Here is a 110,307-nt window from a genome sequence, read left to right as displayed (position 1 = left end):
CCTGGAGCGTCACCCGCAGGAAGCCCCCCAGCTCCTCGCGGTGCAGCTCGGTGTAGCCCTCGGCCCCCCGGTCGATGTAGGCCTTGACCGCCGCCGTCGGGCCGGTGACCGTCACGGCCTGGCCGCGGAGCACGTCCGCGTCCTCGTCGATCAGGATCCGGCCCCGGTCGATCACCACGACGTGCTCGATGAGGTCGCTGACCTCGTCGATCAGGTGCGTGGACAGCACGATCGTGCGCGGGTTCTCGGCGTAGTCGGCGAGCAGCCGGTCGTAGAACAGCTGCCGGGCGACGGCGTCGAGTCCCAGGTAGGGCTCGTCGAAGAAGGTCAGCGGCGCCCGCGAGGCGAGGCCGATGATCACCCCGACCGCGGACAGCTGGCCGCGGGAGAGCTTCTTGATCGTCTGCTTGAGCCGCAGCTGGAAGTCCTCGACCAGCGAGGCCGCGAACCCGGCGTCCCAGTTCGGGAACAGCAGCGCGGCCGCGGCCAGCGCGTCGCGGACCCGGAAGGCGTCCGGGTACTTCTGCGCCTCGCGGATGAAGCAGACCTTGCCGAGCACCTCCGCGTTCTCGTACGGGTGCTCGCCGAAGACCTCGACCGTTCCCGAGGTCTCGAAGTTCTGCGCCGTCAGGATCTGCATGACGGTGGTCTTGCCGGCGCCGTTGCGGCCCAGCAGACCGTGGATGGTGTTCTCGCGGAGCTCGAGGCTCACGTCGTCCAGCGCGAGGAAGCTGCCGTAGCGCTTCGTCACCCCGCGCATCTTCACCGTGGTCATTCGTCGTCCCCCCAGACGTCGATCATCTTCTTGACGTGCTCGGCTTCCATCCCGAGCTTGCGGGCCTCCGCCAGGAGCGGGGCGATGAACTGCTTCGCGAACTCCTCGCGGCGCCGCTCCAGCAGCTGCGTGCGCGCCCCGGTACTGACGAACATCCCGATCCCCCTCCGCTTGTAGAGCACCCCGTCGGCGACGAGCTGGTTCACCCCCTTGGCCGCCGTCGCCGGGTTGATCCGGTGGAACGCGGCCAGCTCGTTGGTCGACGGGACCTGGCCCTCCTCCGGCAGCGAGCCGTCGATGATCGAGCTCTCGATCTGCTCGGCGATCTGGAGGAAGAGGGGCCTCCCGTCGTCCATCACGGCGACCGCCCCGCCCTGTCCCAGTCCGTTGGTTCGTTACTCATGTAGGTAACCATCGGACCAGCAGGGTGGTGATGTCAAGGGGGAATCCCGAAAAAGGCCTTCGACCTGTGGGAACTCAGCCTCGGCGGGCGACGGTGGAGCTCACCGCAGTGGCCACGACGGCCAGTACGAGGGCCACCAGGACCGGCACGAGCAGGGAACCCGGGTGCCCGCCGGCCTCGATCGCGCTCACCGAGGAGCCCACCGGCGGCAGCCACGGCTGCACCGCCGTGGCGATGACGACGACGAGTGCGATCAGCAGGGACCACCCGATCCGCTGCACGAGGGGCCGGGCACAGAGGAATCCCACCGCGGTGCCGGTCAGACCGGCGGCGAGATGGGCCAGCAGCGCTCCGACGAGGACGCCCGGGGGCACGGTGTAGTGCGTCGCGACCAGGGGCCAGGCGACGGAGAGCAGCGTGAGCAGCAGGTCCCCGGCGACCGCGACGAGCAGAGTGCCCGCGGCGACCGGCCCGGGCCCGCCGGCGGCGGCGACCGTGACGCTGCGCTGCACGGGATCCTCGGTGTTCGCGAGGGTGAGCGCGAGCCAGGCGGAGACGGGGTAGAGCGCGAGGATCGAGGCGGCCCAGGGCGTGGGCAGCGGGCCGGGGTCCCCACCGAACAGCACCGCCAGCACCGCGATCTGCAGGACGACGGGGATGATCACCCGCTGGGAGCGCCAGGCGTCGGAGAGCAGGTAGCGGGCCACGGCGACCGCGGTCATCGCACCGACTCCACGGACCCGCCGCGCTGCAACGCCGCCAGCAACAGACCATCCACATCGGACCCGGCAACGTCCAGCACGAGCCGGTGCCCGTCGACCCGCCCGACCACACCGAGCGCAGCAGCGAGCCCGGCGGGATCCGCGCACCGCAGCACCACGACCCGCACGGCGGGAATCGGCGCCGTCTCGGCTGAGCGAACGGCACTCTCGCTCCTACCTGGTGAGCGAGCGGCACGTTCACCGGCGCCAGCGGAAGCGCCGGCAGCTCCGGCCTCCGGTGAGCGAGCGGCACTCTCGCTCACACCTAGTGAGCGAGAGTGCCGTTCGCTCACCACGCCGGACTCGAGTGCGAGGTGGCGGGCGCCGGGGATGCGGGCGGCGCGGCCGGTGTGGTCCGTGACCAGCAGCGCCGCGTCCACCCCGGTCAGGAGCTCGACGAGCACCTCGGCGGCGTCGACGTCGAGGCCCGCCCACGGCTCGTCGAGCACGACCAGGCCCGCACCGCAGCCGAGCGCCTGCGCGAGACCGACCTTCTGGGCGTTGCCCTTCGACAGCCGCGCCATCGGCTCGCCGCGCCGACCCGTGAACCCGAGGGTCTCCAGGAGCCCCGTGTCCACCCCGACGCCGCGGATCTGCGCGAGATGGCGCAGGTAGACATCCGCGGGCATGCGGAGCTGGGCCGGAAAACGGTCCGGCAGGTACCCGACGACCCGCGGCCGACCGAGCACCCGTCCGGAGGTCGGTGCGGAGCAGCCGGCGAGGATCCGCAGCAGCGTCGACTTGCCGGAGCCGTTGGCCCCGGCGAGCACCACGGGTGCGCCCGGTTCGAGAGCGAGGTCCACCCCGGCGAGTACCGGCGGTCCGTGCCGGTACCGCTTGTGCAGCCCCTCCGCCCGAAGCACTAGTCCGGGAGCGAGAACTGCACCCGGCTGATCGACTCGAAGATCGGCGCGAAGTACTCGGCGCGGATCCGGTTGTGCTCGGGGTCCGTGTCGTAGGCCTTGTAGGCCTCGGCATCGTCCAGGTCCACGACCAGCGAGAACGAGGCGTTACCCTCCTTCAGGCCGAGGTCGCGGCCACCGGTCAGCCGCAGCGTCACGCCCTCGACGCGCAGCCCGCGCATGGCCTCCACGGCGGCGTCGACCTGCTCGTCGGTGACGCCGTCCTTGGCGCGCCCCACCACCACGTTGCGGATCATGTGACCTCCCGGAGTCGTGGGCTCCAGGCTGTCACATGCGGCCGAGGGCCCCGCGCACGCACTCCCCCAGCTCGGCCAGCCCGAACGGCTTCGGGAGGAACCGGTCGGCACCCGCCGCGGCGGCCGCGGCACGGGTGTCCGGATCGTCCCGCCCGGTCACGACGACCACCGGCACGGTCTCCCCGCGCCCGCGCAGCTCCCGGGTCAGCCCGAGGCCGTCGAGCTGTGGCATCTCCAGGTCCGTGACGACGAGGTCCGGCCGGACCGCGGGATGGGCGGCGAGCGCGGCGCGCCCGTTCTCGACCGCGGTCACGTCCATTCCGGCGGCCTGCAGCGCGTCCGTGAGCAGGCGGCGCAGCGACGGCGCGTCCTCGGCGAGCAGCACCCGTGGGCGGGCCCGGACCGGTCGGTCGAGCAGGTCGGTGGCGGTCGTGGTCATGGCGGCTCCTTCTCGTCGCCCTCCACGGTCCGCCCCGTACCTGAGACGCACCTGGCACCCGCCTGTGGTGGGGCTGGCACCACCTCCGCTCCCCCGGGCGGCCCCGCCCACGGACACCGGCTGACCGGGCTGTTCCGGGCCCCGCGAACCGAGAGGCTCGGGTGGGACCGAGGGGGGATCGAGATGGCCGTCATCGAGCGGGTGCGGGAGCGGGCGGGGACACCGCCGGGCCGGGACACCGTGCTGGACCTGGTGCGCAGCGGCGCCATCGCGCTGGTCGTCGTGCAGCACTGGCTGATGCCGGTCGTGCTGTGGAACGGCAGCGAGGTGAGCTTCGGCAATGCGCTCGCCGCCCCGGGCGCCTGGGTGTGGACGTGGATCGGGCAGGTCATGCCGCTCGTGTTCTTCGCCGCCGGCGCGGCGGGGGCGATCTCGTTGCGGCGCAGGCCCGAACCGCGGGCCTGGCTCGCCGCGCGGGTGCAGCGGCTGGTCCTCCCGGTGTTCGCGCTGATCGCGGTGTGGGTACCGCTGCCGGCGTTGCTGGTGGCCCTCGGACTGCCCGCCCAGCCCGTCGACGTCGCTGCGGCCGCGGTCCCGCAGCTGCTCTGGTTCCTCGTGGTCCAGCTGATCCTGGTGGCGCTGACCCCGCTCATGACCGCGGCGCACGCCCGCTTCGGCCTCGCGGTGCTCGTGCCGCTGGTGCTGGCCGCCGCGGCGGTCGACGGCCTGCGCTTCGCGGGGGTGCCGATGGTCGGCTACCTCAACGCGCTGTTCGTGTGGGTCGCGGTGCACCAGCTCGGGATCGCCTACGCCCACGGCACCTTCGCCCGTCTCACGGGGATGCGCGCCGGGCTCGTCGCACTGGCCGGCCTGCTCGCGACGGGTGCGCTGGTCACCTTCGGCCCCTACCCGGCCAGCATGATCGGGATGCCCGGCGCGCCCGTCTCCAACCTGAGCCCGCCGACGCTGTGCCTGGTCACGCTCGCGGTGTTCCAGCTCGGCGCCCTCCTCGCACTGCGTCCGCTGCTGGTGCGGGCCGCGGCGGCGCCGCGGGTCGCCCGGGCGGTCGCGGTGCTGGCCCCGCGGACGATGACGGTCTTCCTGTGGCACATGACCGCGCTGGTCGCGGGCCTGGGTGTGCTCACGTTGCTGCTCGGCAGCGAGACGCCGGACCCGTGGGGCCCGCTCTGGCTGGCCGGGGCGCCCCTGTGGGTGGCCGCGCTCTTCGCCGTCCTCGTCGGCCTGGTTCGGCTCTTCGGGAACCTGGAGACGCGCTCGACCGCCAAGCCCGAAGCCCCGCCCGCGCCGCTGCTGGCGATCGGCATGGTGCTCTGCGCCGGCGGCATGCTCGGCCTGGCCGCCCGCGGCTTCGACGCCTCGCTGCTCGAGCCGCTCGCCTGGTCCGCCGCGGTGGTGCTGGGCTACGCGCTGGTCACAGGTCGGCTCGGCGCGAGGCGATCAGCTCGGCGATCTGTGCGAGCTTGACGTTGAGGCCCTGCGAGGTCTTGCGCAGCACGTCGAAGGCCTCGGCCGCGGAGATCCCCCGCCGCTCCATGAGGATCCCCTTGGCCTGGCCGATCACGTCCCGGCTGCGCAGGGCCTCGCGCAGCTGCGCGGTCTGCAGCTCGGCCGCGGCGAAGGACTGGGTCGCGGCCAGCGCGGTGGAGGCATGGGCGGCCAGCACCAGCGCGATGTCGCGGTCCGCTCCGTCGAGCGAGCCGGCCTCCAGCGAGTAGAGGTTGAGCGCCCCCAACCTCGGGGTGTCGGAGACCGGGAAGAGCCCGACGGCGAGCAGCCCGCGGGCCCCGAACTCGGCGGCGGCCGGGCCGTAGCGCGGGAAGTCCACGGAGTTCGCCAGGTCCGGTGCGTGCACCAGGCCGAGCCCCTCCTTGCGGGTGGCGGCCACACAAGGGCCCTCGTCGAGGCGGTACTGCAGCTCGTCGAGGCGGGTGGCCATCGCGTCCGTCTCGACGGGGGTGTGGAACCGCCCGTCCGGGTCCCGCATGGTCACGCTCACCATGTCGGCGCCGGGGACGACCGCCCGGGCCGCGTCGACGACCAGCTGCAGGACCTCGCCGACCGTCGCGGCCCGGAAGAGCTGCTCGGACAGCACGAGGAACTCCTTGGCCAGCGGGCCGGCGTCGCCGTCGACACCCCCCTCGGCGCCCGCCGCGACGAACAGCTCGCGATCCTGCGCCCACTCCCGTTCGGTCGTCACCGCCGCCTCCTCCTGGCTCCGGCGAGGATCCTCGCCTGCGCGAGCACCCGACGGCAAACCGATCACGGACGGAGCCGGTGCCGCCCGGCTCCGGCGCCCGCCACGGAGGCCCGCCGCCGCAGCCGCCGCACCACGAGCCACGCGACGCCCAGCACGGCGATCACCAGCATCGCCGTCGACACGGGCGCCAGGTACCCCTCGACGCGCTCCCAGTTCTCCCCGAGCATCCAGCCCAGGCCGAGGAACACGCCGTTCCACACCGCGCTGCCCAGGGCCGTGAGCAGCGTGAACCGCCACAACGGCATCCGTGCCAGCCCCGCCGGAACGGACACCACGCTCCGGATCAGCGGCACGCAACGGGCGAGCAGGACGATCGCCGAGCCGTGCCGCTCGAACAGCCGGAGCCCCCGGTCGAGGTCCTTGCGGCTGCACAGGATGAACCAACGCCGGCCCGCCAGCCGGTGGAGCCGCTCGTAGCCCAGCCAGGCGCCGAGCCCGTAGAGCACGAGGGCGCCGAGCACCGAACCGGCCGTCGCGGCGGGCCAGACCCAGATGGCGTCGACCGCGCCGGTCCGGGCCCGGAACCCGGCGAGCGGCAGGATCACCTCGGACGGGATCGGCGGGACCACGTTCTCGAGGAAGATCAGGAACCCCACCCCGGCGGCTCCGAGACGGTCGACGATCGAGAACACCCAGTCGGCCACCCCGCCACGATGCCCGATTTGTCTGATAAGAACCTAAGAGGCCTCGTGAGTGGCGATAGTCGTCATAGCGACTATCGCCACTCACGGCTGCTCAGGCCGCGGCTCGCTTCCGCAGCGACTCCGGGACCTCGAAGCGCACGCCGTACTTCTGCGTGAACTCGTCGGCCCGCTTCACGAAGCCGGCGACGCCGCCCTCGTAGCCCTCGACGTACTGCACGACACCGCCGGTCCAGGCCGGGAAGCCGATGCCGAAGATCGAGCCGATGTTGGCGTCCGGGATCGTCTCCAGCACACCCTCGTCGAAGCAGCGCTGCGTCTCGATGGCCTCGATGAACAGCATCCGCTCGGACAGCTCGTGCAGGTCGACGTCGTGATTGGTCGCGTCGAACGTCGAGCGCAGGTCCTTCCACAGCCCCACGCGCCGGCCGTCCTCGTAGGAGTAGAAGCCGGCTCCGGACGACTTCCCCTTGCGCCCCAGGTCGACCAGCGTGTCCACGATGGCGTCCGCGGGGTGCGCCACCCACGCGTCGCCCGCCGCCGCCTGCGACTCCTTGCGGATCTTCTGCGGCAGCGTGAGCGTGAGCTCGTCCATCAGCTGCAGGACGGGCGCGGGGTACCCGGCCTGCGACGACGCCTGCTCGATCGTCTGCGGGTCGATGCCCTCGGCGAGCATCGCGATGCCCTCGTTGAGGAAGGTCCCGATCACCCGCGAGGTGAAGAAGCCTCTGCTGTCGTTGACGACGATCGGCGTCTTGCGGATGCCCAGGGTCACGTCGAACGCCTTGGCCAGCGTGGCGTCGGAGGTCCGCTCGCCCTTGATGATCTCGACGAGCGGCATCTTGTCGACGGGCGAGAAGAAGTGCAGCCCGACGAAGTCGCCCGGCCGGTCGATGCCCGCCGCCAGCTCGGTGATCGGCAGCGTGGAGGTGTTCGAGCAGAGAAGCGCGTCGGGCTCGATGACCTTCATGGCCTCGCGGAACACCTCCTGCTTGAGCTCCACCGACTCGAACACGGCCTCGATCACGATGTCGCAGCCCGCGAGGTCGTTGTAGTCCGCGGTGGGGGTGATCTTCTCGAGCAGGGCCTCACCCTTCTCCAGGGTCACCTTGCCGCGCTTCACACCCTTCGCGACGATGCCCTCGGAGTAGGCCTTGCCCTTCTCCGCGGCCTCGAGCGAGACGTCCTTGAGCACGACCTCCCAGCCGGCCTGCGCGCAGACGTAGGCGATGCCCGCGCCCATCATCCCGGCGCCGAGCACCGCGACCTTGTGCGGCACGTACTTCTCGTAGCCGTCCGGGCGCGACTTGCCACCGTTGATCGCCTGCAGGTCGAAGAAGAACGCCTTGGTCATGTTCTTCGAGACCTGCCCGACGACGAGGTCCACGAAGTAGCGGCCCTCGATCACCAGCGCGGTGTCGAAGTCGACCTGCGCGCCCTCGACGGCCGCCGACAGGATGTTCCGCGGCGCCGGCATGGGCGCGCCCTTGAGCTGCTTGCGCAGGTTGGCCGGGAAGGCGGGCAGGAACGCGGCGAGCTTCGGGTTGGACGGCGCGCCGCCCGGGATCTTGTAGCCGGGCTTGTCCCAGGGCTGTGCGGCGTCCGGGTTGGCGGCGATCCAGGCCTTGGCGTTGGCGATCGCCTCGTCCTTCGACGTGACCAACTCGTCGACGATCCCCAGCTCCAGGGCCTTGTCCGGCTTGTGCCGCTGGCCCTGTGCCAGGACGTTCATGAAGCCGCTCATGATCCCGAGCATCCGGGTGATGCGGGTGACGCCGCCGCCACCGGGCAGCAGCCCGAGGGTGACCTCCGGGAGCCCGTAGACGACGCCGCGGGCGTCGATCCCGATCCGGTGGTGCGTGGCGAGGCCGATCTCCAGGCCACCTCCGAGCGCGGTGCCGGTCATGGCCGCGACGACGGGCCGGCCCAGCTTCTCCAGCCGGCGGAGCTGCCCCTTGATCTCGGTGACGCTCTCGACGAGCGCCGGGGCGTCCTCGCGGCGCGCGGCGATCAGGTCGTCGAGGTTCCCGCCGGCGAAGAATGTCTTCTTGGCCGACGTGATGATCACGCCGGTGATGTCGTCCTTCGCCGCCTCGAGCTCGGTGACGACCTCACCCATGGCCTGCGTGTAGGCCGCGTTCATGGTGTTGGCACCGGCGTTCGGGTCGTCGAGGGTCACGATCGCGACGCCGTCGGAGTCCTTCTCCCAGCGGACAGCCTTCTGTGTCATGTCTCCCTCAGACCCGCTCGATGATGGTCGCGATGCCCATGCCGCCGCCGACGCACAGCGTGGCCAGGCCCCGCTGCAGGTCCCGGCGCTCCAGCTCGTCGAGCAGGGTGCCGACGATCATGGCCCCGGTCGCGCCGAGCGGGTGCCCCATGGCGATGGCCCCGCCGTTGACGTTGGTCTTGTCGGCCGAGATCCCCATGTCCCGCATGAAGCGCAGGGCCACGGCGGCGAACGCCTCGTTGATCTCGAACAGGTCGATGTCGTCGACCGTGAGCCCGGCCTTGGCCAGCGCCTTGCGGCTGGCGGGTGCGGGACCGGTCAGCATGATCGTGGGGTCCGCGCCGGAGAGCGCGGTGGCGACGATCCGGGCGCGCGGCGTGATACCCGCGGCCTTGCCCGCCGCCTCGGTGCCGATCAGGGTGAGCGCCGCGCCGTCGACGATCCCGGAGCTGTTCCCGGCGTGGTGCACGTGGTCGATCTTCTCGACCCAGTGGTAGCGCTGCAGCGCCACGGCGTCGAACCCGCCGTCCTGGCCCATCATCTCGAAGGACGGCTTGAGCCCGGCCAGGCTGTCCAGGGTGGCGCCCGCGCGAACGTGCTCGTCGCGGTCCAGGATCGTCATCCCGTTGCGGTCCTTGACCGGGACGACCGAGCGGGCGAAGTAGCCGTTGGCCCAGGCCTTGGCGGCGCGGGTCTGCGACTCCACCGCGAAGGTGTCGACGTCCGTGCGCGAGAAGCCCTCGAGGGTCGCGATCAGGTCGGCGCCGATGCCCTGCGGCACGAAGCCCGTCTCGTAGCTGGTGTCCGGGTCCATCGCCCAGGCGCCGCCGTCGGATCCCATGGGGACGCGGCTCATGGCCTCGACGCCGCCGGCGAGGACCATCTCCTCCATGCCGGAGCGGATCTTCTGCGCCGCGGTGTTCACGGCCTCGAGGCCGGACGCGCAGAAGCGGTTGAGCTGCACGCCGGCGACGGTGTACGGGAGGCCGGCGGCGATGGCCGCGGTCTTGGCGATGTCGCCGCCCTGGTCGCCGATCGGCGAGACGACGCCGAGGACGACGTCGTCGATCGTGTTCGGGTCGAGCTCGGGGAAGCGGGCCCTGATCTCGTCGATCAGACCGACGACCAGGGAGACCGGCTTGACGGAGTGGAGGGACCCGGAGGCCTTGCCCCGACCACGTGGTGTGCGGATGGCGTCGTAGATGTACGCCTCGGGGATGTCGCTCATGCGAACCCTCTCGTGGAGATGAGCAGCCTTCGACGGCCGCAGCTGACGGCGATGCGCCCTGCCCCTTTGTTACAGCAGGACTGTCACATAGGTCAACCCGTGACGTAGCCTGCCCCCATGGCCGAACCCGCGCTCCTCACCGTGGACCAGCTGGCCGAGCGCACGCGCACGTCCGTCCGCACGATCCGCTACTACGCCGGCCGGGGCCTGCTCCCGCCGCCGACGCTGCGCGGGCGTACGGGCCTGTACGGGTCGGACCACGTGGCCCGGCTGATGCTGGTCGCCGAGCTCACCGACCTGGGGTTCACCCTGGCGGCGATCGAGCGGTACCTCGAACGCCTGCCCAGCTCCGCGGGTCCCGAGGAGCTGGCCCTGCAGCTCGCCCTGCTCACCCCGTGGGCCCCCGAGCAGTTCGACGACGTGGACCGCGCCGGCCTCGAGGACCGGGCGGGCCGGACCCTCGACGACGACACCGTCGAGCGGCTGGCCGCCTCCGGCGTCGTGGAGTCGTCCGGCGACGGACGGTTCCGCGTCCCGGGCCCGATCGCACTGGCCGCCGGGCTGGACTCGCTCGATCCCGAGCTCTCCGCGGACTTCTGGCGACGCTCGCGGGAGATCATCGACCGGCACACCGCCGCACTCGCCGACGAGCTGATGTCCGTGTTCCAGGAAGAGGTCCTGCAGCCCTACCGGGACGCGGGCCGCCCGGCCGAGCAGCGCGCCCGCCTCGCCTCGGCGCTGGCCCGCCTGAAGCCGGTCACCGTCCAGGGGGTCGTCACGGCGTTCGGCCGGTCCGTCAACCGGAACATCCGGGCGCGGGCGGAAGCCACCAGGGCGGCGGCGCGCTAGGGTCTCGACGTGCAGATCGTGCGCGCGGCGGGGGTCTTCGCGGTCCCCGAGGGGGAACCGAACCAGTACCGACAACACGTGCGTGCGGCCGACCTGTCGCTCGGCACGTACTGCATCCCCGTGGGCGGGAAGGACGGCCAGCACCCCCACGGCGAGGACGAGGTCTACGTCGTGATGCGCGGCCGCGCCCGGCTGGTCGCGGAGTCCGGCGAGGCCGACATCGGGCCCGGCAGCGTGATCTTCGTGCCGGCCGGGGAGCGCCACCAGTTCACGGACGTGTCCGAGGACCTCTCCGTCCTCGTGGTGTTCGGTCCGGCGGAGGGCACGCGACCTCCGAACCGAGAGTAGACAGCACCGCTATCGGATAGCTACAGTATCGGCCATGCGCATGGCCGAGCTCAGCCGTTCCACGGGGGTCCCGGTGGCGACGGTCAAGTACTACCTCCGCGAGGGGCTCCTCCCCCGCGGCGAGGTCACGACGTCGCCCAACCAGGTCGCCTACGGGCCGGAGCACGTGCGCAGGATCGCCCTGGTCCGCTCGCTGGTCGAGGTGGGTGGACTGTCCATCGCCTCCGTCCGGGCGGTGCTCGCCGCCGTCGACGATCCGGCGGTCAGCCTGCACGACACGCTCGGCCTCACCATGGACGCCGCCTCGACGGGGGATGCCGCGACGGTCGACGATCCCGCCCACGCCGAGGCCGCGAGGCGCATCGACGAGCTGATCGCCGAGCGCGGCTGGCGACTGTCCGAGGATCCCGGGGCCCGACGGGTCGCCGTCGACGTCCTCGCCACCATGCACCAGATCACCGGCGACCGTCTCGCCGGCCTGGCATCCGTCTACGCCGAGGCGGCCGAGCGCGTCGCCGAGGCCGATCTCGACACGATCTCCGCCCTGGCCGATCCGGAGGAACGCGTCGAGACCGCACTCGTCGGCACGGTGCTCGGGGAGCGACTGCTCGCCGCGCTGCGCCGGCTCGCACAGGAGCACGTGTCCGCCACCAGGTTCCGGGAGCAGCCATGACCGCCGTCCTGCCCACCCCACACACGACCCTGCGCCGGGCCTTCGCCTGGCACCGCCCGTTGATGACGCTGGCCGTCGCGATGGCGGTGCTGCTGGTGGTCTGCGTCGTCGGCCTGATCGTCGACGACCGGGTGCTCACCGGCGTACCCATCTGGACCAAGCCCACGAAGTTCGCCCTGTCCACCCTGATCTACGCCGTGACCTGGGCCTGGCTGATCGCGCTGGTCCGCGGGCACCGCCCGGCGGCGGCCCGCTGGACCCATCGCGCCGGGACTGTCGCCGCGGTCCTGCTGGGGGTCGAGCTGGCGATCATCACGGTGCAGGTGCTGCGCGGGACCACGAGCCACTTCAACCAGACCACGCCCCTGAACGCCGCCTTGTTCCAGGTGATGGCCGTGTCGATCGTCGGGGTCTGGCTGGCGACGCTGTACACCACCGCCCAGCTGTTCCGGGTCCGCGACCTCGATCCGGCGCGCTCCCGGGCGATCCGCGCGGGGGCGGTCGTCGCCCTGGTCGGGATGGCACTCGGGTTCCTGATGACGCGCCCGTTCCCCGGCCAGATCGCGGCCGGCGGTTCGATCATCGGCGCCCACACCGTCGGGGTCGCGGACGGCGGCGCGGGCCTGCCGTTCCTCGGCTGGAGCACGGTCGGCGGCGACCTGCGGATCCCGCACTTCGTCGGGATGCACGCCCTGCAGGCACTGCCGCTGCTGCTGATCGCACTGGAGCTGCTCGCCCCGCGGATCCCGGTCCTGCGGCGGATCGCGGTACGCCGGTCGCTGCTGGGGATCGCGGCGGTCACCTACCTGCTGGTCCTGGCGCTGACGACCTGGCAGGCCCTGCGGGGCCAGTCGATCGTCGCGCCGGACGCGATCACCCTCACCGCCGGCGCGCTCATCGCGGCGGCCGCACTCACCGCCACCGCCCTCACCCTCCTCCGCCCCCACCCCCGCGAGTCGGCACTTTCGGTAGGCCGAAACCCACGCTGACGACGTCGTGAGGGTGCGACTCGGCCTACGGAGATCGCCGACTCGCGGGTGGGCCACCGGCGACCCGCGAGTCGGAGTGTGGGCTCGCCCGGGGCGAAATCGCCTGGTCGCGGGTTCACCGTGGGTGAATACGCGCCCGGCGGAGGCCGGACCTCCCTAGCGTCGGGCTGGTCAGCCCGATTCCCCTGGAGGTCACCGTGCCCTACCCGCTGCCGTCGCCGAACCGGCCGTTCCACCTGCCCACCACCCCGCTGTCCGGCGAGCTCCCGCCGGCCCGGATGAGCACGACCGTCGCCGCCGCGGGCCTCGCCGACTCGGTGTTCGAGCGCCTGCTGACCCACCGGATCGTCGTCCTCGGACAGGAGGTCGACGCGGACATCGCCAACCGGATCGCCGGCCAGATGCTCCTGCTCGCCGCGGAGGACCCGGAGGCGGACATCTCGCTCTACATCAACTCCCCCGGCGGCTCCGTGCACGACGGCCTGGCGGTGCTCGACACCATGCGGTTCATCCCGTGCGACGTCGCGACCTACGCGATGGGGCTGGCCGCGTCGATGGGCCAGGTCCTGCTCTCCGCCGGGACCCCCGGCAAGCGGTACGTGCTGCCGCACACCAAGGTGCTGATGCACCAGCCGTCGGGTGGGGTGGGCGGCAAGGAGACGGACATCCGGATCCGGGCGGAACTGTTGCGGCGCAACAAGGAGGAGATGGCCGCGCTGATCGCCTCGCACACCGGCCAGACGGCCGAGCAGATCATGAGGGACTTCGACCGCGACCGCTGGTTCGACGCCCGGGAGGCGCAGGAGTACGGGTTCGTGGACCACGTCGTCGCCCGGGCCGGGGAGGTGGCCTGATGCAGATGCGCTACACCCTGCCCTCGTTCGTCGAACGCACGAGCTACGGGGTCAAGGAGTCCAATCCGTACAACAAGCTGTTCGAGGAACGGATCGTGTTCCTCGGCGTGCAGATCGACGACGCGTCCGCCAACGACGTCATGGCCCAGCTGCTCTACCTCGAGTCCGCCGATCCCGACCGCAAGATCTCGCTCTACATCAACTCGCCGGGTGGCTCGTTCACCTCGCTGATGGCCATCTACGACACGATGCAGTTCATCCGCCCGGAGATCGAGACGGTCTGTCTCGGGCAGGCGGCCTCGGCCGCGGCGGTGGTGCTGGCGGCCGGGTCGCACGGCAGGCGCCTGGCCGTGCCCAACGCGCGGGTGCTGATCCACCAGCCCGCCACGGACGTCGTCCAGGGCCAGATCTCGGACCTGGAGATCCACGCCGCCGAGGTCGCCCGGATCCGCGCGCAGATGGAGCAGGCCCTGGCGCTGCACACCGGCCGGAGCACGGAACGGATCCACGCCGACGTCGAGCGGGACCGGATCCTCACCGCGGAGGAGGCGCGGGAGTACGGCCTGATCGACGACATCATCACGCCGCGCAAGCTGCGCGCGGTGCGGTGAGCAGGCCCGGTCGGCGCTACTCCGCGAGCAGGATCGTGTAGGCCACGGCGATCCGGCCGTCCCTGACCAGGGCGATGTCCCTGCCGCGGACGACCGGCGGCGCGCCGGCCGGGCCGAAGCTCCAGGGCAGGTGGCCGAGGTCGTGGACCACCTCCACGGGCCCCGCCGGTGAGAACACGAAGTCAGGGGCCTGGTCGAGCAGCTCCTGGGCCTTGGCGTCGAGCGCCTCGACCCCGGTGATCGCGCCCTCCGGGTCGTGCATCACCAGGTCGGGGGCGTAGAACTCGGCGATCCGCTCGCGGCGCCGCGCCCCGTCCCGCTCACCGAAGACGCCCATCAGGTGGATCTGCATGAGCTCGGCGATGTCGGCCACGCGACGTCCCTCCGTCCGGCGCCCGGGGCGGCGCCCGCCGACCGTACCCGGCTAGTCCGATTCGACCGCGGGGGACGAGGCCTGGGCCCAGTAGCGTCGCGGGATCCGGCCCGCGTGCCGCGCCGCGTGGCCCGCCTCGACGGCCAGCTTCATCGCGTGCGCCATGCGCTCGGGGTCGGCCGCCCGGGTGACCGCGGTGGCCAGGAGGACGGCGTCGCAGCCCAGCTCCATGGCCTGCGCGGCCTCGGACGCGGTGCCGATACCCGCGTCGAGCACCACGGGCACCCCCGCCTGCTCGACGATCATCGCGATGTTGTGCGGGTTCCGGATGCCCAGGCCAGTGCCGATCGGCGAGCCCAGCGGCATGACGGCGGCGCAGCCGACCACCTCCAGCTTGCGGGCCAGCACGGGATCGTCGTTGGTGTAGGGCAGGACGGTGAACCCCGCGTCGACCAGCTGTTCGGCGGCGTCGAGCAGCTCGATCGGGTCCGGGAGCAGGGTCCGCTCGTCGGCGACGACCTCGAGCTTCACCAGGTCGGTCTCGAGCGCCTCACGGCCGAGCCGGGCGGTGAGGACCGCCTCCGCCGCCGTCCGACAGCCGGCGGTGTTGGGCAGGATCTCGATGCCGAGGCGGCGCAGCAGGTCGAGGACGCCGGTGCCGGTCGTGGCGTCGATGCGGCGCATCGCCACCGTGGTCAGCGAGGTCCCGGAGGCCACCAGCGCGCGTTCCAGGATCTCCAGGTTGGCGGCGCCGCCGGTCCCGGTGATCAGCCGCGACGCGAACTTCCGGCCTCCGACGAGAAACGGATCTCCACCGATGGGTCGTTCCGCGAGCTGCTCTCCCATGGTCATCCTCCCTGCACCGCGGTCAGTACCTCGACCGCCGCGCCCTCGTGCAGCTCCGTGCTCTTCCAGTCCGCCCGCCGGACCACCTCGCCGTCCAGCGCCACGGCGACACCCCGCGCGGGGGCGTCGATCGCGTCCAGGGCGTCGGCGACGGTGGCGGGGTGGGGCAGCTCGTGGACGCTGCCGTTGATCCGGATCTTCATCGGTCCTCCCGGAACCGGGCGGGGTCGACGGCGGCGGGCGCGGGTTCGCCCGCCAGCAGGCCCGTGACCAGCTGGGCGGTGAGCGGGGCGAGCAGGATGCCGTTGCGGCTGTGCCCCGTGGCGACGAGCGTTCGCTCGTCCAGCCGACCGATGAGCGGCATGTTGTCCGGGCTCCCCGGGCGCAGCCCCGCGGCCACCTCGACCAGCGCGTACTCGGCGACGCCGGGCAGGATCCGTTCGGCGTCCCGCAGCAGGTCCCGCACCCCGCCGACCGACGGATCGGTGTCGAAGCCCTGCTCGTACTGGGTGGCCCCGACCACCAGCCCGTCGGGGCGAGGCACCAGGTAGACGGGCCGGCCGTCGACCAGTGCGCGGATGGTGCGGGTGGGGAGCGGGAAGGCGCCGCGGCGGTGCCCGAGCCGCAGGATCTCGCCCTTGACCGGCCGGACCAGCCCCGACAGTGCCGGGTGCAGCGCCGCGGAGTGGGCGCCGGCGCAGATCAGCACCGGCCCCTCGCCGGCCCAGGCGCGCTCCTCGATCACCACGCCGGCCTTCTCCGCGGCCGCCCGCAGCGCCGCGAGCAGGGCCCGGTTGTCCACCGACAGGTCGCCGGGGACCGACAGCCCGCCGCGGACGTCCGGGCCGAGGCCGGGTTCGAGCCGGCGCAGCTCGCGGCCGGTCAGCCGCTCGACCGGACGCCCAAGCGTCGCCAGATGGGCGGCCAGGGCGTCGAGCTCGGCCCGGTCCCCGCTCCCCGTGGCCGCGACGACCGTGCCCTTGGCGTGCAGCCCGGCGGCCTGCCCGGCGGCCGCGGAGAGCTCCTCGGCGAATCCCGGCCACAGCGCGAGCGCCTCGAGCCCCAGGTCGAGCAGCGCCTCCTCGCCGGGCCAGGCCTCGGTGACCGGCGCGAGCATCCCGCCCGCCACCCACGACGAGCCCGACGCGGGCGCGGGATCGCACAGGGTCACGTGCCACCCGGCCTGCGCCGCGCGCCACGCGCAGCTCAGCCCGATGACGCCGCCCCCGGCGACGACGAGCTCCTCCACCTGCAATTCCTCCCTGCGCCGGCATGACCCGGATCAGGTTCGACGGTCGGGACCGGCCAGTCCCCTCTCAGCCCGCTCGACGCGGACTCCCGTGCCCTGCGGCACCACCCTACGCTCCGGACGCGTGCCCCGACTCGACCGTGACACCGCACTGGCCCGCCTCGCCGACGCGAAGCTCTACCTCTGCACCGGAGACCGGCCGGACCTCGCCGAGTTCGCCGATGCCGCCCTCGCCGGGGGCGTCGACGTGATCCAGCTCCGGGAGAAGGGGATCGAGGCGCGCGACGAGCTCGCCGCGCTGGAGGTGCTGGCCGAGGCCTGCGCGACGCACGACCGGCTGCTCGCGGTGAACGACCGGGCGGACGTCGCCCTGGCCGCGGGCGCGGACGTCCTGCACCTGGGGCAGGACGACCTGCCGGTGGAGTGGGCCCGCCGGATCGTCGGGGACGACGTGGTGATCGGCCGCTCCTCGCACAGCGCCGAGGAGACCCTGCGCGCCGCCGACGAGCCCGGCGTCGACTACTTCTGCGTGGGCCCCTGCTGGCCCACGCCCACCAAGCCGGGCCGCCCCGCCCCCGGTCTCGACCTGGTCCGCATCGTCGCGGGACGCGCCCCGGCCCGCCCGTGGTTCGCGATCGGCGGCATCGACGGCGGGACCCTCGACGAGGTCCTGGCCGCCGGCGCCACCCGCATCGTCGTGGTGCGCGCGATCACCGAGGCCAAGGACCCCGAGCACGCCGCCCGCACCCTCCGCGCCCGTCTCCCGTAGACCGAGACCCGCGAGTCGGCACATCGGGGAGGCCGAATGTGACGCTCACGCGCGTCGTCAGCGTGTGTTTCGGCCTCCCGAAAGTGCCGACTCGCGGGTCTTGGGGTGGCTCGCGGCTTCCGGGTTACTGCTGGGGGCTCTCGCCGCCTGAGCCGTTCCCGCCCAGGAGGCCGCCGAGGCCGCCGTTCGGGGCCGTGGTGGTGCCGGTGGCGGGGGTGCTCGTGGAGCCGCCGCTGCGCGGGGTGGTCGTCGTGGTGCCGCTCGGGTTCGCGTCCCTCGTGCTGTCACCCGAGCCGTCCCGCACGCCCGGCGACGGCGTCTCCGACGTGGTCGGCGCGCTGGATCCGGTGGTGTCGGTGCTGCCGCTCTGCTGGTCACCCGACGTGTCGGCGGTGCCGGACACGACCCGGCTCACCGAGGTGCCCGAGTCCCCGCCGGAGATCGGCGAGCCCTTGATCCACTCGATGCCGGTGATCAGCAGCATCGCCGTCACGAACGCCACCACCGTCGAGATCCCGGCGATGATCAGGCGCTTGCGGGTGACCCGGGGGCGGGCCGGCTCGGCGGTCGCCGGCTCGAGCATCGTGCGGCCGTCCGGCGTGGTGCCGCGCTGCAGCGGGATCGTGGGCATCGCGTCGGCCGGGTGCACGACGGTCTCCGCGATCACCGTCTCCCCCGTGCCCGGCACCTTGATCCGCTGCAGCACCGTGTCCCGCGTCCGGTCGAGGGAGCGCTGGTAGATCGTGGTGCCGACGGTCGTGACCACCGACCCGAGCGCCGCGCCGACGACCGTTCCGGTGGCCCCGAAGAACGACCCGAAGACCGCGGTGGTGGCGGCGGCACCGGCACTCGCGATGATCTTGTTGACGGTCAGGTCCACCTTCTTGACGGCGGCCGTCTCCGCCGTCCCGCCGACCACCCGGGTCGGTTGCGAGCCCGCGCCGTGCGCCCCGGAGATCCCGGCACTGCGCGAGGCGCCGCCGTACGGACCGGACGGTGAGCCGCCGGCGGGCCCGCTCCCGTGGCGCCCCCTGCTCTCGGGCCCCCGGCCCACCGGGCCGCTGCCCTGGGGTCGGCGGGGACGCTGCGGCGCACCCGAGCCGGGGACGGGCGGCTGCCCCGGATCAGCGCCGGAGCGCTGCGAGGGGATCGGACCGGGACGACCGTTCGGGGCGGCCGCGGGTCGTTGGGGGTACGGGCGGGGGTTGTGGGGGGCCATGACTCCGTTCACACATCACGTCGACGTCAGCAGGTTCCACGTGGGTGAACGTCCGTGATCTCCGAAACGCACCTGTCGATCACGCTTCGTGAGCGGACTCACTCCTCCGTGGCAGCGCTCTCCACGGTAGGTGCTGCGCCCGGCACCCTGGGTCGCCGGATCCCCGGATGGTCCGCCGGGAGCGCCGAGCGCAGCGCCGGCCACGACAGCAGCACGCACAACGCCACGAGCGCCGGGCTGAACACCACCCTGGCCGCGCCGAGCGCGAACACCCAGTCCGCCCGGTAGAGCGGCCAGAACACCGCGACCCGCACGACGTACTGCGCCACCCACACCCAGCTCGCCCGCTGGTAGCCGCGCATCAGGTCCGGATCGCGCCGCCAGCGCGTCTTCTGGCCCAGCGCCAGCCCGACGATCACGCCGAGCAGCGGCCAGCGCACGACGATCGAGATCGCCCAGACCAGCGCGCTCGCCACGTTGCTCAGGATCTGGACCAGGAAGAAGTCCTCGGCCCGGCCGGTGTAGAGGGCCACCAGCGCGGCGACCGCGACCCCGAGCAGCCCGAACAGCACCGCGCGCGGCCGGTCGCCCCGCCGCAGCCGCACCGCGGCGACGACCGCCCCCGCGACGATGGCGGCCGCCGCGGCGATCCCGACCGGCGACCACCAGCCCGCGGCTCCGGCGATCAACCAGGCGACGACGAACGCGACGACCGGCACGGAGGCGTCGACCGCCCCGCGGCGACCGCCGAGGATGTCCCGCAGCGACTCGCCGTCCGGCTCCCGAGGTGTACCCACAACGGGTAAGGGTGCCCTACGAAGGGCCCTCCGCAACAGTCAGCACTCGACGCGGCGCTAACGAATGAGTGATCCTGTACCGATCAGTAGGTGAAGGCGTGGTGGACGCCGGGCGACGAGAAGAAGGGGGCTGGGCCGTGAACAGGTGGAACAGCTTCGTGGCCATCGGGGACAGCTTCACCGAGGGTCTGGACGATCTCTGGGACGACGGCTCCCCGCGCGGCTGGGCGGACCGGCTCGCCGAGCGGCTGGCGGCGGGACGCCCCGGCTTCACCTACGCCAACCTGGCCGTCCGCGGGAAGCTGCTCGACCAGATCGTCGCCGACCAGGTGCCGGTGGCGGAAGAGATGCGCCCGGACCTCATCTCGTTCTGTGCCGGCGGCAACGACATCATCGGCATCACGTCGGACCCGGACGACCTGGCGCAGCGCGTCGACGCGGCCACGGCCCGGCTCGTCGCCACGGGCGCGGACATCGTAATGTTCACCGGGTTCGACCTGCGCCGGATGCACATGCTGCTGCGCCGCCTGCGCGGCCGCGTGGCCACCTACAACGAGAACCTGCGGGCGATCGCGGACCGGCACGGCTGCAGGATCGTCGACCTCTGGGGCATGGACGTCCTCGCCGACCCGCGCGCGTGGGCGAGCGACCGGCTGCACCTCACCCCCGAGGCCCACGAGCGGGTCGCGCTGCGGGCCCTGGAGGTCCTGGGTGAGCCCGTGCCGAGCGACTGGCGCACCCCGTGGCCGGCGGCCGAGGCGCTCAACTGGCGCGCTCGCCAGGCCGACGACATCAAGTGGGTGAGGGAGCACGTCCTGCCCTACGCCAGCAAGCGCCTCCGCGGCCTGCACACGGGCGACGGCTACCTCCCCAAGCGCCCCACCCTGAGCCCCTACGAGCGCTCCCACCCCGCCTGACCTCGCACTATGGAACCATAACGCGCGAAAACGGGGCTCCTGAGCGCGTTATGGTTCCATGATGCGGGTCGTCAGCGGACCGGGGTGAAGTCCCGCGCCGCGATGTACTCGGGGCGGGCTCGCGGAGCGTAGTACGGCTCGCCGCACGCGTTGTCCACGCTGTTGAACACGATGAAGATGTTCGAGCGCGGGTACGGGGTGATGTTGTCCGCCGAGCCGTGCATGCAGTTGGAGTCGAAGAAGGTCGCCGAGCCGGCCTTGCCCGTGAGCATCGCGATGCCGTGCCGGTCGGCCAGGGCCGTGAGGCTGTCCTGGTCCGGGGTGCCGATCTCCTGCTCCGTGAGCGAGGAGCGGTAGTTGTCCTCGGGCGTCTCGCCCACGCAGCTGACGAACGTCCGGTGCGAGCCCGGCATGATCATCAGGCAGCCGTTGTAGGCGTAGTTCTCGGTGAGCGAGATCGAGCAGCTGACGGCGCGCGGGGTCGGCATGCCGTCCTCGGCGTGCCAGGTCTCGAAGTCCGAGTGCCAGGAGAAGCCGCCGCCGCCGAAGCCGGGCTTGTAGTTGATCCGGCTCTGGTGCACGTAGACGTCGCCGCCGAGGATCTGCCGGGCCCGGCCGACCACGCGCTCGTCGCGCACGAGGTGCGCGATCATCTCCGAGATGCGGTGGACCTCGAAGATCGAGCGCACCTCGGCCGACGCCTTCTCGACGATGCAGCGGTCGTCCGCGCGCACCAGCGGATCGTGCGCCAGCCGGTCCAGCTCGGCGGCGTAGCCCGCCACCTCGTCCGGGGTGAGCAGGTCCGGAACCCGCGAGAAGCCGTTCGTCGCGTGCCCGTGCAGCTCCTGCGCGCCATACATGCCGGCGGAGGCCTCGCTGCCCCAGACGGTCGGCTCGAGACGCTCGATCAGCGCGGGTTCGGCGGACACCCGGGTCGGGTACCGATCGTTCGTGGTCCGGGTGTCACTGCTGCTCGGGGCAGACATGCGCGCCTCTCCTCTCTCGTTCGGCGGGTGGGGAAACGTCCCTTTCGTGGGGGGATGCCGCGTCGTCGGTGGGACACGGCGCGACCGCCGGACCCCTGGGGTCCGGCGGTCGCGGAGGTGGCTCAGGCCTGGCCGGCGGGCTCCGGCGGCAGCTCGAGCAGCGGGTACACCCCGTTCTCGTCGTGCACCTCGGTGCCGATGACGGGCGGGTTGAACACGCACACGCAGGTGATGTCGGTCTTCGGCCGCACCTGGTGCTTCTCGTGGCCGTCGAGCAGGTAGATCGTGCCCGGGGCCAGCTGGTAGGTCACGTCGTTGTCCTTGTCGTACAGCTCGCCCTCACCGGAGGTGATGAAGACTGCCTCGACATGGTTGGCGTACCAGAAGTCGTTCGTCGACCCCGCCCGCAGCAGGGTCTCGCTGACGGAGAACCCGACGCGGTCGTGGGCGGTGACGATGCGGCGCGAGAACCAGCCGGGGGTGTCGACGTGGTTCTTGGTACCGGTCACATCGTCGATCTTGCGAACCTGCATCTCACCCTCCAGAGGTGACGGTCCGGACGGACTCGGCGACGACGGACAGGCCTTCGTCGAGCTCGTCGTCGGTGATGGTCAGCGGGGCCAGGATCTTCATGACCTCGCTGTCCGGGCCGGAGGTCTCCATGAGGAGTCCCCGCTCGAACGCCGCGGCACACACCTTCGCGGCCTGCTCGTGCTGGGCGAACTGCAGGCCCCGCGCCAGGCCCCGGCCCTTCGCCGTCAGCTCGGTGGCGGTGGTATCCGCGACGATCTTGTGGAACGCCTCCTCGATCCGCTCGCCCTTGCGGAGCACGTCGCGCTCGAGGGTGTCGTCGCTCCAGTACTGGTGGATCGCCTCGGTGGCGGTGACGAACGCGGGATTGTGCCCGCGGAAGGTGCCGTTGTGCTCGCCCGGGCCCCAGACGTCGTGCTCCGGCTTGATCAGGACCAGCGCCATCGGCAGCCCGTAGCCGGAGATCGACTTGGAGATCGTCACGATGTCCGGCTCGATGCCCGCGATCTCGAACGAGAAGAACGGGCCGGTGCGGCCGACGCCCATCTGGACGTCGTCCACGATCAGCAGGATGTCGTGGCGCTTGCACAGCTCGGCGAGGGCCTGCAGCCACTCGACGCGGGCGGGGTTGATGCCGCCCTCGCCCTGCACCGTCTCGACGATCACGGCGGCGGGATCGTTGAGGGACGAGCCGGAGTCCGTGAGGACCCGCTCGAACCACAGGAAGTCCGGCACCTTGCCGTCGAAGTAGTTGTCGAACGGCATCGGGGTGGAGTGCACCAGCGGGATGCCGGCGCCACCGCGCTTCATCGAGTTGCCGGTGACCGACAGCGCGCCCAGCGTCATGCCGTGGAAGGCGTTGGTGAAGTTGACCATCGCCTCCTTGCCGGTGATCTTGCGCGCCAGCTTCAGGGCGGACTCGACGGCGTTGGCGCCGGTCGGGCCGGGGAACTGGACCTTGTAGTCGAGGTTCCGCGGCGCCAGGATCTTGTCCCGGAAGGTGTTCAGGAACTCGCCCTTGGCCGTGGTGTACATGTCCAGGCCGTGCGTGATCCCGTCGCGCTGCAGGTACTCGAGCAGCTTCTGCTTCAGGGGCTCGGGGTTGTGGCCGTAGTTCAGGGCGCCCGCACCGGCGAAGAAGTCGAGGTACGTGCGGCCGTCGACGTCGGTGAGCCGGGACCCCTTGGCGGTGTCGAACACGACGGGCCAGTTGCGGCAGTAGGAGCGGACCTCGGACTCGACGTCCTCGAAGACGGTCATTTCTCGCTTCATCCTTCGTTCGGGATCGGGCCGATTCGATAGAGGAACTCCGGCTCGTGGCCATCGCCGAGCTGACGTTCGGTGAACAATTCCTTATGACTGAAGTTCGCCCCGTTGCGACGGGCGAAGGACCGGAACATCGCATTCGACGCGTCGTTGTCCGGGGTCACGGTGGTCTCCATGTGAGTCACCCCGGGCACCTGGTCGAACAGGGCGTCGAGCATGCGTCCGGCCACCCCCCGGCCGCGTGCCGCGGGGCCGACGGCGACCTGCCACACGAGCAGCGTGTCCGGTGCCTCGGGTCGCCGGAATCCCGACACGAACCCGGCCGGCTCGCCGTCCAGCGTGGCGATCACCGAGGTCGCGGCGAAGTCGCGGCACCAGATGAGGTACGCGTACCGGGTGTTGACGTCGAGTCCGCCGGCCTCGGCGGCGAGGCGGTGCAGCGCGGGACCGTCGTCCACCGTGGGGGGCGCGATCACCAGTTCGGGATCGTCACCGGAGGGGTTCGAGGTCTCCGTGGTCGCTGCCGTCATGTCGAGTAAACGTAACAGCGGTATTCGCCTGTCGCAGCAGAACGCGGTTGTCGACAACATTCTACAGAACAGTTTCGTGAGCCCCGTCACAGATACGTTTGAGGCTCGAAGAATGTGGGCACCGGGTCATCCGCGGAATTCGTCCCGCGGTTTTCGCAGGTGTACCACCGATTGCGCGGCGCAGCCAGCGCCGCCGAGGGCGCGTCGTGCGCCCCACGGGACGCCCGGCCGATCGACGACGTAACGCTCGCCACGCCCGAGCCGCCCCGGCCCTCCGGACAGGGTGCCGGAGGCCGATCCGGCCGCCGGCGAGGCCCGGACACCTCACCGAAACAAGGGCCGGATCCGGAAACACAGATGCGTTCCGGAGGACACGCGCCGGACATCGCGGGGCCGTGAACTAGGCACCGAGCCCCACTGTACGGCTCGACCCCCTGCACCGGAGCCCCTCAGGAGCCGATCCCGTGATGTCCCCGCAGCCGGACGCCCATCTGCGCGTCGTCCCCGATCCCGTCCCCGATCCCGTGCCCGATCTCGACGGCACCCACCGGTCGGTCGTGGTCGTCGGCGGCGGGCAGGCCGGCCTCTCGGTCAGCTGGTGGCTGGCCCGGCACGGCGTCGACCATCTGGTCCTCGAGGGGGAGTCGGCGGGCCACGAATGGCACGACCGCCGGTGGGACTCCTTCTGCCTGGTCACCCCGAACTGGCAATGCGCGCTGCCCGGATTCCGGTACGACGGCCAGGAGCCAGACGGGTTCATGGTCCGGGACGAGATCTCGGCCTACCTGCGCCGTTTCGTCGCCTCCTTCTCGCCGCCCCTGGTCGAGGGGGTGCGGGCCACCGGGCTGCGGGCGCGTGCGGACCGTTTCGAGCTCGGCACGGACCACGGCACGCTGACCGCCGACCAGGTCGTCATCGCCACCGGGCCGTACCAGGTGGCGCGCACGCCGCGGATGGCCGAGCGGCTCCCGGACTCCGTCGCGCAGGTGCACTCCTCGGCCTACCGCAACGCGGAGCAGCTGCCCGAGGGCGCGGTGCTCGTCGTCGGCACCGGGCAGTCCGGCTGCCAGATCGCCGAGGACCTGCACCTGGCCGGCCGCACCGTGCACCTCGCGACCGGGACGGCGCCGCGGGTCGCGCGCTTCTACCGGGGCCGGGACTGCGTGGCGTGGCTGTCGGACATGGGCACCTACACGAAGGGCATCGACCAGTTCCCGGACGTCGACGCCGTGCGGCACCGCACCAACCACTACGTGACGGGCCGCGACGGCGGCCGCGACATCGACCTGCGCCGGTTCGCCCGCGAGGGCATGCAGCTGCACGGGCGGCTGCTGGGCATCGCGAACGGCAGGCTGCGCTTCGCCGGCGACCTGCGCGCGAACCTCGACGGGGCGGACGCCGTGGCCGAGGGCATCAAGGACTCGATCGACGGCTGGATCGCGGCCCAGGGCATCGACGCCCCGGCCGAGGAGCGGCGCGCGCCGGTCTGGGAGCCCGGCCCCGAGGCCGACGATCCGGCGGAGCTCGACCTCTCGGCCGCCGGGATCACCAGCGTCATCTGGTCCACCGGCTACGGCCGCGACGACCGCTGGATCGAGCTCCCGATCTTCGACGGCCGGGGCTACCCGACCCACGACCGCGGAGTGACGAGCCAGCCCGGTCTCTACTTCATCGGCCTGCCCTGGCAGTACACCTGGGGCTCGGGCCGCTTCTCCGGGGTCGCGGCGGACGCCGAGCACCTCGTGGGCCGGATCCTGGCCGCCCGCGAGGACGCCGCGATCGCCGACGGCCTGCACTGGCTCGCCGGCACCCCCACCAGCACCTTCCCCACCGGCACGGCCGACGACCCGGACTGGGTCGCGCCCCGGTCCGCGAGCTGAGGAGCCCCATGACGACCACCCGAGTCGCGACCGTCGCGGCGCCCTTCGACCGGGATCTCGAGGCGTGCTTCGCGCGCATCGAGCGCCTGGTCGGGCAGGCGCGCGAGGCCGGCGCCCAGCTGCTCGTGCTGCCCGAGGCCGCGCTCGGCGGCTACGTCTCCGATCTCGGCGGCACGGCGGCCGCGCCGCCCGCGTTCGCCGTCGACGGGCCCGAGATCGCCCGGCTGGCCCGGATCGCCGGTGACCTCACGGTCACCGCCGGGTACTGCGAGCAGGCCCCGACCGGCCGGTACAACTCCGCGGTCTGCGTGACCGGCGACGGGGTGCTGGGCACCTACCGCAAGGTCCACCAGCCGTTGCAGGAGAGCGCGACCTACGCCGCCGGCGACGCGTTCGAGGCCTTCGACACCCCGGTCGGCCGGATCGGCATGCAGATCTGCTGGGACAAGGGCTTCCCGGAGGCGGCCCGCGCCCTGGCGATCGACGGCGCCCGGATCATCGTGTCGATGTCGGCCTGGCCGATCAGCGCCACGCACCGGCACCCGGACCCGGCGCAGGACCGCTGGACCCGCCGCTTCGACCTCTTCGACCGGGCCCGCGCCCTGGAGAACCAGGTGGTGTGGGTGGCGTCGAACCAGTTCGGGCGCTTCGGCTCCCTGCAGTTCGCCGCCAACGCCAAGATCGTCGACCCCGGCGGGGAGATCGTCGCCGCCACCGGCCAGGCCGAGGGCATGGTCACCGCGGACTTCGACCTGGCCGCCGACATCGACGCGCACCGCGCGGGCATGGGCAACCTGCGCGACCGCCGTCCCGACCTGTACGGGGCGCTCGTGCGCCCGTCCTACCTGCCCGTCTGAACCGACCCCCGCAGCTGTCCACAACCTTTGTCCACAGTGGAGGAAAACTCATGGCCGACCTGACCGACCTCGAGAAGCAGAGCCTCGAGGAGATCGCCCACCCGTCGATGCCCGAAGGCTCGTCGATCTACGGCGGTACGAAGGTCTTCCCCGACTACCAGGCCGAGAACGGCGAGGTCTACTTCACCCTCGTCCACGGCATCGCGCACGAGTCGTCGGTGAGCTTCGTGGCGATCCTGCAGGCCACCCGGGCGCTGCGGAAGGGCTTCGAGTCCGCGGTGTACTTCTACGGCCCCGGCTCGCTGAACTGCCTCGCCACGCGCGGGTTCCCGACCACCGGCAACTCGGCGTTCCCCGGCGAGCACAACATCAACAACTCGCTGAAGACCTTCATCCAGGAGGGCGGCAAGGTCTACTGCTGCCGCTTCGGCCTCTCGCTGCACGGTGCCCGCGAGGAGGACCTGATCGAGGGCGTCATCCCGACGCACCCCCTCGACGTCCAGGACGCGCTGATCCACTACGCCCGCAAGGGCGCGATCATCAACTCGACCTACCAGCTCTGACTCCCCCGTGAGTGGCGATAGTCGCCGGAGCGACTATCGCCACTCACGAGCTCGTCCTAGGGTCGCGCCATGGCCTACGGCGACTACCAGCTGGAGATCTACCTGGCCGGGACGCGGGGCCGCCAGCCCCGCTTCCCCGTCGACTTCGCCGGGCTGGAGGAGCGGGCCGCGCAGGCCCTGCCGCCGTGGGTGCTCTCCTACGTCGCCGGCGGCGCCGGGGACGAGGGCACCCAGCGGGCCAACGTCGAGGCCTTCGGCCGGTGGGGGCTGCCCCCGCGGATGCTGGTGGGCGCCACCGAGCGGGACCTGTCCGTCTCGCTGTTCGGCATCGACCTGCCGCACCCGCTGTTCCTCTGCCCCATCGGCGTGCTCGGGATCTGCTCCCAGGACCTGCACGGCGACCTCGCGACCGCCCGGGCGGCGGCGCGGGCCGGTGTCCCGATGATCGCCTCGACGCTCTCGCAGGACCCCCTCGAACAGGTCGCGGAGGCCCTCGGGGACACGCCGGGCTTCTTCCAGCTCTACACCCCCAACGACCGCGACCTCGCCGTCAGCTTCATCCAGCGGGCCGAGCGCGCCGGGTTCAGGGCGCTGGTCGTCACCCTCGACACGTGGGTGACGGGCTGGCGGCCGCGGGACCTGAACACGGCCAACTTCCCGCAGCTGCGCGGCTACTGCCTGGCCAACTACACCTCCGACGAGCACTTCCGGTCCCGGCTGAAGAGCACCGACCCGGCGGAGGCGGTGGGCCTGTTCGCCCAGACCTTCGGCTACTCCGTCACCTGGGACGACCTCGCCTGGATCCGCGAGGCCACCTCGCTGCCGATCGTGCTCAAGGGGATCTGCCATCCCGACGACGCGCGCCGCGCCGTGGACCTGGGCATCGACGGGCTGTACTGCTCCAACCACGGCGGGCGCCAGGCCAACGGCGGGATCCCCGCCCTGCAGTCGCTGCCGGCGGTGGTCGAGGCGGCCGGGAACGTGCCGGTGCTGTTCGACTCCGGCGTGCGCAGCGGATCGGACGTGGTGAAGGCGCTGGCCATGGGCGCCGCGGCCGTCGGCTCGGGGCGGCCCGCGGTCTACGCGCTCGCCGTCGGCGGTGAGGACGGTGTGGTGCACCATCTCCGCTCCTTCCTCGCCGAGGCGGACCTGCTGATGGCGGTCGACGGCTACCCGGACCTCGCCGCGCTGCGGAAGGCCGGCCTGGAGCGGGTCTTGACCTGAAGTCGGGTTCAGCTCGCACCGTGGGGGCATGACACGGACCGCGATCGTCACCGGTGCGGGACAGGGCTTCGGGCTCGCCCTCACCACCGCCCTCGCCGAGCGAGGGACCACCGTCGTCGCCTGCGCGCGGGACGGCGACCGGCTGCGACGGGCACTCGCCGGGCTGCCCGGCGTCGTCGCGTTGCCGGGCGACGTCACCGATCCGGGCTTCCGCGCCGAGCTCGTCGGGGCGGCCGGCCCGGGCCTGGACCTGCTGGTGCACAACGCCGGCGAGCTCGGCCCGTCGCCGCTGCCGCGGCTCGGCGAGTACCCGCTCGACCCGCTGCGCGGGGTGTACGAGACCGGGGTGCTGGCACCGCTGGGCATCACGCAACTCGCCCTGCCGGCGTTGCGCGCCAACGGAGGCGCGCTCGTCACCCTCAGCTCGGACGCGGCCGTGGAGGCCTACGAGGGTTGGGGCGGCTACGGCAGCGCGAAGGCCGCGCTGGACCAGCTGGCCGCCGTGCTCGGCGTCGAGGAGCCGGACCTGCACGTCTACGCGTTCGACCCGGGCGACATGCGGACGGCGATGCACCAGCGCGCCTTCCCGGGCGAGGACATCTCGGACCGGCCCGAGCCCGCGAGCGTCGTCCCGGCGTTCCTGCGGCTCCTGGACGCGTCCCCGCCGAGCGGGCGGTACCGCGCGGCCGACCTCGGGGCGGCGGCATGAGGAGCGCCGAGACTCCGCCGCCCGTCCGCGACGGCGTCCGGCTGATGGTGGCGCGTGCCGGGAAACCGATGCGGCACAGGCGGTTCACCGACCTGCCGGGCGCCCTCGAGCCCGGCGATCTCGTGGTCGTCAACACCTCGGACACCGAGCCCGCGGCCGTCGACGGGTACCGCGGCGGGACCCCGGTGGTGCTGCACGTGTCCGGGCCCGCAGCCGCGGGCTGGATGGTCGAGCTCCGCACGCCGGCCGGGGAGCGAGTGCTCGACGCCCGGGCCGGTGAGCGGATCACGCTGCCCGGCGGGGTCGTGGCGGTGCTCGCCGTGGCCCACCCGGATCCGCAGGTCCGCGCGGGCAGCCGGCTCTGGCAGGCCCGGATCCCGGTGGAGGGTGGGCTGCGCGGCTATCTCGCCGCCGCCGGGCGGCCGATCCGCTACTCCCACCTGCGGACGACACCGGCCCTCGCGGAGTACCGCACGGTGTTCGCCCGCCCGGACGGCGGTTTCGGCAGCGCCGAGATGCCCAGCGCCGGGCGGCCGTTCACCCGCGCGGTGCTCGACGGGTTGCGCGCCCGCGGCGTCGGGATCGCGGAGCTGGTGCTGCACACCGGCGTCTCGTCGTTGGAGGCCGGGGAGACGCCGCTCCCGGAGCGCTACCGCGTCCCCGCCGAGACCGCCGCGGCTGTCAACGCCTCGCGACGCGTCGTCGCCGTGGGCACGACGGTCACCCGGGCCCTGGAGACCGTGGCCGACGAGGACGGGCTCGTGCACGCCGGGGAGGGGGTGACGGACCTGGTGCTCGGCCCGGACCGGCCGGCGCGGGTGGTGAACGGCCTGGTGACGGGCTGGCACGAGCCGGAGGCCTCCCACCTGCTCCTGCTGCGGGCCGTGGCCGGGGACGAGCTCGTCGGCCGGGCGTACGCGGCGACCGCGGAGCGGGACTACCTCTGGCACGAGTTCGGCGATTCGTGCCTGTTGCTCCCGTAGGGCGGCAGCGCGGACCGGTGGACGCCGGCGGACGCCGCACTAGGCTGCGAGGGGCAGCGGAGCAGCGGGAACGGGAGTGGCGCGTGGATCTCGGAATCAGCGGGCGGACGGCGGTCGTCTGCGCCTCCACCCAGGGCCTCGGGCGGGCCTGCGCGACCGAGCTGGCCCGCGCCGGCTGCACGGTCGTCGTCAACGGGCGGTCGCCGGAGTCCACGGAGAAGGCCGCCGCGGACATCGCCGCCGAGACCGGCGCGACCGTCGTCCCCGTGGCCGGGGACCTGAACGAGGAGGCGGTGCAGGACCGGCTCGTCGCCGCCGTCGACCAGGTGGACATCCTGGTGAACAACAACGGCGGGCCGCCCTTCCGGGACTTCCGCGAGATCGACCGCGAAGCGCTGCTGACGGGCGTCGTGAGCAACATGGCGACGCCGATCCGGCTGATCCAGGGCGTCGTCGACGGGATGGTGGAGCGCCGCTTCGGCCGGATCGTGAACATCACGTCCTCCTCGGTGAAGATGCCGATCGCGGGCCTCGACCTGTCGAGCGGCGCGCGGATCGGGCTCACCGGCTTCATGGCCGGGGTCGCGCGGTCGGTCGCGCACGCGAACGTCACCGTCAACTTCCTGCTGCCCGGCCGGTTCGCCACCGGGCGCCTGCACTCGCTGTACGAGAAGGAGGCCCGGGACCGTGGGATCACCGTCGAGCAGGCCGCCGAGGCCGCCAGCGCGGACGTCCCTGCCGGGCGCCCGGGGGACCCGGCCGAGTTCGGCGCCGCCTGCGCGTTCCTGTGTTCGGCGCAGGCGGGCTACATCACCGGCCAGAGCCTGCTGATGGACGGCGGCGCCTACCCGGGTGTGCTGTAGCCGTGCGGTACCGCGCGACGGTGCGGATCGCGGCCCCGCCCGAACGGGCCTGGGAGATCCTTGCCGCGGTGACCGAGTGGCCGTCCTGGACGCCCACGGTCACCGCGGTGCAGACCGGTCCCGGGCCGCTGCGCGTCGGCCAGGTCGTCCGGGTGAGCCAGCCCGGGCGCCGGCCGACCGACTACACGGTCTCGGAGCTGACGCCCGGGCGGAGCTTCACCTGGGGTCGGGCGGGTGCCGCCGTCCGTCAGGAGGCCGGGCACGAGGTCGAGGCCGCGGACGGCGGCTGCGCCGTGCACCTGGAGTTCGCGATGGAGGGTCCGCTCGGGTCCCTGCTCGGGGCGCTGGCCGGCGGGAGGATCCGGTCCATGGTGGACACCGAGGCCGCCTCCCTCAAGGCCCGGGCGGAGGCATGACCACGCCGACCTTCCGCCCGGTCCGGGACACCGGTGCCTTCCTCGCCGAGCTGGCGATGCTCGCCGGGCTGGCCGCGGCGGGCGTCGGCCTGGGCGGCTCGACCGGCATCCGGATCGCCCTCGCCGTGGTGTTCCCGCTGGTCGCCGCGGTCCTGTGGGGCCTGTGGCTCGCACCCCGCGCGGGCCGGCGCCTGCCCCGCACCCGGCGGATCGTCGCCAAGGTCGCGCTCCTCGCGATCACCGGCGGGCTCCTCGTCGCCGCGGGCCATCCGGTCCTCGGTATCGCGGGTTTCGTGGTGACCACCGCCGTCGTCACCACGGCCGAACTCACCTCGTGAGGGGAGGGCCGGCGGGATCCACCGCGATCGCGCCGGCCGCCCCCGTCACCAGGTGATCGGCAGGGAACGGACGCCGCCCGTGAGGTGCTCGGTGCGGACGTCCAGCTCGTCGAGGCCCACGGCCAGCGTCATGCCGGGGATCCGGCGGGCCAGGGTCTCGAAGACCGCGCGGAGCTCGACGCGGGCGAGGCTCGCGCCGATGCAGAAGTGGGCGCCGTGCCCGAAGCCGAGGTGGGCGCGCTCGGCGCGGCCCGGCTCGAAGGACTCCGCCTCGGCGAAGGTCTCCGGGTCCCGGTTGGCGGCGTTGATCGAGAGGATCACGGCGTCCCCGCGGTGGATCGTCACCCCCGCGACGTCGACGTCCTCGTGCGCGTACCGGAGCAGCCCGAGATCGCCCGGGGCGCCGAGCCGCATCATCTCCTCGACCGTCGCGTCGATCCGGCCCGCGGGATCGGCGCACAGGGCGTCCCACTGGTCGCGGTTCGTCATCAGGAAGACGGTGCCGAGGCCGATCCGGTTGACGGTGGTCTCGTGGCCGGCGAACAGCAGCCCGACGGCGAGGCGGGTCATCTCGGCATAGCCGAACGACGGATCGTCCTCCTGGGCCGCCACCAGGTCGCTGAGGACGTCCTCGCCCGGCTGCACGCGCTTCCGCTCGGCGAGCCCCGCCATGTAGCGGCCGAACTCGGTGCGTGCCTCGTGCGCGTCGGCACCCGTGTAGCTGGCCATCCGGTCGGACAGGGAGCGGAAGTGGTCGCGGTCGCCCTCGGGCACACCGAGCAGCGTGCAGATCACGGCGACCGGCAGCGGGAAGCCGAGCCCGGCGTGCAGGTCGACCACCGGGTTCGTCCCGTGCTCGCGCTCCAGGGCGTCGACGTAGCCGTCGACCAGCTCCTGGACATTCTCCCCCAGCGCGCGCATCCGCCGCGCCGAGAAGGCCGGGGTGAGCAGGCGCCGCATCCGGGTGTGGTCCTCCTTCTCCGTCTCGTAGGAGCCGGTCGGACCGTCCTGCACGGCGGCTGTCGAGATCCGGGCGGCCCGCTCGGGTTCCGGGTGGGACCGGCCGAACCGGGGATCGCCGAGCAGGTCGCGGACCTCGCCGAAGCGGGTCACCAGCCAGGCGGGATCACCGGCCGGCGTGGTCACGGCGGCGACCGGGGCCTCGCGGCGGAGCACCTCGTAGATCGGGGCGATGTCCAGGACGTTGGGGCGGGCGAAGGGCAGTGCGGGTGCGCTCATGACTCTCCTTCCGGGACGGGCACGCTCGACGGTAGCCTTTCCTGGCAGTAGCTGCCATTTAAAGGAAGGGCTAGCCTCCGGCCATGTCGGACATCCGGGAGGCACCGGGCGGAACCCGCCGCGGCCGCCCGCCGCTGACCGATGCGCACCGCCGGGAACAGCGCCTGGACATCTCCCGGCAGGCGGTGCGACTGTTCCGCGCGCGGGGGGTCGCGGCGACCTCCGGCGAGGAGATCGCCCGCGCGGCCGGCGTCTCGGAGCGGACGCTGTGGCGACTGTTCCGCAGCAAGGAGAGCTGCGTCGAGCCGCTGCTGTCGCTCGCGCTCGACGCGTTCCGCGAGGTCCTGCGCTCGTGGCCGCCGGACCGGGACCTCGCCGAGCACCTGGCGGCCGAGTACGCCTTCGATCCCGGGGCCCCTCCGGAGGACGTGGAGGCCGTGCTCGCCGTGGTCCGGATGACCCGGGACGAGCCGGCCCTGCGCGCGGTGTGGCTCGTGCTGCACGAGCGCGCCGAGGACACCTTCGCCGAGGTCATCGGCGCGCGCCTCGCATTGCCCCCCGGTTCGCTGGAGGTCCGGGCCCGCGCCGCCGTGGTCAACGCGGCCCTGCGGGTGGCGACGGACGACCTCGCGCGGGCCGCCGGAGAGGAAGGTCTCACGGCGCTGACGGAGCAGAAGGGGCGGATCGGCGAGGTCATGCGCCTGCTGGCGGCCGCGGGCACCGAATCCGGCGAAAACCACACTTGACGCCGAACCGCCCGTCACGGAGGCTTTCGGCTGAACATCTCTTCAGGCGTCAACCAGGAGGATCCGCCATGGCTCAGGGTGCTGCACTGCCCGGCCGGACGGCCGTCGCGGCCGTCCCCACCGTCCCGCTCCGCGAGCTCGCGCCGTGGGCGGTCTTCGCCGGCGTCATCCTGCTCGCGCTGCTCTACCTGGTCGGCATGGACCAGGGCGCCACCTCGGTGTTCTCCGGCTCGATGCTGCACGAGTTCGTGCACGACGGCCGCCATCTGCTCGGCTTCCCCTGCCACTAGGAGTACGGACGTGGTGAGGACTCTCCTGGTCCGCGGCATGGTCGCGGGCGTGGTCGCGGCCGTCCTGGCGTGGGTGGTCGCGTACCTGATCGGCGAGCCGGCGCTCGACGGCGGCATCGCCTACGAGGACGCGCTCGCCGCGGCGGCGGGTGAGGCCGGCGGCGAGGAGCTGGTCAGCCGCGGTGTGCAGGCCACCCTCGGACTCGGCGTCGCCCTGCTGATCTACGGCGTGGCCATCGGCGGGATCTTCGCGCTGGTGTACGCCGGGGTGCAGGGGCGGCTCTCGCGGCTCGCGCCGCGGGCCACGGCGGCGGTCCTGGCCGTTGCCGGGTACGTCGTGGTGATCCTGGTGCCGTTCCTCAAGTACCCGTCGAACCCGCCGGCCTCGAGCGCGGACGACACCATCGGGCTGCGCACCGGCACGTTCGTGCTGATGGTGCTGCTGTCCGTCGTGGCCGCGGTCGCCGCGGTGGCCCTCGGCCGCCGGCTCGTCGAGCGGCTGGGCACGTGGAACGGCTCGCTGCTGGCGGGCCTGGCCTACGTCGTGGTCGTGTGGGTGATCGGGGCTCTGCTCCCGACCGTCGCCGAGACGCCGAAGGACTTCCCGGCCGTCGTGCTCTACGACTTCCGGCTGGCCACGCTCGCGATCCACCTGGTCCTGTGGGCCGCGGTGGGCCTCGTGTTCGGGGCACTCGTCGAGCGGCGCCGCACGGCCGCGACGGCCGCCGCCTGAGGGTGCTCCGCCGGTTCCTCGCCGCGCTCCTGCTCGTGCCGGTACTCCTGCCGGTGCTGGGTGGGAGGGCGGCGGCGCACAGCGGGGGTCTCGAGGCGGAGGCCGACCTACCGCGGGTGGTCGCGCTCGAGCCCGCCGTCCCTGGCCTGGTCGCCGCGGTCGTCGAGGGCGGGGCCCGGCTCTCCCTGACGAACGGCACCGCCGCGACCGTCGAGGTCGTCCCGGCCGGGGTCCGCGGCGAGGAGCCCGCCGCGATCGCGCCGGGCGAGAGCGCCCACTGGACCGACCCCCGGATCCGCGGCACCGACGGAACGGTCACGCCCTGGACGATCCCGCTGCGGGTCGGGGACCGGGACGTCGCGATCCGGGGCGAGACGACCTGGCCGCCGCCGCCCGCGACGGCAGGATGGTGGACGCTGACGGCGGTGCTCGCGGCCGGTGCGACCGCGCTCGGCGTGCTCGCGGTCCGGCGTCGCGGGGCCGCGTACGCGGTGGCCGGGCTGACCGTGGTGGCCCTCGCGGCGCACGCGGTGCACGTCCTCGGCTCGGCGTCGGTCCCCGTCGGGCTGGACTACTGGCCGACGGTGCTGGGTACGGCCGGGATCGGGCTGGTCGCCTGGGTGGCCGGACCGGTCGGGGTGGCGCTGGTGCCGCGGGTCCGGAGCTGGGGGCTGCTCTCCTGCGCGATCGCCGGGGCGGTGCTCGCGCTGGTCACGGCCCTGGACACGGGCAGCTTCGCCCGGGCCGTCCTGCCCTACGCCTGGGATCCGACGCTCGACCGGATCAGCACCGCCTGCACGGTCGGGATCGGGCTGGGGCTGTTCGTCACGGGCTTCGCGGTGCTCCGCGCGATGACCCCGGAGACCACGGAGCAGGAGCTCGCGGAGTGGAACGCGCCCGAGCGGGGCACGACAGCGCGAAACGCAGCGGCGCGAGACACGACTGGGCAGGACACGAGCGAGGAGAGCACGCGATGAGGAGCCGAGCCGGTGGGGTGCTCGCCGTCCTGGCGCTGACCGCGCTGACCCTGGCCGGGTGCGGGAGCGGGACTCCGCCGGAGGGCAGCACCACCGCGGTCGCGAACGACCAGGTCGGCTCCGGAGCGTCGGCGCGACCCGCGCCGTTGCCCAGCACGCCCGCCGCCCCCGCCGTCCGCACCATCGCCGTCTCCTTCGCCCGGGGCAAGGTCAGCGGCGAGACCGGGCGCGTCCCCGTCGCCCGCGGCGAGACCGTCGAGCTGGTCGTGACCAGCGACGTCGCGGAGGAGGCCCACCTCCATGGCTACGACAGGGCCGCGCAGATCCCCGCCGGGGGCACCGCGACCATCCGGCTGGTGGCCGACGTGCCGGGCGTCTTCGCGTTCGAGCTGCACCACTCGGGCGCGGAGCTGCTGAGCCTGCGCGTCGCGTGACCGGCTCGTGACCGTTCTGGCCCACGGCGTCGGCACTCGCGGCGACCTCCCGGTCCCCGTCGGGGCGGCTGCGCTCGCCGCGGGCCTGGTGCTCGTCGGGACCTTCCTGGTCCTCGGCCGGCTCTGGCGCACCCCCCGGCTGCGGGGTGCGGACGCCGGGCGCCCCCTCCCCGAGCCGCCGGCGCTCCTGACGGTGGCGACCCGGGCCCTGGTGCTCGTGGCGTTCGTGGCGGTGATCGTCATCGGGCTGGTGGGGCCGCCCGAGACGCCGGACAACCTCGCCCCGTGGGTGCTCTACGTCAACGTCTGGGTGGGCATCGTCCCGGTGTCGCTGCTGCTCGGGCCGGTGTGGCGGGCGGTGAACCCGTTGCGCACCCTGCACGCCGGGCTCTCCCGGCTGCTGCGGATCGACCCCGGGCGCGGCGTCGCGGATCTGTCGCCGCGGGTCGGGCTGTGGCCCGCCGCTTTCGCGCTCGGGGCGTTCGGCTGGCTCGAGCTCGCGCATCCGGAACCGGCGGATCCGCGGCTCGTGGCGTGGTGCCTGATCGGGTACGCGGTCGTGCAGACGGGCGCGGCACTCGTGTTCGGGCGCAGCTGGTTCGCCCACGGCGACGGCCTCGAGGTCTGGTCCACGCTGCTCGGGTCGCTCGCCCCCGTCGGCCGCCGCCGCGACGGCCGGCTGGTGCTGCGCAATCCTCTCGACGGCCTGGAGACCGTCCACCCGCAACCGGGCCTCGTCGCCGTCGTGCTCGTGCTGGTGGGCACCACGGCGTTCGACGGCCTCTCCCGCTCGGCACTGTGGACGGTTCCACGCGGGATCACCTGGGGCACAGTCGGTCTGCTCGGCGTGACGGCCGTGGTGGTCGTCCTCTACCTGGCCGGGACCTGGCGCGCCGATCCGGTCCGGGGCGTGGACCGCGCGCCGCTGCCGGTCGCGTTCGCGCACACGATCATCCCGATCGCGGCGGGGTACGCCATCGCGCACTACTTCTCGCTGCTGGTCTTCGACGGCCAGCAGGTCTTCCGTCTGGCCCTCGGGACCGGCCCCGTCGACTACACGCTGGTCGGCACCGCGACGATCGCCGCCGTCCAGCTCGCCGCGATCGTCCTGGGCCACATCGCCGCCGCGGTCGGCGCGCACGAACGCGCCCTGCGGCTCTTCCCGCCGAGTGTCGCGACGAGGATCCAGTACCCGATGCTCGCCGCGATGGTGGTCCTCACCTGCGGCGCGGTCGGGCTCGTGCTCGCGGCCTGACCTCGCGCCGCACGGTCCGCGAGCGTCACCTCGGTGCGGTGCCGAGAACGACACCGCCCCCCTCGGAACGATCACAGTGGGACGATCCGTGCGAGCGTCACCTCAGCGCTGGGCCCGCCGCGCTCCCGTGACGGTCACGGTGATCATCCGGGGCGCCGGTGCCGGTCGAGCACCCGCCCGAGGCCACGGTCCGGGATCGGCCGACGAGTCCCGCCGGCCGACGGCTGAGCCCCGCACCCGGAACCACCCCGGCCGAACAGCCGACGACGCCGCACCCGTTGGGGGCCGGTGCGGCTGGCGGGGACGGGGTCGCACCCGCTCGGCGAGGGTCCGCGGAACCCGGCGAAACTCGTCGGGCAACCGGCCCAGCCGGGTACGATGACCGGGTGCGCTCAGGGCCGAGGCTGTGCCTGCTCGGGCCGTTCAGCGTCGACGGCGAGCTCGCCGCACCTGTCCCGCCCGGCAAGGCGAGACTCGCGCTGGCCGTCCTCGCCGAACGGCGGGGCGAGTTCGTCACCGTCCACGCCCTGATCGACGCGCTGTGGGAGGGCGAGGCGCCCGAGCGCGCGGACCGCAACGTCGCCGCCCTGATCAGCCGCCTGCGCAAGGCACTGGGCCGTGAGCTGATCGAGGGCACCTCGGCCGGCTACCGGCTGGATCCCCGGGTCGCCGTGGACCTCCACGAGGCGGCCGAGCTCGTCGACGCCGCCGAGTTCGAGCTGGCCCACGGCCATCCCGCGCTGGCCTCGACCAGTGGCGAGCAGGCCGCCAAGCTGCTCGACACGGACACCCCGATGGGCGACGAGCGGGACGGGCCCTGGGTTCGTGACCTGCGCGAACGCGTGCGCGGACTGTTGCGGCGCGCCCGCGTGGCGTGGAGCAGCGCCGCCCTGCAGCTCGGCGCGCACGACACCGCCGTGCAGGTCGCCGGCGCCGCCGTGCAGGCGGACCCGTTCGACGAGGACGCCTGCCGCACCCTCATGCTCGCCCATCACCAGGCCGGGCGCCCGGGCGCGGCGCTGCTCGCCTACCGGGCGCTGCGCGAGACCCTGGCGCAGCACCTCGGCATCGATCCGTCGGCCGCCACCCAGACCCTCTATCTGGCCGTACTGCGCGCGGAGAGCACCGAGGACCCGGGCCCGGACGTGCTGGGCGAGGCCGTGGAGGCCCCGCTCGTGGGCCGGGACGGCGAGCTCGCACAGCTGCGCAAGGACTGGGAGGGTGCGGCCGCCGGCCGCTCCTGGCTCACCGTCGTCAGCGGCGAGGCGGGGATCGGGAAGAGCGCGCTGGTCGCCGCGTTCCTCGCCGGGCCGCTGCGCACCGGGGCGCTCGTGGTGCAGGTGTCCTGCTTCGAGGCCGAGCGCTCGCTCTACCTGCAGCCGCTGATCGAGGCGATGCGCGCGATCGTGCAGCGCACCGCGCCGCAGGAGGTGCGGGAGCTCGCGGCCACCCGGCTCGGCACCCTGACCGAGCTGATGCCCGAGCTCGCGGACGTCGTCGGGCCCGTCACCTACGAGCGGGCGGGTCCCGAGGTGGAGCACCGGCGCAGCCTCGACGCCGTCGCCGAGTTCGTCGCCCGCGCCGGGGCGCGCCGGCCGCTGCTGATCGTCGTCGAGGACATGCAGCACGCCGGACAGTCCACGGTGGAGGCGCTGCACGTGCTCGCCGGGCACTGGACCGGCAGCCGCTGCATGGTCGTGCTCACCGAGCGGACCTCGGAGGATCCCGGCGTCACGGAGGCGCTGCAGGACGTCGGCGGTCGCCTCGCGCTCGGCCCGCTCTCCCGCGAGGCGGTGGGCACGCTCGTCGAACGCTCGGGTCTCGGTCACGACCCGGAACGGCTGTGGGCCAGGGCCGGCGGCTCCCCGCTGTTCCTCACCGAGCTGCTGCGCCACCCGGAGAGCGGCGAGGTCCCGGAGTCGCTGCAGGACGCCGTCGCGGCCCGGATCACCCACGCCGGCGGCGAGGTCGCCCGGCTGCTCGCCCAGGGCGCCGTGCTGGGCACGACCTTCTCCCTCGACGACGTCGCGCTGCTCACCGGCGTGGACGTCGAGGTGGGCGCGGTCGTGGCCGAGCGCGCGCTGCGCGCCGGGCTGCTGCTCGCCCAGGGCGACAGCTTCCGGTTCGCCAACGACATCGTGCGGCAGGTCGCGTACGCGTCGGTGCCGGAGCCGGTCCGGGTCAGCCGGCACCGGCGCGCCGCGCGGCTGTTCGCCGGGCGCCCGGAGTCCGCCGCGCGCCACCTCGCCGCCTCGGGCGACTTCGCGGGGGCGGCCGAGGCCTGGCTCGCGGCCGCCGCCACCGCGCACGTCGCCTTCGCCCACCGGGACGCCGAGCGGCTCCTCGACCTCGCCGTCGACGACGCCGCACGGGCCGGAGACGGCCCGCTGACGGTCACCACCCACCTGCGGCGCGGGCAGGTCCGGTGCGATCTCGGCCGGTACGCCGCCGCGCGCGAGGACCACGAGCGGGCCCTGGAACTGGCCCGCGACCTCGACGATCCGGTGCTCGAGGCCCGCGCGCTCGAACAGCTCGGCTGGACCGCGCTCTACGCCCGGGACGCACCCGTCGCCGTCGACTTCGCGGAGCGGGCCACCCAGCTCGCCGAGTCCGCCGCCGCCGCGCCGGGCGCGTTGCCCAGCGCGGTGCTGCTGCTCGGCCGGGTCCGGCACTGGGACGGGGACTACCCGGGTGCCGCCGCCGCCTACGACGCGGTGCTCGCGGCCGATCCGCCGGAGACCACCAGCGCCCTCGCGCTCGCCTACCGCGGCGCGCTGCTGCAGCACCAGGACCACTTCGCCGAGGCCCAGCGGGTGCTGGCGCGGGCGGCGGTGCTGTGCCGGCGCACCGGCGAGTTCCGGCCGCTGCTGCAGACCCTGTTCTTCACCGCACTGGCCCGGGGCGACACCGGCGACTTCGCCGGCGCCCTGCGCGCGCTCGACCACGCCCGCAAGCTGGTCGACGCCGAGAACCTCGGCTTCTACCGCGCCGGCATCGAGTGCACGACCTCCTGGATGTGGCAGGAGCTCGGCCAGGTCGGGCGGGCCCGCGAGCACGCGGTGGCCGCCGTCGAGCTCGCCCGCCGCGGCGGCGGCACCCTGGAGCTGGAGCAGGAGCTGCACGCGCTGCTCGCCGTCGCGGACTGCGACCTGCTCGACGGCCGGGACGAGGCGGCCGGCGCCGCCGTGGAGGCCGCCGTCCCGCTGCTCGACCGCTCCCTGCCCTTCCGGCCGCGCGCGATGATGCGCCTGCTGGACATGCAGGCCCGCTTCGACGCGACGGCGGCCGAGCGGCTGCTCGTCGAGGCCCGCCGCTACTCGTCCCCCAAGTACGAGGCCCTGGCGCTGACCCATCTCGGCCGGCCCGCCGAGGCGGCCGAGCGGGCCGCCGCGACCGGCTCCGACCTGCTCGTCGCCCAGCTGGGGGTGCCCGCGCAGCGGGCCGGGGCCCGGGACCGGATCGCGGCCGCGCTGCCCGCCGACCTGCGGGCGAGCTTCACCGGGTCGGGGCGGCTGGTGCGCCCGCCGCGCCCGACACGATGAGTCCTCAGCCCTCGTCGACCGCGGCGCGGGCCGCGCGGCAGCCCTCCAGCCAGGTCTCCCGGTCCGCGAACGAGCGGCCGGTCGGTGTGCCGCCCGAGGGCAGCACGTCCAGCCGGAACGGCTCGCCGGACCAGACGTCGATCGTCGCGCGCAGCTCCGTGCCCGAGGGCAGGTGCAGGTGCAGGCATCCGGCCGGACCGCCGAACTCACCGCCCGTCAGGTCCTCCACGCGGTCGGGCCCCTGCAGCACCGCCCAGTCCGCCCCCGCGGCCCGCGCCCGGGCGACCGCCGCCGCGCGTTCCCGGCACACGCCCTCGCTGATCAGCTGCCGCTCGCGCATCCCGCAGGCCACGGCGACCAGCAGCGGCACCGGCACCCCCGGGGGCACCCGCAGCTGCTCCTCGGCGAGCAGCGGCTCGGGGTCGTCGAGCAGCGCCGCGAGCTCGGCGAGCCCCGCGCGGCGCCGCCCGAGGGCCGCCGCGATCGCACCGATCGCCTCGACGGCCTCGGCGTATGTCGAGGGATCGGCGACCAGCGTCGGGAACAGCGACTCCCCGGCGGACCGCCAGCGTGCCCGGGCGGCGGCGACCCCGGCCGCGTCCGGGTGGGAGCCCGTGGACATCTGAGCGTTCATCCCGTTCCCTCCGTCGTTCATACTCGCCTGGTCCGATCCGCTCCCCGAGGAGACACGATGCCGAGCTCCGCCCGGCCGGCCGACGTGCCGGCATCCGGCTGGGAGGCCGTCGTCGACTCGATCGGCCCCAAGGTCCACGCGCTGCGCCGCGAGCGCGGCCTCACGCTCCAGCAGCTCGCTCATCTCGCCGACGTCTCGACCGCGACGGTGCACAAGGTCGAGCGCAGCGACATGGTCCCGACCGTCACCACGCTGTTGAAGCTGGCCACGGCCCTGGACGCCCCGATCCGGCACTTCGTCGAGACCGGCGACACCGGGTCCCTGCACACCCGCTTCGCCGGGGCCGACACCACGGCCCTGACCCCGGACGATCCGGCGACGCGGCTGCGCGGCGTGGCCACCCGCGTCGAACCCGGTGCCGAGACGGCGGGCCGCAGGCCGGGCGAGACCCTCCTCCTGGTGCTCGACGGCACCGTGGAGCTGCAGGCGGGAGACGCGCGATACACCGTGGCCGGCGGGGAGGCACTGCACGTGCGCTCGGCGACGGGCGTACGGGGCACGAACCCGGGCGACGCCCCGGCCGACGTCGTCTGGGTGACGATCGCGGAAGGCTGACCGGTCACGGCGCCTCCACGACCGCACGCGCGGTCGCGACGAGGCGGGCCTCGGCCTCGTCGAAGCGCGCGCCCTGCTCCTCGGCCCGGGCCGCGAGCCCGCGCAGCCGCTCCCGCAGCGAGGTGATCATCGCGGCGAGCGCCTCCGGGGACGCCCCACCCTCCGCCCGCCGGGTGGCCACGACGGCGCGCGGATCGAGCACGCCGGACAGGTCCCGACCGGTCAGGCCCCAGTCCGCGCCGGTGTGGGCACGCGCGGCCTCGTCGACCATCGCGCCGGTGATCTCGGCGCCGGGGACCCCGCGCCGGGCCGCCTCCCGCACCGTGTTGCCGACGACGACGTAGGCGGTCCGGTAGTCCACGTCGAGCAGCTGGGTGAGGTACTCGGCCAGGTCGGTGGCCTGGCTGTACCCCCGGTCGAGCTCCTCGCGCATCCGCCGCGGATTGACCCGCAGGGTGCGCACGACGCCGCCGGTGAGCCGGGTGATCCGCAGGCTGAGATCGAGCGCCCGCGGCACCTCGCCGTAGGCGAAGATCAGGTTGTCGCTGCGCGCCGAGGGGCTCTTGGTCACCGCGAGGAAGCCGGTCAGCCGTCCGATCACCACCCCGGACGCCCCGCGGATGATCGAGAGCGCGTAGGGGTTCCGCTTCTGCGGCATGAGGATGCTGGAGCGGCTGTAGGCGTCGTCGAGGTCCGCGAAGTCGAACTCGCTGGAGGAGAAGATCTCCAGGTCCTCGGCGAGCTTGGAGAAGTTCGAGAGCAGGCTCGCCACCGTCGCCAGGACGTGGATCAGGCCGTCGACCTGCCACATCGCGTCCCGGGTGTGCGGGATGACGCCGCCGAAGCCCAGCGCCACGGCGATCGGGCCGCGGTCCTCCAGCAGCCGGGTGCCGTTCACGCAGCCCGCGCCGCCGGGGCTGGTGTTGAGCTCGTCGAGCTCGTCGAGCAGCCGCCGCGCGTCCCGGACCGTCGAGTACACGAAGGACAGGAGATAGTGCCCGAACGTCGACGGCTGGGCCTGCTGCAGGTAGGTCTGGTCCGGCAGCAGGGTGGCCGCGTGTTCCTCGGCCCGGGCGACCATGTCGGTGGCGGTCGCGACGGCCTCGGTCGCGAGCTCGACGAGCTGGCGGCGCAGGTGCAGGCGCAGCGCGACCCGGGCGGCCTCGCGGCGGGGGCGGCCGGCGTGCAGCCAGCCGGCGTCGTCGCCGATCCGGGCCACGAAGTAGCGCTCCCGGGAGTTGTACGGCTCGCCGTAGGAGGGGTCGTAGTCGAACTCCTCGGCCGGGATCTCCAGGACCTCCAGCAGCAGCCCGAGCAGCGCCTTCTCGGCGGGGCCGGGCACGATCCCCCGGCGCGCGAGATCGAGGACGTGCGCGAGGTCGGCCAGGTTGAGGCCGTGGTGGAGGAAGCCGGCGTCGGCGTTCTCCAGCGCGAACCCGGACTCGACCAGCTCCGGTGCCGGCCCGGTCTGCGGGAAGCCGTGGGCGCGGCGGATCGGGGTGTCGGTCATGGTCTCCGTCCGGAGGGGATCGGTGCGCGGTGGGCGGGCGCGGGGGATCCGATGGAGCCCTGCCGGGCGAGCCACGCCCCGGCCGGCAGCACCCCACCGGTGTGCCACCAGACGATCGGCGCCTCCGCGAGCCCCGTCCGCGAGTCGGGGCCTGGCTCCGCGCGGGTCGGGGCGCCCGCCCGGTGGAGCACCTCGGCGAAGGCCTCGGCCCCGTAGGTCGGGTCCAGCAGCAGGCCCTCGGTGCGCAGGGCGAGCAGCGCGGCCTCGGTCTCCGCGGCGCTCGCCGCCCCGAATCCCGGCCCCCGCGCGTCGACGATCTCGAGCAGCTCCGGCCGCGGCGGCGCCGTGCCGCGCAGCGCGGCGCAGCGGTCGGCGAGGTCGAGGACGGTCGCGCGGATCTCCTCGGGCGATCGGCTCACGGACACCCCGACGACGGGGATGTCGAGGCCGCCCGCCAGCAGGCCGGCGCAGCTGCCCCCGGATCCGACGGGGAGCACGATCGCCGCAGGTCGTCGGCCGGACAGCTGGGCGGCGAGCTCGTCGGCCGCGTCGGCGAATCCGAGCGCGCCCACCGGGGTCGAGCCCCCGCGCGGCACTGGATAGGCACGAGCGCCGATCTCCGCGGCCCGCTCGGCCACGAGACGGTCCACATCGGAACGTTCGGTGCCTCCGGTCGGGCGGATCCGGGCCCCGGTGGCGCGGGCCAGCTCGATCGCGGGCGCGCCCTCGGGGTCGCCCCAGATCACCAGCTCGCACTCCAGCCCCGCGGCCCGGGCCGCGACGGCCGCGGCGGCGACGAAGTTCGAGCCGGGCCCGCCCCCGGTCACCAGCACCTCGGCGCCTCCCCGCAGAGCGGCGGCGATCAGGTGCTCCAGGGGCCGGGTCTTGTTGCCCGCCACCGCGAACCCCGCGAGATCGTCCCGCTTCACGAGCACCGGCCCGAGGCCGAGGGCGGCTTCGAGGCGGTGGGCGCGGGTCAGCGGGGTCGGCCAGACACCCAGCGGGAAGCGCTCGCGGAGGTCCGAGCGCGATCCCGCGGGGCGACGAGGGTCCTCCTCGGCGCGGGTCCGGTCCGCCGCGGGGAGGCCGCGACGGCGCTCCACGCGCCCGGGTCCCGCCACCGGGCCGGTCGCCGGGCCGTTCACCGGGGACCCCGCGCCAGCACCGTGTCCACCATCGCCCCCGCCGCGGCGACCGCGTCCGCGGTGCTCCAGGCCCGGATCTCGTCCGCGGTCGCGAGCCCCCGCCCGACCAGCACCTCGACGGGGTCCGCGCCCGACCGGAAGACCTCCTGCAGCTCCTGCTGGGCCCGGTGCTTGCCGATCTTCCCGGCCAGCCCGACGAGGATCCGCTCGGACGACAGTCCCCCGGCCTTCGCCAGGTTCGCCGCCATCGCCGCGGGCCGCACCTCCAGCCCGTCGAGGAGCCGGCGGCCGAGGCTCACCGAGGCGGCCGTGAGCTGGCAGATCTCCGGCAGCGCGATCCACTCCGCCTTCCACGCCCGGCCGTCCCGCTCGTGCGCGGCGACCATGCCCTCCAGCAGCACCGCGGCGGAGGAGCGGGCGAGCCGGGCGAGAGTGTCCAGGTGCTCGGCCCCTTCGGGGTTCCGCTTGTGCGGCATGGTGATGCTGCTGACCGCGCCCGGTGGCGCGGCCTCGGCGAGCTCCCCGATCTCCGGCCGGGCCAGCTCGTAGACCTCGGTGCCGATCCGCGCGAGCGTGCCGCACACCATCGCGAGCACCCCGCCGAACTCGGCGATTCGGTCGCGCGAGGTCGTCCAGGAGATGCCCGGGTCCGCGAGCCCGACCTCCGCGCAGAACCGGGCCCGCAGCTCCGGCCCGTCGGCGCCGAAGAACGCCAGCGCCCCGACCGCCCCCGCGAGCTGCCCGACGCACCAGCGAGCCCGCCCCTCCCGCAGACGGTCCAGGTGCCGGCCCGCCTCGTCCGCCCACGAGGCGACCTTGTAGCCGAGGGTGATCGGGGAGCCCGGCTGCCCGTGCGTCCTCCCCGCCATCGGGGTGTCCCGGTGCTCCAGCGCGAGCGCCCGCAGCCGCGCCTCGATCCCGCGCAGCCCGGCCGCGACCAGCTCCCCGACGTCCCGCAGGAGGGTCCCGAACCAGGTGTCGGTGAGGTCCTGCACGGTCGCGCCCAGGTAGACCTGCTCGCGCGCACCCTCCGGCAGCACCCGCTGCAGCCCGCGGATCAGCCCGAGTGTGGAGTGCGACGTGAACCGGGTCTGCTCGGCGACGAACTCCAGGTCCAGCGCCTCGACCTTCGCGCTCCGGGTGATCGCCTCCGCGGCCTCGGGCGTGACGATTCCCAGCGAGGCCTGCGCCCGCGCGAGCGCCGCGAGGATGTCCAACCAGGACTGGAGCATCGCGCGCTCGTCGAACAGCGCGTCGGTAGCCGGGGCGCCCCACAGGTGGCTGTAGAGGGCGGACGAGCTCAGCCGGGTGCCCATGCCGGCGCCTCCCGGTCCGCGATCCGCCGCAGCGCGTCCCGCACGTGCTCCAGCGAGGCACCCCACGGCACCGCGACCCAGCCGTCGCCGGACTCGACGTGTTCTTCCTGCATGCAGCACTTCGTCAGCAGCGGTCCGGGCCCCTGCAGCTGCCTCTTCGGGCAGAAGTCGACGATCGGTGGCACGTCACCGTAGAAGCCCTCGTGGATCTGCAGGGACCGCGTGCAGCCCAGCAGCGTCCAGTCCGCCCGCTCGGGATGTTCGTCCAGATAGGACACCCGGGCGCCCGGCACCTCGCCGCCGGATCCGCGGCAGGGCAGCAGATAGTGCTCCGCCGGGCGCTGCAGCGCGAGCCGGTCCAACCGCACGAGCTCCTCGACGATCTCGACGGGTGGCAGGTCCTCGGACACCGCGACGATCCGCCGGGCCTGGTCGGCGAGCTTGGCGGGCTCCGGCGGCACCACCTCACGCACGACGATCCGGATCGGCCGCGGCTCCACGATGAAGTTGACGTGCGCGTACCGGCCCTCGACCACCACGACCCGGGCCCCGGGCGCGAGCCGCACCGCGGCCGCGGCCAGCTGCGACGGGATCCCGGTGTCGGCCTCCGGATCGCACACGTCCGCGCACTCCTGCGGCCCCGCCAGCAGCGACACCTCGGTGATCGGGGACAGCAGCGGTTCGGGCTCGGCCCGCGTCACGCGCACCACCGCCGTGCCGGCCGGGGACCGCAGCACGATGAACCGGGTGCGCCGGTAGGCGGGCCGCCCGAGCAGGTGTGCGCGCAGCGAGGCCTCGTCCAGCGGGACCTCGACGCGCGAGACGGCGACCCCGCGGTAGCGGAGCGGCACGAAGTTCACGCCGTACCCGGCCGGGGCCGGCGCGGTCACGCCGTGTCCGCGTGCGGCTCGGCCCGCACCGCCCCGGACAGATCCGCCGTGTCCGAGCGGAGCCCCAGCCGCAGCGTCTCCACGGACATCAGGTCCGTCGGCGCCACGTTGCCCAGGTTGACCTCCGGCCCGAAGCGCCGCACGAACCACGCCTGCTGGCTCGCCCGCGGGGCCTCGAAGATCACCCTGTCGACGCCGACCGCCGCGACCACGGCCTCGACCACATCCGGTCGCACCCGGCCCTGGTCGTCGTAGGTCCCGACCGTCCCGCTCTGCCGGCCCTCGGTGACGACGAGGCTCGCCCCGGCATCGAGGTCCGCGAGGCATTCCGCGGGCCAGGTCCGCCCCGCGTGCTGCTCCCCCGGCGCCTTGGACCCGACCTCGGCCACCACGGTCAGCGAGCGGGTGGCACGCGCGATCAGCGCCGCCTTCTCCGCGAGCGTCATCGCGACCGTCCCGCGCGAGACCTCCACCAGGTCGAACCCCGTGTCGCGCGCCCACGCCAGGCACTCGACGGCCTTGCCCTGTGCCCACGCGATCTCCAGCAGGGTGCCGCCGAGGCACAGCAGGAGATCGTGGCGGTGCAGCAGCGCGACCTTCTCCTCGAGCGCCGCGTCGACGTACGCGGTGCCCCACCCGACCTTCCAGATGTCGGCGTGCGCCGCCCCGCCGGCGAGCACGTCGGCGACCGCCGCCGGACCCGCGCCCGGGTCGATGACGTGCGTCAACCCCGTCGTGCGCGGTTTGACGCGACGGGGCGGCAGCGTCAGGAAATCGGGACCCGGCACCGGCCCTCCGTTTCCGATAGTGGAATTCCGTCTACTCTTCGAGACGTGCACTCAGCTCCGGACGAGATCGAGGACGGTCGCCTCGCGGCCGGCCGGCGGTGGTCCGACCCGGCGGCGCCCCACGACGTCGACGGCGAGGGCGAACGCCCAGGCGGCCCGTTCCGGGAACAGCCAGCGGTGGTTCTCGGCGAAGGTCATCCACTCCCGCGGGCCCAGCACCGGCTCGTCGGAGTAGTCCAGCTCGGTCCAGGTCACGGCCAGCTCGAACAGCTCGAGCAGGGCGTCCGGATCGGTGTCGACGGCCAGCAGCCGGTCGTGGTGGTCGCGGTGCAGCACGGCACCGCACTCGCCGCGGCAGGCCGCCACACGGGGCGGTTCGGGGACGACTGTCGTCATCGACGGCTCCCTCGGGTCTTCCGGCCGGTGCGCCGGAGGAGTCAGCACACTGTGATGCGCAGCACCGTGCCGCAGACCCGTTGCACGGGTGTTGCACCCGCGTCCACCCGCAGCAGGAGAGGACCCCGATGACGGTCAGCGAACGGAGCGTGTCCGCACGCTGGGAGGGCGGCATGCGGGCCACGGTCGACGCCGGCGGCTTCGAGGTCGGGGCCGACGAGCCGGTCGAGTACGGCGGCGCCGGCAGCGCCCCGCAGCCCACCGAGCTGCTGCTCGCCTCCATGGCGTCCTGCTTCACGCTGGCGCTCGCCTACAGCGCCCGTAAGCGGGACGTGCTCCTCGAGGACCTGACCGTGGACGTCACCGGGCACTACGACGGACCGCGGTTCGACGCCTTCCGGATCACCGTGAAGGCCGCCTCGCCGCAGGGCCCCGACCTCGAGCGGCTGGTCACCGCGGCCCGCCGGGTCTGCTACGTCACCCGGACCCTGGAGTCACCGCCCGAGATCGAGTTCGTCCTGGGCTGACTCGTGCAGGGCCGACTCGCGCAGGGCCCGGGCCGCGACCTCACGCAACGGGAGGTCGAGTGCCCGGGCCGCGCGGGCGACGTCGTCGTGCTCCGGCTTGGCCCCGTACGGCCCGTGCTTGATCCGGATCGCGTGCCCGCCGACCTGCACGGTCGTCGTGCGCCGGGGCAGCGCGCGCCGCTCGACCGCGCTGCGCCGCACCCCGAGGCTCCCCGTCTCGCGCAGCAGCAGCTCCTCGACCCCCGCGGCCCGCTCGGGCGCGACGAGGACCGACACCACCTGTCCCGGCCGCGACTTCTTCATGACGACGGGGGCGAGCCACGCGTCGGCGGCCCCGGCCTCGAGCAATGTCTCCACCAGGTGGCCGAGCACCTCGCCCGGCACGTCGTCCACAGTGGTCTCCAGCAGCGTCATCGACCGGACCTCGCCGCCCGCCGGCGCGCCGAGGAGCGCCTGCAGCACGTTGGGCCGCCCCGGCACGTCCCGCCCTCCGGCCCCGTAACCCACCGCCCGCACGGTCATGTCCGGCACCGGCCCGAACCGGGTGCCCGCGGCCAGCAGCAGGGCGATGCCCGTGGGCGTCACCGTCTCGCCGGGCAGCCCGGTCGAGGTCACGGTCGCGCCGGCGCGGGCCAGCAGTGCCGCCGTGGCCGGGGCCGGCAGCGGCAGCGTCCCGTGGCTGCCGTGCAGCGTCCCGGAGCCCAGCGCGAGCGGCCCGCACACCACGTCCGTCGCGCCGAGCAGGTGCAGCGCGGCGGCCACCCCCACCGTGTCGACGACGGTGTCCACCCCGCCGATCTCGTGCAGGTGGACCTCGCCGACCGGCACGCCGTGCAGGTCCGCCTCCACCTCGGCGATGGCGGTCACGGCCCGGAGAGCCAGTGCCGCAACGGGTTCCGGCGCGGAGCGGCCCACCATCGCCCGCAGCTCGGCCGCGGCCCGCGCGGGCACGTGCTCGTCCACCCGGACCCGGGCGTGGGTGGCGACCAGCGATCCCCGCCGCACCCGCTCGGGTTCGAGCGCCCAGCCCGTCAGCCCGGTCGAGGCCACCGCCGCGCGGATCCCGTCGAGCGGGGCGCCGAGCTCCAGCAGCGCGCCGAGCAGCATGTCGCCGGACACCCCGCTGACGGGGTTGAACCACACGATCACCCGCGGCTCCGGCTGATCCGGAACGCGGCCATGGCGGCCGAGAACCCCGAGTCGATGTTGACCACGGTGACCCCCGCCGCGCAGGAGCTGAGCATCGCGAGCAGCGCCGTGAGCCCCTCGAACGTCGCCCCGTACCCGACCGACGTCGGCACCGCGATCACCGGTTTTCCGACCAGCCCCGCGACCACGCTGGGCAACGCGCCCTCCATGCCCGCGATGCAGACGATCGCGTCCGCGCCGGCGATCCGCTCGCGCTCGGCGAGCAGCCGGTGCAGCCCGGCCACGCCGACGTCCCGGATCGTGTCGACCCCCAGCCCGACGGCGGTGGCGACGGCCCCGGCCTCGGCCGCCACCGGCCCGTCCGTGGTGCCGGCGGAGACCACAGCGAGACGGAAGTCCGTGCGCGCGGCGGGCCGCCAGGCCAGCAACCGCGCCGGCTCGTCGTAGGTACCGCCGGGCACGCCGGCCAGTACCTCGGCGGCGGCGCCCGCCTCGACCCGGGTGACCAGGACCGGACCGGTGTTGTCCGCGAGCAGGGCCCGGACGATCCCGGCGATCTCCCCCGGAGCCTTGCCCGGCCCGTAGACCACCTCGGGGAGGCCGAGCCGCGCCTCGCGATCGAGGTCCGGCCGTGCGTACCCCAGGTCCCGGAAGCCGTCGCTCACCGGGCCACCGACGGCAGACCCAGCAGCACGTTCATCCGCCCGCTCCGGAAGCCCTGCAGGTCCACCGAGCAGAAGGTGAATCCCGCGCCGCACACCGCCGCGTCGATCTCCGCCGCCACGAGCAGCGCGCGGGGCAGGTCGGCCTCGGGCAGCTCGAGGCGCGCGACGGTGCCCGCCGCGTGCGCGCGGACCCGGCAGACCGGGAAGCCGAGAGCGTGCAGCGCGGCCTCGGCCGCCTCGATCCGGGCCAGCACCTCGGCCGTCACCGGGTCCCCGTAGGCCACCCGCGACGACAGGCACGCGGCCGCGGGCTTGTCCGCGCTGTCGAGCCCGGCCCACCGGCTGACGGCCCGGACCTCGGCCTTCGACAGCCCGGCCTCGACCAGCGGGGTGACGGCGCCGCGACCGGCCGCGGCCCGCTGGCCCGGCCGGTGGTCCCCCAGGTCGTCGAGGTTCGTGCCGAGCGCGATCACGGCGCCGGACTGGGCGGCCAGCGGCTCCAGCGCGTCGAGCAGCGCGCTCTTGCAGTGGAAGCAGCGGTCCCCGGAGTTGGCCCGGTACTCGGGGCGCGACAGCTCGTCCGTGCACACCTCGACCTGGGCGAACCCGTGCCGGCGGGCGAGTGCGGCGGCCGCGGTCCGCTCGGCCGCGGGCAGGCTCGCGGACACGGCGGTGACGGCCACGGCGCCGGCCCCGAGCGCGTGGTGCGCGGCGTGGGCGAGCAGCGCCGAGTCCGCGCCCCCGGAGTAGCCGACGAGCATCCGGCCGTACGGCGCGATGCGGGCGCAGAGATCGTCGAACGCTCTCTGCGCGGTACGTCCGGTCGCGGCGTCCGCCATGGCCACTCCCCTCGTCCGCGGCCACGATAGTGCTCCGACCGCCCGCGATCGATGATCGACGACCACGGCTGGACACCGGCGCCGACCGCGTCCACTATTGTGGAAATTCGTCTCCCATCGTAAAGGACGTGGTGCGATGCCCGCGATCGCCGACCTCGGCGGGACGGACGGCTGGGGCCCGGTGCACCCGCCCGATCCCGCGGAGAAGGTCTTCGACGAGGCCTGGGAGGGCCGGGCGTTCGCGCTGGCGGTCCTGGGCATGGGCCGGATCTCCGGGCAGAACCTCGACGCCTTCCGCTACGCGCTGGGCCGCCTCGACCCGCACGCGTACTTCGAGGAGGGCTACTACGGCCGCTGGCTCAACGCCGTCGAGCTGATGTTCGTGGAGAGCGGGATCATCGCGCCGGACGCCGTGGACGCGCGGGCGCGGAACCTCTCCGGCGAGCAGGTGGAGGAGCCCCCGGCTCCCGAGCTCAGCAAGCCCGACTACGCCGCCACCGGCCCCGGCTCGCTGCGGCAGGTCGACGGGTCCCCCCGCTTCGCCGTCGGCGACCGGGTGCGCGCGGGCGAGGTGCCGCCGGCTCCGACCAAGCTCCCGGAGTACGTCAGCGGACACGTCGGCGTCGTCGAGCACGTGCAGCCCGCCCACCTGCTCCCGGACACCCACGCGGTCTTCCGGGGGGAGAACCCCCAGCACGTCTACACCGTCCGGTTCGACTCCCGCGACCTCTACGGCGCGGCGGCCGAGCCCTTCGCCCTCACCATCGAACTCTTCGACAGCTACCTGGAGCCGGCATGACCGACACGCGGCCTCCCGTCGCCCTGCGCACCGAGGCACTCGAACAGATCCTCACCGAACGCGGCCTCGTCGACCCGGCGGTGATGGACAAGTTCATCGCCACCTACGAGACGTCGGTCGGCCCGCTGAACGGGGCCAAGGTCGTCGCCAAGGCGTGGACGGACCCGGAGTACCGCGCGCGGCTGCTCGCCGACGGCACGGCCGCGATCAAGGAGCTGGGCTTCAGCGGTCCGCAGGGCGAGCACATCGTGGTCGTGGAGAACACCGCCTCGACGCACAACGTCGTGGTCTGCACGCTGTGCTCCTGCTACCCGTGGCCGGTCCTGGGCCTGCCGCCCTCCTGGTACAAGGACCCGGCCTACCGCGCCCGCGTGGTGCGCGAGCCCCGCACGGTGCTGCGCGAGATGGGCCTGGAGCTCGACGAGTCCGTGGAGATCGTCGTGCGCGACTCCAGCTCCGAGGTCCGCTGGCTCGTGCTCCCCGAACGCCCGGCCGGCACCGAGGATCTGTCCGAAGAGGACCTGACCGGGCTCGTGACGCGGGACGCGATGGTGGGCGTGGCGAAGGTGGGGGCATGACCGCACCCCTGGCCCTCAACGGCCCGGCCGCCCCGCCCCGGGACAACGGCGAGCTGGTGTTCGCCGAGCCCTGGGAGAGCCGCGCCTTCGGCATGGCGGTCACGTTGCACGACAACGGCGCCTTCGCCTGGGACACCTTCCAGTCCGCCCTGATCGCCCGCATCGCCGCCTGGGAGTCCGGGCACCCCGAGGGCGAGTGCTGGAGCTACTACCAGCAGTGGCTCGGCGCGCTGGAGGACGTCCTCACCGGCACCGGCACCCTCACCCCCGCCGAGGTCGACACCCGCGCCGAGTCCCTCACCCACCGCCCCGCCGGCCACGACCACCGCGAGGGCACCGGCCACGGCCACGGGCACGGCCACTGACCCGGCGAACGGCCCGTTCGCTCATACCTAATGAGCGAACGCGCCGCTCGCTCACTCGGGGTGCCCCGGCGGCGGCAGTGAGCGAACGGGCCCGTCGCTCACTAGATGTGAACGAGAGTGCCGTTCGCTCATCCGAGGGCGGCGTAGATCTCGCGGTGGCGGCGGGCCGTTTCCGCCCAGGTGTAGCGGGGCAGGACCGCGTCGGCGCCGGAGCGCAGCTTGTCCCTCAGGTCCGCGTCCTCGACGAGGGCGCGCATCGCCGCGGTGAGGGCCTCCTCGTCCGCCGCGGCCGGCAGCAGCGCGCTGACGCCGTCCTGCAAATACTCCCGGAACACCGGCAGGTCCGAGGCGACGACCGGGAGCCCGGCCGCCATCGCCTCCAGCACCGCCAGGCCCCAGCCCTCCTTGACCGACGGGAAGCACAGCGCGTCCGCCGCCCGGTACCAGCCGCCGAGCTCGGCGTCCGGCACGGTGCCCAGCAGGATCACGTCGCGGCCGAGCGCGAGCCCCAGCTCCGGAAGCTCGGCGAGGGCGGCTTCGCGGTAGTCGGCGTAGTCCTGGAACGAGTGCCCGCCGACCAGCGCCAGCATCGCGTCCACACCGGACTTACGCAGGCGGGCCAGCGCCCGGAAGGCGTGCAGCGTGCCCTTGCGCGGCTCGACACCGCCCACGCCGAGGAACAGGAATCGCCCGTCCGCACCGATCCGCGCGCGCATCGCGGCGAGCTCGCCTGCGGGGAGATCCGGGAAGCGGTGCGGGTCGACGCCGTTGTGCACGACGTCCGAGTCGCGGCCGTACTCCGTGCGCACGATGTCCCGCCACTGCTCCGAGACGACCAGGACGTGATCGGGTTCCAGCACCGCCTGGCGCTGGCAGTCGACCAGCGCCGGGGTGGTGAAGTCGTCCACGTGGTGCACGGTGCGCACCACCGTGACCGGCGCCCCTGCCGCACGAACGCGCACCGCGGCGCGCGCGGCGATGCAGTCCTGCGTGTGCAGCACGTCGAAGTCCCCGGCGAGCCCCGACAGCCCCTGCTCGAGCAGGTCGATCGACGCGAACACCCGCTCGGTGAGCGTGGTGCCCGCCTTCGTCGGCCCGGGGAGCAGCGTGTGCGGCACCGTGACCGGACGGAAGAGCTTCTGCCCCAACGCGAGCAGGTGCACGTCCGCACCCTGGCGGTGCAGCTCCTCGGCCAGGCTCAGCGCGTGGACGAACCCGCCGCGGGGGGTCGTCGAGTGCGAGACGATCGCGACCCTCACAGCGCGTGCACCGCGATCTCGGGCTTGCGGGAGGCCAGCGCGGCCGCCACCAGAGAGGCCTGCGCGGCGGTCTCGGTGACCAGACAGCCCGCGTCCTCGAAGGCCTTGCGCTGCTTGGCGAGCCCCTGCGGATCCTGCTCGGTGCCGAGTACGTAGACGACCACCGCGGGGCCGTCCGTGCCCGCCTCTGCGCACACCGGCGCCAGCTCCGACGCCGGGTCCGGGTGCGCGCCGTGTCCCAGTACGACGTCCATGATCACGGCGCCGACACCGGGCTCGGCCAGCGCCTCGCGCAGCAGCTCGATGCGCGCCGCCGGATCGATCATCGGGTGCGGGCGCCCCTTGGTGTACTCCTCCTCGCCCAGGTCGAGGCAGGTGTGGGCGCCGGCCGGCGCCGGCAGGCCGAGCGCCTTGTCGATCGGGGTGTTCGAGTACACGGGCCCCAGCACGTCGGCCAGGATCACCAGGGACTCGTAGCAGAGGGTGCCCCCGGAGAAGAGCCCTCGGACCAGGGTGCGGTCGGCGGGGAGCCGCTCGATCCGCTCGCGCACGCGGTCGACCACGCCCTCGGTCAGGTCCGGCACGCTGCCGCCCGCGGCGGCGACGGCGGCGGCCGCCCCGGCCTGCAGGGTCCGCGTGACCACCACGCCGTCGGGTGCCGCGAAGTCCTCGTCGACGCCGATGAGCGCGGCGACCAGCGTGGTCCCGGCCGCGGCCTCGACCACGGCGCGAGCCACCTCCGGAGCCGGAGGCTTGGACACGAGCAGGACGATGTCCGTCCCCTCGTCCGCCACCAGGGCGCGCACGGCGGAGAGCGCCATCCGCCCACCGACAGCCGCGGTGAGGTCCCGCCCGCCGAGCCCGACGACGTGCGAGACACCGACGCCCCACCGGTCGAGCAGCGCGGCGGCCTCCTGCGCCCCGGTCCCCGCCGCGGCGACGACGGCCACCCGGCCCGGGGTCACGACGTTGGCGAAGCCCAGGCAGGTGTGCCCGAGCATCGCGGTCCCCGCGCCGGGCCCCATGACCAGCCGCCCCAGTCGGTTCGCCCGGTCCTTCAGCGCGATCTCGTCCTCGACGGACACGTTGTCGCTGAACAGGAGCACGTCCAGGCCGGCGCCCAGCGCCTTGTGCGCCTCCATCGCGGCGTAGTCGCCGGGCACCGACACCACCGCGACGTTGGCACCGTCGAGCCGGCCCACGGCCTCGCCGAGGGTCCGCGCCGGCTCCTGCTGCCGCGCACCACCGGAGCGCTCCGCCACCGCGAACAGGGCCTGCTCCCCTGCCTCGCGGGCCGCCTCGACGGTGTCCGCGGAGTCCGCCCGGATGGCGATGACCAGGTCGTTCGCGCCCGCGTCGCCGGGATCGAAGCCCTCGGCCGCCAGGGTCTCGCGATTGGTCGGAGTGGCCATCGCGGCCGACGCCCAGTCGACGCCGTCGACGCTGCGCAGCGCGCGGGTGCCGGAGAGCTGGACGATCGAGTCCACATAGGTCTCTGGGTGGACGGTGAGGTCGTGGATCACGACACGGCTCCGATGCGGGTCGCCGGGACGATCCGGGTCCCCGACCCGTTCGACGGACCGAGCTCGAGCGACGCCCGCACCCGGCCCGCGTCCGTGACGACCGCGACGGTGCCGCCCTCCTCGAGGAACCCGATCGCGGCGCGGATCTTCGGCCCCATGCTGCCCTCGGGGAACTGCCCGTCGGCCTGGTGGCCGCGGGCCTCCTCGACGGTCATCTCGGCGACCTCGCGGGCGGTGTCCGTGCCGAAGTCCAGCTGGACCCGGGAGATGTCGGTGACCAGCACCAGGGCGTCCGCGTGCAGGGCCGCGGCCAGTCGCTGGGCGGCCAGGTCCTTGTCGATCACGGCGTCGACCGGGCGGTACGACGCCCCCTCGGCCAGCACCGGCACCCCGCCGCCCCCGGCGGCGACGACCACCGCACCCTGCTCGACCAGGCCCGAGATGGCGGCCAGCTCGACGATCTTCTGCGGCGCCGGCGACGGGACCAGGCGCCGGTAGCCGCGGCCGGCGTCCTCGCCGACGGTCCAGCCCAGCTCGTCCGCGACATGGGTGGCCTCGTCGAGGGTCATGAAGGGCCCCACCGGCTTCGTGGGGTTCGAGAACGCGGGATCGGCCCCGTCGACGACGACGTGGGTCACGACGGACACCACCCCGACGTCCGGGTCCGCGCGGAGCAGGGCCAGGTCGATCAGCGAGCCGAGCGCGCCCTCGGTCATGGCGACGAGCGTGGCGAGCGGCAGCGCCGGCACCCGCTCGGCGGCCTCCTGCTGCTGGATGGCGAGGTTGCCGACCTGCGGTCCGTTGCCGTGGACGACCACGACCCGCCAGCCCGCCGCCCGGAGGTCCGCGACCCCGGCCGCCAGCCGGTCGGCGTTCTCCTCCTGCTCGGCGGCGGTGCCCGCCTGCCCCTGCCGGGTGATCGCGTTGCCCCCGAGGGCGACGACGGCGGTCCTGGGCACGTGGGCCCCTTTCGGTGATCGGGCGGCGGGCACGCCGCAGGCGGCGGGGACGCGCCCCGCCGCCGCGTGCGACACCCGCCGTCGCGGAACTCTCAGAGCGTCCAGGTCTGCATCACCAGCGCCCCTTCGCGGCGCGCGGTGAGGGTGCAGTCCAGGACGTCGAGCGGATGGATCGGCTGTACGCCTTCGAGGACGTCGGTCTCGCGCATGCCGTAGAGCGCGGCCATGGCGAAGCGGCAGGCCAGGACCTTGCCGCCCTCCTTCATGAAGGTCTGCAGCTGGTTGTTGTAGGCCATGTGGCCCGGGAACGCCTCGGCGCCGACCGTCGGGAACCCGCGGGTCGCCGAGGCCATCAGGACGCCGGGCCCGTAGAGGACCAGGTGGGTGTCGAAGCCCTTCCGGTTGATCCGGGTACAGGTCAGCATGTTGACCAGGCCGACCGAGCCCTCGTAGGGCACGGTGTGCATGAAGATGTACGCCTTCTCGCCCTCGGACGCCTGGATGTCCTCGAACATCTTGGACTCGTAGTCCACGATGGCGTCGCCGACATGGGCCCGCTCTCCGACGATCTGAGCCACGGTGCTCTCCTTCTTCGGTGGGTGTGGTGGTGCTGGGGTTCAGACCGCCGGGCCCTGCGGCCGCGGCGGCGGGGCCCACGTCTGCCGGTGGCTGCCGGGCATCGTGCGCATGATCCGGCTGCGCAGCGGCCAGGGCAGCGCCGCGTAGACCGGGGCGAAGATCCGGAGCCAGAAGATCTCCTTGAGCCCCTTGGGGTCTCGCGGGGCCGGGCTGCCGGTGCGCCGCGCCAGCGAGCGGTGCGCCGCGACCAGCAGGTAGTGCTCGGAGTTGGTGCGCAGCCAGCCGGCGAAGCCGGGTGAGGTCGCCACGGCGCTCAGCCCTTCTTCTTCGCTTCGGCGAGCCCGTTGGTGGCGGCGACGACGATCGGCTCGTTCAGCGCGCCGATCGCAGGCGAGTAGACGTTCTCCATGGTGGAGAGGTCGTGGAAGGTCATCCCGAAGCGGATCGCCTGCGCGAGGAAGTCCGCCCGCTCCTTGATCCCCTCGCCGCCGCCGATCATCTGGGCGCCGATCAGCCGCAGCGAGCCCGGCTCGGCCAGCAGCTTGACCTTGATCTTCTGGACGCCCGGGTAGTAGCGGGCGCGCGAGATCCCCTCGGCGACACCGAGGACGTACGGGATGCCGAGCGCCGTCGCCGTGGCCTCGCCGAACGACGCCCCGCCGATCACCCACTTGCCCGCCGGCGTCCCCCACGGGACGTAGACGGCGCGGTAGGCGCGCTCGCCGCCACCCGCGTTGGTCCCGGCGGTCTTGCCCTGCGCGTACGCGTGGGACCCGGTCAGTCCCTGCAACGGGGTGCGGGTCAGCCCGTGCGGGATCTCGACGGCGTCGCCCGCGGCCCAGACGTCCGGGGCGGAGGTCTTCATCCGCTCGTCGACGATCAGGCCGCCGGTCGATCCGACCTTGATCCCGGCCGCCTCGGCGAGGGCGTTGTTCGGGGTCTTGTGGGTGGAGATCACCACGAGGTCGGCGGGCAGCTCACCGGTGGAGGTCCGGACGGCGCGGACCCTGCCACCCTCGCCCACGAACTCCTCGAGGGTGGTGTTGAAGTGCAGGTGAACACCCAGCTCGCGCCACGAGTCCTCGACCGGCGCCATGATGTCCGGATCGGCCATCATCGCCAGCGCGTACGGGTTCGGGTCGATCAGGTGGGTCTCGACGCCGCGGTGCGCGAGCGCGGTGACCATCTCCAGACCGAGCGGTCCGGCCTCGACGACGACCGCCCGCTTCGTCTCCCCGATGACCTTGTCCCACTCCATCGCCTTGCGGATGTTCTTGACGTAGTAGAGGCCCTCGAGATCACCGCCCGAGACGCCCGGGTCCGCGTAGTTCCAGCCGGTGGCGACGATCAGCTGGTCGTAGCGGACCGTGCCCTCGCCCTCGACGGTCACCGTGTGGGCGGCGGTGTCGATCGCGGTCACGGTGGTCTCGTACCGGACGTCGATCCCGGCGTCGACGTAGGCCTGCTTGCCGGCCAGGAACAGCCGCTCGAAGTCCGGGATCTCGCCGCCGTGCACGTAGGGGATCCCGCACGGGCTGTAGGCGACGTCCTCGTACTCGGTGTAGACGACGACGTCCGCGCCCGGGTCGGCCGCCTTCACACCGCCGGCGGACCCCAGCCCCGCGGCACCGCCCCCGATGATCACTGTCTTCCGCGGCACTGCGGGCACCTCCGAGGCATCGATCAACTATGCGAGAAGAATATCTCCTATAGTGAATGCCGCTGTCAAACCACCGGAGGAGTCCCGCGATGCCCCCAGTCGTACTGCCCGCCGAGGTCGCCGTCGTGAACGTCGGGCTGCCGATGTTCGCGGACGCGGTGCGGGAGCAGGGCACCCCCGTCGAACAGGTGGACTGGCGGATCCCCGCCGCGGGCGATCCCGCCGCCGTCCGGGCGCTGACCAGGCTCTACGCGGCCGACGGGGTCGACGGGGCGAACGCCGAGGTCGTCCGCAGGCTGGACACCGGGCAGCCGCAGCTGGTGGGCGTCGCGACGGCCGAGGACGTGGTCCCCGGGTTCGGCGGGCGCGCGCTACTGCACTCGGGCCCGTCGCTGCCGTTCGGCGAGCACTGCGATCCGCTGCGCCGCTCCATGCAGGCGGCAGTGGTCGCCGAGGGCTGGGCCGCGGACGTCGCGCAAGCCCGTGAGCTGCTGGAACGCGGCGCGGTCGCGCTCGACGCCGCCAACCACCACGACACGGTGGTGCCCATGGCGACCGCGCTGGGCCCGTCGCAACCCGTGCTCGTGGTGGAGAACCGGGACGGGGGCACGCGCGCGTTCTCCGGGATCAACCAGGGACCGGGCGAGGTGCCGTGGTTCGGGCGGGACACGGACGCGGCGATCGCCCGGCTGCGCCTGCTCGTCGACGTCGTGGGTCCCGCGGTCGGCGCGATCCTGGAGGACACCGGGCCGCTCGACGTGCTCGCCGTCGCCGCACAGGGCATCTCGATGGGCGACGACCTGCACATGCGCACCCAGGCGGCCACCAACCTGCTCACCCGCACCTGGCTGCCGCAGATCGCCGCGCTGCCCGACGGACGCCGGCGACCGTTCGCGGACTACCTCGCGGGCAACCATCTCTTCTTCCTCAACGTGGCGATGGCGGCGGCGAAGTCGCTGCAGCTCTGGGCCGAGCAGGTGCCGGGCTCCAGCATCGTCACGACCATGTCCCGCAACGGGACCACCTTCGGGATCAAGCTCGCGGGCGACCCCGGCTGGCACCTGACCGAGGCCCCGCCGGTGGGCGAGGCGCTCTACTACTCGGGCTACGGGCCGGAGGACAGCGCCCGCGACATCGGCGACAGCGCGGTCCTCGAGCTCACCGGCATGGGCGGCCCGGCGGCCGGCGGGTCCGCGGCGGTGGCCGCCTTCCTGGGCGGCACGATGGCGGACGCCGCGCGGGCGACCGAGGGCTTCCGGGCGATCTGCGCGGGCACCAGCAGCCGGTTCACGTTGCCCGCCATGGAGTTCGCGGGCACACCGCTGGGCGTCGACGTCCGCAGGGTCGTGGAGCTCGGCATCACGCCCAAGGTGACGACGGGGATCCTGCACGCGGGCGCGGGCACCGGCCAGGTCGGTGCGGGGGTGGCCGAGGCGCCGCTGGCCTGCTTCACCGAGGCGCTGCTCGCCCTGGCCGATCGGGTGGGGTGACGGGGGTCGCATCCGGGATCACCGGGGCGCGGGGGCAGAGTTGAGGGAGGTGACACCGACCCGGAGGACCTCGTGACGTCCCTGTTCGACCCGATCACGCTGCGCGGGATCACCGCGCCCAACCGTCTCTGGCTGTCCCCGATGTGCCAGTACTCCTGCGGGGCGGACGGGGTCCCCACGGACTGGCACCTCGTCCACCTCGGCGCCCGGGCGACCGGTGGGTTCGGCCTGGTCATGACCGAGGCGGCCGCCGTCACCCCCGAGGGCCGGATCTCCCCGCAGGACGCCGGGATCTGGGACGACGCGCAGGGCGAGGCCTGGGCCCGGATCGCCGCGTTCGTGCGGGCGCAGGGTGCGGTGCCGGCGACCCAGCTCGCGCACGCCGGGCGCAAGGGCTCGGTGTTCGCGCCGTGGCGGGGCACCGGCACGATCCCCGCCGCGGACGGCGGCTGGGAGGCCGTGGGCCCCGCGGACGCCGCCTTCCAGGGGTATGCCGCGCCCCGCGGTCTCACCCGGGAGGAGATCGCGGAGGTCGTCGCGGCCTTCGCGGCGGCGGCCCGGCGGGCCGACGAGGCCGGGTTCGACGTCGTCGAGCTGCACGCCGCCCACGGCTACCTGCTCCACCAGTTCCTCTCGCCCCTGGCCAACCTCCGGACCGACTCCTACGGCGGGTCCTTCGAGAACCGCATCCGGATCGTCCTGGAGACGGTCGACGCGGTGCGGGCGGTGTTCCCCGAGCGCAAGGCGCTGCTCGTGCGGCTCTCGGCCACGGACTGGGTCGAGGGCGGCTGGACCGTCGAGGAGAGCGCGGAGCTGTGCAGCCTGCTCGCGACGCGCGGGGTGGACCTCGTCGACGTCAGCTCGGGCGGGCTCGACGCCCGTCAGCAGATCGCGGTCGGCCCCGGCTACCAGGTCCCCTTCGCCCGCGACCTGCGCGCCAAGGCCGGCATCGCGACCGGCGCGGTCGGCCTGATCACCGACCCCGCGCAGGCCCAGGCCGTGCTCGACGAGGACGCCGCGGACGTCGTGTTCCTCGCCCGGGCCGCCCTCCGCGAGCCCGCCTGGCCGCAGCGCGCGGCCTTCGAGCTGGGCGCCGAGTCGACCTGTCCCGATCAGTACACCCGCGGCGCCTGGCGCTGAGCAGGAGGAGCAACGATGTCCGAACTGACGGTCAGCGCCTGGCTGGGTGCCTCCTGGTCCACCGACGACATCGTCGCGGTGGCCGGCGAGGCCGAACGGCTGGGCTACGGCGGCCTCTGGGTCGCGGACCACTTCCTGGCCAACACCGGCACCGCGGAGGTTGGGAGCGGGCCGGCGACGCGCGACTGCTTCTCGGTGCTCGCGGGCCTCGCGACGGCCGTGCCCCGGGTGCGGCTGGGCAGCCTGGTCGCGTCGATCACCTATCGGCACCCCGCCGTGCTCGCGAACATCGCGGCCACGATCGACGACCTCAGCGGCGGACGCCTGGTCCTCGGCGTGGGCGCGGGCTGGCAGCTCAACGAGCACGCGGCCTACGGGATCGCGCTCGGACCCGTCCGGGAGCGGATCGACCGGCTCGAGGAGGGCCTGCAGGTACTCGACGGCCTGCTGCGCTCGCCGAGCACCACGGTGGCCGGCGAGCACTACTCGGTGACCGGCGCCCCGGGCGTCCCCACCCGGGGGCGGATCCCGGTGCTGCTCGGCGCCAGCGGCGAGCAGCGGATGCTCGGCGTGGTCGCCCGGTACGCGGACGAGTGGAACTGCTGGTCCACGCCCGAGGTGTTCGCGCACAAGTCCGCGGTGCTCGACCAGCACTGCGAGAAGATCGGCCGGGACCCGCGCGAGATCCGTCGCTCCACCCAGGCGATCCTCGACCTCGGCGGCACCGCCCCCGCGGTCGCCGGGCCCGGTGCGGTGCTCGGGGGCTCGGTGGCCGAGGTCGTCGACATCGTCGGCCGCTGGCGCGAGGCCGGCCTCGACGAGCTCATCGTGACGGCCATCCGAGGCAGCGCGGACGAGGGCCGGGAGCTGTTCGGCCGTTTCCGGGCCGAGGTCGTCCCCCAGCTCGATTAGGCTCAGGTGACATGGGCGCGCTTCCGGTGCTGGACCTCGGGATGCTGGACCGGGGCGAGGGCGAGCGGTTCCGGGCGGAGCTGCTCGCCGCGACCCACGAGGTCGGGTTCTTCTCGCTCGTCGAGCACGGGATCGGGGAGGACGTGACGGCGCGGGCGTTCGCCGAGGCCGCGGCGTTCTTCGCGCTCCCGATCGAGGCGAAGCAGCGGGTGGAGATGCTGCGGAGCCCGCAGTTCCGCGGGTACACGCGCACCGGCGGCGAGCTGACGCAGGGGAAGGTCGACTGGCGCGAGCAGATCGACATCGGCGCCGAGCGGGCCACTGTGGACGATCCGGCCGCGCCGCCGTACATGCGCCTGGAGGGGCCCAATCCGTGGCCGCCGGAGCAGCCCTCGCTGAGGACCGTCCTCACGGACTGGGAGCGGCGGTGCGCGATGGTCGCGCGGCGCCTGATGCGGTCGTGGGCGCTCGCGCTGGGCAGCCCCGAGGACGTGTTCGACGCGATGTTCGGCGACCGCCCGTCCACGCTGGTCAAGCTGGTCCGTTACCCCGGGCGCGAGGAGCGCGGGCAGGGCGTGGGGGCACACAAGGACCCGGGCGTGCTGACACTGCTGATGATCGAGCCGGGCAAGGGCGGCCTGCAGGTCGACACCCCGGGCGGCTGGGTCGACGCACCGGTCGTGCCCGGCGCGTTCGTCGTCAACATCGGCGAGCTGATGGAGTTCGCGACGGACGGCTACCTCAAGGCCACCGTCCATCGCGTCGTCTCGCCGCCGCTCGGCGACACCCGGCTCTCGATCCCGTTCTTCTTCAACCCGGCACTGGACTCGACGGTGCCGCGGATCGCGCTGCCCCCGGAGCTCGCCCGCCACGCCCCCGGCGTGAGCCGGGACCCCGACAACGTCATCTCGGGGACCTTCGGCGAGAACATGCTCAAGGCGCGTCTGCGGGCGCACCCGGACGTCGCGGCTCGCCATCACGCCGATCTCGTGCGGTAGGGAGCACCCGGGCCACGGTCGCAGCGGCGAGCACGAGCACCGCCGCCGCCGCGAACCCGAGGGCGCCGGGGCCGCCGGTGCCGCTCGGCATGGCGGCGGTCAGCGCGCCGACGGCCCCGATGCCCGCGACCCCGCCGAGCTGGCGGACCGTCGACACCAGACCGGAGGCCTGCCCGCGCCGCTCGGCCGGGGCCGCGGAGAGCGCGGCGTTCGTCATGGGGCCCATCAGCAGACCGATCCCGACGCCGGCCGGTACCGAGCCGAGGCAGACGACCACGATCGCGTGCCCCAGGATCCCGCCGCCCGCGACGAGCAGCCCGATCGCCAGCGACAGCCCGCCGAGGACCCCGAGGCGCCGGTAGCCGACGCGCGCGGTACTGCGCCCGGCCCAGCGCGTGGCCACCAGCAGGGGCACGACCAGCGGCAACAGCGCCAGACCGGCCAGCGCGGGCGGCAGCCCGAGGGTCTCCTGCAGCGACGCGGCGCCGTAGATCGTCGCGGCGGTCATGCCGAAGCCGAGCGCGAAGAGGAGGAACGCCGCCCCGCTGAACGCGGCGATCCGGAAGAGCGAGAGGTCCAGCAGGGTGCGGCCCGGGCGACGCGGCGTGACGGGCCGCGCGCGCAGCATCAGCCCGAGGCCGACGATCCCGACGGGCACGTTCACCAGGAAGCCCCAGCGCCAGCTCAGGAACTCCGCGCACAGCCCGCCGACCAGCGGCCCGACCGTCGCGAAGCCCTGACCCACACCGGTGTAGACGGCCAGCGCGCCGGCTCGTCGGTCCTCCGGATAGACCTCGGCCAGCACCGCCAGCCCGGCCGGCACGAGCAACGCGGCCGCGCACCCGGCCACGCCCCGCCAGGCGATGATCTCGACCGCGCCCGTCGAGAGCCCGACGCCCGCGGAGGCCACGGTGAACCCCGCCATCCCGATCAGGAAGGTCCGGCCGGCGCCGAGGGCGTCGCAGAGGCGGCCGCCGAGCGGCATCAGCACCGCGAGCGTCACCAGGTAGATCGCCACCACCCAGGCCTGCGCCGCGGCGCTCAGCCCGAGCTCGGTCCGCATGCTCGGCAGCAGGACACCCGTGATCGTCGAGTCCAGGACGAGCAGGACCATGGCCGACGTCGTGGCGATCAGGGTGCTGCGCAACGGCGATTCCTCCCGGCGTCCTGGCTGCGGGACGTAATGCCCGAACCACCGCCTGCGACCCTTGACGGAGGGGCGCGATTTGTAAAGGAAGTGCGATGGTCCGGATCGTCCGTTGTCTCGGGCCGGCGCTGGCCCTCCTGCTCACCCTGGTCGCCTGTGGCTCGGGCCCGCAGGCCGCGGCGGCCGACCGGATCTCCGTCGTGACCACCGCGCCGATCGAGTCGATGTCGTACGCGGCGGAGATGGTCGCCGTGACCCACGGCGACTTCGCCCGGCACGGGCTCGACGTGGACTACCAGTCGCTGCAGGGCTCACCGCCCGCGCTGCAGGCCGTCCTCGGCGGGTCCGCGCTGCTCACCCGGCTCGGCGACATCGAGACGATGGTCGCCGCCGGGGTGCGCGGTGCGCCGCTGCGGGTGGTCGGCGCGGAGCAGGCGCTGGGGCCGATCCGGATCGTGTCGAGCACCCGCGCCCCGGCCACCACGCCGGCGGACCTCAAGGGGAAGGTCGTGGGGATCCCGTCGCAGGGCGGGACGAGCGAGTGGACGCTGAACCTCACGCTCGCGAGCGCGGGCGTCGACCCGACGACCGTGCAGCGGCAGGTCGTGGGGCTCGCGCCGGGAGTGTTCGACCTGATCGGGGCCGGGCGGATCGACGCCTTCGTCGCCCCGCTGGACACCGCGACGGTGCTGGCGAAGACCCGCCCGGAGGCGGTGATCCTGGACCCGAACCGGACGATCACGGCCGGCGCCCAGGTCTTCGTGTCCTCGGTGGACCAGCTCGCCGACCCGTTGGGCGAGGACCGGGTGCGGCGCTACCTGGCCGCGATCTCCGACGCGATGGACTTCATCTCCGCCGACGCCCCGACCGGCTACGCGGAGACGACGAAGGTGATCACCTCGCGCTACACCGTCCCGTCGCTCGCCGATCCGGCCGTGGTGCGCGCGGGCCTGGACGCCTACGTCGCCTCGTGGGGCGAGCCGCGGGTGACGATCTCGCCGCAGCGCTGGTCCTCCGCGTTCGCCGAGGTCGTGCGGCAGGGCATGGTCCCGGCCGGCCAGGACCCGGCGGCCTGGCTGCACTCGCTGGGGCCCCGATCCTGAGCGCGGCGGTCGTCTCCACCACACCGGCGCTGTCCCTCACCGGTGTCGGCCACGAGCACCCGCGCCGCCGGGCACCCGCGACCACCGCGCTCGTCGACGTCGATCTCGCCGTCGCGCCGGGCGAGTTCGTCGCCGTCGTCGGCCGCTCGGGGTGCGGCAAGTCGACGCTGCTGCGGATCTTCGCGGGACTGACCCGGCCCACCCACGGCGTCGTGCGCGTCGACGGCGCGGACCCGTGGCCCGGCGGCACCCGGGACGAGGACGTGTTCGCCGGCGTCGGGATGGTGTTCCAGGAGCCGAACCTCTTCCCCTGGTACACGGTGCGGGACAACGTCGCGCTCCCCCTGCGGCTGCTCGGCGTCGGCCGGGCGGAGCGGCGGGAGCGGGCGGAGCAGCTCTGCCGGGACCTGGGGCTGGCGGGCTTCGAGCGCGCGATGCCCCGGGAGCTCTCGGGCGGCATGCGCCAGCGCGCGGCGATCGCCAGGGCGCTGGTCCGCGGCCCGGCGATCCTGCTGATGGACGAGCCCTTCGGGGCCCTCGACGCGCTGACCCGGGACACCATGATCGCGGACCTGCAGGCCCTGCACGCCCGGACCGGCGCGACGGTGGTGTTCGTGACCCACTCGATCCCGGAGGCGGTGTCGCTGGCGGACCGGATCGTGCTGCTCACGCCGCGGCCGGGGCGGATCGCCGCGGTGGTCGACGTCGAGCTGGCGCGGCCGCGCACGGACACCAGCACCCCGGAGTTCCAGGACGTGGTCCGGCGGGTCCGGGCGGCGCTCGAGGAGGCAGACCGGTGATCGGGCTCGTCGGTGCGCTGGTCACGGTGCTCGTGCTGCTCGGGGCGTGGCTGCTGGCGGTGGCGGGCGGGGTCTCGCCCTTCGTGCTGCCCTCCCCCGGCGCGGTCGGCACCGCCTTCGGCACGCTCGTGCGGGACCCGGTGACCTGGCGGGAGCTGGGCGTCACGGCCGTGGAGGTGGTGGGCGGCTTCGGGATCGCGTTGGTGATCGGGCTCGTCGTGGGGGTACTGCTCGGGCGGCTGCGCTGGTTGGAGAAGGCGGCCCGCCCGGCGCTGGTGGCGCTGCAGGTGACCCCGAAGGTCGCGCTCGTGCCGATCTTCGTGCTGTGGTTCGGGTTCGGGCCGACGTCGAAGATCGTGCTGGCGGCGCTGCTGGCCTTCCTGCCGATCACGCTGAACGTGCTGCTCGGCGTGCGCTCGGTCGAGCCCGGGCACCGGGACGTGCTGCGCGAGCTCGGGGCCCCGCGGTGGGCCACGCTGCGCAGCCTCGACCTGCCGACGGCCGCGCCCGCCGTCCTCACCGGGGCGGAGACGGCGATCGTGTTCGCCGTGATCGGGGCGGTGGTCGGCGAGTTCCTCGGCGGCAGCGCGGGCCTGGGACACGTGGTGGTCGTGGCGATGAACGCGCTGGACACCCCGCGGCTCTTCGCCGCGATCCTGCTGCTGGCGCTGTTCGGGATCCTGCTGCACGGCGCGATCGCCGGGGTGCGACGGCTGGTGGTGCCGTGGCACGGATCGGTCACCGATGCCGCGTGACGGTGGTGGCCAGCTCCACCCGTGAGGAGAGCCCCAGCTTGCGCAGGCTGTTCGAGATGTGGGTCTGCACGGTCCGCGGCGACACGTAGAGCCTCGTCGCGATCTGCGGGCTCGTCATCCCCTGCCCGACCAGCTCCGCGACCTGCAGCTCCGTGGGCGTCAGGCTCTCCCACCCGGACGACGGCCGGCGCCGCTTCCCGGTGACGCCCAGCCGGACGGCGTGCTCGCGCAGCCGCGCGGTCAGCCGTCGTTCCACGGTGGTGGCGCCGAGCAGGCCGGCGAGGCTGGTGGCGCGGGCGGCGCAGCTGCGCGCCCGTTCCTGGTCCTTGCGCTCGGCGGCCGCGACGGCCGCCTCCTCCCAGGCCTGGAGCTCGCCGAGCAGGTTGCCGCGGCCGGCGAACCCCGAGGCGGCGGCCATCGCCCGTCCCGGGTCCCGCTCGGCGGCGGCGCGGACCAGGTCGGCGGCGGGCGCCAGCGCCGGGACCTCGTCGAGCGGGACGGCGGCGGTGTCCGCGGCGATCCGCTCGACCAGCTCCGCGTCCCCGGCCTGCAGCGCGATCCGCACGGAGTCCGGACCGGCGATCAGCGCCCACACCCGCCGCCCGGTGTCGAGCGCACCGGTCCACGTCCGGCGGGTCAGCCCCACGACCTCACCCGGCCGGCCCTGCGCCTCGCCCAGCAGCATCTCCGCGAGCCCGACCATGGGGAGCCCGTACTGCTCCGGCAGGCCGCGCACCTTCCAGCCCTCGATGGCCTCCGCGGCCCGCTCCAGCTCGCCGCGGCGCACCCGGACGCCCACCACCAGCCCCAGCGGGCGGGACAGCCAGCCGGTGCCGGTCACCGACGTGGCCTCGAGGCCGGAGTCGAGCGAGGCCAGCGCGTCGTCCCAGCGGCCGGCCAGGTAGTCGATCCAGGCCGCGACGAACAGGTGGTGCGGCATCTGCCAGCCGTTGCCGTGTTCCTGGGCCTGGCGGCGGGCGGCCACGGAGAGCCGCCGGGCGGCCTCGATCCCGTCGGCGTGCGCGGCGAACCAGGCCGGCATGATCGGCGAGGTCGGGCCGTCCGCCCAGGGTGGCGCGCCGGCGGCCTCGCGCACGGCGACGGCCTCCTCGGCCATCGCCAGCGCCTGCGTGCACCGCGCCGCCAGGAACAGGTCGACGGACGCGGGCAGCAGCGCCGCCCCGGTCCGGGCGGCCGGGACGCCGTCCCCGACGGGGCCGCGGCCCTCGAGCACCACGACCCACCGCCGCATCTGGGTCATCGCCTGCCGCGACGCGGCCGAGAGGTCGCCCGCCAGCTGCTCGTCGATCTCCGCGAGGGCTCCCGGGACGTCCGCGGTACTGACGATGTGGTGCAGCCGCAGCCGGACGAGCTGGGCGCGGACCGCCGGATCGACGGTCCGGTCCATGCCCTCGCGGGCCACCCGGAAGGCCTCCGGCATCCGCCCCGAGGCGGCCAGCACCCCGGTGCGGGCGACGGCGATCCGGTCCTCCAGGTCGCGACGCCGCGGGCCGGCGGGGAGGGCGGCGGCCTGCCCCGCCGCCGTCGCCAGCAGGTCGGCGGCCTGGGCCGGGGCGTGGGCCAGGTCCGTGGCCGCCACCTGCAGCGCGATCTCCGGATCCGATGCGTCCCCCGCCTCCGCCGACTGGTGCAGCACCTGCGACGGGATCTCCCCGCCCGCCCGCAGCTCGGCGGCGACGGCGGCGTGGAGCATCCGCCGCAGCGGCGGCTCGAGATCGGAGTAGACGACGTCCCGGTACAGGTCGTGCTGGAAGCCGAGCCGCTCGTCGGCGGTCCAGCGCGCCACCCCGGACCCGACGGCGGCCTGGATCGCCCCGAGCAGCGAGGCGGGCTTGCTGCCGGTCACCGCCGCGAGCTGCTCCGGCGCGGCCGGGCCGCCCCACACCGCCAGGACCTGCAGCAGGTCCCGGGTGGCCGGGTCGAGCAGAGCCAGGTGGGTCCGCGCCCCGGCCTGCACGGACTCGGGGGTCTCGGAGGCGTCCACCGAGCTCCGCAACAGCCCGCCCGCGGAGTCGAGCAGCCCGCGGCGCTGCAGGTCGTCGAGCAGCATGCGGGCGTGGAAGGGGTTGCCGCCGGTCACCGCGAGCAGGCCCTTCACCCGCGCGTCCGGCGGGGCGCCGTAGCGTTCGGCGACCAGGCCGTCGAGCTCGTCGGACGCCAGCCCGCCGAGCTCGGCGACATGCACGTCCGGCCGGGCCGCGAGCACGGCGAGCGCCTCCCGGACGGGCAGCGGCCGGCGGGTCAGCAGCAGGGAGAGCGGCAGGTCGCGGGTCATGTCGACCAACCAGCCGAGCAGGTCGAGCGAGTCGCCGTCCGCCTGGTGCAGGTCGTCCGCGCAGAGCAGGACGGGCCCCTCGGCGCAGAGCTTCTCGACCGCTTCCATCATCCGGTCCGCGGTGTCCGGCCGCGGCGGGTAGACGGCCTCGACCCCGAGCAGCCCCGCGACCAGCCCGAACGGGCGGGTGCGGCCCATCTCGTCCGCCTCGACCCGGTACACCGCGGTCCCGGCCCGCTCCGCCCGCTCGGCCACCCGCCCGACGGCGGTCGACTTCCCGATCCCCGGCAGCCCGCCGAGCAGCACCGCCCGGGCGCCCTCACCGGCCAGGAGCGCCGCGATCCCCTCCACGGCGTCCTCGTGCCGGTGGAGGGGATCGGTGGCCATCGGCCCAGGCTATGGCGATATCTCGTGCGCCGAATGATCCATGCGGATGATCCGTCAGTGACCCGCGGCGGCGGGCTCCCCGGCCGGCCGCACGCCCAGCTGCGCCTGGACCTGCATCGCCTCGAAGGACGACTCGTCCGGCCGCGGCCGGGACAGCACCGTGCCCGCCCAGCAGCCGAGGAAGCCCAGCGGGACCGACACCAACGTCGGGTAGACCAGCGGGTACCAGGCGTCCGGCCCCATGACCTGCGGGCCGACCAGGATCAGGACCACGGCGCTCGTCAGGCCCGCGACGATGCCGGAGATCACTCCGGTGGTGGTGAGCCGCTTCCAGAACAGCAGGAGCAGCAGCACCGGGACGTTGGCGCTCGCGGCGACGACCACCGCCATGGCGCCGAGCGAGGAGACGTTGGTGTTGTGCGCGGCCAACGAGATGACGATCGCGACGACGGCGACCGCCAGCGCGGCGATCCGGCCCGCGTAGATCTGCTCCCGCTCGCTCGCCCTGCCCTTGCGCAGGATCGAGTTGTAGAGATCGTGGGCCAGCGCGCCGGAGCCGGCGATGACCAGCCCGGCGACGACGGCGAGGATCGTCGCGAAGGTGACGGCGGCGACGATCGCGAAGAACACCGGGCCCCCGACGACGCCGGAGAGCTGCAGCGTCGTCAGGTTGCCGCCCTTGTCCGCCTGCGTGATCGCCTGCTGGCCGACGATCGACACCGCGCCGTAGCCGATGAACGGGATGACCAGGAACGCGAACCCGACGAAGACCAGCGCGAAGTTCATCGACTTCCGCGCCTCCTTGACGTCCGGCACCGTGAGGAAGCGGATCAGGATGTGCGGCAGCGCGGCCGTGCCCAGCCCCACGGCGATGGCCACCGAGAGCGTGTTCAGCCCGGACAGCGCGCCGGCGGTCGTCGCGAAGAGGTCGAACGAGCTGGCGTCGGAGGCAGCCTGCATGAGGGCCAGTGGGTTGAAGTCGTAGCGGGCCAGGACGAGCACGAACAGCAGCGCGATGCAGACCAGCACCATCACGGCCTTGACGATCTGGATCCAGCTCGTGGCGAGCATCCCGCCGACGGCGATGTAGATCGTCATCAGGATGCCGACGACGATCACCGCCACCCAGTACGGGATGCCCAGCAGCAGGCTGATCAGCGCGCCCGCGGCCACCAGCTGCGAGATCATGTAGAAGACGGTGACGAGCAGCGAGTTGACCGCCATCGAGGCGCGCACGCCCCGCGAGCGGAAGCGGCTGGCCACGACATCCGCCATGGTGAAGCGGCCCAGGTTGCGCAGCGGCTCGGCCAGCACCGTCAGCAGGATGACGAAGGCGACAAACGGCCCGACCACGTAGAACCAGGCCGAGGCGCCCTTGAGCGCCACCATGCCCACGGTGCCGAGGAAGGCCGCCGCGGACACGAGGTCACCCACGATCGCGAGGCCGTTCTGGCGGCCGGTGAGCTGGCCGCCCGCGACGTAGTGCTCGCCGGCGCCGTGGTTGCGCCGGCCCGCCCAGAACGTGATCCCCATGGTCAGGGCGATGACGGCGGCGAAGATCCCGAGGGTCAGCGGGGAGGCGCTCATCTCGCCTCCGCCTTCTCGAGCTCGGCCCGGCGGGCGGCCGCGAGGACCTCCTCGGTACGCCGGTCCCACTCGGCCGCGCGCCGCGAGTACAGCACCGCGCACACCCCGACCACCGGGAAGCCCAGCACCATCAGCAGCGTCAGCAGGTTCAGCGGGCCCACGACCGTCACGTTCAGCACGGTCGTGAAGCCGGCCAGGACGGTGATCACGACGAACCCGCCGAAGCTGACGAGGCAGGCCGGCACGGCGAAGCGCAGCCGTTCCGCGGAGAGCGTGCGCGCCGCGGCCACCAGTTCGGCACTGGGCGCGGGGTCCTCGGGGGGTGGGGTCATCTGGGGTCCTCCTGGGGGCGTCGCTGCCGTGCCGGAGAGAACGATGACTCGTTCTCGTCTCCTAGTCAAGACAGCCTTATCTCATCGGAGACATGTTGATGATGGGTACGGATCAGGGCGGCGAGCTCGGCCGGACGCTCCGTCTGGACGTTGTGGCCGGCGGCCAGCGTCTCGAGCCGGGCGTCGGGCAGGGTGGCGACGAACTCGCGGGCGTCGCGCTCGCCGAACACGGGGCTCTCCGATCCCCGGACGACGAGGGTCGGGCAGGTCACCCCGCCCAGCAGCGGCCAGAGGCCCCGGGCGGCGGCGGAGCGGTCCCCGTAGGTCTCGCGGCGGTCCGGATCCCACTTCCAGCTCCACGAACCGTCGTCGTGGGGCCGCATCGAGCGCCGGAGGCTCTCCGCGAGCGCCGCCCGGTCCCGGCCCGGCTGGAACCGCTGCGCGGCGTCGAGGGCCTCGTCGAAGGTCGGGTAGCGGTAGGTGCGCATGAACCCGCGGATCGGGTTGTCCGGGGTGCCCAGCATCCGCGGGCCCACGTCCACCAGGACCAGCGACCGGGCCTCGAACCCGTGGCAGACGGCGTGCAGGGCGGTCTGTCCGCCCAGCGACATCCCCACCAGGTGCGGGCGCTCCAACCCCAGCCCGCCGACGACGCCGCGCAGGTCCGCCGCGAGCCGCGCGAGCCCGTAGTCGGCCGTGGGCGACCAGTCGCTGTCCCCGTGGCCGCGCAGGTCGACCGCGACGCACAGGTGGTCGCGCCGCAGGTCGTCGACCACCCGCCGCCAGGTGTGGGCCGTGAGGCCGCCGCCGTGCAGGAAGACGGTGGGCGGGCCCTCGCCGTCGACGAGGAGGTTGAGCCGGAGCCCGTCGACCGTGACGGCCCGGGTCACGGGGTGACCCGCTCGAAGATCGCCGCGAGCCCCTGACCACCGCCGATGCACATGGTGACCAGCAGGTACCGGCCGTCGCGGCGGGCGAGCTCGCGCAGGCCCGTGGCCAGGATCCGGGTGCCGGTGGCGCCCACGGGATGGCCGAGCGAGATGCCGGAGCCGCGGACGTTGAGCCGGTCGAGGTCCGACTCGGCGAACTTCCACTCCCGGGTGCAGCCGAGGACCTGGGCGGCGAAGGCCTCGTTGAGCTCGATCAGGTCGATGTCGGCCATGGTGAGATCGGCGCGGCGGAGCGCGGCCTCGACCGCCGGGACCGGGCCGAGACCCATGAGCTCGGGTTCGACGCCGGCGACTCCCCACGACACCATCCGTGCCGCCACGGCGACGTTCAGGGTCGCGGCGACGTCCCGGGTCGCGACCAGGCAGGCCGCCGCGCCGTCGTTCTGCCCGGACGAGTTGCCCGCGGTGACGGTGGCGTCGGGGTCGACGCCGCGCCGCACCGCCTTGAGCCGCGCCAGGGACTCGGCGGTGGTGTCGGGGCGGGGGTGCTCGTCGCGGTCGACCACACCGCGCGCGGTCTCCACCGGCACGAGCTCGGCGGCGAACAGCCCGGACTCGTGTGCCTCGACGGCGCGTCGGTGCGAGCGGAGGGCGAGCTCGTCCTGCTCCTCGCGCGGGATGGAGTGGATCCGTCGCACGTTCTCGGCCGTCTCCAGCATCCCGCCCTCGACGACGTGGTGCCGCCCGCCGGGTGTCTGCCGGGCGCGGGCGAGCCGGTCGTGCAGCTCGATCTTCGGGCCGGGCGGACCGAAGCGCATACCGGTCGCGTAGTACTCGACCTGGCTCATGCTCTCGGCGCCGCCGGCGATCACCGCGTCCCCCGCGCCGGAGCCGACCGTGAGCACGGCGTTGATCACGGACTGCAGGCCGGAGCCGCAGCGGCGGTCCACCTGCGCGCCAGGAGTGGTGACGGGCAGCCCGGAGTCGAGCGCCACGATCCGGCCGATCGCCGGGTTCTCGCCGCCGGCGTAGCACTGGCCGAGGATCACGTCGTCGACCTGCTCCGGAGCGATGCCGACGCGGTCGATCAGCTCCCGCACCACCCGCACACCGAGGTCGACGGCGGGGACGGTCGAGAGCGCGCCGCCGAAGCGGCCGATGGGGGTCCGCAGCGGCTCGCAGACCAGCACTTCCCGGGACATGGTTCTCCTAGATCTTCAGGGTCCGCTGGTCCGCGGGGACGCCGAGCTCGTCGAACAGGGGCGCGACCACGGACTCGCACAGGTAGGCGAAGTGGTCCCGGTTCTCGGCGTCGTCCGTCCCAGGCGCCAGCCAGGTCAGCACGAGATCGGTGTAGGGGAACTCGCGGGCGAAGGGCACCAGCTGGTCCACCACGGACTTCGCGGTGCCGGTGATCGTGCGCTTCTCCGACTCCTGCTCCCGCGTGATGGCGGTGGTGACGTCCGCGCTGGTCCAGGTCGTCGCCGAGGCGTACCAGTCGAACATCGTGCTCATCCGGTCCAGCCGGGACTCCGCCCGCGCGGGGTCCTCGTCCACCGACAGGAACTTCGCCAGGGCCCAGTACCGCGGCTCGCGCACCAGCGCGGCCTGGTAGGCGGCGTTGATCCGGCTGTTGCTCTCGTGGTCCATCACCCAGGACACGTGCAGCCCGTCCGCGAGCCGGCCGGCCCGCTCCGCGGCCTTGGGGCTCTGCACCCCGAACACCAGCGTGGGCTCCTCCCGCGGCAGCGCACCGAGCCGTCCGGACACCTGGAAGTGCTTGCCGGGCTTCACGTCCTCGCCCGCCCACAGCGCCCGGCAGGTCTCGACGATCTCGGTGAACCGGCCGACCCGGTACCTCACGTCCGTGCCCGCCGCGGCGAACTCCTCCGGCCGCCAGCCCAGACCGACCACATAGGTCACGCCGCGGAGCGCGAGCCGGTCCAGCGTGACCACCTTCTCCGCCACGTCGATCGGGGAGAACAGCGGCAGCTGGATGAAGTTGCTGTTCAGGTGGGCCTCGGGCCACGCCGCGGCGACGTACCCGAGCACCGTCCACGGGTCCGCGAACTGCTGGGGGTGCGACATCCAGTGGTGCCCGGAGCCGAAGTACGTCGGGTCCACCGCCCCGTACCTCGACCAGATACCCGCCAGCTCGGCGCGCCTCGCCAGCTGCCGGTCGACGACCGCGCGGAACGTGTCGTCCGGGCCGGTCAGCATCCCCAGGCGCGCACCCGTGTCGAGCATGCGCAGGGTGACCGAAGGGAAGCTAGGCACTCAGGCCCCCGTCGACCGGGATCCAGGTCCCGGTGACGTACCGGGACTCCTCGGAGGCGAGGAACAGCGCCACCTCGGCGGTGTCCCCCGGCTCGGCCGCCCGGCGCAGCGGGATCCGTGCGGCGCGGGCGGCGACCTGCTTCTCGTACTCGTCGCCCTCGTCCATCCCCGCGCGGTCCGGGTCCACGAACGTCCGCAGCATCGGGGTGTTCGTGGGGCCGGGGCAGATCGCGTTGGCGCGGATGCCCTCCGGCCCGAGCTGCTTGGCCACGGACCGCATCAGGATCTGCGTGCCGCCCTTCGTCATCCCGTAGATCGGGCTGCTCGGCGCACCCATCAGCCCGGAGATCGACGACGTGTAGATGATCGACGCGCGCGGGGCGGCCTTGCGCAGCAACGGAAGTGCGAGCGAGGTCCCGAAGAACTGGCTCTTCAGGTTGATGTCGACGACCCGGTCGAACTGTTCCTCGGTCAGCTCCAGCCCGGGCGGACCGGGGACGCCGGCGTGGTTGAACAGCACGTTCAGCCGGCCGAACTCCTGCTCCACGTAGGAGAACATCGCGCGCAGGCTGTCGACCGAGCCGACGTCGACCTGCACGGCGCGGGAGTCCCGCCCGATCTCCTTGACCGCGGCCTCGGCCGCGGCCAGGTCCAGGTCGGCGACGACGACCGTGGCCCCCTCCTCCGCGAACCGCTGGGCCGAGGCCAGCCCCATCCCCGAGGCCCCGCCCGTGACCAGCGCGATCGAATCCTTCAAGCGGCTCATGCCAGCCCCACCGTCTTGGCGCGCAGGAACTCCTCGAGCCCGCGGCGGCCGCCCTCGCTGCCGATCCCGCTGGCGCGGAACCCCCCGAAGGGGGCGCCGGGGTTGCGGCGGTTGGCGTCGTTGACGTAGACCGTGCCGGACTTGAGCCGGTGCACCATCCGGGTGGCGGTGCGCAGGTCGCGGGTGTGCACGTAGTTCGACAGCCCGAACTTGGTGGAGTTGACCAGCTCGGTCATCGCCTCCTCGTCGGTGAAGCGGAACATCCCGAAGACCGGACCGAAGATCTCCTCCTGGCCCAGCGGGCTGGCCGGGTCGACGTCCTCGAAGACCGTCGGGTTGACGAAGTAGCCGCCTGCGAAGGGCGCGGCCAACGTGGGAGCCCCACCGCCGATCAGGATCTTCCCGTCCCCGCGGTCCCGGGCGCCCTCCACGAACCCGAGCACCCGTTCCTGCGCACCCGCGGTGATCAGCGGGCCCATCGTGGTGCCGGTGTCCTCCGGGTCCCCGACGACGACCTTCCCGATCGCCGCGTGCAGCGTGGCCTGGTACTCGGCGTAGACGGCGTCGTGGACGAAGATCCGGGAGCCGAACTTGCAGGACTGCCCCGCGTTCGACATCTCCTTCGACGCCAGCGACACGGCCAGGTCGATGTCCGCGTCGGGGAAGATGATGTACGCCGATTTGCCGCCCAGCTCGAAGCAGAACGGCTTCACCAGCGGCGCACCGGAACGCATCATCGCCGCGGCGGTGGTGAGCCCACCGGTGAACGAGATCTTCTCGACGTCCGGGTGCACCGTCAGGGCCTCACCGGCCTCCGCGCCGCCGACCACGATGTTCACCACGCCCGGCGGAATCCCCGCTTCCAGGCACGCCCGCCCGAACAGCGCCGGCGTGTACGGCGTGAGCTCCGACGGCTTGACGACGATCGTGTTGCCGGCCGCCAGCGCCGCCGGGATCTTCATGCACAGCGACAGCAGCGGCGAGTTCCAGGTGATGATGATGCCGACGACGCCGTAGGGCTCGAGCCGCGTGTACTCCAGCGACCCGTCGTCCGCCGACGCGGTGAGGTCGCCGCCGACCTTGTCCGCGTAGCCCACGTACGTGCGGATCCACTCGCAGGAGAGCTTCACGCGCCAGGCGAAGCCCTGCCGCGGCATGCCGGTCTCGGCCGAGGCGATGGCCTCGAACCGGTCCGTCCAGGACTCGACGATATCCGCGAGCCGGGCGAGCCGGTTGCGGCGCTCGACCGGGCCGAGCTTCTCCCACACCGGCAGCGCGGCCTTCGCGGCGGCGACGGCGGCCTGCACCTCGGGCGTCCCGCCGAGGGGTACCTCGCCGTTGGGCTCGCCGGTCGCGGCGTAGTGGTGGGTCAGCGACGGGCCGGAGGCGCCGGTCAGGATCTCGTCTCCGATGATCATCTCGGAGACGAGCGGGGTGGTGGCGGTGCTCATGACAGTCCTTCCAGGCTGATCGAGGAGGGCGGGGGCAGCAGCCCGGGGACGTCGACGTCGGCGGCGAGGACCGCGCCGTCGAGCTCCCCGATGGGCTCGCCCTCGTCCTGGAGGTAGGCGTAGGCGGTGGTGACGACGAGGGTCGTCAGGTCGGGGCCGGCGAACCCGGGGCAGGTCGGGTACCGCACGGGCACGGCGACCTTCTCGAGCAGCTCCCCCGCGGGCGAGTACCGGTGCAGCTGCCAGCCGCCGTAGAGCGCGACCCAGACCACGCCCTCGGCGTCGACGGCCATCCCGTCCGGCATGCCCTCGGCCTCGGGGATCTCGGCCAGCACGCGGCGCTCGCCCGGCGAGCCGGTGTCGAGGTCGTAGTCGAACGCGTCGATGCGCTGGCGGCGGCTGTCCACGAAGTACATCCGGTCCCCCGAGGGCGACCACCCGATCCCGTTGCCCAGCAACACCCCCGGGACCTGCGGCGACGCCCTGTCCGGCGCGTCGAGCCGGTAGAGCGCGCAGTGGTCCTGCCGCTGCGGCCGGTCCAGGGTGTCGAACCAGAGCCGCCCGCGCGGGTCGACCTTGCCGTCGTTGATGCTGGTCGTCGGCAGATCGCTCTCGATCGGCAGCTGCGGCTCGGCCTGACCGGAGGCCGGCAGGGATCCGAGGCCGTGGGCGACGGACACGATCGCCGAGCCGTCCGCGGCGGGCAGCACGAACGTCACGCGTTCCCCGACCTTCCGGTCCACGGTCTCCCCGGTCGCCCAGTCGGTGCGCCGGAAGAGTCCGTTGTGGACATCGACGTGCCAGAGCTCGCGGGAGTCCGGCCGCCAGGTCGGGTTCTCGCCCAGCCGGGACCGCGCGGCGCCGAGCGGTCGGAAGTCCCTCACAGCACGTTCCTCTCCCTCAGCCCCGCGATCTCCTCCGCGTCGAGGCCCAGCTCGCCGAGCACGGCCTCGGTGTCCTGGCCGCGGGAGGGTCCGGCGTGGCGGACCTCCAGGTCGTAGCCGGGCAGCTTCGGCGCGATGCCCTGCATCTTCACCCGCCCCAGCTCGACGTCCTTGACGTCGATGATGTTCTCGCGCTCGGTGAAGAAGGGGTCCTCGTAGATGGCGGCGATGTCGTACACCCGCTCGTAGACCACGCCGCCGGCGAGCAGCGCCGCGTCGATCTCGGCGTACGTCCGCTCCTTCGCCCAGGCCACCACCCGGTCGTCGGCCCGCCGGAAGAAGCCCTCCAGCGTGTCGCGGTCGTGGCTGGCCAGCGTGGTCTCGATCTCGGGGATGAGGTCCTCGGCGCTCACCGTGGTGAGGATGCGGCGGATCGTCGCGGCACCGACGGCGCTGGCGGTGAACCAGACCCCGTCCTTGGACTCGTACAGGTTGCGCAGCACCCCGTGGTCGCCGATGAAGTTGCCGGGCCTCATGGGCACCAGGCCGAGCTGGTCGTAGCCGATGACCTGCGTCGGGATGAGCCGGAACAGCGACTCGACCAGCGAGGCGTCCACGACCTGGACGCCCGCCGGCGCCACCCCGCGGAACTTGCCGGTCAGCGCGGCCATCACGCCGAGGCAGCCGAAGGTGCCCGTGACGCCGTCGGCCAGCGTGGTGGAGGGGAAGGTCGGCGGGCCGTCCGGCATGCCGGTGAGATGGGCGAACCCGCTCATGGCCTCGGCCACCGACCCGAACCCGGGACGGGTGCGGTGCCGGCCGGTCTGGCCGAACCCGCTGATCCGCAGCATCACGGCGTCGACGCCCGCGGCCTCGAGGTCCGCCGGGCCCAGCTGCCAGCGCTCGAGGGTGCCGGGCCGGAAGTTCTCGATGATCACGTCCGCCTCGCGGGCCAGCTTGAGCGCGAGCTCGCGGCCCTCGGGGTCGGAGAGCTTCAGCGTGATCGCCCGCTTGCCGCGGCCGGCGACCTTCCACCACAGCGACGTGCCGTCCTTGAGCGGCAGCATGGTGCGGACCATGTTGCCGTTCGGGTGCTCCACCGCCACGACGTCCGCGCCGAAGTCGGCCATCATGCTGCCGGCGAGCGCGCCCGCGTACTGGTGGGCGAGGTCGAGGACCTTGATCCCGGCGAGGGGACCGGCGGTCCTCCGTGCCGTCCCCTGCGGTGTGTCCTGCGGCCCGGTCATGCCGTCTCCTCCCGCCCGACGACGCCGGCCTCGACCAGCGCGTCCACGTCCTGCTCCGACTTGCCCAGCAGCCCGGTCAGGACGCGGGCGGTGTGCTCGCCGATGTGCGGCGAGGTGGTGTGCTCCCTCGTGGGCCAGGCCTTCGACCGGACCGGGTTGGCGGCGACGTGCCCGCTGCGGGTGCGCGCCGGGTCGTGCACCTCGATCGTCGTGCCCGACTCCTGCGCCTGCACGCTCGCCAGCGCCTCCGGCACGGTGTGCACGGGGGTGTGCGGCACGTCGGCCGTCTCCAGCACGGCGCACCACGCGTCGCGCGTGTCCCCCGCCAGGATGTCCTCGATCAGCGGGACGAGGACGTGCCGGTTCTCCATCCGGGCGGCGTTGGTGGCGAACCGCTCGTCGGTGATCCACTCCTCGTGGTCCAGCGCCGCGGCCAGGCGCCGCCAGAACGCCGAGGTGAAGGCGCCGATGATCACGTAGCCGCCGTCGCCGCAGCGGAACGCCTGGTAGGGCACGATCTGCGGGTGTCCGCGGCCCATCCGCGGGACCGGCTTGCCCAGGTCCTGCACGGACGGGATGTAGTTGGCCATGAGGGCGAGCGTGGCGTCGAACATCGAGACCTCGACGTGCTGTCCCTCGGGGTGCGCGGGCCGGGCGAGCAGCGCGGCGAGCACCCCGGAGAGCCCGAACAGCCCGGTGGAGAAGTCCGAGATCGGGACGCCGACGCGGACGGGATCGCCCTCCGGCTCGCCGGTGATGTCCATCATCCCGGTCACGCCCTGCATGATGATGTCGTTGGCCGGGCGGCCCCGCCACGAGCTCTCCGCGCCGAACGCCGAGAGCGAGCAGTACACGAGCCCCTCCCGCAGCGGCGCGAGATCGGCGAACCCGAGGCCCAGCTTGTCCATCACCCCGGGCCGGAAGTTCTGGACCACGATGTCGCAGTGCGCCACGAGCTCGCGGGCCAGCGCCACGCCCTCGGGGGTGTGCAGGTTCAGCGACACGCTCTGCTTGTCCGCGTTGAGCGCGACGAAGTAGTCGGAGTGCTTGGGCCCGTGCATCGGCTCGCCCATGTAGCGGGCGCCGTCGCCGCGGCCGGGCTTCTCGATCTTCACGATCTCGGCGCCCAGGTCCGCGAGCCACATCGTCGCGTACGGGCCGGCCGCGGCGTGGGTGAAGTCGAGGACCCGGTACCCCGTCAGCGGCCGGCTCCGGTCCGGAGCGGTCCCCGTCGGACCGGCCCCGGTCGGGGCGCTCACGGTGGCGCTCACTGCGGGAGCCGCTTCAGGTCGGGCGCGAGCTCGGCGAGCCGGGTCTCGAAGTCCTGCGTCCGCGCGGCCGCCGCGGCCACCGGCCGGTGCCCGTCGCGGCGCGGCAGGGCGACCAGCGCCGAGCCCGGCATGATGTCCTTGCCGTCCTGGTTGGTGCTGTGCACCTCGAGCCGGACGACGGCGTCCCCGTCGGCGTCGACGAACTTCTCGGTGACCGTGCCCGCGATCGTCGTCAGGTCGCCGAAGTAGTTCATGCCGCGGAACTGGACCGAGCACTGCTTGGTGAACGCACCGTCGCCGCCCCAGTCCGAGAGCATCTGGAACAGCCACTGGTGGCGCTGGATGCCCACGTCGTACGGCGCGGCCAGCCCCGACGACCGCGCCGCGTCCATGCTCTCGTGCACGCGGATGTTGGGCTCCAGCACGCCGAGCTGCGCGTTGCGGTGGGCCCACTTCGGGTGCCTGCGGTAGTGCTTGAGCGCCATGCCGTGCGCCGGCTGGTAGACCGGCTGCGAGCCGCCGTACCAGGCGATCATGTCCGTGGCGCAGAGCGGGCCCTTGAGCAGCTCACCGGCGGCGTCCCCGACGCAGACGTCGTCCCAGAAGCGCTCCACCCCGCCGCGGCGGGTGTAGTCCACGATCTTCTGCTCGATCGGCTCCAGCTCCTCGGGCGTCCAGACCTTCATGACCTTGCCGGACTCCTTGCCGCGCTCGCGGCTCTTCTTCCGCTCGCTGCGGATCGAGTAGGACTCCGACTGCGCGATGACCTTCCCGTCCTGGTCGGCGTAGACCGTGGTGAAGAAGACCCAGACCGAGTTCCCGGCCAGGGAGCTCTCCCGCTCCTCGATCCGGTTCAGCCAGCACGACACGCGCGGGGTGAAGCCGGTCGGGACCGGGGCGAAGAAGGTCCAGTCGGTGCCGGCGTGCAGACCGTGCACACCCGGCAGTCCGACCTGCACGTACGTCGGGTGCGTCGTGTACAGCAGTCCCTGCGGCGCAACGGGTGCGCCGTACTCGCTGGTGCGGGCGTAGTCCTCGTCGAGGTAGAGCGGGTTGTCGTCGCCGATGCCCCAGCAGTACTTGCGCACGGCGTCGTAGGTGATCTGCGTGTTGAGGATGAAGGGGCGGCGCAGCTCGACCTGCACCAGCTCCCGCATCGTCGCGACGCCCTCGGGCGTGATCAGGCCCTGGGCGAGTTCGGTGGTGGTCATCCTTCTCCTACTCAGAACACGAGGACCGTGCGGAGGCCCTCGCCGTGGTGCAGGGCCGAGACGGCGTCGTTGATGCGGTCGAGGGGCAGCTCGGCGCTGACCATGGACGCGAGGTCGAGGGAGCCGCTCTCGGCGAGGGCGGCGAGGCGGGCGAAGTCCCGCCGGGGGTGGGCGTTGCCGTACAGGGAGCCGACGACGCGCTTGGCGTCGACCATCTGCTCGTAGATCGACCAGCCGGCGGTCTCCCCGGGGCCAGACGAGCCGATCAGGACCATGGTGCCGCCGCGGCGCAGGATCTCGAACCCGTTCTGCGCCACGGACTGCCGCCCGACCGCCTCGATCACCGAGTCCACGCCGCGGCCGCCGGTGAGGTCCTTCACGGCGGCCGCGGTGGCCGGGTCGAGCGGGTCGAACGCGTGGGTGGCGCCGAACGTCAGCCCGTACTCCCGCCGCGACGGCGACGGGTCCAGCGCGACGATCGTGGTCGCGCCCAGGATCCGGGCGGCCTGGATCGCGGCCTGCCCCACGCCCCCGCAGCCGAGCACGGCGATCGAGCCCGCCGCGTCGAGGTTCGCGCAGCGCTCCACCGCGGACGCCCCGGTGGCGACCCCGCAGCTGATCAGCGCGAGCTGCGATGCGGGCAGGTCGCTGTCGATCGTCACCAGGGAGCGGTGGTCGACGAGCGCCTGCTCGGCGAAGGCGCCGAGCCCGGCGTGCCCGTAGACCGGGGTGTCGCCCCGATGCCCCTTGGGCGTCGGCGCGGTGCGAAAGCTCGTGCAGAGGTGCTGCTCGCCGCGCAGGCACCAGTAGCAGGCCTGGCAGCTGCCGACGAACGTGAACAACACCCGGTCGCCGACCCGCACCGACGTGGCGTCGGCCCCCGCCCACTCGACGGTGCCGTAGCCCTCGTGGCCGGGGATCAGCGGCCAGCCGGCCGGGGTCGTCCGGCCCTCCAGTGCGTTGAGGTCGCTGTGGCACAGGCCCGCGGCCGCCATCCGCACCACGACCTGCGTGCTCGTGGGCGCGGCGAGGGAGATCTCCTCGACGGAGAGCGGCTGATGAGCCTCGGTAGCGATTGCTGCGCGGATGGTGCACCGCCTGTCGACGACGTCGGGACCGGGGTGGCGGCGCGCCGGCTCGGGAGAGAGACCGTTGCGCCGCCCTCTCGACTGTCTCATATCAGAGACAGAATTATCTAGTAGGAGACTCAAGAGCTTGACGAGGCCGTCGCGGCCGGACGACTGTCTCTTTCGAGAGACAGTTCACTCACAGAGGAGACAAATGTCCACGCCTGAGCTCTTCATCGGCGGCGAACGGATCCCGGGCGCCGGGTCGCTCCATCCCGTCGTGAACCCGGCGACCGAGGAGACGGTGCTGCAGCTGGCCCAGGCCGATTCCGCGCAGGCCCGACGTGCGGTCGCCGCAGCCCGGGCGGCATTCGACGAGGGCCCGTGGCCGCGCCTGGGCGCCGACGAGCGCGCCGCGGTGCTGCACCGGATCGCGGACCACCTCGAGGCCCGCCACGACGAGCTCACGGCCTCCTGCGTCCGCGAGCTCGGCCAGCCGGTGACCGGTGCCCGCGGCGCCGTCGCGACCGCGATCGAGATGTGGCGGCGCTACGCCGACCTCGCCCGGACGCTGCCGCGTCAGGAGGACCGCGAGGTCGACGCGCGGCGCACGGCCCGGGTCCTGCGCGTGCCCGTGGGCGTGGTCCTGGCGATCACGCCGTGGAACAGCCCGCTCCTGCTCGCCTCGCTGAAGATCGCGCCGGCGCTCGCGGTGGGCTGCACCGTCGTCCTCAAACCGGCGTCGGAGGGTCCGTTGACCTTCGGCCCGTTGGGCGAGGCGGCGGAGGCGGCCGGCCTGCCGCCGGGCGCCCTCGGCATCGTCTACGCCGACCCGGCGACCACCGCGGGGATGGTCGCCGATGCGGACGTGGACCTGGTGTCCTTCACCGGCAGCTCGGCCGTGGGGGCCGAGGTGCTGCGCGGCGCGGCGCCGAACATCACCCGGAGCATCCTCGAGCTGGGCGGCAAGTCCGCCTCGATCGTGCTCGACGACGCGGAGCCCGCCGAGTTCGTGTCCGGTGTGGTCGCGGCGGCCGGGGTGAACCTGTGCGGCCAGCAGTGCACCTCGCGCTCGCGGATCATCGTCCCCCGCTCCCGGCACGCCGAGTGGGTCGCGGCGCTGAAGGACGCCCTGGCCGCGCTGCGCGTCGGCGACCCGACGGACCCCGCCACCCAGGTCGGCCCGCTCGCCACCGCCCGTCAGCGCGACCGCGTCGAGGCCTACGTCCGCAGCGGCCGGGAGCAGGGCGCGCGGCTCGTCCTGGGCGGCGGCCGCCCCGCGCACCTGCCGACCGGGTGGTTCGTCGAGCCCACCCTGTTCGACGAGGTCACCCCGGACATGCGGATCGCGCGCGAGGAGATCTTCGGCCCGGTCCTGACCGTCTTCGTCCACGACGGCGTGGACGACGCGATCCGGATCGCGAACGACTCGGAGTACGGCCTGGCGGGGTCGGTGTGGACGGCGGACGTCGCCCGCGGCTACGAGGTGGCCCTGCGGATCCGCACCGGTACGTTCCAGATCAACACGACGGGCCGGGCGATCGACCAGCCCGCGGGCGGCATGAAGCGGTCTGGGCTGGGCCGGGAGGGCGGCGTCGAGGGCATGGAGGCGTTCCTGGAGCTCCGCCAGATCCAGGTCCCCCTCGGGGCGGAGCTGCCGTGAGGCTGCTGGTCACCGGGGCCGGTGCCGACGGGCTGTCGTTCCTGGAGTCGGTGCGCGACATCGACACCACCGGCACGGACGCGCTGTGGGAGTCCGCCCAGTGGCCGCCCGGTGCGCTCCCGGCCGCGGCGGCAGCCTTCTACGACAACTCGCCCCCGCCCGGCGTGCTGCAGTGGAAGGTCGCGACCTTCCCGCCCGACCACGACATCCCGCCGCACTTCACCGCGAGCATCGACCTCGACTGCGTCGTCGCGGGTGCGGTCACGCTGGGCCTCACGGACGGCGCTCACGCGCTGGGGGTCGGGGACTGCGTGGTGGTGCGCGGCGTCGGGCATCGGTGGACCACCGGCCCGGAGGGCGTGACGATGCTGATCGTGCGCGTCGGCACAGCTCCCTGATCCACCGCTTGTATCGTGGGCGAGACGTTTCCCCGAGAGGTGCCCACCCATGCCGACTGCGGTTCCCGCGCTGGACCGGACGGTCCAGATCCTCGACCTGCTGGGCGACCGCCCGCTCGATCCGCTGACGCTCAGCGACGTCGCGCGGGCGACCGGCATCCACAAGGCCACCTGCGCGTCGACGCTGAACACGCTCGAGAGCTACGGGATGGTCCACCGGGACGAGTCCCGGCGCTACACGATCGGCAGCCGGTTCGTGGGCCTGTCGCACGCGTACGCCCGGCGCTACCCGGGCTTCGTCCGGGGCCGCGAGGAGATGGTCCGCCTCGCCGCCCGCAGCGGCCTGAGCTGTGCGGTGATCGTCCGGGAGGGCGAGGACCTCGTCATCCTGGACATGCTCGGCAACACCCAGCCCGCCCACCTGCAGATGCGGACCGGGCAGCGGGTGCCGCTCGTGCCGCCGGTCGGCACGATCTTCAAGGCCTGGGCGGGCCCGGAGGAGCTCGGCGACTGGATCGACCGCATGCAGGCCGGGTTCGGCGGCGACCGGGATGTCTATCTCGGCGCGGTGTCGGCGCTGCGCGCCCGCGGCTTCTCCCTCGGCGGTGAGCACGACCTGCAGCTACAGCTCGAAGAGGTCAGCCGCGCGACCGCGCGCCAGGCCGACGACCGGGTGCTCGAGGTGGCCCTGATCGTCGCCGACAAGATCCGCAACTACAGCACGGCGGCGGACGGCGACGAACCGGTCAACTCCGTGATCGGGCCCGTCTTCGGCCCGGACGGCCAGGTCACCATGACCCTGAACCTCTACGGCGAGCTCGGTTCCGTGCGCCAGCGCGACCTGGACCGGATCACGCCGCGCCTGCTGGAGACCTGTGCCCGGGTGACCCAGCTCGCCGGCGGGCGGCTGCCGGACGGCTTCGGCCTCCACCTGGTCTGAGACACGGCCCGATCCTCCGGGGTCGTCCCCTGCCCGACACTTGTCTTTTCTACGAGACGGCAGTATCACTGACACGACAATTCCTCACCGGGGCGGGCCGACGGTGCACCGCCGAAGGGAGCCATCGTGTCCGCAGGCTCGTTACCCAGCACGTCCCCCGACCCGTCCCGCACCCCGTTACCCGGGCCCCTGACCGGCCTGAAGGTCGTCGAGTTCGCCGGGCTGGGCCCCGGCCCGTTCGCCGCGATGCTGCTCGCGGACGCGGGTGCCGACGTCCTGCGGATCGACCGCCCGCGACCGCCCATCGACATCGGCGCGCTGACCCGCGGCCGCCCGCTGCACCACGTCGACCTCAAGTCCGACGAGGGCCGCGCCGAGGCACTCGCGATCATCGCCCGCGCCGACGTGCTCATCGAGGGCTACCGCCCGGGCGTGATGGAGCGCCTCGGCCTCGGCCCCGCCGACGCGCACGCGGTGAACCCGCGGCTGGTCTACGGCCGGATGACCGGCTGGGGCCAGGACGGCCCGCGCGCCCAGCAGGCCGGGCACGACATCAACTACATCGGTCTCACGGGTGCGCTGCGCTCGTTCGCCCGCGCCGGCGAGGCGCCGGTGCCGCCGGTGAACATCGTGGCGGACTACGGCGGCGGCGGGATGATGCTGGCCTTCGGCATCCTCGCCGCGCTGCGCCAGGAGCAGGGCCAGGTGGTCGACGCGGCCATGGTCGACGGCGTCGGGCTGCTCATGACGGGCCTGTGGTCGCGTCGGGCCCAGGGTCGCTGGCCGGGCGAGCCGGGCCGCAACGAGCTGGACACCGGCGCCCCGTTCTACGACGTCTACGCCTGCGCGGACGGCGAGTACATGGCCGTCGGCAGCATCGAGCCGCAGTTCTGGGCACGGTTGCTCGACGGTCTGGGTCTCGATCCGGCCGATCTCCCCGACCAGTGGGACCGTGCGCAGTGGCCGGAGATGAAGAAGACCGTGGCGCAGGCGTTCGCCCGGCGCACCCGGGCCGAGTGGACCGACGTCTTCGATCCGATGGACGCCTGTGTCACCCCCGTGCTGGGGCTGGACGAGGCCGTGGCGGACGAGCACATGCGCTCGCGGCGCTCGTTCCTCGACGCCCCGGACGGGCCCCAGCCGTCCCCGGCCCCGCGGCTCGGCCGCACCCCGTTCGGGGTGCAGGAGCCCGGATCCCCGGCAGAGACCCTCGCCCGGTGGGGCCTCCCGGCGCCCACGGCACCGTGACCGGGCTCCGCCCGGTCGGCCCGGTCGGCACCGGGATCCGCGACCAGCTCGACGGCCTGCTGCGCGAGCGGACCCCCGGCGACCGGCTCCCCGCCGAACGCACCCTCGCCGCCCGGTTCCGGGTCGGCCGCGCGCACGTCCGCCGGGCCCTGCGCGATCTCGAGGCCGAGGGCCGCATCGTGGTGCGCGCCCAGTCCGGCAGCTACGTCAGCAGTGGAGGACCGTCATGAAGCTGGAATCCGGCCAGGTCGCGGTGGTCACGGGCGCCGCGAGCGGGATCGGGCGCGCCGTGGTGGCGGCCCTGGCCGCGCGCGGGCTCACCGTCGTGGCGGCGGACGTCGAGAAGCAGGCCCTCGAGGCGCTGGGGATCCCGGGCGTGGAGACCGCCGAGGTCGACGTGCGGGACTTCGGGCAGCTGGCGTCACTCGCCGACGACGTGGTGGCCCGGCACGGCCGGGTGGACCTGGTGATGGCCAACGCCGGGGTGAACGGCCCGCGGGCCTACACCTGGGAACAGTCCGAACAGGACTGGCGGTGGATCACCGACGTCAACTATCTGGGTGCGCTGCACACCGTCCGGGCGTTCGTGCCGCACCTGGTGCAGGCCGGGCGCGGGCACGTCGTCACCACGTCGTCGGTCACCGCACTCGGTCTGCTCGGCGGCGGCATCACCCCCTACGCGGCCACCAAGCACGCGGTCCTGGGCATGTCGGAGTGGCTGGACCACGAGCTGCGCACGGTCGCTCCCGGCGTCCGCACCACGATCTTCTGCCCCGGCCCCGTCGGCACCCGGATCCGCGACGCCGGCCGCAACCGCCCCGCGCAGTACGACGGTGGATCGACCGAGGTCACCCCGCTGGACCCGGCGTTCACCGAGGACTCCCTGCCCTCGATCACCGCGGAGCAGGCCGCCGAGGAGCTGATGGCCGGAATCGAGGCCGACCGCCTCTACCTCCCCGTCGGCCCGGGCGTCGCCGACCGCGCCCGCGACCGCCTCCGGCGCATCCTGGCCGACCTGTAGACCCCGTGAGCGGCAATGGTCGCTCTGGCGCCTCCGCTCACCCGCCCCGCCGGCTGCCGTCCCCCGGCCGCCACTCACAGGGTTCAGGCGGCGGGGGCGCGGCCCAGGAGGCTGGCGCTGACCTCGGGGCGGGCGAGGAGCTCGTCGAGCGGGCCGTCGCCGATCACCCGGCCGCTGTCCATCACGACCGTGCGGTGGCAGAGCCGGCGCATGAGCTCGATGTCGTGCTCGATGACGACCACCGGCACGTCGAGCTCCGAGTGCACCTTCTCGATCGCCTCGGCGATCACGCCGCGCTCGCCCAGGTTCAGGCCGGCGGCGGGTTCGTCGAGCAACATGAGCCGCGGCCGGCCGGACACCGCCCGGGCGAGGTCGGCCAGCTTGGCCTGCCCGTAGGACAGCTCGCCGAGGCGGCGGTCCACCGGCGCCCGGAAGCCGACGAAGTCCAGGGCCTCGCGGACCCGTTCCGTGGCCTCCCGCTCGTCGCGGCGCGCCCTCGGTAGCCGCAGCGCGTGCTCGACCACGGTGGCCTTCCCGAGGAAGTCCGTCCCGAGCAGGCCGACCTGCATGGCGTCGAGCTGCCCGAACACGGCCACGGACTGGAACGTGCGGGAGACGCCGAGCCGCGTGACCTCGTACGGCTTCAGCTGCTCCACGTCCCGCCCGAGGACCTCGATGTGGCCGCGGGTGTGCCGCACGGAGCGGGACACGGCGTTGAGCAGCGTGGTCTTCCCGGCGCCGTTCTGACCGAGGAGCCCGAGGATCTCGGTGCCCCGCAGGCGGAACGACGCCCCGTTGACCGCCTTGACCGCGCCGAAGGCGACCTCGACGTCGTCGATGACAAGGGCCGTTGTCTCAGTGCCCATCCGCGTGCACCTCCGGGGAGTCGGCGTCCACGACCTCGCCGCGGACGAATCCCAGCACCCGGTCCGAGACGCGCTCGGCGACCGAGGCGGTCTGCTCCACCAGCACCACGGCCAGGTTGCGGGTGCGGAGCTCGGTGAGCGCCTCCCCCACCATCACCACGGCCGCGGGCGAGAGACCCTGGGACATCTCGTCGATCAACAGGACGGCCGGACGCCGGCACAGCGCCACCGCCATGGCGACGAGCTGCCGCTCGCCACCGGACAGCTGCGCGCCCTTGCGCTCCAGCCACCCGGCGACCCGCGGGAACGCCTCCAGCACCTCGGTGCGGGAGTTCGCCCGGTCGCCGCGCGGCAGGAAGCGCAGCGCCAGCCGCATCTGCTCGTCCACGGTGAGATCGCCGAAGACCTTGTCGCGGTCCGGGATCATCGCGATCCCGGCGCGGGCGACCTTCTCCGTGGGCAGCCCGAAGAGCTCGCGCTCGCCGAGCCGCACCGAGCCGCCCACGAGCCGGGCGGCGGTGCGCCGCTCGCGACCGGCGATCGCCTGCAGCAGCGTCGTCTTGCCGGCCCCGTTCGGCCCGACGAGGGCGACGACGGTGCCGGGCTGCGCCGAGAGCCCTGCTCCGCGGACCGCGGTGGGGCCGTTGAGGTAGGAGACGACGAGGTCGCGGACCTCGAGGCTGCGCACCCCCGTCGTGGCTTCGGTGACGGTCACGCCCGGCTCCTCTCGGCCCCGACGGGTTCGGGATCGTTGCGAGGCGGTTCGGGCACCGGCGGTCCCCCGCCGGGATCCCCGCCGCCCGAGTCGCCGCCACCCGGTCGCCGCCTGCGCGCCAGCAGCCCCCGGAGGCGGTTGCCCAGGTTCGCCAGGCCCATCGGCTCGAAGACCAGGAACGCCAGCACGATCGCGCAGTAGAGGATCGTCTGCAGGAAGGGCAGCCCGGTGCCGCCGTTGATGTCATTGAGGGCGCGGCCGACCTCGGTGTTGCCGTTGGACTGGATGACGTACGGGATGAGCCGCACCACGAGTGCGCCCAGCAGCGGACCCGCCATGCTCCCCAGCCCGCCGACGATGATCATCGCGACGAACGACGTCGACACCTCGAGGGTGAAGCTCTCGTAGGACATCGAGCCCGCGTACGCCGCGGCCAGGACCCCGCCGAAGGCGATGATCGCGGAGCCGATGGCGAAGGTCAGGATCTTCATCCACACGACGTTGATGCCGCAGACGTCCGCCGCCCGCTCGTTCTCCCGGATGGCCATCCAGGCCCGGCCGAACCGGCCGTCGACCAGCCCGGCGATGAGCAGGACGACGACGGCGAGCAGCACGGCCAGCAGGACCGTCCACGTGGTGTCGTCGAACAGGTCGACGCCGAAGAACGTCATCGGGCCGAAGGTGAAGCCCGCCAGGTACTCGCTCCCCGGCGCGAGCTGGATCTCCTGCAGGACGAAGACCACGATCGCCTGCACGGCCAGCGTCGCGAGGACGAGGTAGAAACCGTGCCAGCGCAACGCGATCGCGCCGACGATCCCGCCGGACACCAGTCCCGCGACACCACCCAGCAGGAGCGCGAGCTCGAAGCTGCCGGTCGACTCCAGGACGGACCAGCCGATGATGCCGCCGATCGCCATGAAGCCGGCGTTGCCGATCGAGGCGAGCCCGGCGTACCCGGTGATCAGGTTGAGGCCGTAGGCGCCGAACGCGGCGATCAGGACGACCGCGCCCTGGCCGAGGTAGGCCCCGTCGACCGCCCCGACGGCGGCGAGCAGCGCGTAGAGCGCGAGCACGGCGACGAGGACGAGCGACGTGCGGCGCACCGACCGGCTGGTCTGCGCGGGACGGCGCTTGAGGTTCTGCAGGATGCTCATAGCCGGCTGAACTCCGCTTTGCCGAAGAAGCCCTGCGGCCGGACGATGAGCACCAGCAGCAGGAAGATGTAGGGCGACACCGCCATCCACTCGCCGCCGAGGTACACCGCGGAGAACGACTGGACGAGCGCGAGCACGATCGAGCCCAGGATGCAGCCGCCGATGCTGTCGAGGCCGCCCAGCAGCAGGGCCGGGAACAGCGCCGCCCCGAGACCCGCGGCGCTCGCGGGCTGCAGGTCCGTCGAGGTGGCGTAGAGCAGCACGCCGAGCATGCTCACCAGCGCCGACAGCGCCCAGGTCACCGTGGCGACCTCGCGGGTGCTGATCCCGTTGAGGCGGGCCAGCCGCGGGGAGTCCGCGGCCGCCCGCATCCGCAGGCCCAGCGGTGAGCGCCTGAGGCCCACCGCCACCCCCACCACGACGGCGATCATCAGCACGAACGCGACGATCTGGAGGCTGCTGATCGTGAGCCCGCCCGCGCTCCACTGCCAGGCCGGCAGGGGGACGTCGACCGGGCGGCCCCGCGATCCCGCGAAGAACGGGACCGCGGCGATCAGGAGCTCGGCCAGGATGATCGTGCCGAGCACCACACCGACGTCCGTCGAGGCGCCGATGCTGGCCCGCGCGCCGCTGATCGGGGACAGCACCCCGAGGTAGATCAGCGCACCGAACGCGATCGCGACGACGATGCCGACGACCAGGGCCGGATAGAAGCTCCCGAAGATCGTCGAGAGCTCGTAGACCAGGTACGCGCCCACCAGGCCGATCGCCCCGGCCGCGAAGTTCAGCACCCGGGTCGCCCGGAAGATCAGCACCAGGCCGAGGCTGAGCAGGGCGTAGATCGCCGAGAGCAGCAGGACCCCGTTCAGGGCGGCTCCGAGGGTGCCCACGGGTCAGCTCGCCTGGCCCTTGTAGGTGTAGGACTCGGGCAGGAGCTTCACCTGCTGGGAGGCCTTGTCCCAGGTGTAGAACTTCTCGCTGTCCAGACCCTGGGTCGACTGCGCCGAGTAGGTGATCGGGGTGAAGGTGAAGCCGCCGGTGTCGATCGAGGTCGTCGACTTGAGCGTGTCGTTCATCTTCGCCGGGGTGCAGTCGTTGCCGCACTTCTGCAGCGCGCCCACGATGATCTTCGCCTGGAGGTAGCCGTACTGGGTGATGTGCGACTGGACGTCGGCCTGCGGGGCGTACTTCTTCACCAGGTCGCGGTACGCGGTCACGGCCGGCTCGTCACCGGTCGGGTAGACGATCTGGCGGCCGACGTAGAGGGCGGGGTAGTTCAGCTGCTGCATCTGGTCCGCGTGCGGTCCGCCCTGGTTGGCGACGAGCGGCGCGGTGACGTTCGAGGCCATGAGCGCCTTGATGAACGCGAAGTTCGACTGGTCGAACGCCCCGAAGATGATGTCGGGCTTCGCGGCGCCGATCTTGGCGGCCTGCGCGGCGAAGTCCGTGGTGCCGACCTGGTAGGACTCGACGCCGACGACGTTCCAGCCGTTCTGGGCGGCCAGCTTCTGGATGTTGTCCGCCCAGAGCTGCGACTCGGCGGAGATCTGGTAGACGAACGCGACGCGCGGGGCCTGTCCGGGCTGGATGAGCTTGGCCTTGGCGAAGTCCGCCTGCATGAACGCCTCGTCGCCGAACAGCGGCGCACCGCCGCCGTAGACGTAGTCCATCGCCGGGCGGACCATCGAGGTGACCGGCGATCCGAGGAGCACCGGGACCTTGGCCTGCTCGATCGCGGACTTGGCGTTGAGCACCGCGCTCGACGGCAGCAGACCGCCGATCACGATCGCGTCGTTCTGCTGGGAGAGCTGCTTGATGCTCTGGATGGTCTGGGCGGCGACGAGCCCGCCGTCGGCCTGGTCGAGCTGGATCTTCCTGCCCGCCACGCCACCCTTGGCGTTGACGTCCTCGAAGTAGGCGAGCATGCCGCCCGCCATGTTGGAGCCGTAGGACGCCGCGGCACCGGAGAGGATCATCGATCCCCCGACGTGCCACACGCCACCGGTCCCCGAGGTGGAGGCGGCGCCGCCACCGCCGCCGCAGGCCGCGACGGAGAGCGCCACGGCGGCGGCCCCCGCCAGGACGCGCAGGGACCGTGGTAGCGCGGACGCCCTGCCGAACTTGCCGGTCGTGTTCACCGTCGACCGCTCCTTTGCCGTCGTATGTCGTGAGTTCGTATGGGTCCGGGGTCCGGCTCGAGTTCGGCGGGACCGGAGGGGAACGGGATGGAACGTCGACCCCGACAGCGACGATCCGGGGGTAGACCGTCTCACATGAGAGACAGCATTATCTAGTGGGAGACGACAGAAAGTTGGAGGAGAACCATGACGGAGCCGTCACCGGCCACCCTGCTCGACCGCCACCCCGGCCTGGATCCGGACTTCGCCGCCCTGCTGGAGCAGGTCAGGACCTCGGGCGCGGCCCCGCTCAGCGCCCTGACCCCGGCGGAGGCGCGCGCCCGGGTCCGGGCCGGCGGAGGGGCCTGCGCTCCCGGCCCCGCGCTCGCCACCGTCGTCGACGACCCGGGCCGGGGCGGCGAGCCCCCGATCCGCCGCTACCTGCCCGCGCACGCGCGCCCGGACCTCGTCCTCGTGTGGTTCCACGGCGGCGGTTGGACGGTCGGCGACCTGGACTACCTGGATCCCTTCTGCCGGCTGCTCGCCGAGCGGCTGCACTGCGAGGTCCGCAGCGTCGACTACCGACTGGCGCCCGAGCACCCGTTCCCGGCGGCGGTCGAGGACGCCGAGCGGGCCGTACGGGGCTGCGCGGGGCGCTCCGTGATCGTGGCCGGGGACAGCGCGGGCGGGAACCTCGCCGCCGTCGTGGCCCAGCGACTCTGCCGTGACCTGGAGATCCGTGGCCAGCTGCTGGTCTATCCGGTGGTCGACCACGACTTCACGCGGGAGTCGTACCGGACCCGGGTCGGCCTGGTGCTCGGCGTCGACGAGATGGAGTTCCTGTTCCGCACGTACGGGCCCGCGGACCGCTCGGACCCCGCGGTCTCCCCGCTCCGCGCGGCGGACCTGACCGGCCTGCCGCCCGCGGTCGTCGTCGCCGCGGGCCACGATCCCCTGCACGACGAGGACGTGGCCTATGCCGAGGCACTGAGCTCCGCCGGGGTGCGGGTGCAGCTCCTCCGGTTCCCCTCGCTCGTCCACGGCTTCCTGCGCTACACCGCAGTGGTGCCGGCCGCGGCCCGGGCGACGGAGGAGGTGCTGGCCGCGGCCGCGCTGATGGCGGCGCGGTGATGACGGCGCGGTGATGACGGCGCGGTGATGACGGCCCTTGACGCAGCGGGATCGCACCCTGACACTCAGGTGTCTCGAATACGAGACTGAGAACTTTCCGAGGAGACAGATGCCCACCGCGGTTCCCGCGCTCGATCGCACCATGCAGATCCTCGAGGTGCTGCGCCGGCACACCACGGAGCCCCTGACCCTCAGCGACATCGCCCGGGCGACGGGCATCCACAAGGCCACCGTGTCCTCGACGCTGACCACGATGGCGACCTACGACCTCGTCCGCCGCGACGAGGCGCTGCGCTACTCCATCGGCGGCGGGTTCGTGCGGCTCGGGCACGCGTTCGCCCGCCAGTTCCCGCAGTTCGTCCACGGCCGCGAGGAGATCGTGAGGCTGGTCGCCGCCACCGGCCTGAGCTGCGCCGCGATCGCGCGCGACGGCGAGGACCTCGTGGTGCTCGACATGCTGGGCAACTCCCAGCCTGCGCACCTCTACATGCGCATCGGTACCCGGGTGCCGCTGGTGCCGCCGGTGGGCACGATCTTCAAGGCGTGGGCGGAGGGCGACGAGATGGACGCCTGGATCGCCGCCATGCAGGCCGAGTTCGGCGGGGACCGCTCGGACTACCTGAGCGCCCTGACGACGTTGCGCGCCAGGGGCTTCTCGCTCGGCGGCGAGCACGACCTCCATCTCGACCTGGAGTCGGCGCTGCGCCGGGCGACCCGGGACCAGCGCCACGACGGCCGGGTCATGGAGGTGGCGATGATCGTCGCCGACAAGATCCGCAACCTGCCGGCGCTGCTCGAGGACGAGGCCGCGCCCGTCAACTCCGTGATCGGCCCGGTGTTCGGCGCCGACGGCCAGGTGGCCATGTCCCTCAACCTCTACGGGGATCTCGGCTCACTGCGCCAGCGGGACCTGCCCTCGGTGGTCCCGGCTCTGTTGGAGACCTGCGCCCGGGCCACCCAGCGGGCGGGCGGGCGGCTGCCCCGGGGCTTCGCGCTCACCGTGGCCTGAGGGGCGGGGCCGGTCGGCCCCGCCCCTGTCTCAGCTCAGTCGGAAGCCGGAGTAGCCGGCCGCCGTCTCCTCGTCGCAGATCCGCCGGTACTCGGCGAAGCCGCCGGCGTAGGGCATGAAGACCTGGGGCTTGCCCGGCACGTTGGCGCCCATGTACCAGGACGCCGCCTTGGTCATCAGGGTCTGCGAGGCCACCTCGTTCACCTGGGCGACCCAGCGCTCCTGGTCGTCGAGGCGGGCCTCGCTGCGCGTCAACCCGTGGTCGCGCAGGTGGACCAGGTGCTCGGAGATCCACTCGACGTGCTGCTCGATGGACACCACGACGTTGCCCAGCACGGACGGGCTGCCGGGCCCGGTCACGGTGAACAGGTTCGGGTAGCCGTGCATCGCGAGGCCGAGGTAGGTGTGCGGGCCTGCCGACCAGTCCTCGCGCAGGCTCCGCCCGTCCGTGCCCCGCACGTCGATGCGCAGGATGCTGCCCGTCATCGCGTCGAAGCCGGTGGCGAGCACCAGGACGTCGAGCTCGTACTCGCCCTCGCTCGTCCGCAGGCCCGTGGCGGTGACGGCCTCGATCGGCTCCGCCCGCAGGTCGACGAGCGCGACGTTGTCCCGGTTGTACGTCTCGTAGTAGTCCGTGCCGATGCAGATCCGCTTGGCGCCCACCGGATAGTCCTGGGCGGTCAGCGCCGTGACGGCCTGCTCGTCGCGGACGATCTCGCGGATCTTGCCGCGCAGGAACTCCGCGAGGGTGTCGTTGGAGGCGGCGTTGACGGAGAGGTCGTCGAAGCTCTCGAAGATGGCGTTGCCGCCGAGGCGCCAGCCGCGCTCGTAGCGGGAGGCGCGCTCGTCGTCGTCGACGTCGAGGGCGGAGTCCGGCCGGACCGTGCGCAGCGTGCCGGTGGCGCTGCGGCGCTGCTGGTCCCGCAGCTGCGGGTAGCGGCCCTTGTGCTCCGCGACGGCCACGGGATCGAGCGGGGCGTTGCGCGCCGGCAGCGTGAAGTTCGGCGTGCGCTGGAACACCGTGAGGCTCTCGGCCTGCGCCGCCAGCAGCGGGATCGCCTGCACCCCCGAGGACCCGGTGCCGATCACCCCTATCCGCCTGCCCGCCAGGTCGACCGGCTCGTGCGGCCAGTCGCCGGTGTGCAGGACGGTGCCGGCGAAGTTCTCCAGGCCCGGGAAGTCCGGGGTGCGCGAGGTCGACAGGCAGCCCGTCGCCAGCACCACGTGCTGTGCCTCGACCCGCTCGCCGCTCTCCAGCTCCACCGTCCAGCCGCCGGCGTGCGAGGTCGCCGAGGCGACGGTGGCGCCGAACGTGATGTCGCGGCGCAGGTCGAACCGCTCCGCCACGTGGGAGAGGTAGCGCAGGATCTCCGGCTGCGTGGCGAAGCGCTCGCTCCACTCCCACTCCTGCTCGAGCTCGCGGGAGAAGGAGTACGAGTACTGCATGCTCTCGCTGTCGCAGCGGGCGCCCGGGTAGCGGTTCCAGAACCAGGTGCCGCCGACGTCGTCGGCCGCCTCGTACACGTGGGCCGCGAACCCGGCCTCGCGGAGCCGGTGCAGCAGGTACATCCCGGCGAACCCGGCGCCGACGATCGCGACGTCGTGCTTGGTGGTCACGTGGTGCTCCCTCAGGCCGTCAGCGCGGCACGCAGGTTGTGGTACCCCGCGGGACCCTGGGTGGCAAGGGCCTTCGCGGAGTGGGTGAGGTCGGGCAGCGTCGAGCGGTCGTAGACCGTCTCGACGTGGGCGGTGAGCAGGACCGGGCCCGGGACGGTCCGGATCCGCTCGACGTCGGTGCTGCTCAGCGCGCCGGGATCGGCGATCTCGTGCACCTCGCGGTAGTCCGCCGCGGCGGCCAGGTCGCGGATCTGCGGGCCGCCGCGGCCGGGCAGCGGCTGCCCACCGGTGATCGCGTAGCCGTCGTTGTCCACGACGACGTGCACCAGGTTCGCCGGGGCCTGGGCGCCGATGGTGACCAGCGCGCCGAGGTTCATCAGCAGCGATCCGTCGCCGTCGATCACGATGACGCGCCGGTCCGGCTGCGCCAGCGCGAGACCCAGCCCGAGCGGGCCGACGGAGCCCATCGGGGCGACGTAGCAGTAGTCGAGGTCCGAGGTGGACACCGTCGGCCACAGGAAGGCCGGGGTCATGGTCGCGAGGACGACGTCGTGCTCGCCGCGCGCGCCGGCGAGCTGGGCCAGGAAGTCGGTGAGGCTCACGGGATCTCCTAGAAGCTCTGGACGAGGAGGTAGGACGGCACGTCCGCGGTGAGCGCGGCCTGCAGCTGCTTCTCGATCACGTGCTCCGGCTCCGCCTTGTCGACGACGGCGTAGGGCTGGTCGAGGCGCTCGAGCAGCGGCTCGGTCCAGTGGCCGGCGAGCATGGCCTGGCTCGCGATGTTGCCGAAGCGGCCGTTCCAGAAGTCGACGTGGCCCTCGGCCGGGCGGGCGGTGTAGCCGACGAGCACCGGGATCGGGATGCGCGCGTCGATCGGCATGGCGCGCAACGTGTCCAGGCACTCGTACAGGCCGAAGTTCTCCATGCTGAGCAGCGCGCGGCGCCCGCCGAGGTGCAGCCCGCACGCGATCGCGACGGCCTCGCCCTCGCGACAGGCGTCGATCACGGTGAAACGCGGGTCGTCCTTGAGCCGGAAGTAGAGCGGTGCGCTCTCGCCGTTGGCCACCGACACCAGATGGTGCACCCCGGCCCTGTCCAGCGCGTCGACGAACAGGTCGATCACGAGCGTCCTCCTCAGTCGGTGGTGATGGCGCGTTCGGGACAGCCGCCCGCGCCCAGTCGCGCCCGGTCGGCGTCGCCGTCGGGCACGGTGTCGTTCTCCACGTGGGCGAAGCCCTCGTCGTCGATCAGGAACAGGTCCGGCGCGGACAGCGCGCAGTTGCCGTGGCCCTGGCAGACCTTGGGATCGACGTGCACTCGGAAGCTCATCGGCTCCTCCTCAGGTCAGGCCCCGGCCGGCGTCGACCGGGAGGCTCGCGCCGGTGATGTAGCGGGCCTCGTCCGAGGCCAGGAACACCACCGCGTTGCTCACGTCGACGGGCTCGACCCACGGCACCGGCAGGGCGTGCACCCCGCTGAACACCGGCGCGACGTCGTCCCGGGTGGGGTTCTCCAGGTCCGGGCGGTAGAGCCGCAGCGCGTCGTCGTTCAGCATCATCGGGGTGTCGACGCCGGTGGGGTGCACGCTGTTCACCCGGATCCAGTCCTCGCCGAGCTCCAGCGCCAGGTTCCGCATCAGCCCGACGAGGCCGTGCTTGGCCGCGGTGTAGTGCGCGAGGTTGCGGTAGGCGCGCAGCCCCGCGGCCGAGTTGACGATCACGACCGAGCCCCCGCCGGCGGCCCTCAGGTGCGGCACGGCGACCCGGACGGTGTGGAAGACGCCGGTGAGGTTGACGTCGAGCACGTCCCGCCACTGCTCGGCCGTCATCGCCGTCGCCGGGGCTGCCGAGGTGATGCCGGCATTGGCGCACACCACGTCCAGCCCGCCGAGCTCGGCGACGGCCGCGTCCACGGCGACGGTCAGCTGCTTCTCGTCCCGCACGTCCGCGATCGCCGTGACCACCCGGCGCCCCAGGGCCCGGACCTGCGCGGCGGTCTCCTCCAGCTCGGCCGGCGTGCCGAGGGGATAGCGCACCGAGCCGATGCCGTGCTCGAGGTCGATCGCCACGACGTCGGCACCCTCCTCGGCGAACCGCACCGCGTGGCTGCGCCCCTGCCCGCGGGCCGCGCCGGTGACCAGCGCGACCTTGCCGGCGAGCCGCGCCGTGGTGGTCGGGGCCATCAGCAGTCCCGACCCGCCATGATCGGGACCTGCATGCCGGTGATGTAGCGGGACTCGTCCGAGGCCAGGAAGGCCACCACGGCGCTGACGTCCGCCGGCTCGACCCACGGGATGCCCATCGGGTGCGTGGTCGACACGGCCTCGGCGAACTGCTCGCGCGTGGGGTTCTCGATGTGGGGCAGGTACAGCCTGTACAACGCGTCGTTCTGGATCATGTCGCTGTTGACGTTGGTCGGGCTGATCGCGTTGGCACGGATCCGGTGCGGCGCCAGCTCGATCGACAGGGTGCGCATCAGGCCGATGACGCCGGTCTTGGCCGCGACGTAGTGGCCGATGTTCTGCACCCCGTGCAGCGCCGCGCCCGACGCCGTGATGATGATCGAGCCGCCCCCGCCGCTCTCGATCAGGTGCGGGGTGGCCGCCTTCGTCGTGCGCCACACGCCGTTGAGGTTGATGTCGATCATCTCGAGCCAGGAGTCCTCGGTGAGGTCGTGGAGCTGCCCCATCGAGAGGATCCCGGCGTTGGCGCACACGATGTCCAGGCGCCCGAGCTCGGAGACGCCCTTGCCGATGGCGGTGTCGAGCTGCTCGTAGTTCCGCACGTCCGCCTTGGCGGTGACCACCCGGCGGTCCAGCTTCTCGATCTCCGCGGCCGTCTCGGCGAGATCGTCGGCCGTGGACCCCGTGTAGCTGGTGCTCGCGATGTCCTCGCACACGTCGAGGGCGATGATGTCCGCGCCCTCCGACGCCAACCGCAGCGCGTGGCTGCGGCCCTGCCCCCGGGCCGCGCCGGTGATGACGGCGACCTTGCCGGTCAACTTGCCCACTGTGGATCTCCTTGCTGGGTCAGGCGCCCTCGCGGGCACCGGGGGTGAAGGTCGCGGGGATGACGCCGAAGCCGGCGGAGCTGCCCTGCTGCGGATAGGCGACGACGCCGTCGTGGTCGATCCGGTAGTCCGGCATGCGGCGCAGCACCTCCCCGAGCAGCTGCTGCGCCATCGCGCGGCCGAGGTGCGAACCCACGCACCGGTGCACCCCGAGCCCGAACGACAGGTGCCGGTTGGGCCAGCGGTCGATGTCGAGGGTGTCCGGGTTCTCGAACTGGGCGGGATCACGGTTCGCCGACGCCCACGCCAGCAGCGCGCGATCCCCCTCCTTGAGCGTGCAGCCGTGGAAAGGCGCGTCCTTCGCGATCGTCCGGGCCAGCGCGGGGGCGGGGGCGAAGAAGCGCAGGAACTCCTCGATCGCGCGCGGCAGGAGCTCCGGCTCGTCGATCAGCCGCTGCCGGACGTCGTGGTGCCGGTCGAGCCACACCAGGGTCTGGCCGACCAGCGAGGCCGTGGTGTCGACCCCGCCGGCGAGCAGGAGATCGACGATGCCGAACACCTCGTCGTCGTCGAGCACGCGGACGGTGCCGTCCTCGGCCGGGACCTCCTGCCGCACGAACCAGGAGATGAGGTCGTCGCCGGGGTCGGCCCGCCGCTCGGCGATCGTGGCGCGGATCAGGGCGTGCAGCTCGGGGAAGTCGACCTCGGTGGCCTGCCGGTAGTTCGGGCTGCCGGCCACCTCGGCGACCACGGTGTGGTGGGCGAAGGCGAACCGCTCCCAGTGGCTCAGCGGGAGGCCGAGCCAGTCGACCGTCACCACCGCCGGGACCTTCACGAGCTGGCCGAAGTCGCACTCGCCCGCCTCGATCACGCCGTCGACGAAGCGGGTGACGTAGCCGGCGATCATCGGCTTCAGTTTCGCGACCGCGGACGGCGAGGCGATCTCGTTGACGATCCTGCGGTAGCCCCGGAACTCCGGCGGGTCCATCTCGATGGGGATGTGCCGCGGCGACGGCGTCTTCGGGATCAGGACCGACAGGCCGGTGCCACCGTGCTCCGAGCGCCGGGAGGAGAACACGGAGTCGTCCCGGGCCGCGTCGAACACGCTCGCGTAGTCCGCCAGGATCCAGTAGCCGCCGTGCGCCTCGGTGTACCCGACGGCCGCCTCGGCCCGCAGACGACGGTAGTCACCCGCAGGATCCGACGCGTGGGCGGCCGAGTTGTGGTCGAACGACACGACGGGACAGCGATCCATGGCTCCCTCTCCGTTGAAACGCCATCGGCGCAGCACCTGCTCACCGCGTGCGCTGGGTACCCGTCGAATCTGCCCCGCAGCCGTCGCGTTGTCAAGACACCCATATCGTCCAGCAGACAGCTCAGAACTCCGTGGAGTACCTCTCGGCGACGCGGAGCAGCTCCCGCCGGGAGTCGAGATCGCGCTCGGCGAGCCCGCGGGCGTCGGCGCCGAGGACCAGCACCGCGGGGGGCTCGGCGCTGCCGAGCGTCGCGAGGATCGCCGCGGCCGCGCGGGCCGGATCGCCCGGCTGGGTGCCGTGCGAGGTGTCGTTCTCCTTGCGGCGCAGACCCGCCGTGGCCGCGTAGTCGGCGATCTCGCGCGGGGCCTGGACCAGCGAGCGGCCCGCGAAGTCGGTGCGGAAGGCGCCCGGGACGACCGTCATGGCGGTGATCCCGAGCGGGGCGACCTCCGCGCGCAGGGAACTCATCATCGCGTCGACGGCGGCCTTCGTCGCCGCGTAGTAGCCGCCTCCGGGCAGGCCGGCCCGGGTGGCGATCGACGAGATGGCGACGACCGCGCCCGAGCGCCGCGCCCGCATCCCCGGCAGCACGGCCCGGACGAGGTCGACGGCCCCGAAGTAGTTCGTGTCGAACAGCCGTCGGACGTCCGCGTCGTCGCCCTCCTCGGTTGCGGCGCGGTAGCTGTAGCCCGCGTTGTTGACGAGCACGTCAACCCCGCCGAACTCGGACTCGGCCGCGGCGACGGCCGCGCGGACCTGCTCCGGCACCGTCACGTCGAGCGAGAGGGCCAGGCCGCCGAGATCCCGGACGGCGCCGGCGTCCCGGGCCGTCGCCACTACGTTGTCCCCTGTGGACAACACTGTGGACGCCAGTGCCCGGCCGAGGCCGGAGGAGCATCCCGTGATCAGCCACGTCCGCGCGCTCATCGGGCCGTGTACCCGCCGTCGACGGGGTAACAGGCGCCGGTGACGAAGCCCGCGCCCGCTCCGCAGAGGAAGGCCACCACGGCGGCGACCTCCTCCGGGGTCGCGATGCGCTGCACCGGATGCCGCTCCGCCAGGGCACCGAGGTACTCGTCGGACTGCGAGCCGAGCAGGGGCGTGCGCACGTAACCCGGGGCGACGGCGTTGATCCGGATGCCGTGCGTCGCGTAGTCGAGCGCGGCCGCCTTCGTGAGCCCGAGGACCCCGTGCTTCGCCGCGACGTACGCCGCCGACCCGGTGTGCGCGACGAGCCCCATGATCGACGCGACGGTGACGATCGCACCCCCGCCCGCCGCGAGGATCGCCGGGATCTCCGCCCGCATGCTGAAGAAGACGCCGTCGAGGTTGACCGAGCGCACCGCCGCCCAGGTCTCCGGCTCGATCTCGGCCGTCGGGGCCGTGCCGCCCGCACCCACCCCGGCACAGTTCACCGCGACGTCCAGGCTCCCGAACGCCTCGACCGCGGCGGCCACCATCCGCCGGGCCTGGTCGGGATCGGCCACGTCGGCCGCCACCGCGACGGCGTGCGGGAGGTCGCCGGCCACCTCCTCCGCCCGGGCGAGGTCGCGGTCCACCACCGCGACCCTCGCCCCCTCCGCAGCCAGGGACCGCACCACCGCGGCCCCGATCCCGGAACCCCCACCCGTCACCAAGGCGACCTTCATATCTCTCCTACAAGACATTCGTCATCGACAGGAGACAGACTCTGGGTCGTGGAGCAGGGAAGGTCAAGCGGCCCCCGCTCAGGGCTGGTCGGGCGGGGCCTGCCACAGCAGGGAGTGGAGGGAGTCGGCGCTCGGGCGGGCGACGCTGTTGTTGTGCCGCGGCGTGGCCGCCCGGCCCCAGGCGTCGTCGCCGAACCAGGCGGGGAGGCCGTAGGGGAGGTCACGCGGCGGGATCGGGGCGTAGTCGGCCTCGACGAGGGTGGCGCCGTAGTTCGCGCCGGTCACGTCGCCGTCGGGGTCCGGGGTGAGGATGTCGCGCAGTTCGGTGACGGCCCCGGCCCATTCGGTCGCGAGCCGCTCGGGATCCCGGCTCGACGGGTGCGGCACCTCGAACAGCGGCACCGCGGGGCGGCTGTCCCAGAGCGAGACCGCGTGCTGGGCCTGCGCCCCGAACGCGACGACGGCCTCCAGCGCCGGACCCGTCGCGGCGTCGACCAGCCCCGCCCACCAGGTCCGCCGCGCCGGCTCGGCGAGCAGCGGGCCCGCCTCGTCGGCCTGCGACGGGCGCAGGGCCAGGGCGAACGCGTTCACCGCGAGGTAGCTGCGGGTGAGACCGACCTTGCGCAGGAAGCCCTGGACCCGTTGTCCCGCATCGCCGACGAGGGTGCGGCAGGCGATCCGTTCGGTGGGACCGGGATCCGACGCGACGCACAGCAGCCGGGCGCTGCCGTCGAGGCGGCCGCGGTAGTGGACGGGGCCCCAGTCGTACCAGAAGAGCTCGCGATGATCGGCCCAGCTCGGCATGGTGTCGAGGTGCGCGGCGATCGCCGCGGGCGGGCCGGGATCGAACTCGGTCATGGCGTGCTCCCTGGACTCCGGAGGTCGGCGAGCAGGCCCCCGCAGAAGGCCAGCAGATCGTGGTTGTTGTGCAGGAGATCGCGGGCGGTCATCGCGTAGGTGGTGGCCGGGGTGCCCGCGACGCCGAGGTCCTCGATCGGGATCCCGTCCCCCAGCCCGGACCGGACGGCCCGGCGGATCGCGACCGTGTAGGAGGTGCCGCCGGGCAGCGCCCCCTGGTCGTGGCCGGTGCCGTCGAGGGCGCCGCGCAGCTGCGCGGCGGTCCACACGTTGGCCCCGCCCCCGCCGGTGGCCTGCCCGACCGTCACCAGCGGGCCGATCCCGTTGTCCACCCAGCCGGCGGCGAACAGGTCGCCGGACGAGTACGTGTTCGGGTCCACGACGGCGACCGCCGGTCCCGGGTAGCGGCGGCCGCGGTCGTTGCACCAGCCGACCGGGGTGAGGGGCCGGGGCTGGGCCCACAGCTCGCCGGTGGCGATCGCGTCCTCCAACGACGGCAGCCATTCGGCGCACTCGGCCTGGTTCGCGTCGCTGCGGGCCATCGCGCGGGTCAGCGGCGAGGCCAGGAACGCGAACCGGGTGGGCACGATCGGCCCGTCGCCGAAGGACTGCAGCAGCCGCTCCGCCGCCCACACCGCCCCGCCCGGGTTGCCGCGCAGGTCGACCACGAGCCCGTCGTGGGGCAGGAGGTCGAGCAGCCGGCCGACCTCGTCGAGGAAGGGGTCGATCGCCCGCAGGTTGAACGACCAGATGCGCAGGTAGCCGACCGTGCGGCGGCGGATCCGGACGACCTGCGCGGACAGGAAGTCCTGGTAGGGCGTCTCGATGGGGTCCCCGACGGCGGAGGCGGGGGCGATCGCCCGCCGGGCCGGGTCGTCGGCCCGGTCGGCCGCCCAGAGCGCGCCCGCGAACAGCAGCTTCTTCGCCCGGCGCACCGCCTCGGCGCCGGGATCCACGGCCAGCCGCAGCCCCTCGGAGGCCGCCGGGGTGACCGCTCCGGCGGCGACCTCCGGGGCGACCAGCCGCCAGTCGAGCTTCACCTCCCGCAGGGAACCGCGGCGGGTCCGGTAGCCGATGCGTACCCAGTGCTCGTCCGGCGGCGGTGCGTGGTCGAGCGCCCGGAAGGTGAGCGACTGCAGCGCCCGCGCGCGCCGGGCGTCCGGCCTGCCCCCGGTCTCGCGGTCCGCGTAGATCTCGACGGCGCGATCGAACGGCACGCCGTTCCACCAGACCGGCCGCACCCCCGCGACGAAGTCCGGATCCAGCGCCGCCACGTCGTCGGCGACCTTCGTGACCAGGTACGCCGGGCCCGACGCGTCGCGGTACTGCTCGACGAGGAAGGGCAGCGCCGCCACCTGGCCATGAGTCGGAGCGGGGCCGGTGTAGCGGGTGTGCGCATCGCGCAGCGTGCCGACGATCCCGGTGAGCGCGAGGTGGAAGTCCGCATCGGACAGCGTTCCGGCTTTGCGCCGCAGCAGGACCAGTGCCTGTACCGGATCGGTCGCGTAGGCGGCCCGCTTCGCGGGGAGGTGCGCATAGACGCCGCCGAGCACGTCGGTGAGGACGTCGACCACCTGCTGGCGCTGCGCGCCGTCGAGAGCCGGGACGGGCGGGCCGCCGGCGGAGAACGGGACGCCGCGCTGGGCCGCCGCGATCTCGCGGGGTCTCACGGCCGGTACCAGTGGTCGAGGCGGGTGAGCAGGCCGCCGTGGAAACCGCCGGCCGCGACGGCGTCGAGCCAGGCGTCGTCGTGGACCAGCGGCACGATCGCCGGGACGACCACGTGGCTCAGGTCCTCCGGAAGACCCGCCGTCGGCCCCTCGCCGGTCGGCATGTCCAGGCGCAGGCGCAACGGCGGGAATCCGCCGGGGCCTGCGGAAGCCTGGTCCGCGGCGGCGATCTCCCCCGCCGGGTCCGCGCGGACCGCCTCGAGCCGCGCCAGGACGTCCGCCCACTCCCAGCCGGTGCCCGGCTCGTCCGGGCGCACCAGACAGAGCAGCCGGTCCTGGCCGGCGACCTCGATCGGGGTCACCGGATCGGCATCGGCCGCCCGCATCCGGTCGGCGAGGCCGTAGCGGGGGCGGCCGTCGATCACCACCAGCTCCACGTCGCGCTCCGTGGCGTCGACGACCGCCGTGAACGGATCCGTGCCGGGGTCGGCACGCAGCACCAGGACGTCTCCGAGCGCGCCCTCGACCAGGCGCCCGACGGCACGCGGCCAGGAGCGGGCCAGGACGTCGCCGGGGGTGCTCGTGACCATCGCGACCAGGTCCTCGTCCGTCAGACCCCAGCCGCGGTCGTCGGAGACGACCCGCGCCACCTTGAGCTCGCCGAGCACGTGCCGGGTGCCCGACGGTGCCCAGTCGGCGCCGAGGCAGATCCCGATCCCGGCCGCGCGGGCCGCCGGCACGTCGGTGGTCTCGCCGTAGAGCCAGAGGTTGGAGAACGGCGACCAGACGATCGCGCCGGGATCCGCCCAGCCCGCGAAGTCGGCGGCCCCGATCGCGTTGGCGTGCACCGCGACGAACCCGGGCCGCAGGCAGCCGGCCGCCTTCGCGTCGGTGAACTCGCGGCGCACGAGGCTGCCCGGCGCCCCCTCGGCGCAGTGGTAGACGAAGGTCGAGCCCTGCGCCATCGCGGTCGCGCGGGAGGCGAGGGTCTGGGCGTCGAGCTGGAGCACCGAGGCGAACACGAACGACGCGCCGCCGGGGATCCCGAAGGTCTCGTCCTCGGCGTTGCGCACGAGCCAGCCGTCGAGCGGCCGGTTCTTCGGCGGTGAGCCCTGGACCGTCGTCGTGCCGCCGACGAGCGCGCCGACCTCGACCCGGGCCAGGAGCTCCTCGGGACACGCGGTGACCAGGGCCGACGCGGGCCAGGTGATCTCCGGGGCGTAGTTCGCCGCCCGCGGCCAGGAGTCGTGGTGCGCGAACGGGGTGGTCCGGCCGGGCACGGTCCACAGTGGCAGCGTGTCGTAGGCGAGATGGTTGTGCAGGTCGATCAGGCCGGGGAGCACCAGCGAGTCCCCGACGTCGACCACCGGCGCCGTGGTGAAGCCGGGCGGGCCGGGGTCGGCGCCCCGGGTCACGGCGGCGACGAGCCCGTCCTCGAGCCACACGGCACCCGGGAAGGCGCCCTGCCCGGCCGCCATCGGCAGCACCCGACCCCTGACCACCAGCTGGTTCACGTCTGGGTAGAGCGGCGGACGGGCGCCCTGCGTACACCGCCGGGCTACCCCGGGTCGTCGGCCGGTCGGCCCTCCCGCCGGACGTGGCGGCGCACCAGCAGCCACACCACCCAGCCGGTCCCGATGACGAACCCGAAGCTGATGATCCGGTACAGGACGACGGACGCGATGGCCGTCGGGGCGGGGGCGCCCGCGGCGACGAGGCCGAGGACCAGGGCGCTGTCGATGATCCCCAGCCCCGCGGGCACGATCGTCAGCGAGCCCGCGGCCATGCCGGCGCAGTAGGCCAGGAGGACCTGCTTCGGGTCGAGGGGGACGTCGGCGACGGCCCGGGCGCACATCCAGAGGCAGGCGGCGTCGAGGATCCAGTTGAGCAGGGCGTACAGCACCGCGGCGGTGCCGTGGCCCGGTGTGAGGCGGGCCGCTCCGAGCTGGTCCTCGAAGGCGTGGATGCGGTCGATGCCCTGCTCGGGTGGCTTGTGGCGCAGGCGGTTCAGCCTCGCGAGCGCGACGCCGCCCACCCGTTCGAGCGCCGCGGGATCGTGGGCGAGATGGCGCACCCCGACGACGACGAGCACCGCCACCACCGCGAGCGCGACGAGCGAGGTCCAGCCGACGGCGCCGCCGGCGGCGAACACCCCGACCGCCGTGACGATCCCCAGCGCGAGTGCCGACAGGATCGCCGACAGCGCCACGCACCAGGCGGCGACGGCCGGGCTCGCCCCGAACCGGACCATCTGCCGGAAGTTGTAGCGGGTCGAGAACGCGGGCCCGCCGGGGAGCGTCACGCTCAGCGAGTGGGCCGCGTACGCCAGCGCGAGGTGCTTGTGGAGCGGCACCCGCACCCCGGCGGAGAACAGCAGGTGACGCTGCATCCGCGCGTACGCACCCATGACGCCCAGCTCGGCCGCCACCGCGGCGGCGACCCAGTCCAGGCGCGGTGCGCGGAGCTGTTCGATCGCGGACACGAGCGACGGCCAGCCCAGCACGAGCTCGACGGTGAACAGCGCGAGCACCGCGAGCACTCCGACCCGGCGCAGCCACCGGCGGGCCCCGGCCATCGTCAGGCGACGGGGTGCGGTCGCGCGGCCCTCGCGTGCACCATCCGGTGCACGGTCCAGCCGAGGGCCACCAGCGAGACGACGGCCACGACCGCCGTGCCGACCAGCGACGACACGCTGTCCCACGCGGTGTGCAGGCCGACGGCCACGACGAACACCAGCGCGAAGCGGCCGAACGCCCGGCCGGTCCAGCCCGCCTCCGCCGCGGCGTACAGGGCGGCCGCGGCGATGCCCGTCCAGGCCATGTGGCCGGCGGGGCTCATGACGCCGCGCAGCATCAGGACGTCCACGGTGTCGGTGATGCTGCCCTTCGAGGTCAGCAGGGTGGTGAAGGCGTAGCCCATGGTCTCCAGGGCGGCGAAGCCCGCGCCGGACGCGACGCCGATCAGCAGCCCGTCCGGTCCGGTGCGGTAGCGCCGCACGACCAGCAGCAGGACGGCGGGCACGACGAGCTTGCTGAGCTCCTCGATCAGCCCGACGCCGATCATGGGCAGGACACCGAGGTCGTGCTGGGCGTCGTACTCCAGCGTGCCGGCGACGACGGTGCCGATCACCCCGCCGACCAGCGCGGCGAGGGCGACGGTGCCCGTGCCGACGTCGTAGGGCAGGCGGCGCCCGTAGACGAAGGTCAGGAACGCGACGGGGACCACGGCCGCGCCGAGCAGGATCGCCGACGGCACGAAGTTCGGGTTCTGGGTCGCGACGAGGGTGCGCTCGACGGCGACGAAGAGCACCGCGCCGACCACCAGGACGGCGATCCAGGCATGGCGCATCGCGGCCGGGACGGGTGTGGCGCCGACCGACCGGGCATGGCGGACGCTCATCGCCGGCCCTCCGGGGTGACAGTCGGACTGACCATGATCGCGCTCCTTCGGACCCGGGCTGACCTTCCGGGTCCACAATGTCGGGTCGGCGCGTTCCGGGACATCCGCCATCTCGCTCGGATACCGGGCGGGCCACTCGTGGTGGGCCGAGCGCCGGGTCTCCTCCCGGACGAGGGCCGGCATCCGGTGCTCGCCGGTCAGGGGTGTCCGGCCGGTGCGCTGGTCCAGGAGGCGAGGAGGAGCAGGGCTTCGTGGGTCGGGGTGCCGCGGTCCGCGGTCCGCGGTGAGGACCATCAGGCGTTGGAGACCGCCCGCCGGGTCGCCCCACATGTCGCAGTCCAGGGTCAGGTCGCCGACGAGGGGATGGCGGAAGTTCTTGGTGCCGCCCGACCCGGCGACGACCCGCGACGATGCCCACCACCTGCGGAAATCCGGGTGCCGGACGGACAGGTCCCCGACCAGGGCGGCCAGGCGGGCGTCGTCGGGGTCGCGGGCGGCCTCCATCCGCAGGGCCGCGACGCCGGTGGCGGCGGCGCCCTCCCAGTCCGTGTGCAGGGCCCGCACGGCGGGGTCGTCGAAGAGCAGGCGGACGTAGTTGCGGTGGCCGGCGGGAACGGCGCCGAAGTCGGTGTAGAGGGCGCTCGCGGCGGCATTCCAGGCGAGGACGTCGAGGTGCCGGCCGAGGACGAGGGCGGGGGTGATCGAGAGCTGCTCGAGGAGGCGGAGCATGGCCGGGCGCGGCTTCTCCGACGCGCGGCGCCGCGCCGGCGCGGGAACCGTCCCGGCGAGGCGGGACAGGTAGGTGCGCTGGTCCTCGTCCAGCCGCAGGGCGCGGGCGAGGGTCTCGAGGACCGAGGCGGACGCCGGGACCCGGCCCTGTTCGAGGCGCGTGTAGTAGTCGACGCTGATCGACGCGAGCTGGGCGACCTCCTCGCGGCGCAGGCCGGCGACCCGGCGCGGACCATCGCGGCCGGGCAGGCCCACCGAGTCCGGCGACAGCTCGCCCCGGCGAGCACGCAGGAAGTCCCCGACCGCGTCACCCATGCCTCCATTCTGGTCGCGGACGCGGCCGTCGTGGGGAGGCAGGATCCTTCCCCGGCACGGTTCCGGCCTGGTCGCGGCCCGGCGGAGCGGTGATCGTCGACGGCATGCGACACGACGTGACCTTCGCGAGCAACGGGATCGACCTGGCCGCCCACCTGTACCTGCCGGACGGGGACCGGCTCGCGGCCGTCGTCGTCGGTCATCCGGCCAGTGGGGTGAAGGAGCAGGCCGCCGGCCTCTACGCCGGTCTGCTCGCCGACCGCGGGTTCGCGGCGCTGACGTTCGACGCCGCCCACCAGGGCGAGAGCGGCGGCTCACGCCGCAACCTCGAGGACCCGGCGCAGCGTGTGGAGGACATCCGCGCCGCCGTCTCCTTCCTCGCGGCCCGGCCGGAGACGGGCGGCCGGATCGGCGTGCTCGGGATCTGCGCGTCCGGCGGCTACGCCGTCCCCGCCGCCGCCACGGATCCGCGGGTCCGGGCGGTCGCGACGGTCAGCGCCGTGGACATCGGCCGCGCCTTCCGCAACGGCGCCGATGACACGCAGGATCCCGCCGTCGTCCGGGGG

Annotated in this window: 116 protein-coding genes (1 of these 116 running past the window's edge); 46 read left to right on the top strand and 70 right to left on the bottom strand. The window is 73.5% G+C overall.

Annotated elements, in window-relative coordinates; genetic code table 11:
- From ABD324_RS09980 to ABD324_RS09955, 6 genes are all read right to left on the bottom strand, one after another.
- On the bottom strand, positions 1 to 775 hold the 5' portion of the coding sequence (locus ABD324_RS09980) for an ATP-binding cassette domain-containing protein (protein WP_344414817.1). It extends 134 nt beyond the left edge of the window; only the first 775 of its 909 coding nucleotides appear in the window; its start codon is at positions 773 to 775; its stop codon lies beyond the left edge, outside the window.
- The gene (locus ABD324_RS09975) at positions 772 to 1,131 is read right to left on the bottom strand and encodes a GntR family transcriptional regulator (protein WP_344414815.1); all 360 of its coding nucleotides are present in this window, start codon (positions 1,129 to 1,131) and stop codon (positions 772 to 774) included. Before ABD324_RS09975 ends, ABD324_RS09980 begins: the two co-directional genes overlap by 4 nt.
- Before the next feature lie 121 nt (positions 1,132 to 1,252).
- Entirely contained in the window at positions 1,253 to 1,900 is a 648-nt protein-coding gene (locus tag ABD324_RS09970) for a hypothetical protein (RefSeq protein ID WP_344414812.1), read from the bottom strand.
- Positions 1,897 to 2,742: an ABC transporter ATP-binding protein gene (locus ABD324_RS09965; RefSeq protein WP_344414810.1), complete on the bottom strand. Its 846-nt coding sequence runs from the start codon at positions 2,740 to 2,742 to the stop codon at positions 1,897 to 1,899. The genes ABD324_RS09970 and ABD324_RS09965 overlap by 4 nt, the downstream gene beginning before the upstream one ends.
- A gap of 59 nt (positions 2,743 to 2,801) precedes the next feature.
- Positions 2,802 to 3,098 (bottom strand): Dabb family protein, encoded by a 297-nt coding sequence (locus ABD324_RS09960; RefSeq protein WP_344414807.1) that lies wholly within the window; start codon positions 3,096 to 3,098, stop codon positions 2,802 to 2,804.
- 31 nt (positions 3,099 to 3,129) lie between these two features.
- On the bottom strand, positions 3,130 to 3,537 hold the full coding sequence (locus ABD324_RS09955; RefSeq protein WP_344414805.1) for a response regulator transcription factor: 408 nt from the start codon (positions 3,535 to 3,537) through the stop codon (positions 3,130 to 3,132).
- A gap of 183 nt (positions 3,538 to 3,720) precedes the next feature.
- Here ABD324_RS09955 and ABD324_RS09950 point away from each other — a divergent pair, with 183 nt between their 5' ends.
- The gene (locus ABD324_RS09950) at positions 3,721 to 5,022 is read left to right on the top strand and encodes an acyltransferase family protein (RefSeq protein ID WP_344414803.1); all 1,302 of its coding nucleotides are present in this window, start codon (positions 3,721 to 3,723) and stop codon (positions 5,020 to 5,022) included.
- On the opposite strand, the gene ABD324_RS09945 is transcribed toward ABD324_RS09950, so the two are convergent.
- The 4 genes from ABD324_RS09945 to ABD324_RS09930 form a co-directional block, all read right to left on the bottom strand.
- The gene (locus ABD324_RS09945; protein ID WP_344414801.1) at positions 4,970 to 5,755 is read right to left on the bottom strand and encodes an ANTAR domain-containing protein; all 786 of its coding nucleotides are present in this window, start codon (positions 5,753 to 5,755) and stop codon (positions 4,970 to 4,972) included. The genes ABD324_RS09950 and ABD324_RS09945 overlap by 53 nt on opposite strands.
- Before the next feature lie 62 nt (positions 5,756 to 5,817).
- Positions 5,818 to 6,459: a DedA family protein gene (locus tag ABD324_RS09940; RefSeq protein ID WP_344414799.1), complete on the bottom strand. Its 642-nt coding sequence runs from the start codon at positions 6,457 to 6,459 to the stop codon at positions 5,818 to 5,820.
- Between the two features lie 91 nt (positions 6,460 to 6,550).
- Entirely contained in the window at positions 6,551 to 8,686 is a 2,136-nt protein-coding gene (locus ABD324_RS09935; RefSeq protein WP_344414797.1) for a 3-hydroxyacyl-CoA dehydrogenase NAD-binding domain-containing protein, read from the bottom strand.
- Positions 8,687 to 8,693: 7 nt separating this feature from the next.
- Entirely contained in the window at positions 8,694 to 9,914 is a 1,221-nt protein-coding gene (locus ABD324_RS09930) for an acetyl-CoA C-acetyltransferase (RefSeq protein ID WP_344414795.1), read from the bottom strand.
- A gap of 117 nt (positions 9,915 to 10,031) precedes the next feature.
- On the opposite strand from ABD324_RS09930, the gene ABD324_RS09925 reads away from it, so the two are divergent.
- The 6 genes from ABD324_RS09925 to ABD324_RS09900 all read left to right on the top strand — a co-directional run bounded on the left by ABD324_RS09925 (position 10,032) and on the right by ABD324_RS09900 (position 14,238).
- Positions 10,032 to 10,763 carry a MerR family transcriptional regulator gene (locus ABD324_RS09925; RefSeq protein WP_344414792.1) on the top strand — a complete coding sequence of 244 codons (732 nt, stop codon included), beginning with the start codon at positions 10,032 to 10,034 and terminating at the stop codon, positions 10,761 to 10,763.
- 9 nt (positions 10,764 to 10,772) lie between these two features.
- Positions 10,773 to 11,111, top strand: coding sequence for a cupin domain-containing protein (locus ABD324_RS09920; RefSeq protein ID WP_344414790.1), 339 nt, complete (start codon positions 10,773 to 10,775; stop codon positions 11,109 to 11,111).
- A 34-nt stretch (positions 11,112 to 11,145) separates the two neighbouring features.
- On the top strand, positions 11,146 to 11,784 hold the full coding sequence (locus tag ABD324_RS09915) for a MerR family transcriptional regulator (RefSeq protein WP_344414788.1): 639 nt from the start codon (positions 11,146 to 11,148) through the stop codon (positions 11,782 to 11,784).
- Complete coding sequence (locus tag ABD324_RS09910; protein ID WP_344414786.1) at positions 11,781 to 12,773, top strand: hypothetical protein; 993 nt, start codon at positions 11,781 to 11,783, stop codon at positions 12,771 to 12,773. Before ABD324_RS09915 ends, ABD324_RS09910 begins: the two co-directional genes overlap by 4 nt.
- A 278-nt stretch (positions 12,774 to 13,051) precedes the next feature.
- Positions 13,052 to 13,627: a ClpP family protease gene (locus ABD324_RS09905; protein ID WP_344416317.1), complete on the top strand. Its 576-nt coding sequence runs from the start codon at positions 13,052 to 13,054 to the stop codon at positions 13,625 to 13,627.
- Entirely contained in the window at positions 13,627 to 14,238 is a 612-nt protein-coding gene (locus tag ABD324_RS09900; protein ID WP_344414783.1) for an ATP-dependent Clp protease proteolytic subunit, read from the top strand. The genes ABD324_RS09905 and ABD324_RS09900 overlap by 1 nt, the downstream gene beginning before the upstream one ends.
- Before the next feature lie 16 nt (positions 14,239 to 14,254).
- Here the strand turns inward: ABD324_RS09900 and ABD324_RS09895 are convergent, their stop codons facing one another.
- Genes ABD324_RS09895 through thiO form a run of 4 tightly spaced genes read right to left on the bottom strand, consistent with a single transcriptional unit; the run spans position 14,255 to position 16,712 of the window.
- Positions 14,255 to 14,611: a nuclear transport factor 2 family protein gene (locus ABD324_RS09895; protein WP_344414781.1), complete on the bottom strand. Its 357-nt coding sequence runs from the start codon at positions 14,609 to 14,611 to the stop codon at positions 14,255 to 14,257.
- 51 nt (positions 14,612 to 14,662) lie between these two features.
- Positions 14,663 to 15,457, bottom strand: a complete 795-nt coding sequence (gene thiG, locus ABD324_RS09890; RefSeq protein WP_344414779.1) for a thiazole synthase — start codon at positions 15,455 to 15,457, stop codon at positions 14,663 to 14,665.
- A gap of 2 nt (positions 15,458 to 15,459) precedes the next feature.
- On the bottom strand, positions 15,460 to 15,660 hold the full coding sequence (thiS, locus tag ABD324_RS09885) for a sulfur carrier protein ThiS (protein ID WP_344414777.1): 201 nt from the start codon (positions 15,658 to 15,660) through the stop codon (positions 15,460 to 15,462).
- On the bottom strand, positions 15,657 to 16,712 hold the full coding sequence (gene thiO, locus ABD324_RS09880) for a glycine oxidase ThiO (RefSeq protein ID WP_344414775.1): 1,056 nt from the start codon (positions 16,710 to 16,712) through the stop codon (positions 15,657 to 15,659). Before thiO ends, thiS begins: the two co-directional genes overlap by 4 nt.
- 118 nt (positions 16,713 to 16,830) lie before the next feature.
- Between thiO and thiE the strand changes: the two genes are divergently transcribed.
- Complete coding sequence (gene thiE / locus ABD324_RS09875) at positions 16,831 to 17,475, top strand: thiamine phosphate synthase (RefSeq protein ID WP_344414772.1); 645 nt, start codon at positions 16,831 to 16,833, stop codon at positions 17,473 to 17,475.
- A 124-nt stretch (positions 17,476 to 17,599) separates the two neighbouring features.
- Here the strand turns inward: thiE and ABD324_RS09870 are convergent, their stop codons facing one another.
- Positions 17,600 to 18,529: a hypothetical protein gene (locus ABD324_RS09870; protein ID WP_344414770.1), complete on the bottom strand. Its 930-nt coding sequence runs from the start codon at positions 18,527 to 18,529 to the stop codon at positions 17,600 to 17,602.
- Between the two features lie 263 nt (positions 18,530 to 18,792).
- Positions 18,793 to 19,491: a DUF3159 domain-containing protein gene (locus tag ABD324_RS09865; RefSeq protein ID WP_344414768.1), complete on the bottom strand. Its 699-nt coding sequence runs from the start codon at positions 19,489 to 19,491 to the stop codon at positions 18,793 to 18,795.
- Positions 19,492 to 19,628: 137 nt separating this feature from the next.
- Between ABD324_RS09865 and ABD324_RS09860 the strand changes: the two genes are divergently transcribed.
- Positions 19,629 to 20,408 (top strand): SGNH/GDSL hydrolase family protein, encoded by a 780-nt coding sequence (locus tag ABD324_RS09860; RefSeq protein ID WP_344414766.1) that lies wholly within the window; start codon positions 19,629 to 19,631, stop codon positions 20,406 to 20,408.
- Positions 20,409 to 20,479: 71 nt separating this feature from the next.
- Here ABD324_RS09860 and thpD read toward each other — a convergent pair whose 3' ends face one another.
- From thpD to ectA, 4 genes are all read right to left on the bottom strand, one after another.
- Positions 20,480 to 21,394: an ectoine hydroxylase gene (gene thpD, locus ABD324_RS09855; RefSeq protein ID WP_344414764.1), complete on the bottom strand. Its 915-nt coding sequence runs from the start codon at positions 21,392 to 21,394 to the stop codon at positions 20,480 to 20,482.
- A 122-nt stretch (positions 21,395 to 21,516) separates the two neighbouring features.
- A complete protein-coding gene (locus tag ABD324_RS09850) occupies positions 21,517 to 21,927 on the bottom strand; it encodes an ectoine synthase (protein ID WP_344414762.1) in 411 nt (136 codons plus the stop codon).
- A 1-nt stretch (position 21,928) separates the two neighbouring features.
- The gene (ectB, locus tag ABD324_RS09845) at positions 21,929 to 23,185 is read right to left on the bottom strand and encodes a diaminobutyrate--2-oxoglutarate transaminase (RefSeq protein ID WP_344414760.1); all 1,257 of its coding nucleotides are present in this window, start codon (positions 23,183 to 23,185) and stop codon (positions 21,929 to 21,931) included.
- Positions 23,186 to 23,193: 8 nt separating this feature from the next.
- Positions 23,194 to 23,781 carry a diaminobutyrate acetyltransferase gene (ectA, locus tag ABD324_RS09840; RefSeq protein ID WP_344414757.1) on the bottom strand — a complete coding sequence of 196 codons (588 nt, stop codon included), beginning with the start codon at positions 23,779 to 23,781 and terminating at the stop codon, positions 23,194 to 23,196.
- Between the two features lie 407 nt (positions 23,782 to 24,188).
- Here ectA and ABD324_RS09835 point away from each other — a divergent pair, with 407 nt between their 5' ends.
- The 9 genes from ABD324_RS09835 to ABD324_RS09795 all read left to right on the top strand — a co-directional run bounded on the left by ABD324_RS09835 (position 24,189) and on the right by ABD324_RS09795 (position 31,554).
- A complete protein-coding gene (locus tag ABD324_RS09835) occupies positions 24,189 to 25,601 on the top strand; it encodes an MSMEG_0569 family flavin-dependent oxidoreductase (RefSeq protein WP_344416315.1) in 1,413 nt (470 codons plus the stop codon).
- A gap of 8 nt (positions 25,602 to 25,609) precedes the next feature.
- Positions 25,610 to 26,458, top strand: coding sequence for a carbon-nitrogen hydrolase family protein (locus tag ABD324_RS09830; RefSeq protein WP_344414755.1), 849 nt, complete (start codon positions 25,610 to 25,612; stop codon positions 26,456 to 26,458).
- 50 nt (positions 26,459 to 26,508) lie between these two features.
- Positions 26,509 to 27,021 carry an MSMEG_0572/Sll0783 family nitrogen starvation response protein gene (locus ABD324_RS09825; RefSeq protein ID WP_344414753.1) on the top strand — a complete coding sequence of 171 codons (513 nt, stop codon included), beginning with the start codon at positions 26,509 to 26,511 and terminating at the stop codon, positions 27,019 to 27,021.
- 69 nt (positions 27,022 to 27,090) lie between these two features.
- Positions 27,091 to 28,245, top strand: a complete 1,155-nt coding sequence (locus ABD324_RS09820; RefSeq protein ID WP_344414751.1) for an alpha-hydroxy-acid oxidizing protein — start codon at positions 27,091 to 27,093, stop codon at positions 28,243 to 28,245.
- Between the two features lie 28 nt (positions 28,246 to 28,273).
- On the top strand, positions 28,274 to 28,954 hold the full coding sequence (locus ABD324_RS09815) for an SDR family NAD(P)-dependent oxidoreductase (protein WP_344414749.1): 681 nt from the start codon (positions 28,274 to 28,276) through the stop codon (positions 28,952 to 28,954).
- Positions 28,951 to 29,937 (top strand): S-adenosylmethionine:tRNA ribosyltransferase-isomerase, encoded by a 987-nt coding sequence (locus tag ABD324_RS09810; RefSeq protein WP_344414746.1) that lies wholly within the window; start codon positions 28,951 to 28,953, stop codon positions 29,935 to 29,937. The genes ABD324_RS09815 and ABD324_RS09810 overlap by 4 nt, the downstream gene beginning before the upstream one ends.
- A gap of 83 nt (positions 29,938 to 30,020) precedes the next feature.
- A complete protein-coding gene (locus tag ABD324_RS09805) occupies positions 30,021 to 30,800 on the top strand; it encodes an SDR family oxidoreductase (protein ID WP_344414744.1) in 780 nt (259 codons plus the stop codon).
- A gap of 2 nt (positions 30,801 to 30,802) precedes the next feature.
- Complete coding sequence (locus ABD324_RS09800; RefSeq protein WP_344414742.1) at positions 30,803 to 31,216, top strand: SRPBCC family protein; 414 nt, start codon at positions 30,803 to 30,805, stop codon at positions 31,214 to 31,216.
- On the top strand, positions 31,213 to 31,554 hold the full coding sequence (locus tag ABD324_RS09795; RefSeq protein WP_344414740.1) for a YrdB family protein: 342 nt from the start codon (positions 31,213 to 31,215) through the stop codon (positions 31,552 to 31,554). Before ABD324_RS09800 ends, ABD324_RS09795 begins: the two co-directional genes overlap by 4 nt.
- 45 nt (positions 31,555 to 31,599) lie before the next feature.
- Here ABD324_RS09795 and ABD324_RS09790 read toward each other — a convergent pair whose 3' ends face one another.
- Positions 31,600 to 32,793 carry a cytochrome P450 gene (locus ABD324_RS09790; RefSeq protein ID WP_344414738.1) on the bottom strand — a complete coding sequence of 398 codons (1,194 nt, stop codon included), beginning with the start codon at positions 32,791 to 32,793 and terminating at the stop codon, positions 31,600 to 31,602.
- A gap of 83 nt (positions 32,794 to 32,876) precedes the next feature.
- On the opposite strand from ABD324_RS09790, the gene ABD324_RS09785 reads away from it, so the two are divergent.
- From ABD324_RS09785 to ABD324_RS09755, 7 genes are all read left to right on the top strand, one after another.
- On the top strand, positions 32,877 to 33,539 hold the full coding sequence (locus ABD324_RS09785) for a TetR/AcrR family transcriptional regulator (protein WP_344414736.1): 663 nt from the start codon (positions 32,877 to 32,879) through the stop codon (positions 33,537 to 33,539).
- 68 nt (positions 33,540 to 33,607) lie between these two features.
- A complete protein-coding gene (locus ABD324_RS09780; RefSeq protein ID WP_344414734.1) occupies positions 33,608 to 33,829 on the top strand; it encodes a CbtB domain-containing protein in 222 nt (73 codons plus the stop codon).
- 10 nt (positions 33,830 to 33,839) lie between these two features.
- Entirely contained in the window at positions 33,840 to 34,562 is a 723-nt protein-coding gene (locus tag ABD324_RS09775; RefSeq protein WP_344414732.1) for a CbtA family protein, read from the top strand.
- A 2-nt stretch (positions 34,563 to 34,564) separates the two neighbouring features.
- The gene (locus tag ABD324_RS09770; RefSeq protein ID WP_344414730.1) at positions 34,565 to 35,539 is read left to right on the top strand and encodes a hypothetical protein; all 975 of its coding nucleotides are present in this window, start codon (positions 34,565 to 34,567) and stop codon (positions 35,537 to 35,539) included.
- A complete protein-coding gene (locus ABD324_RS09765) occupies positions 35,536 to 35,973 on the top strand; it encodes a cupredoxin domain-containing protein (RefSeq protein WP_344414728.1) in 438 nt (145 codons plus the stop codon). Before ABD324_RS09770 ends, ABD324_RS09765 begins: the two co-directional genes overlap by 4 nt.
- A gap of 7 nt (positions 35,974 to 35,980) precedes the next feature.
- Positions 35,981 to 37,228 (top strand): hypothetical protein, encoded by a 1,248-nt coding sequence (locus ABD324_RS09760; protein ID WP_344414726.1) that lies wholly within the window; start codon positions 35,981 to 35,983, stop codon positions 37,226 to 37,228.
- Between the two features lie 386 nt (positions 37,229 to 37,614).
- Entirely contained in the window at positions 37,615 to 40,770 is a 3,156-nt protein-coding gene (locus ABD324_RS09755) for an ATP-binding protein (RefSeq protein ID WP_344414724.1), read from the top strand.
- Between the two features lie 4 nt (positions 40,771 to 40,774).
- On the opposite strand, the gene ABD324_RS09750 is transcribed toward ABD324_RS09755, so the two are convergent.
- A complete protein-coding gene (locus ABD324_RS09750) occupies positions 40,775 to 41,404 on the bottom strand; it encodes a hypothetical protein (protein ID WP_344414721.1) in 630 nt (209 codons plus the stop codon).
- 57 nt (positions 41,405 to 41,461) lie between these two features.
- Here ABD324_RS09750 and ABD324_RS09745 point away from each other — a divergent pair, with 57 nt between their 5' ends.
- Complete coding sequence (locus ABD324_RS09745) at positions 41,462 to 42,019, top strand: helix-turn-helix domain-containing protein (RefSeq protein ID WP_344414719.1); 558 nt, start codon at positions 41,462 to 41,464, stop codon at positions 42,017 to 42,019.
- Between the two features lie 4 nt (positions 42,020 to 42,023).
- Here the strand turns inward: ABD324_RS09745 and ABD324_RS09740 are convergent, their stop codons facing one another.
- Genes ABD324_RS09740 through ABD324_RS09715 form a run of 6 tightly spaced genes read right to left on the bottom strand, consistent with a single transcriptional unit; the run spans position 42,024 to position 48,064 of the window.
- Positions 42,024 to 43,529 (bottom strand): argininosuccinate lyase, encoded by a 1,506-nt coding sequence (locus ABD324_RS09740; protein ID WP_344414717.1) that lies wholly within the window; start codon positions 43,527 to 43,529, stop codon positions 42,024 to 42,026.
- Positions 43,526 to 44,674, bottom strand: a complete 1,149-nt coding sequence (locus tag ABD324_RS09735) for a 1-aminocyclopropane-1-carboxylate deaminase/D-cysteine desulfhydrase (protein ID WP_344414715.1) — start codon at positions 44,672 to 44,674, stop codon at positions 43,526 to 43,528. The genes ABD324_RS09740 and ABD324_RS09735 overlap by 4 nt, the downstream gene beginning before the upstream one ends.
- Positions 44,671 to 45,990, bottom strand: coding sequence for a class-II fumarase/aspartase family protein (locus ABD324_RS09730; RefSeq protein WP_344414713.1), 1,320 nt, complete (start codon positions 45,988 to 45,990; stop codon positions 44,671 to 44,673). Before ABD324_RS09730 ends, ABD324_RS09735 begins: the two co-directional genes overlap by 4 nt.
- On the bottom strand, positions 45,975 to 46,880 hold the full coding sequence (locus ABD324_RS09725; protein WP_344414711.1) for an XcbA family protein: 906 nt from the start codon (positions 46,878 to 46,880) through the stop codon (positions 45,975 to 45,977). Before ABD324_RS09725 ends, ABD324_RS09730 begins: the two co-directional genes overlap by 16 nt.
- Positions 46,877 to 47,668 carry a phosphosulfolactate synthase gene (locus tag ABD324_RS09720; RefSeq protein ID WP_344414709.1) on the bottom strand — a complete coding sequence of 264 codons (792 nt, stop codon included), beginning with the start codon at positions 47,666 to 47,668 and terminating at the stop codon, positions 46,877 to 46,879. The genes ABD324_RS09725 and ABD324_RS09720 overlap by 4 nt, the downstream gene beginning before the upstream one ends.
- Before the next feature lie 51 nt (positions 47,669 to 47,719).
- On the bottom strand, positions 47,720 to 48,064 hold the full coding sequence (locus ABD324_RS09715; protein ID WP_344414707.1) for a hypothetical protein: 345 nt from the start codon (positions 48,062 to 48,064) through the stop codon (positions 47,720 to 47,722).
- A 128-nt stretch (positions 48,065 to 48,192) separates the two neighbouring features.
- Here ABD324_RS09715 and ABD324_RS09710 point away from each other — a divergent pair, with 128 nt between their 5' ends.
- Complete coding sequence (locus ABD324_RS09710; protein ID WP_344414705.1) at positions 48,193 to 48,591, top strand: OsmC family protein; 399 nt, start codon at positions 48,193 to 48,195, stop codon at positions 48,589 to 48,591.
- On the opposite strand, the gene larC is transcribed toward ABD324_RS09710, so the two are convergent.
- The 3 genes from larC to larE are packed head-to-tail and all read right to left on the bottom strand — an operon-like array spanning position 48,559 to position 51,244.
- Positions 48,559 to 49,740 (bottom strand): nickel pincer cofactor biosynthesis protein LarC, encoded by a 1,182-nt coding sequence (larC, locus tag ABD324_RS09705; RefSeq protein WP_344414704.1) that lies wholly within the window; start codon positions 49,738 to 49,740, stop codon positions 48,559 to 48,561. The two genes, ABD324_RS09710 and larC, sit on opposite strands and share 33 nt — an antisense overlap.
- Positions 49,737 to 50,405 (bottom strand): nickel pincer cofactor biosynthesis protein LarB, encoded by a 669-nt coding sequence (gene larB / locus ABD324_RS09700; protein ID WP_344414703.1) that lies wholly within the window; start codon positions 50,403 to 50,405, stop codon positions 49,737 to 49,739. Before larB ends, larC begins: the two co-directional genes overlap by 4 nt.
- A complete protein-coding gene (larE, locus tag ABD324_RS09695) occupies positions 50,402 to 51,244 on the bottom strand; it encodes an ATP-dependent sacrificial sulfur transferase LarE (RefSeq protein WP_344414701.1) in 843 nt (280 codons plus the stop codon). Before larE ends, larB begins: the two co-directional genes overlap by 4 nt.
- A gap of 136 nt (positions 51,245 to 51,380) precedes the next feature.
- Between larE and nthB the strand changes: the two genes are divergently transcribed.
- Genes nthB through ABD324_RS09680 form a run of 3 tightly spaced genes read left to right on the top strand, consistent with a single transcriptional unit; the run spans position 51,381 to position 52,986 of the window.
- On the top strand, positions 51,381 to 52,043 hold the full coding sequence (gene nthB / locus ABD324_RS09690; RefSeq protein ID WP_344414699.1) for a nitrile hydratase subunit beta: 663 nt from the start codon (positions 51,381 to 51,383) through the stop codon (positions 52,041 to 52,043).
- A complete protein-coding gene (gene nthA, locus ABD324_RS09685) occupies positions 52,040 to 52,621 on the top strand; it encodes a nitrile hydratase subunit alpha (RefSeq protein WP_344414698.1) in 582 nt (193 codons plus the stop codon). The genes nthB and nthA overlap by 4 nt, the downstream gene beginning before the upstream one ends.
- Positions 52,618 to 52,986 carry a nitrile hydratase accessory protein gene (locus tag ABD324_RS09680; protein WP_344414696.1) on the top strand — a complete coding sequence of 123 codons (369 nt, stop codon included), beginning with the start codon at positions 52,618 to 52,620 and terminating at the stop codon, positions 52,984 to 52,986. The genes nthA and ABD324_RS09680 overlap by 4 nt, the downstream gene beginning before the upstream one ends.
- A 128-nt stretch (positions 52,987 to 53,114) precedes the next feature.
- Here ABD324_RS09680 and ABD324_RS09675 read toward each other — a convergent pair whose 3' ends face one another.
- The 6 genes from ABD324_RS09675 to ABD324_RS09650 form a co-directional block, all read right to left on the bottom strand.
- Positions 53,115 to 54,245 (bottom strand): MSMEG_0565 family glycosyltransferase, encoded by a 1,131-nt coding sequence (locus tag ABD324_RS09675; RefSeq protein WP_344414695.1) that lies wholly within the window; start codon positions 54,243 to 54,245, stop codon positions 53,115 to 53,117.
- Complete coding sequence (locus ABD324_RS09670) at positions 54,242 to 55,768, bottom strand: AllF/FdrA family protein (protein WP_344414694.1); 1,527 nt, start codon at positions 55,766 to 55,768, stop codon at positions 54,242 to 54,244. Before ABD324_RS09670 ends, ABD324_RS09675 begins: the two co-directional genes overlap by 4 nt.
- Positions 55,765 to 56,727, bottom strand: a complete 963-nt coding sequence (locus tag ABD324_RS09665) for a carbamate kinase (protein ID WP_344414693.1) — start codon at positions 56,725 to 56,727, stop codon at positions 55,765 to 55,767. Before ABD324_RS09665 ends, ABD324_RS09670 begins: the two co-directional genes overlap by 4 nt.
- Before the next feature lie 92 nt (positions 56,728 to 56,819).
- Positions 56,820 to 57,305 carry an MSMEG_0572/Sll0783 family nitrogen starvation response protein gene (locus ABD324_RS09660; RefSeq protein ID WP_344414692.1) on the bottom strand — a complete coding sequence of 162 codons (486 nt, stop codon included), beginning with the start codon at positions 57,303 to 57,305 and terminating at the stop codon, positions 56,820 to 56,822.
- A gap of 39 nt (positions 57,306 to 57,344) precedes the next feature.
- On the bottom strand, positions 57,345 to 57,614 hold the full coding sequence (locus ABD324_RS09655) for a hypothetical protein (protein ID WP_344414691.1): 270 nt from the start codon (positions 57,612 to 57,614) through the stop codon (positions 57,345 to 57,347).
- Positions 57,615 to 57,619: 5 nt separating this feature from the next.
- Positions 57,620 to 58,966: an FAD-dependent oxidoreductase gene (locus tag ABD324_RS09650; RefSeq protein WP_344414690.1), complete on the bottom strand. Its 1,347-nt coding sequence runs from the start codon at positions 58,964 to 58,966 to the stop codon at positions 57,620 to 57,622.
- 89 nt (positions 58,967 to 59,055) lie between these two features.
- Here ABD324_RS09650 and ABD324_RS09645 point away from each other — a divergent pair, with 89 nt between their 5' ends.
- From ABD324_RS09645 to ABD324_RS09630, 4 genes are all read left to right on the top strand, one after another.
- Positions 59,056 to 60,456, top strand: coding sequence for a YlbE family protein (locus tag ABD324_RS09645; protein WP_344414689.1), 1,401 nt, complete (start codon positions 59,056 to 59,058; stop codon positions 60,454 to 60,456).
- 72 nt (positions 60,457 to 60,528) lie between these two features.
- Positions 60,529 to 61,596, top strand: a complete 1,068-nt coding sequence (locus tag ABD324_RS09640) for an NADH:flavin oxidoreductase/NADH oxidase (protein ID WP_344414688.1) — start codon at positions 60,529 to 60,531, stop codon at positions 61,594 to 61,596.
- Positions 61,597 to 61,611: 15 nt separating this feature from the next.
- Positions 61,612 to 62,508 (top strand): LLM class flavin-dependent oxidoreductase, encoded by an 897-nt coding sequence (locus ABD324_RS09635; RefSeq protein WP_344414687.1) that lies wholly within the window; start codon positions 61,612 to 61,614, stop codon positions 62,506 to 62,508.
- 11 nt (positions 62,509 to 62,519) lie between these two features.
- The gene (locus ABD324_RS09630) at positions 62,520 to 63,506 is read left to right on the top strand and encodes an isopenicillin N synthase family dioxygenase (protein ID WP_344414686.1); all 987 of its coding nucleotides are present in this window, start codon (positions 62,520 to 62,522) and stop codon (positions 63,504 to 63,506) included.
- Here the strand turns inward: ABD324_RS09630 and ABD324_RS09625 are convergent.
- On the bottom strand, positions 63,442 to 64,653 hold the full coding sequence (locus tag ABD324_RS09625; protein ID WP_344414685.1) for an MFS transporter: 1,212 nt from the start codon (positions 64,651 to 64,653) through the stop codon (positions 63,442 to 63,444). The two genes, ABD324_RS09630 and ABD324_RS09625, sit on opposite strands and share 65 nt — an antisense overlap.
- Positions 64,654 to 64,748: 95 nt before the next feature.
- Between ABD324_RS09625 and ABD324_RS09620 the strand changes: the two genes are divergently transcribed.
- The 3 genes from ABD324_RS09620 to ABD324_RS09610 are packed head-to-tail and all read left to right on the top strand — an operon-like array spanning position 64,749 to position 67,311.
- Positions 64,749 to 65,756: an ABC transporter substrate-binding protein gene (locus tag ABD324_RS09620; protein WP_344414684.1), complete on the top strand. Its 1,008-nt coding sequence runs from the start codon at positions 64,749 to 64,751 to the stop codon at positions 65,754 to 65,756.
- A complete protein-coding gene (locus tag ABD324_RS09615; RefSeq protein ID WP_344416313.1) occupies positions 65,660 to 66,556 on the top strand; it encodes an ABC transporter ATP-binding protein in 897 nt (298 codons plus the stop codon). The genes ABD324_RS09620 and ABD324_RS09615 overlap by 97 nt, the downstream gene beginning before the upstream one ends.
- Positions 66,553 to 67,311, top strand: coding sequence for an ABC transporter permease (locus ABD324_RS09610; protein ID WP_344414683.1), 759 nt, complete (start codon positions 66,553 to 66,555; stop codon positions 67,309 to 67,311). Before ABD324_RS09615 ends, ABD324_RS09610 begins: the two co-directional genes overlap by 4 nt.
- On the opposite strand, the gene ABD324_RS09605 is transcribed toward ABD324_RS09610, so the two are convergent.
- From ABD324_RS09605 to ABD324_RS09545, 13 genes are all read right to left on the bottom strand, one after another.
- Positions 67,295 to 69,994, bottom strand: a complete 2,700-nt coding sequence (locus ABD324_RS09605; protein ID WP_344414682.1) for a helix-turn-helix transcriptional regulator — start codon at positions 69,992 to 69,994, stop codon at positions 67,295 to 67,297. The two genes, ABD324_RS09610 and ABD324_RS09605, sit on opposite strands and share 17 nt — an antisense overlap.
- Positions 69,995 to 70,048: 54 nt before the next feature.
- On the bottom strand, positions 70,049 to 71,581 hold the full coding sequence (locus ABD324_RS09600; RefSeq protein ID WP_344414681.1) for a solute symporter family protein: 1,533 nt from the start codon (positions 71,579 to 71,581) through the stop codon (positions 70,049 to 70,051).
- A complete protein-coding gene (locus ABD324_RS09595; RefSeq protein WP_344414680.1) occupies positions 71,578 to 71,913 on the bottom strand; it encodes a DUF485 domain-containing protein in 336 nt (111 codons plus the stop codon). Before ABD324_RS09595 ends, ABD324_RS09600 begins: the two co-directional genes overlap by 4 nt.
- Before the next feature lie 65 nt (positions 71,914 to 71,978).
- Positions 71,979 to 72,803: an alpha/beta fold hydrolase gene (locus ABD324_RS09590; protein WP_344414678.1), complete on the bottom strand. Its 825-nt coding sequence runs from the start codon at positions 72,801 to 72,803 to the stop codon at positions 71,979 to 71,981.
- Entirely contained in the window at positions 72,800 to 74,005 is a 1,206-nt protein-coding gene (locus ABD324_RS09585) for an acetyl-CoA C-acetyltransferase (protein WP_344414675.1), read from the bottom strand. The genes ABD324_RS09590 and ABD324_RS09585 overlap by 4 nt, the downstream gene beginning before the upstream one ends.
- Positions 74,006 to 74,012: 7 nt before the next feature.
- Positions 74,013 to 75,050 carry an LLM class flavin-dependent oxidoreductase gene (locus tag ABD324_RS09580; protein ID WP_344414673.1) on the bottom strand — a complete coding sequence of 346 codons (1,038 nt, stop codon included), beginning with the start codon at positions 75,048 to 75,050 and terminating at the stop codon, positions 74,013 to 74,015.
- A 22-nt stretch (positions 75,051 to 75,072) separates the two neighbouring features.
- Positions 75,073 to 75,846: an SDR family NAD(P)-dependent oxidoreductase gene (locus tag ABD324_RS09575; RefSeq protein WP_344414671.1), complete on the bottom strand. Its 774-nt coding sequence runs from the start codon at positions 75,844 to 75,846 to the stop codon at positions 75,073 to 75,075.
- A complete protein-coding gene (locus ABD324_RS09570) occupies positions 75,843 to 77,297 on the bottom strand; it encodes an aldehyde dehydrogenase family protein (protein ID WP_344414669.1) in 1,455 nt (484 codons plus the stop codon). Before ABD324_RS09570 ends, ABD324_RS09575 begins: the two co-directional genes overlap by 4 nt.
- Positions 77,294 to 78,181, bottom strand: coding sequence for an SMP-30/gluconolactonase/LRE family protein (locus ABD324_RS09565; RefSeq protein ID WP_344414668.1), 888 nt, complete (start codon positions 78,179 to 78,181; stop codon positions 77,294 to 77,296). The genes ABD324_RS09570 and ABD324_RS09565 overlap by 4 nt, the downstream gene beginning before the upstream one ends.
- Positions 78,178 to 79,428, bottom strand: coding sequence for a CaiB/BaiF CoA transferase family protein (locus tag ABD324_RS09560; RefSeq protein ID WP_344414667.1), 1,251 nt, complete (start codon positions 79,426 to 79,428; stop codon positions 78,178 to 78,180). Before ABD324_RS09560 ends, ABD324_RS09565 begins: the two co-directional genes overlap by 4 nt.
- Positions 79,425 to 80,687, bottom strand: a complete 1,263-nt coding sequence (locus ABD324_RS09555; protein WP_344414666.1) for a CaiB/BaiF CoA transferase family protein — start codon at positions 80,685 to 80,687, stop codon at positions 79,425 to 79,427. The genes ABD324_RS09560 and ABD324_RS09555 overlap by 4 nt, the downstream gene beginning before the upstream one ends.
- 8 nt (positions 80,688 to 80,695) lie before the next feature.
- Positions 80,696 to 81,910, bottom strand: coding sequence for an FAS1-like dehydratase domain-containing protein (locus tag ABD324_RS09550; RefSeq protein WP_344414665.1), 1,215 nt, complete (start codon positions 81,908 to 81,910; stop codon positions 80,696 to 80,698).
- Positions 81,911 to 81,921: 11 nt separating this feature from the next.
- A complete protein-coding gene (locus ABD324_RS09545; RefSeq protein ID WP_344414663.1) occupies positions 81,922 to 83,088 on the bottom strand; it encodes a zinc-binding dehydrogenase in 1,167 nt (388 codons plus the stop codon).
- Positions 83,089 to 83,191: 103 nt separating this feature from the next.
- On the opposite strand from ABD324_RS09545, the gene ABD324_RS09540 reads away from it, so the two are divergent.
- From ABD324_RS09540 to ABD324_RS09515, 6 genes are all read left to right on the top strand, one after another.
- Positions 83,192 to 84,640, top strand: coding sequence for an aldehyde dehydrogenase family protein (locus ABD324_RS09540; RefSeq protein ID WP_344414662.1), 1,449 nt, complete (start codon positions 83,192 to 83,194; stop codon positions 84,638 to 84,640).
- On the top strand, positions 84,637 to 85,038 hold the full coding sequence (locus tag ABD324_RS09535; protein WP_344414661.1) for a cupin domain-containing protein: 402 nt from the start codon (positions 84,637 to 84,639) through the stop codon (positions 85,036 to 85,038). The genes ABD324_RS09540 and ABD324_RS09535 overlap by 4 nt, the downstream gene beginning before the upstream one ends.
- A gap of 49 nt (positions 85,039 to 85,087) precedes the next feature.
- A complete protein-coding gene (locus tag ABD324_RS09530) occupies positions 85,088 to 85,978 on the top strand; it encodes an IclR family transcriptional regulator (RefSeq protein WP_344414660.1) in 891 nt (296 codons plus the stop codon).
- Positions 85,979 to 86,104: 126 nt separating this feature from the next.
- Entirely contained in the window at positions 86,105 to 87,226 is a 1,122-nt protein-coding gene (locus ABD324_RS09525) for a CaiB/BaiF CoA transferase family protein (protein WP_344414659.1), read from the top strand.
- Positions 87,196 to 87,456, top strand: coding sequence for a winged helix-turn-helix domain-containing protein (locus ABD324_RS09520; protein ID WP_344414658.1), 261 nt, complete (start codon positions 87,196 to 87,198; stop codon positions 87,454 to 87,456). The genes ABD324_RS09525 and ABD324_RS09520 overlap by 31 nt, the downstream gene beginning before the upstream one ends.
- Positions 87,453 to 88,247, top strand: a complete 795-nt coding sequence (locus tag ABD324_RS09515) for an SDR family NAD(P)-dependent oxidoreductase (protein WP_344414656.1) — start codon at positions 87,453 to 87,455, stop codon at positions 88,245 to 88,247. Before ABD324_RS09520 ends, ABD324_RS09515 begins: the two co-directional genes overlap by 4 nt.
- 83 nt (positions 88,248 to 88,330) lie before the next feature.
- Here the strand turns inward: ABD324_RS09515 and ABD324_RS09510 are convergent, their stop codons facing one another.
- Genes ABD324_RS09510 through ABD324_RS09490 form a run of 5 tightly spaced genes read right to left on the bottom strand, consistent with a single transcriptional unit; the run spans position 88,331 to position 93,120 of the window.
- Positions 88,331 to 89,113: an ABC transporter ATP-binding protein gene (locus ABD324_RS09510; protein WP_344414654.1), complete on the bottom strand. Its 783-nt coding sequence runs from the start codon at positions 89,111 to 89,113 to the stop codon at positions 88,331 to 88,333.
- Positions 89,103 to 89,828, bottom strand: a complete 726-nt coding sequence (locus ABD324_RS09505; protein ID WP_344414652.1) for an ABC transporter ATP-binding protein — start codon at positions 89,826 to 89,828, stop codon at positions 89,103 to 89,105. The genes ABD324_RS09510 and ABD324_RS09505 overlap by 11 nt, the downstream gene beginning before the upstream one ends.
- Complete coding sequence (locus ABD324_RS09500) at positions 89,825 to 90,982, bottom strand: branched-chain amino acid ABC transporter permease (protein ID WP_344414650.1); 1,158 nt, start codon at positions 90,980 to 90,982, stop codon at positions 89,825 to 89,827. Before ABD324_RS09500 ends, ABD324_RS09505 begins: the two co-directional genes overlap by 4 nt.
- A complete protein-coding gene (locus tag ABD324_RS09495; RefSeq protein WP_344414648.1) occupies positions 90,979 to 91,872 on the bottom strand; it encodes a branched-chain amino acid ABC transporter permease in 894 nt (297 codons plus the stop codon). Before ABD324_RS09495 ends, ABD324_RS09500 begins: the two co-directional genes overlap by 4 nt.
- Positions 91,873 to 91,875: 3 nt before the next feature.
- Positions 91,876 to 93,120 carry an ABC transporter substrate-binding protein gene (locus ABD324_RS09490; protein WP_344414646.1) on the bottom strand — a complete coding sequence of 415 codons (1,245 nt, stop codon included), beginning with the start codon at positions 93,118 to 93,120 and terminating at the stop codon, positions 91,876 to 91,878.
- 186 nt (positions 93,121 to 93,306) lie between these two features.
- Here ABD324_RS09490 and ABD324_RS09485 point away from each other — a divergent pair, with 186 nt between their 5' ends.
- Positions 93,307 to 94,230, top strand: coding sequence for an alpha/beta hydrolase (locus ABD324_RS09485; RefSeq protein ID WP_344414644.1), 924 nt, complete (start codon positions 93,307 to 93,309; stop codon positions 94,228 to 94,230).
- A 109-nt stretch (positions 94,231 to 94,339) separates the two neighbouring features.
- A complete protein-coding gene (locus ABD324_RS09480; protein WP_344414642.1) occupies positions 94,340 to 95,239 on the top strand; it encodes an IclR family transcriptional regulator in 900 nt (299 codons plus the stop codon).
- A gap of 30 nt (positions 95,240 to 95,269) precedes the next feature.
- Here the strand turns inward: ABD324_RS09480 and ABD324_RS09475 are convergent, their stop codons facing one another.
- The 14 genes from ABD324_RS09475 to ABD324_RS09410 form a co-directional block, all read right to left on the bottom strand.
- Entirely contained in the window at positions 95,270 to 96,856 is a 1,587-nt protein-coding gene (locus tag ABD324_RS09475) for a flavin-containing monooxygenase (RefSeq protein WP_344414640.1), read from the bottom strand.
- A gap of 11 nt (positions 96,857 to 96,867) precedes the next feature.
- Positions 96,868 to 97,458 carry a thiamine pyrophosphate-dependent enzyme gene (locus ABD324_RS09470; protein WP_344414638.1) on the bottom strand — a complete coding sequence of 197 codons (591 nt, stop codon included), beginning with the start codon at positions 97,456 to 97,458 and terminating at the stop codon, positions 96,868 to 96,870.
- 8 nt (positions 97,459 to 97,466) lie between these two features.
- A complete protein-coding gene (locus ABD324_RS09465; RefSeq protein WP_344414636.1) occupies positions 97,467 to 97,979 on the bottom strand; it encodes a hypothetical protein in 513 nt (170 codons plus the stop codon).
- An 11-nt stretch (positions 97,980 to 97,990) separates the two neighbouring features.
- A complete protein-coding gene (locus ABD324_RS09460) occupies positions 97,991 to 98,185 on the bottom strand; it encodes a ferredoxin (protein ID WP_344414634.1) in 195 nt (64 codons plus the stop codon).
- Positions 98,186 to 98,195: 10 nt separating this feature from the next.
- Positions 98,196 to 99,038: a mycofactocin-coupled SDR family oxidoreductase gene (locus ABD324_RS09455; RefSeq protein WP_344414632.1), complete on the bottom strand. Its 843-nt coding sequence runs from the start codon at positions 99,036 to 99,038 to the stop codon at positions 98,196 to 98,198.
- On the bottom strand, positions 99,038 to 99,865 hold the full coding sequence (locus ABD324_RS09450) for a mycofactocin-coupled SDR family oxidoreductase (RefSeq protein ID WP_344414630.1): 828 nt from the start codon (positions 99,863 to 99,865) through the stop codon (positions 99,038 to 99,040). The genes ABD324_RS09455 and ABD324_RS09450 overlap by 1 nt, the downstream gene beginning before the upstream one ends.
- A gap of 19 nt (positions 99,866 to 99,884) precedes the next feature.
- Positions 99,885 to 101,120 (bottom strand): cytochrome P450, encoded by a 1,236-nt coding sequence (locus tag ABD324_RS09445; protein WP_344414628.1) that lies wholly within the window; start codon positions 101,118 to 101,120, stop codon positions 99,885 to 99,887.
- Positions 101,121 to 101,241: 121 nt separating this feature from the next.
- Complete coding sequence (locus ABD324_RS09440) at positions 101,242 to 102,048, bottom strand: oxidoreductase (RefSeq protein ID WP_344414626.1); 807 nt, start codon at positions 102,046 to 102,048, stop codon at positions 101,242 to 101,244.
- Positions 102,045 to 102,770 carry an SDR family NAD(P)-dependent oxidoreductase gene (locus ABD324_RS09435; RefSeq protein ID WP_344414624.1) on the bottom strand — a complete coding sequence of 242 codons (726 nt, stop codon included), beginning with the start codon at positions 102,768 to 102,770 and terminating at the stop codon, positions 102,045 to 102,047. Before ABD324_RS09435 ends, ABD324_RS09440 begins: the two co-directional genes overlap by 4 nt.
- A 78-nt stretch (positions 102,771 to 102,848) precedes the next feature.
- Positions 102,849 to 103,628: a uracil-DNA glycosylase family protein gene (locus tag ABD324_RS09430; RefSeq protein WP_344414622.1), complete on the bottom strand. Its 780-nt coding sequence runs from the start codon at positions 103,626 to 103,628 to the stop codon at positions 102,849 to 102,851.
- Positions 103,625 to 105,298 (bottom strand): S41 family peptidase, encoded by a 1,674-nt coding sequence (locus tag ABD324_RS09425; RefSeq protein WP_344414620.1) that lies wholly within the window; start codon positions 105,296 to 105,298, stop codon positions 103,625 to 103,627. Before ABD324_RS09425 ends, ABD324_RS09430 begins: the two co-directional genes overlap by 4 nt.
- On the bottom strand, positions 105,295 to 106,812 hold the full coding sequence (locus ABD324_RS09420) for an amidohydrolase family protein (RefSeq protein ID WP_344414618.1): 1,518 nt from the start codon (positions 106,810 to 106,812) through the stop codon (positions 105,295 to 105,297). Before ABD324_RS09420 ends, ABD324_RS09425 begins: the two co-directional genes overlap by 4 nt.
- A gap of 44 nt (positions 106,813 to 106,856) precedes the next feature.
- Positions 106,857 to 107,873: a lysylphosphatidylglycerol synthase transmembrane domain-containing protein gene (locus ABD324_RS09415; protein WP_344414616.1), complete on the bottom strand. Its 1,017-nt coding sequence runs from the start codon at positions 107,871 to 107,873 to the stop codon at positions 106,857 to 106,859.
- Positions 107,874 to 107,875: 2 nt separating this feature from the next.
- Positions 107,876 to 109,741, bottom strand: a complete 1,866-nt coding sequence (locus ABD324_RS09410; protein ID WP_344414614.1) for an MmyB family transcriptional regulator — start codon at positions 109,739 to 109,741, stop codon at positions 107,876 to 107,878.
- Positions 109,742 to 109,845: 104 nt separating this feature from the next.
- On the opposite strand from ABD324_RS09410, the gene ABD324_RS09405 reads away from it, so the two are divergent.
- Positions 109,846 to 110,307 (top strand): alpha/beta hydrolase (locus ABD324_RS09405; protein WP_344414612.1); only part of this gene is annotated, 462 nt, incomplete at its 3' end.

The organism is Pseudonocardia ailaonensis (assembly GCF_039531635.1).
GTDB lineage: Bacteria > Actinomycetota > Actinomycetes > Mycobacteriales > Pseudonocardiaceae > Pseudonocardia > Pseudonocardia ailaonensis.
Note: the sequence above shows the minus strand (reverse complement) of the source record. Positions and strands in the feature narration are given on the sequence as shown.

Excerpts from the sequence above, each read along its gene's own strand:
- ABD324_RS09975 (WP_344414815.1), bottom strand. The coding sequence starts at position 1,131 with ATGGACGACGGGAGGCCCCTCTTCCTCCAGATCGCCGAGCAGATCGAG.
- ABD324_RS09970 (WP_344414812.1), bottom strand. The coding sequence starts at position 1,900 with ATGACCGCGGTCGCCGTGGCCCGCTACCTGCTCTCCGACGCCTGGCGC.
- ABD324_RS09960 (WP_344414807.1), bottom strand. The coding sequence starts at position 3,098 with ATGATCCGCAACGTGGTGGTGGGGCGCGCCAAGGACGGCGTCACCGAC.
- ABD324_RS09955 (WP_344414805.1), bottom strand. The coding sequence starts at position 3,537 with ATGACCACGACCGCCACCGACCTGCTCGACCGACCGGTCCGGGCCCGC.
- ABD324_RS09950 (WP_344414803.1), top strand. The coding sequence starts at position 3,721 with ATGGCCGTCATCGAGCGGGTGCGGGAGCGGGCGGGGACACCGCCGGGC.
- ABD324_RS09935 (WP_344414797.1), bottom strand. The coding sequence starts at position 8,686 with ATGACACAGAAGGCTGTCCGCTGGGAGAAGGACTCCGACGGCGTCGCG.
- ABD324_RS09930 (WP_344414795.1), bottom strand. The coding sequence starts at position 9,914 with ATGAGCGACATCCCCGAGGCGTACATCTACGACGCCATCCGCACACCA.
- ABD324_RS09925 (WP_344414792.1), top strand. The coding sequence starts at position 10,032 with ATGGCCGAACCCGCGCTCCTCACCGTGGACCAGCTGGCCGAGCGCACG.
- ABD324_RS09915 (WP_344414788.1), top strand. The coding sequence starts at position 11,146 with ATGCGCATGGCCGAGCTCAGCCGTTCCACGGGGGTCCCGGTGGCGACG.
- ABD324_RS09910 (WP_344414786.1), top strand. The coding sequence starts at position 11,781 with ATGACCGCCGTCCTGCCCACCCCACACACGACCCTGCGCCGGGCCTTC.
- ABD324_RS09905 (WP_344416317.1), top strand. The coding sequence starts at position 13,052 with ATGAGCACGACCGTCGCCGCCGCGGGCCTCGCCGACTCGGTGTTCGAG.
- ABD324_RS09900 (WP_344414783.1), top strand. The coding sequence starts at position 13,627 with ATGCAGATGCGCTACACCCTGCCCTCGTTCGTCGAACGCACGAGCTAC.
- thiG (WP_344414779.1), bottom strand. The coding sequence starts at position 15,457 with ATGGGAGAGCAGCTCGCGGAACGACCCATCGGTGGAGATCCGTTTCTC.
- thiS (WP_344414777.1), bottom strand. The coding sequence starts at position 15,660 with ATGAAGATCCGGATCAACGGCAGCGTCCACGAGCTGCCCCACCCCGCC.
- thpD (WP_344414764.1), bottom strand. The coding sequence starts at position 21,394 with ATGTCTGCCCCGAGCAGCAGTGACACCCGGACCACGAACGATCGGTAC.
- ABD324_RS09850 (WP_344414762.1), bottom strand. The coding sequence starts at position 21,927 with ATGCAGGTTCGCAAGATCGACGATGTGACCGGTACCAAGAACCACGTC.
- ectB (WP_344414760.1), bottom strand. The coding sequence starts at position 23,185 with ATGACCGTCTTCGAGGACGTCGAGTCCGAGGTCCGCTCCTACTGCCGC.
- ectA (WP_344414757.1), bottom strand. The coding sequence starts at position 23,781 with ATGTTGTCGACAACCGCGTTCTGCTGCGACAGGCGAATACCGCTGTTA.
- ABD324_RS09835 (WP_344416315.1), top strand. The coding sequence starts at position 24,189 with ATGTCCCCGCAGCCGGACGCCCATCTGCGCGTCGTCCCCGATCCCGTC.
- ABD324_RS09830 (WP_344414755.1), top strand. The coding sequence starts at position 25,610 with ATGACGACCACCCGAGTCGCGACCGTCGCGGCGCCCTTCGACCGGGAT.
- ABD324_RS09825 (WP_344414753.1), top strand. The coding sequence starts at position 26,509 with ATGGCCGACCTGACCGACCTCGAGAAGCAGAGCCTCGAGGAGATCGCC.
- ABD324_RS09820 (WP_344414751.1), top strand. The coding sequence starts at position 27,091 with ATGGCCTACGGCGACTACCAGCTGGAGATCTACCTGGCCGGGACGCGG.
- ABD324_RS09815 (WP_344414749.1), top strand. The coding sequence starts at position 28,274 with ATGACACGGACCGCGATCGTCACCGGTGCGGGACAGGGCTTCGGGCTC.
- ABD324_RS09810 (WP_344414746.1), top strand. The coding sequence starts at position 28,951 with ATGAGGAGCGCCGAGACTCCGCCGCCCGTCCGCGACGGCGTCCGGCTG.
- ABD324_RS09795 (WP_344414740.1), top strand. The coding sequence starts at position 31,213 with ATGACCACGCCGACCTTCCGCCCGGTCCGGGACACCGGTGCCTTCCTC.
- ABD324_RS09790 (WP_344414738.1), bottom strand. The coding sequence starts at position 32,793 with ATGAGCGCACCCGCACTGCCCTTCGCCCGCCCCAACGTCCTGGACATC.
- ABD324_RS09785 (WP_344414736.1), top strand. The coding sequence starts at position 32,877 with ATGTCGGACATCCGGGAGGCACCGGGCGGAACCCGCCGCGGCCGCCCG.
- ABD324_RS09780 (WP_344414734.1), top strand. The coding sequence starts at position 33,608 with ATGGCTCAGGGTGCTGCACTGCCCGGCCGGACGGCCGTCGCGGCCGTC.
- ABD324_RS09765 (WP_344414728.1), top strand. The coding sequence starts at position 35,536 with ATGAGGAGCCGAGCCGGTGGGGTGCTCGCCGTCCTGGCGCTGACCGCG.
- ABD324_RS09750 (WP_344414721.1), bottom strand. The coding sequence starts at position 41,404 with ATGAACGCTCAGATGTCCACGGGCTCCCACCCGGACGCGGCCGGGGTC.
- ABD324_RS09745 (WP_344414719.1), top strand. The coding sequence starts at position 41,462 with ATGCCGAGCTCCGCCCGGCCGGCCGACGTGCCGGCATCCGGCTGGGAG.
- ABD324_RS09740 (WP_344414717.1), bottom strand. The coding sequence starts at position 43,529 with ATGACCGACACCCCGATCCGCCGCGCCCACGGCTTCCCGCAGACCGGG.
- ABD324_RS09730 (WP_344414713.1), bottom strand. The coding sequence starts at position 45,990 with ATGGGCACCCGGCTGAGCTCGTCCGCCCTCTACAGCCACCTGTGGGGC.
- ABD324_RS09715 (WP_344414707.1), bottom strand. The coding sequence starts at position 48,064 with ATGACGACAGTCGTCCCCGAACCGCCCCGTGTGGCGGCCTGCCGCGGC.
- ABD324_RS09710 (WP_344414705.1), top strand. The coding sequence starts at position 48,193 with ATGACGGTCAGCGAACGGAGCGTGTCCGCACGCTGGGAGGGCGGCATG.
- larE (WP_344414701.1), bottom strand. The coding sequence starts at position 51,244 with ATGGCGGACGCCGCGACCGGACGTACCGCGCAGAGAGCGTTCGACGAT.
- nthB (WP_344414699.1), top strand. The coding sequence starts at position 51,381 with ATGCCCGCGATCGCCGACCTCGGCGGGACGGACGGCTGGGGCCCGGTG.
- nthA (WP_344414698.1), top strand. The coding sequence starts at position 52,040 with ATGACCGACACGCGGCCTCCCGTCGCCCTGCGCACCGAGGCACTCGAA.
- ABD324_RS09680 (WP_344414696.1), top strand. The coding sequence starts at position 52,618 with ATGACCGCACCCCTGGCCCTCAACGGCCCGGCCGCCCCGCCCCGGGAC.
- ABD324_RS09645 (WP_344414689.1), top strand. The coding sequence starts at position 59,056 with ATGCCCCCAGTCGTACTGCCCGCCGAGGTCGCCGTCGTGAACGTCGGG.
- ABD324_RS09635 (WP_344414687.1), top strand. The coding sequence starts at position 61,612 with ATGTCCGAACTGACGGTCAGCGCCTGGCTGGGTGCCTCCTGGTCCACC.
- ABD324_RS09630 (WP_344414686.1), top strand. The coding sequence starts at position 62,520 with ATGGGCGCGCTTCCGGTGCTGGACCTCGGGATGCTGGACCGGGGCGAG.
- ABD324_RS09620 (WP_344414684.1), top strand. The coding sequence starts at position 64,749 with ATGGTCCGGATCGTCCGTTGTCTCGGGCCGGCGCTGGCCCTCCTGCTC.
- ABD324_RS09605 (WP_344414682.1), bottom strand. The coding sequence starts at position 69,994 with ATGGCCACCGATCCCCTCCACCGGCACGAGGACGCCGTGGAGGGGATC.
- ABD324_RS09600 (WP_344414681.1), bottom strand. The coding sequence starts at position 71,581 with ATGAGCGCCTCCCCGCTGACCCTCGGGATCTTCGCCGCCGTCATCGCC.
- ABD324_RS09595 (WP_344414680.1), bottom strand. The coding sequence starts at position 71,913 with ATGACCCCACCCCCCGAGGACCCCGCGCCCAGTGCCGAACTGGTGGCC.
- ABD324_RS09585 (WP_344414675.1), bottom strand. The coding sequence starts at position 74,005 with ATGTCCCGGGAAGTGCTGGTCTGCGAGCCGCTGCGGACCCCCATCGGC.
- ABD324_RS09580 (WP_344414673.1), bottom strand. The coding sequence starts at position 75,050 with ATGCTCGACACGGGTGCGCGCCTGGGGATGCTGACCGGCCCGGACGAC.
- ABD324_RS09575 (WP_344414671.1), bottom strand. The coding sequence starts at position 75,846 with ATGAGCCGCTTGAAGGATTCGATCGCGCTGGTCACGGGCGGGGCCTCG.
- ABD324_RS09570 (WP_344414669.1), bottom strand. The coding sequence starts at position 77,297 with ATGAGCACCGCCACCACCCCGCTCGTCTCCGAGATGATCATCGGAGAC.
- ABD324_RS09560 (WP_344414667.1), bottom strand. The coding sequence starts at position 79,428 with ATGACCGGGCCGCAGGACACACCGCAGGGGACGGCACGGAGGACCGCC.
- ABD324_RS09550 (WP_344414665.1), bottom strand. The coding sequence starts at position 81,910 with ATGACCACCACCGAACTCGCCCAGGGCCTGATCACGCCCGAGGGCGTC.
- ABD324_RS09545 (WP_344414663.1), bottom strand. The coding sequence starts at position 83,088 with ATGAGACAGTCGAGAGGGCGGCGCAACGGTCTCTCTCCCGAGCCGGCG.
- ABD324_RS09540 (WP_344414662.1), top strand. The coding sequence starts at position 83,192 with ATGTCCACGCCTGAGCTCTTCATCGGCGGCGAACGGATCCCGGGCGCC.
- ABD324_RS09530 (WP_344414660.1), top strand. The coding sequence starts at position 85,088 with ATGCCGACTGCGGTTCCCGCGCTGGACCGGACGGTCCAGATCCTCGAC.
- ABD324_RS09515 (WP_344414656.1), top strand. The coding sequence starts at position 87,453 with ATGAAGCTGGAATCCGGCCAGGTCGCGGTGGTCACGGGCGCCGCGAGC.
- ABD324_RS09510 (WP_344414654.1), bottom strand. The coding sequence starts at position 89,113 with ATGGGCACTGAGACAACGGCCCTTGTCATCGACGACGTCGAGGTCGCC.
- ABD324_RS09500 (WP_344414650.1), bottom strand. The coding sequence starts at position 90,982 with ATGAGCATCCTGCAGAACCTCAAGCGCCGTCCCGCGCAGACCAGCCGG.
- ABD324_RS09485 (WP_344414644.1), top strand. The coding sequence starts at position 93,307 with ATGACGGAGCCGTCACCGGCCACCCTGCTCGACCGCCACCCCGGCCTG.
- ABD324_RS09480 (WP_344414642.1), top strand. The coding sequence starts at position 94,340 with ATGCCCACCGCGGTTCCCGCGCTCGATCGCACCATGCAGATCCTCGAG.
- ABD324_RS09460 (WP_344414634.1), bottom strand. The coding sequence starts at position 98,185 with ATGAGCTTCCGAGTGCACGTCGATCCCAAGGTCTGCCAGGGCCACGGC.
- ABD324_RS09455 (WP_344414632.1), bottom strand. The coding sequence starts at position 99,038 with ATGGCCCCGACCACCACGGCGCGGCTCGCCGGCAAGGTCGCGCTGGTC.
- ABD324_RS09445 (WP_344414628.1), bottom strand. The coding sequence starts at position 101,120 with ATGGATCGCTGTCCCGTCGTGTCGTTCGACCACAACTCGGCCGCCCAC.
- ABD324_RS09440 (WP_344414626.1), bottom strand. The coding sequence starts at position 102,048 with ATGAGCGCGCGGACGTGGCTGATCACGGGATGCTCCTCCGGCCTCGGC.
- ABD324_RS09435 (WP_344414624.1), bottom strand. The coding sequence starts at position 102,770 with ATGAAGGTCGCCTTGGTGACGGGTGGGGGTTCCGGGATCGGGGCCGCG.
- ABD324_RS09430 (WP_344414622.1), bottom strand. The coding sequence starts at position 103,628 with ATGACCGAGTTCGATCCCGGCCCGCCCGCGGCGATCGCCGCGCACCTC.
- ABD324_RS09415 (WP_344414616.1), bottom strand. The coding sequence starts at position 107,873 with ATGGCCGGGGCCCGCCGGTGGCTGCGCCGGGTCGGAGTGCTCGCGGTG.
- ABD324_RS09410 (WP_344414614.1), bottom strand. The coding sequence starts at position 109,741 with ATGGGTGACGCGGTCGGGGACTTCCTGCGTGCTCGCCGGGGCGAGCTG.